Raw genomic sequence first — 115,343 nt, 5'->3', positions numbered from 1 at the left:
TTATCTCGGGTTCTCGGGGAATATGGATTCCTGTATTACCATTCGAACGATTATTTTCAAAAAAGGAAAAGCATATGTGCAGGCTGGAGCTGGAATCGTATGGGACTCGGTTCCCGAGAATGAATATGAAGAAACGGTAAATAAAGCCAAGGCACTACTAAAGGCGATCCGTACAGCAGAAGCCATGTTTCCTGCGAAAGAGAAGGACAGTATCATGAATCTGGCCAACGCTGATTATTTTGTTACTCCAGCCACAGCTGTACAGAACTGAGAGAGGAGAGACCGGAAATGAGTATGAACCCAGTAATGAATGAAGAATCCAAACGGCCCGCAACTGAAACAAGCCAAGCGGAAGGAATGAAAAATGGCCTTGCCAAAATTTTGGAGGGCAGCCATCTGGAGCAGGCGGAAGCACGCGACTTGATGTATTCCATCATGAGAGGTGAAGCGACTTCGGCTCAAATCGGGGGGTTACTTATGGCCTTGCGGATGAAGGGGGAGACGGTGGATGAAATCACCGGGTTTGCGGAGGCCATGCGTGGACAGGGTGGACGAATTCTGACAGACGGTAATGGACTGTTGGACACCTGTGGAACGGGTGGTTCAGGTATTCATAAGTTCAATATCTCAACGGCGTCAGCCATTATTGCTTCAGCAGTTTCTGTTCGGGTTGCAAAACATGGCAATCGCTCGGCATCAGGCAAAGCAGGAAGTGCGGATGTACTTGAAGCGCTTGGTGTGAATATTCATCTGAACGGAGAACAGGCGAGGCAGTGCCTTGATGAGATTGGAATCTGTTTCTGTTTTGCCCAGGTGTATCATCCTTCCATGAAACATGCGGCTGCGCCAAGAAAAGAGCTGGGTGTACGCACAATTTTTAACATGCTTGGACCGCTAACTAACCCTGCCGGGGCCGATCGCCAATTGCTTGGCCTGTATGACCGCAGCCGGACTCCGATGATTGCTGAGGTGCTGAATCGTCTGGGACTGAAAAGAGCTTTGGTCGTTGCGAGTCATGATGGTCTGGATGAAATCAGTATTTCCGCACCTACCCAGGTATCTGAATTGCGTAACGGTGAAGTGCAGACCTATGACATTGATCCACGTGATATGGGGCTTTCATTGCATCCGCTGGAATCAGTCCTTGGAGGAAATGCAGCCCAGAATGCCGAAATTATTAAAAGGATCTTCCAGGGAGAGCGAAGTGCATACCGTGATGTCGTTCTTTTGAATGCCGGTGCGTGCATTTACGTATCTGGTCTCGCGGACACCATTGCAGAAGGTGTGTTGATGGCGACAGAAGCTGTAGACTCCGGCAAGGCTGCCGGGAAACTGGAACAGTTAATTCATACAACGGAGGCGTACAGTCATGTATCTTGATCGAATCGTAGCAACTAAACATAAAGAAGTTGAAGTTCTTGCACAAACCTTTCAGATGGACGATGCGTTGAAAAAGATAGAGGCATTACCCAATACTCGTGGATTTGAACGAGCTTTATCAGAGGGTCGCAACCGTAAGCTGGGCCTCATTGCCGAGGTGAAGAAGGCATCTCCGTCCAAAGGACTTATACGTCCTGATTTCCATCCGGTAGAGATCGCTTCCGGATACGAGCGGGCTGGAGCGGATTGTATCTCGGTATTGACTGATGTTTCTTATTTCCAGGGAAATAGCGAATACTTGCAGGCGATTCATCAGGCTGTGAACATACCGCTGCTGCGCAAGGATTTTATTATAGATGAACGACAGATTGCCGAGGCAAGGCTGCTTGGCGCGGATGCTGTTTTGCTGATTGCGAGCATTCTGACACCCGAACAGATGCGTCAATATCTGACGTTTGCCAAAAGTCTGGGCCTTGATGCATTAATTGAAGTTCATGATCGGACCGAACTGGAGCAAGTATTGGATATTCCGCAGGCAACACTTGTAGGTATCAACAATCGCAATCTGAAAACGTTCGCAACCAGTCTGAACACCACGCTGGATTTGATGGACTTGATTCCGGATAGTGTAACCTTGATCAGTGAAAGTGGAATTGACGGTCCGCAGCCATTGGAATCTCTTATTGAGGCAGGTGTACACGGTATCCTTGTTGGAGAGCATCTGATGCGCAAGGAAGATGTTGAGGCTGCGGTTTATGAACTGATGGGACCAAAAGCATGAGTGCATTCAATGATGACGGCACAAGCAGCAGAGATGAGAATCTGCGAAGTCAGCCGGCAGCGGCCGTAAAAATATGTGGACTTCAGGACGTTGAAGTGCTAAAATCGATGATAAACTTGCCTGTGGATTACATTGGTGTTGTTTTTGCCCCATCCCGTCGCCGAATTACACCTGAACAGGGTGCTGAGCTAAGAACTGTTCTTTTGGACTGGACGATGTTCGATCGGCCGAAGCTGGCGGGTGTTTTCGTGAATCCCACGCTCGAAGAGCTGGACAGTATCATGAAGGTTTCACTTCTGGATGTCATTCAGCTGCATGGACAGGAATCGCCGGATTTTTGTGAACAGGTGAAACAACGTTTTGATACCGAAGTGTTCAAGGCTTTTTCTTTTCCCAAGGATGAAGAAGGTTCATTAACTGAAGATAATGCCTTGATGGCACTTGATCCATATAAAAATGTGGTGGACGCCATATTGCTCGATACTTACGACCCGCTCTATGGAGGGGGTTCCGGTAAAACCTTTGCCTGGGAACGAATTCCTTTCTATGCCGAATGGGCGAGAAATCATGGAATTGCGTTGTTCGTGGCAGGTGGATTACAGCCGGATAATGTGCAACAACTGATACAGACATATGCACCGAACGGCGTCGATGTTTCCAGCGGCGTAGAGTCCGAAGGTGTGAAGGATATTGCGAAAATAACAGCATTTGTAGAAAGGGTGAAGCAGGCATGACACATCAATTGCCGGATCAACACGGGCGTTTCGGTCCCTTCGGAGGCCGCTTTGTACCTGAGACACTAATGAACGCTCTGATCGAGTTGGAAGAAGCGTACAGCCACTTCTCAGAAGACGAGGAATTCAACAAGGAATTAAATTATTTGCTAAGTGAGTATTCTGGCCGGGAAACACCTTTATACCATGCAGAGCAATTGTCCCGCCGCTTGGGTGGGCCCAAAATTTATCTGAAACGTGAAGACCTGAATCATACAGGTGCGCACAAGATCAATAATGCTATTGGGCAGGGACTGCTGGCTAAACGGATGGGTAAAAAGAAAGTGATCGCAGAAACAGGTGCAGGGCAACATGGCGTTGCCACGGCAACAGTCGCTGCACTGTTGGGCCTTGAATGTAAAGTGTTTATGGGTGAAGAAGATACGCAGCGACAACAGCTGAACGTATTTCGGATGAAGCTGCTTGGAGCAGAAGTCATTCCGGTTACATCCGGAACGCGGACATTGAAAGATGCAGGTAACGAGGCACTCCGTTACTGGGTTAGTAATGTAGAAGATACCTTTTACGTGCTTGGATCCGTAGTCGGTCCTCACCCTTACCCAATGATGGTTCGTAACTTCCAGCGAGTAATCGGTGATGAGACAAGACGTCAGATTCAGGAGATTGCCGGACGGTTGCCGGATGTAATTGTTGCAGCTGTAGGCGGCGGAAGTAATGCAATCGGCATGTTCTATCCGTTTATTGAAGATCAGGATGTGAAGCTTGTTGGTGTTGAGGCTGCTGGTAAAGGGGTGGATACCGAGTTCCATGCGGCTACGATGAGCAAAGGAACACATGGTGTATTCCAGGGTTCGATGAGTTATCTATTGCAGGATGAATATGGACAGGTTCAGCCAGCGCATTCCATTTCGGCGGGACTTGATTATCCGGGTGTTGGTCCCGAACATTCCTATCTCAAGGACATCGAACGGGCGAAATACGTTCCCATTACGGACCAAGAAGCATTGGATGCCCTTCAATTGCTAAGTCGAACAGAAGGTATCATACCCGCGCTGGAGTCAGCACATGCTGTCGCTCAGGTCGTCAAGCTCGCACCTGAACTCGGCGCTGACGATATCGTTGTAATCTGTCTGTCCGGTCGTGGTGACAAAGACGTTGAATCGATTATGAAATATACGGGAGGGGACTTGGCATGAACTTGATGGACCAGACCTTCCAGCAATTGAAAGAACAGAACCGTACAGCCTTGATTCCATTCCTTACCGTTGGAGATCCAGATGTGGATACCACGGTGGAAATCATTAAGGAGTTGGAGCAGGCGGGAGCGGACATTTTGGAACTCGGTGTTCCCTATTCCGATCCGCTCGCGGATGGACCCGTAATTCAGCGTGCTTCGGAGCGTGCCTTGAAAAGTCAGATCACGATTCGGACTTGTATGGAAACAGCAGCAAGAGCACGTGCGGAGGGTGTGAAAATGCCTTTTGTTCTGTTCACTTATTATAATCCGGTGTTGCAGACGGGGCTGGATGTATTTTTTGACGAGTTGGTCAAACATGAAATCAGCGGCATGATCATCCCGGATCTTCCGATTGAGGAGGCAGAGGATATGCGTCGCCGTGCGGATGCAGCAGGTGTGCACTTGGTTCCACTAGTGGCTCCTACCTCTAACGCCCGGATCGAACGTATTGTTACGGGAGCACGTGGTTTCATATATTGTGTCTCTTCACTGGGCGTAACAGGAGAGCGAGCATCTTTCTTCAATGGCGTGGAAAGCTTCATTGAAACGGTAAAAAGTCTGACAGACCTTCCGGTTGCTGTAGGATTCGGTATCTCCAGCCACGAGCAGGTGGCTCGCTTCTCCCGTATCTGTGACGGTGTGGTTGTAGGCAGTGCTATTGTCCGCCAGGTGGAAGAAGCGATTCCTCTTCTTGAAAACCCGGATACACGTGAGGCAGGGCTGTTGCAAATTCGCAACTTTGTGGCACAATTAAAAGGATAGAGATTAAATCATGTTATATCCTTGGGACATGCTCAGCAACGTGCTGAGCATGTCCATAACTATTTTAGCGAACAGGAGGCGGTCGGGTTGAAACCGAAGTCCCAGATTGTCAATTTGCCTGTATATCAGCCGGGCAAACCGATTGAAGAAGTAAAACGTGAATTGGGTTTGGAGCAAGTGATTAAGCTGGCTTCCAACGAGAACCCATACGGTAGTTCACCTGCTGCACTTGAGGCAATCACCAAAGAGTTGGTCAATGTTAGCATATATCCGGATGGCAGTTCCGCAGAACTGACCGAAGTGCTCGCTAAGCATCTTGGTGTGGAACGGAATAATCTGATCTTTGGCTGTGGATCGGATGAGGTCATTGCGTTGATTACTCGTGCATTCTTCCTCCCGGGAGACGAGAACATCATGGCGGACCAGACGTTCTCCGTATACAAAAGCAACGCAGACATCGAAGGTGCTGTCAGCATTGAAGTGCCGCTCAAAGATGGAACTCATGATCTGACCTCTATGCTGTCACAAATTAATGATAAGACGAAAGCGGTTTGGGTGTGTAATCCGAATAACCCAACGGGTACAATCATCTCAGAGCAGGAATTCACTGCATTTATGGACCGTGTGCCTTCTCATGTCATGGTTGTGCTGGATGAAGCTTATTATGAATTTGTAACAGATGAGGCTTATCCACAAAGTATTCCTATGATTGAGCGTTATCCTAACCTGGTCATTTTGCGGACATTCTCCAAAATCTATGGACTGGCATCATTACGTATTGGATATGGTGTTGCACGTCCGGAAGTGATTGATCTCATTAATCGTGTGCGTGAGCCGTTTAATACTTCACGTATCGGTCAAGTTGCGGCAAAGGCTGCACTTGAGGATCAGGCTTTTGTTCAAGCGTGCTCGGAACGGAATGCAACGGAGCGCGATTATTTGCAAAATGAATTCACGCACTTGGGACTTCCATTTTTCCCTTCGCAGGGGAACTTCATTTTGGTTGATGTCGGTATGCCATCCCGGGATGCGTTCCAATCCTTGCTCAAGCAAGGCATTATTGTTCGTGCTGGATTCGATAAATACCCAACGTACATTCGTGTGTCCGTCGGAACATCAGAACAGAATCGTGCATTTGTCACGGCACTGGAGAACACGCTGGCTGAGAAGGCGGTAGCACGCCCTTAATACTGGCGATGAAAAGAGTGAGGACCCATGAAACTAAAAATTGCAATGATCGGTGTAGGGCTCATCGGCGGATCACTTGCGCTTTGCTTCAAAGGCAAGCCAGGTATATCGGTGATGGGCTATGCTCACCTGCCTGAACTGAAGGACAAGTACATAACAAGCGGAGTAGTGGATGATGCTACGCTTTCTTTGGAGGAAGCGGTAGAGGATGCTGACTTTATTTTTTTGTGTGTACCTGTAGGTCTTCTGGAAACCTACTTCGAAAAACTATCCAAGCTTTCCTTGAAAAAGGGATGCATTATTACGGATGTTGGAAGCACCAAGGCTTCCATTGCAGCATGTGCTGAACATGTCCGCATGAGTGATGCATACTTTATCGGCGGTCATCCGATGGCCGGATCGGAGCGTGCTGGTGTGGATGCTGCCTCAGCTGTGTTATTCGAGAATGCTTATTATGTTTTGACCCCTTCAGAACATGTGCCTGAGGAAGCCTATGGCAAATTATCTGATCTTCTTGCGTATACACGTGCCCAGATTGTTCGAGTAGAGCCTATGCTGCACGATGATATTGTGGGGGCGATCAGCCATTTGCCACATGTTATTGCAGTGGCGCTGGTGAATCAGGTACGTGAATATAATGAATCGAACCCTCTGTATAAAATGCTGGCTGCAGGCGGATTCCGAGATATTACCCGGATTGCCTCCAGTGATGCCATTGTCTGGAGAGATATCCTGTTGAGCAACCGTGAGGTGCTGTTGGGCTTGCTGAAGGACTGGAATGGCCAGATGACCGCTTTCACCGATATGCTGGAGCAACAGAATGGTGAGGGCATTGAAGAGGCGTTCCGACAGGCACGCGAGTTCCGCAGCGTGTTGCCTGAACGACGGAAAGGTATGATCTCGTCTTTGTTTGATCTTTATACGGATGTGCAGGATGCGCCGGGGATGATCGGAAAGATTGCCACCGAGCTTGGGGCGAATGATATTAACTTAAGTAATATGGAGATTATTGAGAACCGGGTCGATGTTCCAGGCATTATGCGTTTGTCTTTCCGCCAGGAAGAGGATATGGAACGTGCCAGGACATTGCTGGATTCTCTTGGGTATCAGGTGTGGGTTTAGCAAAATGAAAGGGGGCGATAAGCCCTCCTTTTTGTGTTGTTAACGAGTTGTTACAGTACGTGACAAAAAAAGGACAAAAAAAAGACCGCTTACATAAGCGGCCATTGCTCACGTGGAGCAATACAGTTATTGGATAGGAGTGGAGAGAAACCATACTGTACTTTTATTATATGTATACGTTTTCATTTTGTCAACACTTTAAGTAAAATTGTTTGAATTAATTATAGATTTCGTAAATTCAGGGGATTTAATCCTTATTCGAAGTATAGTTGAAAATTCACTGACTCGGTGGTTCTATGGTTTGAAATACATTCGTTTGACCAAGGTAACGCAAAATTAAGTTATAATAAGCGATGAACTATACTAAAGAAACGATGAGAAATTTTCAAATCATGATTATTCTCTTCAACTTTTTCGGGAGTCTATTCGTCTAATGTATATTGGCTAGTATAAATTGGCTCAAATTGAAGTCATACAGGCGAAAAATGGCGCATATGAATGACAGGTCGGGCTGCGATGAGGAGCACTGGATTTGCCAGGATGATGCAGACCGTTGTACAATAAATACTGTTAATGTAGAAACGTTGGGGAAATTGCCATTACATAGGGGATTTTGGCGGGAAGGCCTGTTAAGGTACTGAACGCTGTTTTATGCGGTGAGAACCGCAACTTTTTTGTGCCTGTTCGGTAATACATGGATAGAGTCGAACGGGGAGAAGCACATGGATGGGCGAGGAGGGGTCGCACTCAAATGACGGATTCCCAGTTGATTCGAGAGATCAAGGAAGGTAACCTGGAGTTATATTCCGAGCTGATGAGTCGTTATCAGCGTAAAATACTGGCTTTCGTATATCATATGTTGAAAAGTTCCAATATGGAGCTGCTTGCGGAAGATCTCTGTTCTGAGACTTTCTATAAGGCGTTCCGCAGTCTGCACTCATTCCGAGAGGTGGATGCCTCATTCTCAACCTGGTTGTATACCATAGCGAGAAATACGGTACTGAGTGAGCTTCGCAAACAGCGCAGCGGGAGTATTCCACTCGAAGAGAGCGGTATTGTACCAATCGCTCCTTCCGAGAACGCGCCAGAGCATGCTGTATTGCGCAGTGAGCGGGTGATGCTGGTTAGGGATGCGATTAACAATTTGCCGGAGAAGCAGCGTTCTGCCATTATACTCCGTGAGTATGATCAACTAGACTACCAGGAGATTGCAAATATTCTTGGGCAGAGCGTCAGTTCTGTGAAATCGTTATTGTTCAGAGCAAGGTCAAGCGTAAAAACTCAATTGGAACCTTATTTCTTCGAACCGGTCTACGAGCCATATGAAGGGATGAAGAACCGATGAATTGCAATGAAGCCCAGGAACTGTTTGCACTGGTCTGGGACTTGCCGGAAGCTCATCCTCAGCGGATTGCATTTCATGCTCATCTCGCTGGTTGTGAAGAGTGCTCGCAGCAATTTGAAGTCTGGGAAGAAGCTCAGTTTCTGCTGCACAGCATACCGGTCCCAGTGACAGAACAACAAGCAGAGAAAGTAAACCGTAATGTTATGGACCGGATCTATGCGGAGTCTCCATGGCTATTGCCGGAAGAGGCAAAGGTGAATCGTTTTTCTGCTGTGATCCGCAAGCATATGTCTTTGTGGATTGCTGCGTTCCTGGCAATTTTTTTATGCAGCTTTCTGTACATGGCGATGTTTAAGCCAGATGTATCGGAAGCTGAACAGACCAGAGTGGTCTCTACGGGTATTTTGGAGACCGGGGTGGCAGGGAGTGAACCTTCTTCTTCTGGTGTGTACAAGTATAATATGACGGGAGCGGACAGAGGGAGTATTATTGAGCCCTTCGTTGTGAGCATGGGGCCGGCCTATCCTCAGTATTGGATGGCGCTGTCATTGCTCGCAATAGGTATGGCGTTGTTCTCTCTTGGACGTATGCATCGTACAACAAACAAACGCAAACAAGGTGCACGTGCTTAGCTAAGGCTTTCGTTCACCGTATAGAGAAATGAGGGATGAGATGAGGATTGGGCTTATTCGTCACGGTCTAACCGACTGGAATGCGGCAGGACGTATTCAGGGTCAGACAGACATACCTCTGAATGCAGAAGGTCGTGAGCAAGCAATGCGTCTGGGAAGACGTTTGCTCTCCGAAGAATATCGCTGGGACCATATCATTACAAGTGGGCTATCCCGGGCTCAGGAGACAGGAGAGATTATCTCCGGGCTTCTAAATGTTCCCTTGTTGGAGCCAGATGCACGTTTGAAGGAGAGGGCCTTTGGTCAGATTGAAGGTCTAACATCCGAAGAACGTGTCACTCGTTGGGGCACTGCCTGGGAGACGCTGGATTTGGGACAGGAACAGATTGCTGATATTCAAACACGTGCTTTGAGCTTTCTGGAGGATTTATGGGAAGCCTATCAGGACAATAATGTGCTGATTGTCTCTCATGGCGCTTTCCTTGCCAATCTGCTTTCAGCTTTGTATAAAGACCGCTATACGGAACGAATTGGTAACCTGTCGCTCACCATCCTGGAGAAGGAACGTGAGGATTGGAGTCCATTGCTCTATAACTGTACAAGGCACCTTACATTGGATCTGGCGAAACAACCTGAGTAATAGACTCGGGTTGTTTTTTTTGCGTTACAGGTATATAAACCATGATTCTATATGAATTTGAACCTCTCATTTTCCTTCTGAGAAGGCTACTTCAGGCATAGTATGGTTAAAACATAAAAGATTTCCAAAAAAAGAGGTTTAGATCGTGGGAATTCCGTCAACGATGTTTACAAAACCAAACTACTTCAGGCCCCGAATCATCAGCCAAAAAGTAGTCAGCGGGCGAGGCGATGGACCCATGAATCTAGCGGATATGCTTACTTTTGCCGATATCGGCCAGCTTAATCGAATAGCAGACTATTATCAATGCGAGTGCAAGCCCAATTCCAAACATGAACTCATCCAGAGCATCCTCACTACATTGGGCAGCAGACCTTTTTTCGAACAGCAGGTTCGCGAATTGAATCAAGTAGATCTGCGATTTTTGAACAACTTGCTGTTTGATGCCCGGCAATATTTCGGGATGGAGGAGCTCGTCGCCATTGCTCGCCAGTCGATGGACAAAAAAGATAGTGAGGCTGGAGCCAGTCCTCGTGATCTTATCGTACGCTTTACGAAGAGCGGATGGTTGTTCAATGGCACAACTCAACAGACCAGATACCTGTATCAGGTACCCCAGGATTTGCAAATGAGATTCCGGGATGTACTAGCCACTCACCTGAAGGCAGGTGTTGTACAGACAAGCGAGCCTTCCGTGTACAGGGATGAATACCATCTTCTCGCGGAAGATCTCAAGCTGTTTCTGCAATTTGTCCAGCAGCAGGAAATTGCTCTAAATGCAGAAGGCATGATGTATCGGCGTTCTCAGCAGCAGATCATGGAGCATCTGCATGTGAGTGAAGCACTGGTCGGGAAAGCTGGATGGAGATTCGGGTATGGTCGTTCGTTCAAAGACTACCCCGACCGATTTGCCTTCATCTATGACTACGCATTTCACCATCGTCTGGTACGTGAGGACCATGGCATGCTGAAATTGTCCCCATCAGGAGAAGACAAGCTGGGGGCAGAGAAAACAGCCGAGATGATACAGCTATTTAGGTTTTGGTTAAGACTTTATAAAGGTGCTATTCCCAATCTGTCCTCTATCGTGTACTGGACAGGGGAATGTGCAGCCGGCTGGTCAACAGCAGAGTCATTGTTCCGCCAGATAGGTCCTTTCATTCAGCCGTTCTACTACGACACTGCAGAGACGATTTATGACAACAGGGTACTCAAAATGATGCTTCATCTAGGTATGCTTCGAATTGGGGAGCATACGGATGGACGAACGATACAAATGACAGCATGGGGTTCACGCCTTGCGTCATCTTGTCGCTCGCTGTCCAAGGACATTACACCTGTCATGTTTGACAATTGAAGGACAAGTTGCTAAAATCACTCCCAAATTAAGGAGTGATACGAATGATAATTCCGTACCAAGGTATTCAACCGCAGTTACACCCTTCGGTATATATGGCTGAAGGTGCCAAGCTTATAGGTGATCTCACTATGGGGGAAGAGTCTTCAGTCTGGTTCAATGCTGTGCTGCGGGCTGATCTAGCGCCGATTGTAATTGGACGACGTTGTAATATACAGGACAATGCTGTTGGGCATGTCAACACAGGTCAGCCTTTGATCTTGGAGGACGATGTATCGGTAGGACATTCTGCGATCATCCATGGTTGTCGTATTGGAACAGGTTCGTTGATTGGTATGGGAGCCATCCTTCTCAATGGAACCGAAATTGGCGAATATACGCTGATCGGGGCCGGTTCTGTAGTCACTGAAAATACTAAAATTCCGCCCTATACCCTTGCTTTGGGTACACCAGCCAAAGTGATACGTGAGTTGACTGATGCAGACCTTGAGCGGATGTCAAGAACTACACTAGGTTATGTTGCCAAAGGAAAGGAATATAGGAGCTCTTAAATCCGTTTTGGAGGTGCATCCTATTGGATAAAATGAAAGTTACGTATGAAGTCATGTTGGGGCTGGCTGCTGAGATGGTGTGGGACGACGCGCTTCGTAAACAGCGCAGTGAGAAGCTGTATATGGAAATCGACAAGGCGTTGGCTACCGGAGACGAAGTAGCTTTCCGGAATCTGACGGATGAACTGAAGGCCATAAACTGATGAGCATATCAAAATAAAAATAAAAGAGATACGTGAAAACGCATCTCTTTTTTTGTTTATGAAAAACCTCATAAATGGTTCTCAAGTACCCGTTCTACACGAATCTCTGGATTTATAAAATAGGGTCATATATAATATGGGAATAAAATGGATAGAGAGGGGAATTAGGGAATTGAAATTCAGTGAGATGACTCAAGACAGCTGGGCTGAACTGCAACTCTATCTGGATACATGCCTTATCCCATATACAGCCCTTAATGGCGAGCGGTCTCCGGTTGAAGCGACGGAAGCGCTGGAGCGGCTAAGAGATTTTTTGGATATGGTGGAGATTCCTTTCAAAGGACGGATCATGACTTACCCTGCATTCCATTACACATATCCAGAGATGTCAATGGCATTAAATACCTTATGCGAACAACTTAAATCTTCCGGTTTCAAATATGTGGTTGTAATGTCATCAGATGGTGTATTGGAAAAAGCTGAAATTCCTTCCGCAGATTTGGTTTTAAGTCGCTCCATTTTGACTCAAGAGGTGGGAGAAGACGAAATTGCGCGTTTTGTCGGGGAAAAAATCCGTGAGTTATGGAAAAGGTGACCTTCCTGTGACAAATGTGACAATTTACCAACACTTTTTTAATAACGCTTACAAATGTACCTTAAAAATGTGTGACAAATTCTTGACGGTGTTCTAGGGCTACTATATGATTATGTATGTTCTAGTAAGTCGTGGAATTTCTGATAATGAAAACGATTGAGAGAGTTGGCTGAAAAAGGGGGTTGGAGACAGTATGAGCAGTGAGCATGACCAGCACGAAGCTTCGATGAAATTGCCAAGCCGCATGGAAATGTCACGCAGGCAGTTTTTGACGTACACGCTTGGTGGAGCTACCGCCTACATGGCCGCCGGTGCAATACTCCCTATGGTCCGTTTTGCGGTGGACCCGATTTTGCAGCACAAGGGAGAAGGCACCTCTGTCAAAGTAGCAGAAATTAGCAAAATTACGAATGAACCTCAAGAATTTACGTTTGAACTGCAGCAACAAGACGGCTGGTATTTGAGCAATGCTTCGTTAATCGCCTGGATCAGGAAAGATGAACAGGGTAAAATTTATGCGCTTTCACCCATTTGTAAACATTTGGGTTGTACCGTAGGTTGGAATAGCGATAAACAGTACCCTGATGAATATCATTGCCCCTGCCATGGCGCGCACTATGACAAAGAAGGCAAGAATCTTGCCGTAGCCCCGAAGCCACTGGATGAGTATGTGGTTAAAGAAGAACAGGGCTGGGTTTATCTGGGCGACATTGTTCCGAACACCCGAGTCAAATAGGAGGCGTGAACGCAGATGTTTAAAAATGTCTATGACTGGATTGACGAGCGTCTCGATATCACGCCAATTTGGAGGGACGTTGCGGATCATGAAGTTCCAGAGCACGTTAACCCGGCTCATCACTTTTCCGCATTCGTTTACTGCTTTGGTGGATTGACGTTCTTTATCACTGTAATTCAGATTTTGTCAGGAATGTTCCTGACGATGTACTATGTGCCTGATATTATTAATGCTTACGCCAGTGTCGAGTATTTGCAGACCAAAGTAGCCTTCGGCCAAATTGTACGCGGTATGCACCATTGGGGAGCCAGTCTGGTTATCGTAATGATGTTCTTACATACGATGCGTGTGTTCTTTACCGGCTCTTACAAAGCACCGCGCGAAATGAACTGGGTTGTCGGCATGCTGATCTTTTTTGTCATGCTGGGTCTGGGGCTTACCGGGTACTTGCTGCCATGGGATAATAAAGCCTACTTTGCAACCAAGGTTACTTTGGAGATAGCGAACACGGTTCCTTGGCTGGGGCCGATCATTAAAGAGTTCCTGCAAGGCGGAACCATTGTAGGTGCACAGACGTTAACACGGTTCTTTGCCCTGCACGTATTCTTCCTCCCCGCTGTGCTTCTGGTGCTTCTGGTCGGACACTTTATTATGATCCGCAGACAGGGCATTTCGGGACCACTATAATCTGAGAAGGGAGGAATCGACATGGCTCACGGACACAAGTCGGATGACCAGGAAAAGATTATCTTCGTTGGGGATTCACGCGTCCGTAAAGGGGCGGGGTTTATTACTCCACCGGACTACACGGCGTATCCCGGCAAATCAGAGGCTTTTATTCCTAACTTCTTGCTAAAGGAATGGATGGTTGGTGTCGTTGTGCTGGTTGGTATTCTGGTATTAACGATTTCGGAGCCTGCACCTTTGGGCTATCCGGCCAATCCAAGTGCATCGGTTATTCCGATGCCGGACTGGTATTTCCTTTTTCTGTACCAGTATTTGAAATACCCGTATGCCTCGGGTGATTACGTCCTGTTGGGGGTACTGGGGGTCAGCGGAGTTGCTTTCGGCGCCCTGTTGCTCGCACCATTTCTGGATACAGGCAAAGAGCGGCGTTTCTACAGACGCCCCATTGCATCATCGCTTATGATTCTGTCGGTGATGTCCGTAATCTATCTGACTAACGTGGCGTGGACGCATTACGAGCATGAGTTGGAAGCAAGCGGTCAGAAGCCGGAACATATTCAGCGTGAAGAAGAAGCGCGGGAGAAACACGAGCAGGGTCTTCCTACGTCGAATGCGCCAGGTCAGAAACAAGAAGTGGCAATCGTAGACAAGGATGATCCGGCAATGGAAACCTTCAAAAAGGCCGGTTGTATCGGATGTCATGCCGCCGACATGAAGGGAGCAGGCGGACCTTCACTTCGCGGTGTAGGTGATAAACACAGCCAGGAAGAAATCCTGACGATTATCAAAGAAGGATATAACAGCATGCCTGCTCAGTATGACAATGCTATTGCCCAAGGGCTGTCGGATGATGACATCAATCACTTGGCGGAATGGCTTGCGAAACAAAAGGCGGAACAGTAGAATCGAAATAACCAATGAAACCTGATCGTTTATGCGGTCAGGTTTTTTTGAAGTGTTTTTTAGCAATACCTCTGGAAGCAGAACACATATGAAGGAAGGGGCAGAGAACGTGGCTTTATCGTATTTCTGGAGCCGGGAATTTCTAACGAACCGTTATTTCCTGTGGCTTTTATTTTGGTGTAATGCAGTGGGAACGGTGTACGGATACATATGGTACGGGGATCAATTGGAGTATACATTGGCGCGGCAACCCTTGTGGCAGATTGTGTTTGTGCCGGATAGTCCGACAGCGAGCTTGTTCTTCACATTGTCTTTATTGTGGGTTTTGTATAAGCCGCAGTCCAGAATCCTGAACCGGATCGGACATGTCATTCAGGCCCTCGCAGTGGTTACTTCGGTGAAGTATGGTGTATGGGCGGTTTCCATTATATTTGCAGGCTGGATGCAAGGAGGTTCGCAAAACTGGCAGGATTGGATGTTAATTGCATCGCATAGCGCCATGGCCATCGAGGCTTTGCTGTATGTGCGGTTCTTCGGTTTCCGCTGGGGAGCTCTGGTGATTGCCGGATTGTGGACTTTGCTAAATGATACAGTGGATTATACCTATGACATTTTCCCATGGCTGCCTGCGTCACTGATGGATCAACTGGATGGTGTGCGCAATTTCACTGTAGGACTGACGCTGGTGAGCATTCTGTGTGCATGGGTGGCCTTGAGACAGGCAAGACGAGCCTAGTTTCATAAAGCAAGCTTGTTCTAAGGAGCTGTACCCTGCCATACATTGATGGTGGGAGGGATGTCCATGAAGAGAACGTTCAGGATCAAAACTGGATTAATGGTGGTGTCGTTCATGGCTCTGCTGTTCTGGACGAACTTGTCATACAGCGTATCAGCGGAAAGTAGTGGGGTTAACGGAGAAAAGGGTAAGCAAGTCTCTGTCAAAAATTCAATAGAGCAATTGAATGAAGAAGCGGCGCAACTGTATCGACATGCCCTCGATCATGATATTGAGGAAGTGAGAGGCAGTATTTTGCGAATCAGTAAAGGTCTGGAGCATATATCCTTTGAGGGTCAGACGACAGTAGAAGGCATACACGCCCTATCCGAAACCATTGTTGAAGTGAAAGAAGCCGCCGTCCGGGTTAAAAGTGATGATGCGTCACTCCAGCAGGCCTCTGCCAAACTTCGGCTTGCAGCGGACAGTCTTGCTAATCCAGCCAAACCTTTATGGCTCCAGTATTATAAAATTGTGAAAAATGATCTCGACGCGTTATCAACCGCGGCAGATCAACAGCAAAGTGCGGCAATCATAGCGAGCCGATACGCCTTGCTGGAGGAGCATTATGAGACTATCCGCCCTGCGGCTATGATCCGCCGTGAACCCTACGAAATTGCCCAGCTTGACGCCTGGCTATCGCATACAAAGGGTCTGACTACGGCCAAGAAACCCGACATTGCCCAATTGAAAAGTATGGTCGTTCATGGTGAAGAGCTGGTGAACCAGTTGTTTGGTCGGGAAAAGGACGAAAGTGCTTTTGTACCATTTGTTGAAGGTCCCAACCGCAGGGCGGCCGGATTGTTCATTAGTTCCGTGATTGTAGCAGCGCTTGGTTATGCGGGTTACCGTAAATACCGGGCGCAGCAGCAGGGGATCTTTCCTTTTCGCCGCTGAATTTAATCAAAAACAATAGAAAAAATAGACAAATAGAAAAACCCCGATTCACAAGAATGGCCAATTCGCTGGCTCTGTTCTTATGATTCGAGGTTTTTTCAGCAATCTGGATCAACTTTCCTTAAACCCTTCTCCATGCACATCGTGGACATCGCTGATGATGACGAAGGCCCTGGGATCAACGGAGCGCACAATCGTCTGTAAACGTCTGAATTCTTGCCTGGAAATGACACAATAGGCTACATGTTTGGCCTGTTTTGAATAGGCACCAACAGCTGGAATGAGTGTTACGCCGCGATCCATATCACGGGTAATCAGGTCTGCAATTTCCGGGGCGTGGTCACTGATAATCATAAATGCGCGGGCAGAGTATGCTCCTTCCTGAATAAAGTCGATCACTTTAGAGGCGATAAATACAGCTACCAACGTATATAGTATTTTTTCTTTTGGAATGTATATGAGCGAAATGCCAATAATGATGAAATCGATACCCAGCAATACACGACCCATACTCCATCCATATTTTCGATTGAGAATCCGGGCAATGATGTCAGAGCCGCCTGTTGTTCCGCCCCAGCGAAATACGATGCCAAGCCCTGCGCCCAGGGTGACCCCGGCATATAATGCCGCAAGCAGAAGATCATTCTCGGTATGTAGCGGCTGGATCCAGCCGATCTGAATCCATTTTTCGAACAACCATAGGAACACTGTAAGTGCTCCAATACCAACCCCTGTATAGATCATCTGTCTACCGCCCAGAATTTTGAGCCCAATCAGAAAGAGCGGAATGTTAACAATTAAGGTTGTTAGTGAAGGAGAGATGCCGAACGCATAATTCAGCAGGACCGTAATTCCCGTTACCCCGCCTTCCATGAGCTGATTGGGAATGATGAAATACAGAAGTCCAAAGGCGTATAATGCGGTTCCCAACAGGATGGGAAGAATCATTTTGAACTGAACCCAGGTTTTGGAAGTGCTCATAAGTTCCCTCTCCATTTGCAAATTAGAATGTGAAAGCAATCATTCCCACCTTAGTATACCTGTTTATCGATTCTTTAAAAATGATTTGTCGTTTATGATGGTGGAAGTGAATCTAAATAACTGATATATTAGGTACAAATACGACACAATTTCAAAAGGAGAATCCGTTCTCATGGAGAAAAGCATTGCAGAAATGCAGCGTGAGGTTGATCTATATATTTCCCAGTTCAAAGAAGGATATTTCAGTCCGCTGGCCATGCTGGCTCGGATGTCCGAAGAGGTGGGAGAACTTGCGAGGGAAGTCAATCATGAGTTCGGCGAAAAACCGAAAAAATCTTCCGAAGCAGAAAATTCCATTGAGCTTGAGCTCGGGGACATTTTATTTATCACGATTTGTTTTGCGAACTCTCTAGGGATTGATCTGGCAGAGGCACATGACAAAGTCATGCATAAATTTAACACACGCGATGCAAATCGGTGGACACCAAAAAACACCGATTAGGCGTAGATTACATATGCTGTACCATCACCTCAATGGGGAGGGACAGCTTGGATGATGAAACCGGAAGAGTATATGCAGCAAGCATACCGCTGTATTTTGCAAAATGATTTTGAGCAGGCGATTCGTTGGTTTGAATCCGCCATCGATGCTCACCCGGAACATGCGGAACTCTATTATCGTTGTTCCATTACGCATGCCCGCAGTCAGCATCTGAGTCAAGCGCTTGAATACGCTCGTAAGGCAGTTGAGCTGTCTCAGGGCATAGAGGAGTATGTATTGCATTTACAGACCCTGGAAGCCAAACAGCTCAGCACTCAGGCTAAGGTACTGCTTGAACAGGCAGGGGACGGAACGCATGAACGATATGTTCAGGCGGCCGATTTGCTGAGACGGGCGGTTAAACTTGACCCGTTATATGTTGAAGCGCAAATCATGCTTTCTCTTGCATACAGCGATCTGAATGAGTTCGACCTTGCAACCAGGTCCGTTCGTGACGCACTGTTATTGGACCCGCAGAATGTGCAGCTGCATCAATTGTTACAGGAAATTAAGCAGCGTATGAAGTCTATACAATAAGAATCCATTTCACGGGTGTAAGGGATTTGTAATGAAATGGATTCAGCCGATTGAGCCAACATAGTGAGGAGATGCAGTCAAGATGAGTGAAGTAATACGAGTTGCCGTGATTGGAGCGGCTGGCCGGATGGGCCGTGAAGTAGTGAAATTGGTGCTTCAAGATCCTGAACTGGAACTCGCAGCAGCGGTCAACCGCTCCGGCATAGGCACGGATGCTGGAACACTTGTCGGTCTGCCTGAATGTGGGGTGCTTTTGACCGACGATATCGAGATGGCTTTTGCAGAGACAAAACCACAGGTTATGGTGGACTTCACTGTCCCCCAATATGCCTTTGCCCATACAGAGATTGCAATCCGTCATGGGGTCAGACCTGTTATGGGTGTTACCGGCTTTACGCCGGAGCAGATTGAACAGCTGGACAAGCAGTGTCAGGAGAAAGGCATTGGAGGGTTAATTGCCCCGAACTTCTCAATCGGTGCTATTTTGATGATGAGGTTTGCCGCACAGGCTGCCAAACATATGCCAAATGTCGAGATCATCGAATATCACGGCGATCAAAAGCTGGATGCTCCTTCAGGTACAGCAATCAAAACAGCCGAGCTGATTGCGGCAAACCGTGAGGAAATTCGTCAGGGTAATCCGAATGAAGAAGAGACGATCGAAGGATCGCGTGGCGGATATTATAATGGATTCCGAATTCACAGTGTACGTTTGCCGGGTGTATTCGCCCAGCAGGAAGTGGTATTTGGAGATTTTGGCCAATCCCTCAAAATTCGTCATGACTCCTATGAACGGGCAGGTTACATGCCTGGTGTTAAAATTGGAGTACAAAAGGTTATGGAATATACAGGACTCATCTACGGATTTGATCACTTTATCGACTAAAAGAGGTAGTTCAAAAAGTCAACTTTTGATCACGAGGTCACTCGAGAAGCGGATACGACATCGAATCTTGAATTCAGCCGGGCCTTCCGTTGCTCACGTAGGTTCGCCTACGCTCCGCTACTCAGTCCCTAGCTTCATCCAACCTTCTTGGTGCTGAAAACCTGACTTTTTGAACACACACTAAAAGGAGATTGTCATGTTGAAAATCGCATTTATTGCCCATGATCGCAAAAAGGAAGAGATGGTTAACTTCGTGACAGCTTACGAACCTGTATTTACAGACCATCAACTATACTCTACCGGCACAACCGGCCTGCGTATTATGGAAGGAACCTCATTACAGATACACCGTTTTGAATCCGGCCCGCTGGGCGGGGATCAACAGATCGGAGCTTTGGTTGCACAAAATGAGATGGATCTGATTATATTCCTGCGTGATCCACTGATGGCACAACCTCACGAACCAGATATTAACGCTTTGCTGCGTCTCTGCGATGTGCAGGGTATTCCACTTGCCACGAACATCGCAACTGCTGAGATTCTCGTTAAAGCGCTGGATCGCGGCGATTTTGGCTGGAGAGAGCTTGTACATAAATACAAGCCAGAGGGCGGATTAAATTCGGGTGATGCTCAATGAGTTTGGACATTCTCATATTTGGTGCACATGCGGATGATGCAGAGATTGGAATGGCAGGAACGATTGCCAAACATACTGCTGCAGGACTGAAAGTTGGTGTGTGTGATCTGACCCGGGCAGAGATGTCATCGAACGGGACAGTAGAGCGCAGAGCCGAGGAAGCGGAGCAAGCCTCCCGCGTCCTCGGTCTTTCGTGTCGAAGCAATCTTGGTTTGCCTGACAGGGGACTGCATGTTACCCCTGAACACATTCAGGCAGTAACTGCCGAGATACGCCGTCATGCACCCCGAATCGTGTTTGCTCCCTATTGGGAGGATCGCCATCCGGACCATGTGATGTGCAGCAAGCTTGTACAGGAGGCCGTATTCAACGCCAAGCTTAGAAATTATATGCCGGACATGCCCGCTGTTCAGGTGAAAGAATTGTATTTTTACTTTATCAACGATATCGGGCCAACGGATTTGATTGTGGATATTACGGAATACTATGAGCAAAAGGAACATTCGTTGCTCAGTTATCGTTCCCAATTTGAACGGGGAGAAGGTGCAGTTTCCACTCTGCTCAATCAAGGATATATTGAACGTGTGAGAGCCCGGGATTCCTTGCTGGGCCAGCGTAGCTTTATTCCTTATGCGGAAGGGTTCGCAAGTATCACGCCTTATGTGGTTAATCAGTTTGGCCTAGCAGCCAAGTAATAGATGATCGAGCTTGCTCGTATGAATATATATTAGTTGCACTTCCGTTGCATTATATCAACCTGCACATGCGGGAGATTAAAGGAGCGTCCACCGGATGGATCAAAAGCTAAAGATTGGGATCACCTGTTATCCGTCCCTCGGAGGGTCTGGCGTTGTCGCAACGGAGCTGGGCAAGTTGCTTGCCGAACAGGGTCACCAGGTTCACTTTATTGCTAATAGTATCCCGTTCAGACTGGGTACATTTCAGAAAAATATTTTTTATCATGAAGTTGAAGTCAACGATTATTACGTATTTCGTTATCCGCCTTATGATCTGTCATTGGCAACGAAAATGGCTCAAGTAGCCAAATCACAGAAACTGGACCTGCTGCATGTGCATTATGCAGTACCACACGCCGTGTGTGCCTTTTTGGCAAAACAAATGGTGGGTGAGGACCTGAAGGTAGTTACAACGTTACATGGTACGGATATTACCGTACTGGCACAGGATGAGTCTTTGAAGGATCTTATTCGACTTGCCATTAATGAGAGTGATGCCGTCACAGCGGTATCCCAGGACTTGATTCGTGAAACGGTTGAATTGCTCGATATAAGGCGTCCAATTGACCTGACTTATAACTTTATAGATAAAAGAATTTATTATCCGAGGGATGCAGCAAATCTGCGTAGAGATTTCGCAGCACCTCACGAAAAAATACTGATGCATATCTCCAACTTCCGTCCTGTGAAGAGAACGCAGGATGTGGTAGAGGTGTTCCGTCAGGTACAGGAACAAATGCCTGCTAAACTGCTGTTTGTTGGAGAAGGACCTGACTTGCCGAAGATTCAATGGAAGATTAATGAGCTTGGACTGAATGACAAGGTTCATTTTCTAGGTAAGCAGGATGATATTGCTCAAGTCATTTCGATGGCTGATGTACTTATGCTGCCATCGGAGAAGGAAAGTTTCGGACTGGTGGCGCTCGAAGCTATGGCTTGTGGTGTACCTACCATTGGATCACTGGCAGGGGGTATACCTGAACTGGTATTGCACGGCAAGACCGGATTTTTGTCTCCGATTGGCGACACACAATCGATGGCAGAGAACACGATTCGCTTGTTGACAGACGACCGTTTGACAGCGGACTTCAGAGAGGCATGTTTGAGACGGGCCCATCATGATTTCTGCAACGATGCGATACGGCATGAATATGAACAAATATACTACCGGGTGCTGGGACGTGAAGTCCCGAATCTGAAGCCCGTTTGTGGCTAATTCTCAGATAGTTCACCGTGGAAATAGTTCTGTGTAAGCCATACCCAAGCAACAGGTAGTCATGAGGTGATAGTAAGTGGTTCAATGGACACAGGTAGACCATGAAATGGCAAGACAAAGCGAGCAGGTGCTTCGAACATTGAATGAAAAAGGGTACGAAGCCTACTGGGTCGGTGGCTGTGTCCGTGATGAGCTTATGAAACGCAGTGTGGATGATATGGATATCACTACGTCTGCTTCTCCTGAGCAAGTCATGGAACTGTTCGCGGATTGTATTCCAACAGGCCTCCAGCATGGAACGGTTACCGTTCGATCAGGAGGCTATTACTTTGAGGTTACGACTTTTCGTACAGAATCTGAATATAAGGACAATCGAAGGCCGACTGCGGTTCACTTTGTCCAGGATATCAAGGAAGATCTGCAACGGCGTGATTTCACGATGAATGCACTTGCCATGGACCGAAACGGAAATATCGTTGATCCTTTTGGCGGACAGACGGACATTCAGGATGAACGGGTCAGATGTGTGGGATCAGCCAATGAGCGTTTTGGTGAAGATGCGCTGCGGATGCTCCGGTGCGTTCGTTTTGCTTCGGTATTCGATTTCAAAATTGCCCACAACACCTGGAAGGGATTGGTTCGACAGAAAGATCTCCTGCAACATATTGCCATGGAACGGGTTCGAACCGAGATGGTCAAAATGATGGCAGGCGCCCATCCGCTGAGAGGTCTGGAATTGCTGCGCCGAAGTCAGGCACTGGAGTATGTCAAGGCATCTGTTCACGTGGAACGATTTAATCAAATTCTCTTATCCAATATGGAACAATTGAAGGGTGAGAACGTTCTATTACGCTGGTCGATACTGCTTATTGCAGGACATTTTACCAGAGATGAAGCAGATGCTTTACTTCGGAAATGGACATTTTCTAACGACGATCGCTCTCGCATGACCGGAGTTCTTGAGGTGGAACAACAGGTGAAGTCTCTCGTTCAGGAACAGAAGGACGAAGAGACACTGCGAGCCGAATGGATCGTTACGGTGTTGTCTTGCGGGCGTCAGGCAACAGAGGACTGGCTCATGATTCAACCCTTACTCCCATCAGGTTGGCGGGAACAAGGGGGATTGCTTGAAGGACAGATCGATGCGATACAATTCAATGGTGCTGCATGGAGTCAATCCATGAAGGTACATGAAATGAAAGATCTGCATATTACCGGTGAAAACATTTTGCAGTTGCTTGGGCGCAAGGGCGGACCTTGGCTGGGACAGTTGATGAAATATCTCTTGAAAGAGACGGCGATTGGTAATATAAAGAATCAGCATGAAGTGCTGACTAACGAAGTGAAGCGGGTGTCTGCAGATGACAAAGCATGAAGAACTGTTACATATGTTACTGAATGCAGAAGGAGAGTTTGTGTCTGGTGAAGAAATCAGTCGCAATCTGTCCATTAGCCGAACGGCCGTGTGGAAACATATTAACAAACTGCGTGACATGGGTTATGAGTTTGAAGCCGTATCTCGCAAAGGATATCGCTTGGTTACCAAACCGGACAGCATTGATGCAACGGCGTTACAGCTGGCGCTGAAAACAACGGTGTTTGGCCGGAAAGCCTTAATCCTTCATTCCACCTTATCCACCCAAGGGGATGTTCAGCACATGGCTGAACAGGGGCAGAGTGAAGGGGCAGTTGTGCTGGCGGAAGAACAGACAGGTGGGCGCGGTCGCTTTGGTCGTAAATGGTTTTCTCCACCTGGAAGAGGGATCTGGATGAGTGTACTGATGCGTCCTGAGCTTGCGCTGCAAAACACACCCCAGTTAACGCTACTCACAGGTGTGGCAGTGTGTCGTGCCATTCGCGCTTGCACAGGCGCTGACGCTGGGATCAAGTGGCCCAATGATCTATTGATTAATGGTCGTAAGGTGTGTGGAATCCTGCTTGAATCAACGGTTGAAGACCATGAAGTACGATACTGTATTGCAGGAATAGGGGTAGACGTTAATTTTGACCCCAAGGATTATCCAGAGGATCTCAAGTCGATTGCAACTTCGCTTAAGATGGAGACTGGTCAATCCATAGATCGGACCAAACTTGCAGCAGCCATTCTCTCAGAATTGGAACATCTGTATTTCTTGTACCAGAAAGAAGGATTCGGGGTAATCTCTTCGCTTTGGGAAGCCTTATCCGTTTCAATGAATCGTGAGATTAAGGTGGTTAATCCACAGGGCGGTCTCGAAGGGATGGCAATAGGTCTTGATCCTTCTGGAGCTCTGATTGTGGAGAAGCAAAACGGCGAACGGGTATCCGTGTACTCAGGTGAAGTTTCGCTGGTAGATTAAACATTATGTCGAAATTACACAGGTAAAATGAAACATAAAACGTGAAGTTTGAGCAGAACTTTGGTATACTATGTTCGTGAGGCGATATCGGCTAATGCAGACCGAATTGCACTCCGGCGATAGTATGCTTTGTTCTGCTTCAAATTGTGCAGCAATAAGGCATGAACGAATGGTAGTAAAGTGAGTTGTTGGATTCTGCTCTGAGCCGAAGAGGACCGAGACAGAAGGGACGATCGCAAGTGACTCTTTTTTGACTTTTCGGGACTTTTTAGTGGAAAACTAAAAGGTTTTTTTGTTGCGTTTAAATTGAAAAGGTGAGAGGAGCCATGAAGAAGATGGGAAATAAACAAGCATTGAATATTGTGAAAATGAAAAAATATAAGCAGGACGGCGTGCCGCTAAGTATGATCACGGCTTACGATTACCCGACAGCCCAATTGGCAGAGGAAGCAGGTATTGATCTGATTCTGGTCGGTGATTCACTGGGAAATGTGGTGCTGGGGTACAACTCCACCTTGCCTGTTACGATCGACGATATGGTGTACCATACACGCTCTGTCGTGCGTGGTGCAGGAAATACGTTTATCGTGGCTGACATGCCCTTCATGACGTACCATGGCAGTGTAGATGAGACACTTAAAGGTGTGCGTCGTTTAATGCAGGAAGGTCATGCACATGCGGTCAAGATGGAAGGCGGTGTCGAAATAGCGGATACGGTAAAAGCAGTAGTGCAAGCCGGTGTACCCGTTCTTGGACATATTGGACTGACTCCGCAATCCGTGAATCAAATTGGCGGTTATCGCATTCAGGGCAAGGATGCTGCGGATGCCAGACGTCTCATGGACGAAGCCAAGGCGCTTGAAGCGGCTGGAGCTTTCGGCATAGTACTTGAACTGGTTACCGAAGAAGTGGCAAGAGCCATCTCAGAAGAACTTTCTATCCCTACAATTGGCATTGGAGCAGGTAGAGGATGTGATGGTCAGGTACTCGTATTCCATGATGTGGTTCAGTACGCTTCCCCTTATACGCCAAAACGCTTTGTAAAAACATATGGAGACGTAGGAACACTGATTCGCAATAGCATTGAGTCCTATGTGAAAGAAGTCAAGGATCGCTCCTTCCCAGCTGAAGAGCACGTATTTACCGCCGCTGACGGCGTTCTGGATCAATTGTACGGACATCGTAAAGAAAAGGTGGAGACGAGCGTATGAAAGTGATACGGACAATCGCAGAATTAAGACAAGAAATCAGCTTGCAACGTCAGTCGATTCGGTCCAGAGAGCCTGTTGTTGGACTGGTGCCTACGATGGGATTTCTTCATGAAGGCCATGCCAGCTTGATGCTTGCTGCCAAACAACAAAGCGATATTGTGGTATTGAGCATCTTTGTTAATCCGATTCAATTTGGTCCGAATGAAGACTTTGAGAGCTACCCCCGAGATGAAGCGAGGGATGTAGAAACAGCTCGTGCACAAGGGGTGGATATCGTATTTATTCCCTCTGTTGAAGAGATGTATCCACAGCCGACACAAACGACTATATCCGTTTCCCGTCTAACAGATCGCTTGTGTGGTGCTTCCCGCCCCGGACATTTTGATGGAGTGACTACGGTTGTATCGAAATTGTTTAATATTGTGCAGCCACAGCGTGCCTTTTTTGGCATGAAAGATGCTCAGCAAGTTGCTGTTATCCAGCAAATGGTTAACGATTTAAATATGGCAGTAGAGATTGTCCCTTGTCCTATCATTCGTGAGAATGATGGCTTGGCGCTTAGCTCGCGTAACGTATATTTGAGCGCTGAACAACGTCAGGAAGCGCTGGTACTGTCCAAAGCACTACGTAAGGCTCAAGAAGCTGTAGATGCAGTCAGCGCGACAACAGCGGCAGAAATCCGCAGTATATTGCGTCAGAATATTGAACGTTCACGGCTGGCCGTCATTGATTACGCTGAAATTCAGTCTTTTCCAAGCCTGGAGCCACTTGCAGATCAGGAAAAAGTTCATGGTCGTGACGATCTGTTGATTGCACTTGCAGTAAAATTCGGCAAAACAAGATTAATTGACAATATAAGGCTGCAACTATCGGAGGTACTGTCCCATGTTTAGAACATTAATGAAATCCAAAATCCACCGGGCAACCGTTACGGAAGCAAACCTGAATTATGTGGGTAGCATTACCATCGATGAAGACCTGATGGAAACATCCGATCTGATGGAGAATGAGAAAGTTCAGATTGTGAACAACAATAATGGTGCTCGTCTGGAAACATATGTCATTCCAGGACCGCGGGGAAGTGGTGTTATCTGTCTTAATGGAGCTGCTGCCCGCCTGGTACAGCCTGGCGATAACATCATTATCATTTCATATGCAATGATGTCTCAAGAAGAGGCAAATAATCACAAGCCTACTGTGGTCTTCGTGGATGGACAGAATAAACCTGTACAAACGATGAAGCAGGAAGTTCACGCGACGATTATGTAATCGACTGGTAAGGGGAATGAAATCGGTCCATTCTACAAAAAATGAGTACAGGTCACTGCACTAATCCATTTTTTCAAGGGTGGGGATGCATCGATGTTCCAGCATGTTTTCGCAGAAATGAACGACATGTTAGATGAAATTATCAAGCGCTACCCTTCTGCTGAAGGCCTAAACAAACAGGAGCTGCTTCAAAAGTGGAATTTACTGAAGCGGATGAGTGACGGGATGATTGATGAGTGGCTGATGTTTGAAGAAAAAATGAGTCAGGTAAGGGAGCAGGAAATGGTTAAGCCTGCTTCTCTTGAACCTGAACAGGAAGCTGTGACCGCTTTGCCGGAACTCCATCTGGAATGTTTCAGTCGCGGTCAGGGATATTTCAAATTGCAGATGTATCCACAGGCGATTATGCAATTTTCGAGGGTTGTGACCGACCATCCGGAAAGCGCACTGACTCGTTTTTACCTGGCTTTGGCTCATCTTCATTTGGAGCAAACTTCAGAAGCTGGAATACACTTGCAGCGTATTATGCATTTAAATGGATCGCCGAGATTAAAAGGGCTGGTATGTAACGTCCTGGGCTGTATTGAGGCCAAGCTCACGAACCTTGATGGTGCATGTTCCCTGTTTGCACAGGCGCTTCAGTATGACCCGACGTTGACCGAACCGTTGTATAACATGGAGGCATGTCGATTGAACAACGGACAATTGCAATATGCAAATCAGCTGACGGCCCTGAACTAAGAGCCGTTTGGCGGCAAGAAGACGGTGTTCCCTCCTCTGGCATAGCGGCGGGGACACCGCCTTTTTTTGTCAGTTAATTTTCAAATGCCCTTTTTTTTGCTATGCTGTAACATAGACTGGAATGGAAGGGACCGTACATTGCAATGAAATTTGCCGTATTGGATTTCGAAACAACCGGCACGCAGTCCGACGGTGAGATTATACAAGCCGGGCTTGCCATCATAGATCATGACTACAGCATAACTCAAATATATAGTTCTTATGTGAATCCGGATGTGCCGATTCCTCCGTTTATAACGGGGTTAACCGGTATTACCAACGAAGATGTGGCGGATGCTCCCTCATTGGAAGAGATGATGATGGAGATGGTTCCGCTGCTTGATGACGTGGTTCTTGTTGGACATAACGTTGCATTTGATTTTCATTTTCTTCAAAATGCATTGGATCGCTGCGGCTATTTGCCGTTCACCGGCCGTATTCTGGATACGATTGATTTTCTGAAGATCACGTTCCCCTCACTGGGTTCGTATCAACTCGGTTATGTATCTTCCGAATTTGGATTTCAGCATGACCGACCTCATCAGGCAGATAGTGATGCACTTGCGACAGCTTATGTGCTTCTAAAATGTTTCGATGAGTTACGTACATTACCGCTTATAACGATTCAGCGCCTCAGTGACCTGTTTGCACCGGAGGATAGTGACTTGGGTTGGTTCTTCGACGGGATGCGCACAGAGAAGGAAGCTGAGCCCATTCAGGATCTGGATGGTCATACGTATTACCGACAGCTTGCCCTAAACGTGAGTGACTGGACAGAGATTGGTGCACCACGGGACGAGCGGGAAGGGAATCCCCTGGAAGGCGTCAGTTTTGAACAGTATATGGATCAGGTCCGAGATAACTTGAAGGAAACGCTGGATCATTATGAGGAGCGCGAGGCGCAAACTCAGATGTTCAGCAGTGTACGACAAGCCTTGGACGAAGAAAAACACCTGTTGATTGAGGCTGGAACAGGTACAGGTAAATCACTTGGTTATCTGCTGCCGGCCATTTACGAGAGTGTGAAGCAAGATCAGAAAGTCATGGTCAGCACACATACCATCAACCTGCAGGAGCAATTGAGAGAGCGGGATATTCCCCTGCTGACGAAAGTGGTTCCTTTCCCGTTTAAGGCAGCGGTGTTTAAGGGACGTGGGCACTATCTGTGCCTGCGCAAATTTGAACACAAAATCAATAAACGTGAATTCGCCACACCAAAAGAGGATTACTTTACTGCGGCTCAGATGATTGTATGGCTTACGCAGACGGAGACAGGTGACGATGAGGAGCTCAACCTCAGCGGACGCGGGGGAGACTTTTGGGAGACGGTACAGAGTGAATCGGAGTCTTGTCTCGGGCGCTCCTGTCCTTGGTTCCGCAAATGTTTCTACCATCGGGCCAAACATGAAGCAGGGTTATCCGATATTGTCATTACGAATCACTCTAAATTGTTTACCGATGTCAAAGCAGCGCATCAACTGCTGCCAGCCTACGAAAGTCTGGTCATTGATGAAGCACATCATTTGGAGGACGTGGCGGGTAAGCATCTTGGTCTGCATATGAAATATTTCACGTTGGTTCATACACTGACCCGGCTGTTTAAAGATAGCCGCAGCGGCCAACTTCCCATGCTTCGTTCCCAATTGTCGGGTCATGAAAACTCGGTACAATGGGGCTCCATGATTGATCAGATGTTCCCGCTTGCGGTTGAAGTCAAAGAGATGTGGGATCGATTGAGCGATACTCTATTCGGCTTGTTGCCTGAACGATCTGATGCTTCTCCAGGCGAGACAGGACAGTTCTCTCTTCGACTGAAGCCTTCGCAAAAACCAGCCAAATGGCAGGAATTGCAGGAGGCTGAAAACCAGATTTATGTAACCCTCGGTGACTTAATCCGTAAAGGCGACAAGTTGCTGCTTGAAGTGAAAGAAGATCAGGATGATTATCAGTCCGATAGTTTGATTACGGATATCTCTGGTCTGCTAAAGGACTTGGCAACGATCAAGGATAATCTGCGTTTCTTCATGCGGATGGATGATACCAAAACCGTTTATTGGATGGAAGCCAGCGGCCAGTTCCGCAGTAAATCGCTGCAATTGTATGCTGTTCCTGTAGATGTCAGTGCACAATTAAAGGAAATGTTCTTTGATAAAAAGAAAAGCGTTGTGCTTACATCGGCTACGCTTTCGGTTGACAAGTCATTTCAATTCATGATTGAGCAGCTTGGCTTGCAGGAAGCTTCCGAGAATAACCGTCTGTTGACGTCCATGCTGCCGTCACCCTTCAACTATCGTGAACAGGCCCTGCTTGTTATTCCACGTGATTTCCCGAGCGTGAAGGGCAGTGTTGGTGATGCCCACTTTGTGAATATGCTTGTACACTCACTCGCAGAAACGGCCATTGCCACTCGTGGCCGCATGATGGTGTTGTTTACATCCTACCGCATGCTGCGACAGGTCTATGATCCACTCAAAGAGGCGTTGTCCGGCAACGATATCTCATTATTGGGTCAAGGGGTGGACAGCGGCAGCCGTTCCAAATTGACACGCCGGTTCCAGGACGCAAAAGCTACGGTGCTTCTTGGCACAAGCAGCTTCTGGGAAGGGGTGGACATTCCGGGAGAGGCATTGACTTGTCTAGCCATTGTCAGACTTCCTTTTCAACCGCCGAATCATCCATTGGTGGAAGCGAAGAGCGAGCTTTTGCAAGAGCAGAAGAAAAATCCGTTTATGAAGCTGTCTGTGCCGCAAGCGGTCATTCGTTTCAAACAGGGTTTCGGTAGGCTGGTTCGCACAGGTCAAGACAGAGGCATCGTGATCGTATACGATACACGCGTCATTGAAGCCTATTATGGCAAGTACTTTTTATATTCATTACCAGGACCCAAAATGGAGCATATGCTTGCGGAACAGATGGTTTCGCGAATTACGGAATGGCTCGATAAGCCAGCCGGGGAACAACAATAACAGACTAGAGATACCTTGTGCTCACTACATCATTGCATGAAGCCTGTGATCAGCGGTAAAATTGATTAGATCATTCATTTGTCTCATGAATTTGAAGTAATGCAATTATCATTTATATAACTAGAGCATTCTGTATATTTACTTTTCCTTTCGTATGTACTGATTTATGCAGGATGCTCATCTTTTCATCTATCTATCGTGGTCTTGGTAAGGGGGAGCAATGAATGAAATCAGATAAAATCTCGGAAGCCGTGGTGCGACGTTTGCCAGTTTATTTGCGCTACTTAAATGAATTGCATCAGCGCGAAGTCACTACGGTTTCTTCTCAAGAGCTTGGGCTAAGGCTGGATCTGAATCCAGCTCAGATTCGTAAGGATCTGGCTTATTTCGGTGATTTTGGCCGTAAAGGCATCGGTTATGACGTTTCATATCTCATCGAAAAAATTCGTCATATTTTAAAGATAGACCAGCAGATTAATGTGGCTCTTGTCGGAGCCGGTAATCTGGGACATGCATTGTCCAATTACAACGCATATCTGAAAGACAACATGAAGATTGTTGCTGTATTTGATGCCTACGGTCCGAAGATTGGAAGTCAAATCAACAGCCTGACGGTACAGCCGATGAATGAATTAACAGATTCGATCAAAAAGGATAACATTCGCATCGGAATTATCACTGTTCCCGACACGGAAGCCCAAAATGTTGCGGATCAGCTGATTGAGTCTGGAATAGAAGCGATCCTCAACTTTGCACCAACCATCCTCAAAACCCCGCCGCATATTCGCATTCATCATGCCGATTTTACGACGGATCTGCTTAGTTTGGCTTATTACTTGGAGAATGGAAAGGACGACGAGGAAGATGACGAGAAATAGATGGGTTATTCATAACGGCAAATTTGCTGTTAGCGAGGGTGCGAATTGGAAAGTGGTTCACGGTTATATGGTCGTAGAGAATGACCAGATTGTGCATATTGGTGAGACGTTGCCGGAAGGAGACGAAAGTCTGACGAAGGTGGATGGAAAAGGACTGCTCTTCCTGCCGGGTCTGATCAATACGCATGGCCATGCAGCGATGTCGCTTCTGAGAGGTCACGGGGACGATCTGGCGCTACAAGTTTGGCTGCAGGAGAAAATGTGGCCAATGGAAGCCAAAATGACGTCTGAAGACGTATATTGGGGCACATCACTTTCCGTGCTTGAAATGTTGAAAGGCGGAACAACGGCGTTCCTCGATATGTATGATCATATGGATCAGGTTGCGAAAGTGGTGGAACAATCCGGCGTTCGGGCTGCTCTGGCACGTGGCGTAATCGGACTTTGCTCAGAAGAAGAACAACGGCGTAAACTGGAAGAGTCCGCAGCATTTGCCCGTCAATGGAATGGACAAGCAGACGGAAGAATTACCACCGTAATCTCTCCACACGCCCCTTATACTTGTCCTCCAGACTACATAGAGAAGCTGGTACAGGTTGCACATGACCTGAATCTGCCTTTGCATACCCATATGTCTGAAACACTTCGTGAAGTGGAGCAGAATGTAACCGACTATGGTCTTCGTCCTGTCGCACATCTGGAGAAATTGGGCTTCTTCTCACGTCCATCCCTGGTCGCCCATGCCGTGCATCTGAATGATGAGGAGATCGAGATTCTCGCACGGCATGATGTAGCCGTTTCCCACAATCCAGGCAGTAACCTGAAGCTGGCTTCGGGTGTTGCACGTGTACCTGACCTGCTGAAAGCAGGTGTGACCGTGTCCCTGGGAACAGACGGACCTGCAAGTAACAATAACCTGGATATGTTTGAAGAGATGAGACTGGCTGCATTGATTCACAAAGGTGTGTCCGGTGACCCAACGGCCGTTCCAGCCGGGGAAGCGCTGCTGCTCGGAACTTCATATGGTGCCAAATCCATTTTCCTGAACAATACAGGCGCTCTGCAAGCAGGCATGAAGGCTGACTTCATCGCACTTAACATCGAACAGGCCCATTTCTATCCACATACCGATCTGATTTCCCACACGGTCTACTCGGCATCAGCCAAAGATGTGGAGCATGTATGGGTGGATGGCAAACAAGTGGTCAAACATGGCGAATGTCTTACCATGGACGAAGAGCGCATTTTGCATGAGTCTCAGCTTGCATTTGACGGTCTGCTCGCCCGTTAATTTCAGGATTGCAGCGTCATAGGGGAAAGGAAGTTCGGCTTTTGAAGAAAAAAAAGAAGTGGATATGGATTTCGCTGCTGCTCCTGGTTCTGATTCTGTTTGGTCTTCAGCGTTATTATGTCTATGTTACCCAGGATCAGCGCAAGGAAGAGGCGTTGGCCATACAGGCGGCACAAGACCAGCTTGGGATAACGTCATATGAAGACCTGCGGAAGTATGTATGGGGTCAGAAGGACGGCGGAGACAACATATACTGGACCCTGATCGGCAAAAATAAGGATAACCAGAATGTAGTGGTATGGATCAAGTTTGATGGAAATAACAAGCCTGTGACGGGGGCCAATGCAGTACACAGTGAACTCTTGCAAAACGGCATGTCTGAAGCTCAGATTCGAAATCGGTTCAGCTCTGAAGTTCCAGGTGGGGAGATCAAGCGAATCATGCCAGGCGTTGTGAATGGAATCTATGTATGGCAAGTGTATTATAAGGATGACACTCACAATTACTACCGTTTTTATCGTTTTAGTAACGGTGAACAGGTTGATCTGGTCTATACCATCCCGAATAGCTAGAATAGGCAGCAGGTTTACTATTGTCTAAAAAAGTACATGCAAAGAGCCGGCAGACGGAAACCCGACTGAACCGGTTCTTTGGCTTACCTTCTTGGTCATTTTGGATTTGAATAGTTAAAATTATTAATTTATTCATATTTTCGCCTTAGATATTGTATATACGATGTGATATACTCAACTATGTACTCAAGGATACATCATACACGAATAAATCCTGTTAGGCACATCACAGGATATTACGTACACATATTCATATTCTTGGCTACAAGCTATAGGATGAGCCAACATATAGGAGGGTAACTCACTTGAAGATAAAAGTATTGCCTATTGCTTTAACTGCCGTCATTTCAGCCGTCTTGTTGTTTGGAGGTTGGTTTGTGTATCGTCATGTGGCTTTGCAGAGCCCTATTGAAAAGATGGTTACCCAATACGACGGAGTCAATGACGTTCAATTATCTATTAACCGCAATGATGTACAGTTGAAACTCGATCTGCAGCCAGATGTTGATTTGGGCAGATTGGTACAATATATTCATAAAGAAGGACAGACCTTGATTGGCACCCGATCGTTGAAACTGGATGTCGTGGATCATTCCAACGAAGCGCTAGAGAGCTGGTGGGGTAGCGCCATGTTCACCGTGGCTCAGGCGATGGAAAACAAGCAATACACCGAGATTACCCCGACGTTGTCCAAGATGGCAACGAATGGGATCAAGGTAAACACAGCTATGGACGATAACAATGTATATGTTAGTCTCAGAGATGGAGATGCCAGCAAGTTTATTATTTTGCCGCGTGTGCCCGGTCAGATAGGAGTGTGGCCCAATGCCTAAATGGACGAAAGAAATTGCCATTGGATTTGTACCCGTATTGATTATCTTTCTTGCTTTTGTTGGTGTAAACATGGTTCCCATCTTAATCGCGGCATTGCTTGTGGGGGGGCTGCTGCTCATGATGCAAATGCGCGGAGGAATTACGGTAGGAGCTGGTCAGGAACGTAAACGCAAGAAAAAAGGACCTTCCAAGCTGACTTTTGAAGAAATCGGGGGTCAGGAAAGTGCCAAACAGGAACTGAGGGAAGCGCTTGATTTTCTGATCCGGCACGAAGAAATCCAGAAGTACGGGATTCGTCCTTTGAAGGGCATTTTGCTCACTGGCCCTCCCGGAACAGGGAAAACATTAATGGCCAAGGCAGCTGCTCATTATACGGACTCTGTTTTTGTAGCAGCCTCAGGCAGTGAGTTTGTTGAAATGTACGTCGGTGTGGGTGCCGGCAGAATCCGGGATTTGTTCCGGGATGCGAGAACTCGGGCTGCCAAAGAAAATAAAGAAAATGCCATCATATTTATCGATGAAATTGATGTCATTGGGGGTAAACGTGAAGGTGGACAGCAGCGCGAGTACGATCAGACGTTGAATCAGTTGTTGACTGAAATGGATGGGATATACTCTTCCGACACACCACGTATACTCGTAATTGCAGCGACAAACCGTAAAGAAATGTTGGATAGCGCCCTGACTCGTCCGGGACGTTTTGACCGTCATATTCAGGTGGACTTGCCAGACAAAAAAGGAAGAAAACACATACTGGAGCTTCACGCAGTCAATAAACCTCTTTTGGAAGGCGTCAGTCTCGATAAGACAGCTGAAGAATCCTATGGTTTCTCTGGGGCTCAGCTGGAAAGTGTAATGAATGAAGCTGCAATTTATGCGATGAGAGACGGGCTGCTTAACATAGAACAGCGCCATCTGTCGCTTGCGATTGATAAAGTAATGATGGGTGAGAAGACAGATCGTGAATCCAGCGTGGAAGAGAAAAAAAGGGTCGCTATTCACGAATTGGGACATGCCATTATGGCTGAATTGGTTCGTCCCGGAAGTGTAAGTCAAGTTGCGCTTAGTCCACGTGGACAGGCATTGGGATATGTACGTCATAACCCGCAGCAAGAACAATTTCTGTATACAAAGCGCTTTCTTGAAGAACAGATCATGATTGCGCTCGGAGGTGCGGCTGCAGAAGAAATGTATTACGGTGGGCGCAGCACAGGCTCACGTAATGATTTTGAGCAAGCGACGAATGTGGTTCAAACGATGATGGCCTCCGGACTTACTTCCCTTGGCATTGTTAACATGGAAATGGTAACTACGGAAGAATTGATGCGGGAGAACAAATTGATCCTGCAAGACCTGATGGAACAGACAAAGCGATTGCTTGAAGAACAACGGACAATTTTCGACAATTCCCTCGACACGCTGCTCAGGGAAGAAGTATTGTCTGGCGATCAATTTCGTTGTCAATTTCGTGACAGCGCCCTTCTACCGGCATAATTTATTTATGCCGGTTATTTTTTTTTACATTTCACTCGTGCTAAGATATTATTATATGTTGGGTCGAAATTTGTAATTTTCGGCGAACAGGGTACAATAGAGAAATAGAGAACCGAAAGGATGGAGCAGAACCATGTTTTTCAAAAAGATAGGAGTTGTCGGCGGCGGCACGATGGGGCAAGGTATTTCCCAGATGCTTGCAGCCAAAGGACTTGATGTGCTTCTGGTGGAACACACAACGGAGAAGCTGGATCATGCATATAACATGATTGAGACGAACCTCGATAAACAACTGGAGAAATGGGCCATTACGAAGGCTGAGAAGAAATTGATTCTCTCCCGTATTACCAAAGTTGCTCATTTGGCTGAACTCGGAACTTGCGATATGGTCATTGAGACTATTTCTGAAGATCTGGAAGCGAAAAAAGCGGTATTTAGTCAGCTTGACCAAGTTTGTCCAAGCAACGTAATTCTTGCAAGTAATACATCCACGCTGAGTTTGACTGAGCTTGCAAGCTCAACCAAATACCCAGAGCGTGTTATTGGTATGCACTTTATTCACCCGGTTTCCCGGGTTGATCTTGTAGAGATTATTCGTGGTCTGAAAACATCCGATTCCACTTTTGCAGAAACTAGACGTTTTGTAGAAGAAGTAGCGGACAAAAAAGGCGTTATGATCTATGAGTCCCCTGGATTTGTTACGTCCAGACTGATCTGTCTTTTGATTAATGAAGCTCTTCATGTTTTGCAGGAAGGCGTCGCTTCTGCTGAAGATATCGATGACGCTATGCGTATCGGATACAACTTCCAGCATGGCCCGCTTGAGATGGCAGACCGCTTCGGGCTGGATTCTGTAGAAGCAGCACTCGAAAGAATGTTCCGTGAATTCGGTGAATTGAAATATCGTCCTTCCACGGTCCTGAAGAAAATGGTACGGGCAGGACACCTGGGTGTCAAAACAGGCGAAGGATTCTTCAAGTACGACAAGGATGGTGACCGGCTGTGAAAGTACTCGTAATTAATGCGGGGAGTTCCTCGCTCAAATATCAATTGTATAACATGACGGATGAATCCGTATTGGCCAAAGGTCTGGTAGAGCGGATCGGAATGGACTCTTCCATTCTGACTCACAAACCGACTGGTCGTGAGGATGTTACGGAAGTTAGCGAAATTCTGGAACATACTACAGCGATTCGTAAAGTGATTGACATCCTTACAGACAAAGAAAACGGTGTGCTTGATTCCGTTGATGAAATTCAGGCTGTTGGGCATCGTGTGGTTCATGGTGGTGAAGCATTTAAGGAATCTGCGTTGGTTGATGATGCTTCCAAAGCAGAAATCCGCCGTCTGTTCGATCTGGCTCCACTCCATAACCCTGCAGCAATGATGGGTATTCGGGCGGCTGAATCCAATATGCCGGGTGTACCTCAAGTTATGGTATTTGACACGGCTTTCCATCAAACGATGCCGGAAAAAGCATATCTGTATGCCATTCCACGTGTGCTTTACAAAAAGTATAAAGTGCGTCGTTATGGAGCACATGGTACTTCCCATGATTACGTAAGCAAAGCTGCAGCAGAATATCTGGATCGTCCATTGGAAGATCTGAAGATCATCACATGCCACGTCGGTAATGGTGGTAGCGTAACTGCTGTGCAGGGCGGCGTTTCCGTAGATACTTCCATGGGGATGACTCCACTCGAAGGACTGATGATGGGTACACGTAGTGGGGACCTTGATCCGGCAATTGTACCTTATGTGATGAACAAAGAAGAGCTGAGCGTGAGCGAAGTAAACTCCATGTTGAACAAACATAGTGGACTTCTTGCAATCTCCGGCATCAGCAGCGACATGCGTGAAATCACGGAAGGGATGGAGGCTGGCGATGCTAACTCCACGCTTGCATTCGAGATGTACGAATACCGTCTGCGTAAATACATCGGTTCTTATGCAGCAGCAATGAACGGTGTAGACGTGATCGTATTTACGGCTGGTGTAGGTGAAAACTCTGTTGTTCTTCGTCAAAAAGTATGTGAGCAGCTCACATATCTGGGTGTTGAACTGGATGAAGCGCTGAATGCCATTCGTTCGGGTGAACCACGTCGTATTACAACCGCGAATTCAAAAGTGGGTGTTCTCGTTGTACCAACGAACGAAGAATTGGTTATTGCAAGAGATACACACCGAATCGTATTGAATTCTCAGTAATCTAATTGTAAAGTGAATATAGCGTGACAAGGAAGTGCAGGGGACAGGCATAGGCCTGCCCGCTGCATTTTCAAATTCAGGATACCGAGGAGAGATATGGGCATGAGTACGGATTGTGTAATTCGTAATGTGAATGAGCATGTGGGCGAAACCGTTAAGATCGGCGCCTGGATTAACAACAAACGTTCCAGCGGCAAAATTCAATTTTTGCAACTGCGTGATGGAACCGGATATATTCAAGGGGTAGTGGTTAAGAGCGAAGTCAGCGAAGATATCTGGAATGCTGCCAAAAGCTTGACACAAGAAAGTTCATTGTACGTTACAGGCATCATCCGCGAAGAGCCACGTAGCGCGTCTGGTTATGAGATGACAGTTACCGGGGTAGAGATTATTCATCTTACTGAAAATTACCCGATCACTCCTAAAGAACATGGGGTAGACTTCCTGATGGATCATCGCCACTTATGGCTGCGTTCGACGAAACAACGTGCCATTATGGTCATTCGTGCGGAAATTATCCGTGCTGTTCAGCAGTTTTTTGATGGTAACGGATTTACACAGGTTGATCCTCCGATTCTAACACCTTCATCTGCTGAGGGAACGACGAACTTGTTTCACATCAAATACTTTGATGAAGATGCCTATCTGACACAAAGTGGACAGTTGTATATGGAAGCTGCAGCTATGGCTCTGGGCAAAGTGTATTCCTTCGGTCCTACGTTCCGTGCTGAGAAATCCAAAACACGTCGTCACTTGATTGAGTTCTGGATGATTGAACCGGAGATGGCATTTGTAGATCACGAGGAAAGCCTGCGGGTTCAGGAGAAGTTTATTGCTCACGTCGTACAAACGGTTCTGAACAACTGCCGTGCTGAACTGGAATCGATCGGACGTGATGTATCCAAGCTTGAGAAAATTGTCGCTCCATTCCCGCGTATTACGTATGATGAAGCGATTGAGTTCCTGAATGGACAAGGTTTTGATATTCCTTGGGGAGAAGACTTCGGTGCCCCACATGAAACGGCGATTGCTGAGAAATACGAAACTCCGGTCTTTATCACACATTATCCAGCTGGAATCAAGGCATTCTATATGAAACCTGATCCTAATCGGCCTGAAGTGGTGCTTTGTGCAGACATGATCGCACCAGAAGGATACGGAGAGATCATTGGCGGTTCCCAGCGTATTGATGATCCGGAACTGATGCAGCAGCGCTTTGATGAGCATCAATTGTCAGAAGAGGCATATCAGTGGTATCTGGACTTGCGTAAATATGGATCGGTTCCTCACTCCGGCTTCGGTCTGGGATTGGAGCGGACGGTAGCTTGGATCTGTGGATTGGATCACGTACGTGAGACCATTGCATTCCCACGTATGCTCTACCGTCTGTATCCTTAATGCTGAACCGTGAGTCTATGGAAGAGACCGGCTCCAAAGCCTGGTTGAATGGAGCAGCTTTCGGTATGGCAGCAGGCACAGCGCAGCTCCCATATGCTTTACTGCGCTATTACCATCAGCTGGGGTTAAGTGATGCTGAGGTACTTCTGCTGATTCAATTGTTTGGATTCCGACAAGTGGAATTCAATGAGTTCCCAACACTTGAAGAGCTTGCTACCCGCATGGGTCTTGCTCCTGAAGGCATTGCAAGAATGCTGCAACGTCTTATGAGAGAAGGGTACATTCACATTGACGAACATCGGGATGAAGAGCGTGATATTCAGTATGAACGTTACGACCTGCACGGATTGTATGCCAAGCTGGCAGTTTGTACAGCGGAAGATATGGACGCTTCCCGTCAGCAACAGCTGGACCGTAATGCATCGCGACCGGATTCGAACAGTGTTCAAAAAGAAGAGGAAGAACGAAACATGTTCTCTATTTTTGAAAAAGAATTTGGCCGTCCACTCTCACCAATGGAATGTGAGACGATATCCAGTTGGTTGGATCAGGATCGCTATCAAGAGGAACTTATTCTTATGGCATTGAAGGAAGCAGTGTTTGCTGGTAAAGTACATTTCCGCTATATAGATCGGATTCTGCTCGAATGGAGCCGTAATCGCGTGAAGAATGTGCAGGATGCGAAGGCATATACGCAACGTTTCCGTAACGGGGGACGTTAGTATTAATGTCAGGTTAACCAGCAAGTTCAATGAATTGAATTCAGAATAAACCAAGAACAGGCCAGAAGATATTCTGCGCCTGTTTTTGTTAGATTATAGAGGCGTTTAGGTCCATGAAAGCTAATCTTTTCAGGCAATGTGCAATCTTTTTATAAAAATTTGAATAATACGCAGGGGTCAACAAATAAGTTGTCGTCTATTGTAATGGAGAGGAGGGGAGAGTCATTGATGAAGCGCGCTTAATTGAACAAATCCGTCAAGGCGATACATCCAAACTGCGTTTGTTGATCGAAAAGTACAGCCAACATGTATATCACGTGGCCTATTCCGTATTGCGGAACGATCAGGATGCACAGGATGCTGCGCAGGAGGCGTTCATTCAAATGGTTAAATCTCTCCCCGATTACCGATCTGAAGGTTTCAAAACATGGCTGACTCGAATTGCCTTTCACAAAGCAATCGATGCCAAACGCAAGTTGGGCAGACGGAGTGCTGAGGATCTGGGCGGAGAAGAGAAAATAATGAACATGCCCGGACATGAAGAAGATGTACTTCTCCGTCTTGTTCGTGAAGAACGTCAGGAGAAGATTCGTGAACGCATTAATCAGCTGCCTGCCCAACACAGAGATATTATTACTGCGTATTACTTAAGCGAAAAAAATTATGAACAGATCGCCAGTGATGCACAAGTGGCAGTGAAAACCGTGGAGTCCCGGCTGTATCGTGCACGGCAATGGATTCGAAATCATTGGAAGGAGGATGAGTGGCGTGAGGAATAAAGACAAGTACACTGTCCAGGAATGGACTGATTATATCGAAGGCCGAATGACTGCAAACCAGGCAAATAGTATGGAACAGGTATTAATGGACGTACCGGATGCGATGGACAACTATCTCGAAGCACTAGGGATTCATCGAGAGTTGCCCCAACTGAACGACCCGGCAGGCTTTGCGGATTCGGTCATGAACCGAATTACGGATATGCAACCCTCCAAGCCAAAGGGCAAATCGCGTTCCGGACGAAGCCGACTCTGGTTGAATCATAAAGTGTTTCATTATGCAGTAGCGGCTTGTCTGACGCTAATCTTTCTCTCCTCTGGGGTGTTTGACAAAGTCGCGCCTTATCATAAGTTCCAGGATGGTGACCACAGGGGATCTTTCACGGAAAAATGGACGGAGGCAGCCACTTCCTGGCTGGATCATTTTAAACCTAAACCATAAAATTTAGTCACATTGCCTGAAAAGAAAGGATGACGACTGTGCAATCAGATCGTAACAAATTACTTGCATTTCTATTAAACCTGATACCGGGTCTGGGTTTTCTGTATTGGGGTCGGCCCGCCAGAGCTGTAATCTATCCTTTACTCTTTTTTGGGACAGCTGTTGGTTCGTTTATGCTGGCCATTCTGGTGAGTGAGAAGGAATTAATGATTCTTGGGGCCTTGGGGGCCATATTCTTCTGGTGCATCAGCATGCTGGACATCGTTATCGTTCTGCTCCGTGCTCCTTCTGCCCGAGAAGCTCATTATAGGGGATATGGTGCATATTACGGTGGTCCCCATCAGGGGGCGGCATATCAGGGAGCATACGCTGGTCAGGAAGGAGATCTGGGACAGATGGAGATGGACCACGAGGGAATACAGCATCAGGGCGGTGAGTATGGTGTTCCTGACGGTGGGTATGGTCAACCTATGTATCGAAAAGGTAGCGAGGGAGAACGATTCTTCACCATTTTACTTTCTTTTGTTCCTGGACTGGGTCATCTTCACCTCGGACTGTTACATCGCGGACTATCGTTTCTGATGGCGTTCTTTGGTTCATTTGCCATGATGGTTTTTGTAGCTTCCATTACGAATGAATCGGTATTTCTGATGTTTTTGCTCATTCTGCCTGTGATTTGGGTGTACTGCATGTTTGATGCGGTCCAGCATGTCCATCGCAAGCAGGCTGGTGAGGTACTGCAGGATCGGACATTGTTCGAGGAACTGGAGATGGGCAGAGCATCTGGACGACGCAGTAAAGTGCTTGCAACGCTGTTATCGGCTTTTCCGGGTGCGGGTCATCTGTATCTGGGACTGCAAAAAAGAGGCATGCAATTGATGTTCCTGTTTCTCGGCAGCATCTATATTCTAGACCTGCTTCGATTGTCGGTATTCCTGTTCATGATCCCGTTGATCTGGTTCTACAGCTTCTTTGACGGACTCCAGTGTTCAAGTCGTTACGGTCGTGAACCGTTGGCAGATCAACCTATTTTTAAAGATTGGGCTCGTCACCAGCGCCTGATCGGATTCGGTATTGCAGCGTTGGGTCTATATTATCTGATCATCCGGTTGGTTATTCCACAGCTGAATGAGATGTTCCCTAATATATTTATGACCTACGAGATTCGTTCGTATGTGAACACCGTCATTGTTTCCTTGCTGCTCATTTTTGGCGGCCTCAAGCTGCTGTTCGGCAAGCACCGGGGAGCGGGTACCCATACGATCCATCGGAATGATGAGGGAGCAGACAGTCTCTTTTTGTTCAAGGATCGGGATGATCGACTGTAGAGCTTCCTTAGCGACGCTACACAAGCGATCTCTGAAAACGAGTATTTCAAAACAAAAACACACCAAGGGCCATGTCTACAGCCTCTGGTGTGTTTTTGTTTTATTCCATTGGTTTCTTGAATGAATGATTACAATGCTTACTTATTTCGTAGCGCCATTCAGGAGAAGTTGACGGTACATCACTTCGAACAGGAATTCGAAAGCTTCGAGATGACGTTTCGCTTCAAAAGCATCCTTGCCCCAGGCATAAATGCCGTGATTCCGCAGCAAAATTCCCGGCACCTTGGCGTCAAGTACACCTGGAACCAAATCAGCAATGGACGGAATATCCGCGAAGTTAGGCAGAACCGGTACACGAATCTCCGCATTCTCTTCCCAGATGTTGAAAGCCTTGATCAGTTCGATTCCTTGAATCGGTACGTAGCCATCTGATCCAAAGAACTCACTGATCAGGTTGTTAAATACGGTATGCACATGGAACACCGCACCACACCCGGTTAAACGATAGATTTCGCAGTGAATCAACGTTTCAGCGCTTGGTTTCAGAGTTGTGGTCTCAATGGCTTTACCATGCTTGTCCACAAACAGAAAATCTTCCGGTGTACGGAGAGATTTGTCTTTGCCAGAAGCTGTAACCGCAAAGTAAAATTGCTCCGGATCGTAGTCGCCCACACGCATTGACAGGTTGCCACTTGTGCCAGGGAACCAGTTACGGCTGGCAAATAGCGCTTTGATATCAGCCAGCTCTTCGAGGACCTGGCGTTTATGTTCCAATGTAATCTTTTCAAAACCCATCTTTACAGCACTCCTTGTGTTTGCTTCTGTTTCATGTCTTCCATGATATCGTAAAAGGTCGCGAATGGCACATGGTCCACTCCCAGCTCTATGCATTTGTCCGTCAGAATGGAACGGGAGTAGACGAGATCAGCAATCTTGGCACCTTCGAAGTCGGTCAGACTGTCTCCAATGAGAATGCGATTATATTGCTCTTCCGGGAATGTACGGATAACGGTCGTTTTGCACATGCCGCAGCCGTTCTCACAAGGAGGCTGGCAGGGGTTCGGCCATTCGATCCGGATGAATTCACCCGTGAAGTCAGCTCCATTGCAATAAACGTGATCCTGTGGAATATGAAATGGTGCAAGTAACGGTTCGATAAAAAAGTCCATTCCCCCACTGGTCACATTGAACTCAACGCCTTCGCTTCGAACGTATTCAAGAAATTCACTGAACCCTTCGCGAATCCCCGCTTGTCCCAGTACAAATTCCACAATTTCATCTTTTTGCGAAGAAGGCAAAAGAGCGAACATGGCTCCAACACCTTCACGCAGGGAGATTTTTTGCTCAATCGTATCGTTCATAATCGCTTCAATACCTTCGGGCTTGAAATGCTTCATGATCGCTACAATGTTATCCGAGAGGGTAATGGTGCCATCAAAATCACAGAAAATAACGGTCTTTTTGTCACTTCTCATCGTTCGCCACCCCACAGGTCTAATGCGCTTTTCAGTTCTGGATGCTCTGCTGCATAATCTGCAAGCGGGATAGAGCGCTGTGCAGCCTCAATGGCTTGCAGGAATGCACGTCCACCTGCTTCCGTTCCCATGGGATGTCCATGAATCCCGCCACCAGCATTCACGATGACATCTGTTCCAAAATCACGCAGAATCATTGGTACAAGCCCTGGATGGATACCTGCTGAAGGAACGGGCATACTGGTTCTCACAGGCAAATCAGATGACAGTAATTGTTCCGTGATCGCCATATTTTCTTCCTTCGGCATCGTGACTGATCCGTAAGGGGAAGGGAAGAGTACCAGATCCGCTCCGGCAAGTCGCATGAGCTGACCGAGCAGAACCGAAGCTGAGATACCATAGTGTGGTGAAGGATACAATGCACCTGCAAGCGCAGGGTGAGCCATGATCGGCACGTTGATGTCGGGATCACTGCTAAGTTCGTGCAGCACATCGTATCCGTAGGACAAGACATTGAACAACAGTGCATTGGCTCCTGCACCTATCGCACGTTCAGCCTGCTGTTTCAGGCGTGATGTAGGTCCGGTCAAATTCGCGGCATACAGAAGTTTCTTGCCCGTCTCCCTGCTTGCCTGTTCGGCGGCTTTCATGCAGATCTCGACTCTTTTTTCGATCGGGGTCAGCTTGTTCTCAAACAGAATTTCATCGTCCTTAATCAAGTCTACTCCACCAAGAGCCTGACGGATAAATTGTTCCCGCAGTTCATCTAAATCCAGTCCGATAACGGATTTAAAGATACTCATCAATAATGGACGATCGTGTACACCGAGCAGATCACGAACCCCATTTAAGCCAAACTTGGGACCAGGGAACGCGCTGAGGAATCCATCCGAGAAACCAAGGCGTGTCAGTTTGATGCGTCCATCCATTGAGATTTTGCCAAAGACTGTCACGAGCAGGGCAGGGATATCACGGCTGAAATTCACGTCAGGATAACCAATGGTAATATCGGCGTAACGCTCACCTGGGGCCATGCCTTCAGTTTCATGCACCTCAACGCTGATGACTTCGCCCAGATGTTTCTGCATCGCTTCGCGTTTGGCTTGAGGCAATTCGGTCCAACTGCCAACAGTCATGCTGACAGCGATGGACTCTGCCTTCTTGCGGAAGTCTGTACGATCATCATGCAGACGATATGTGGCTGTGCACATATTGTTCATTTTAAATCCCCTTCCAATGCAGCTCCCATCTCCCGTGAGCGCTCTGCACAGCGGTTGACGGCTGCAATTACATTTTCAAAGAAATCTCCCTCATCCAGCGTTTTCAGTGCTGCCTGGGTTGCACCTCCCGGGGAGGTCACATCACTACGGAGTTTCATCGGCTCCAAGCCAGTTTGTTGTACCATTCGTGAAGCGCCCAATACGGTTTGCACAGTCAGATCGCGGGATTGCTGGCTGGACAAGCCGCCACGAATACCTGCGGCAATCATGGCCTCCATCAAATAGTATACATAAGCCGGACCGCTTCCGGAAATACCTGTGAGCACTTCGAGTTTATCTTCAGGCACGATGGTCACGATTCCAACGGCTTCAAACATGGTCATGACTGTACTGCGTTGTTCATCCGTAATTTCGGCAGAAAAGGCAAGCCCGGTTGCACCAAGCCCGATGGTGCTGGATGTATTCGGCATCGTACGGGCGATCGGCTGTTTGCGACCCAGCAAGGATTGCATCGTACGGATCGATAAACCGGCAATGACGGAGACGATCAACTGATCTGGTGACAGGAGTGGTCCCAGTTCACGCAAAGCTGCTGCAGCATCTTTCGGTTTCATGCAGAGTACAATGACCGGAGAAGCGGCAAGATGGTCCAGAGACTGTGCTGCGGTTCCGGTATGTACAGCATATCGGGTACTGAGCTCCTCCTGACGTTTCTGGTTGCTGCGGTTGAGCATTGTAATATCCTGAGGACGAACGACCAGGCGGGAGATCAGACCGCGCACGATGGCTTCTGCCATCGCGCCTGCTCCGTGGAAAGTAATCTTTTGTTGTAATAACGTCTGTTGTTCTTGACTCATTGTTATCGTTCCTCCTATATAGCTGTAGCTGGGATATTATTGCCGGATTTGTCCATTGCCAGTGATACGGTATTTGGTTGATGTGAGGGCAGGCAGGCCCATTGGTCCGCGTGCATGCAGCTTCTGGGTGCTAATCCCGATCTCCGCTCCATAACCGAATTCGAACCCGTCTGTGAAACGAGTGGAAGCATTATGGTATACAGCGGCCGCATCTACATCATGCAAAAAGCGCTCTGCATTGGTGGTATCCCGAGTAACGATACACTCCGAATGCTTCGTGCCATAACGTGCAATATGCTGCATCGCTTCATCCAGATTCTGAACAACACGGATATTTAAAATATAGTCATTATACTCTGTTGCATAATCTTCCTCCGTCACTGGAAGGGCAGAGGGAACCAGACGGCGAACCGTGTCACAGCCCTTCAGCTGCACATTAGCCTCACGGAACTGTTCGGCCAGAACGGGCAGATGCTCTTCTGCAAATACAGCATGAAGCAATAAAGTTTCCATAGAGTTACATACGGAAGGACGCTGTGCCTTGGCATTAACAGCGATCTCAGCTGCCATGATTGGATCGGCGGATTCATCCACATAGGTATGACAGATACCTGCTCCTGTTTCGATCACAGGCACTGTTGCATTGGCAACCACATTGCGGATCAGCGAGGCTCCACCACGCGGGATGATGACATCCAGCAGTCCGTTTAACTTGAGCATTTCGTCTACGGAAGAACGGTCTGCATCCTCAACAAGCTGCAATGCGTCAGCGGGCATGTCTGTTGCAGCGAGTGCTTGATGCAGCACCTCAACAATCTTGCGATTAGAGGACAGAGCAGAGGAGCCGCCACGAAGCAGAACAGCATTGCCTGTTTTGAGGCATAACCCGGCTGCATCTACGGTCACATTGGGACGAGCTTCATAAATAATGCCGATCAGACCAATCGGTACTCTCAATTTTTCAACATGCAATCCGTTCGGACGGGTGAATGTCTCCAGCACTTCGCCGACAGGGTCCTGCAACTCAACGATCTGGCGCAGTCCTTCAGCGATACCGGCGATACGCTCCTTATTCAAAGCGAGGCGATCCAGCATCGATTCCGGAGTGCCTTGCTCTCTGCCACGTTCCAGATCCTCAGCGTTCGCTGCAATAATGGAATCCGTCTGGGCAATCAATGCGTCTGCCATAACCAGCAGGGCGTTATTTTTTTGTTCTGTACTCAGGCGATTCAACTGCGGAACTACGGCTTGGGCCTTACTCGCTTTTTCTCTGACTTCACTCATTATAAATTCCTCCCATATCTAAAAGTGGAAACAAAAGATTGTTTATTGGCGATAATTATGAACCCTGTGAGGTGAATCGTCAGGACCATAGATGTTCTATTTTAACGTAATCCATTCATCTCGATGGATAACTTCAAGGCGATGGATGCTGTTCAGCTGCTTCATCACTTCGCCACTCGATAATCCCGCAATAAGACGAAGCTGGTCATCATCATAATTGACGATACCACGACCGAGCAAGGTATCATCCATACCAACGACCTCTACAACGTCTCCGGCGTGGAAGGTGCCCAGCACCCGCTTCACCCCTACAGGCAGTAGACTGTGACCGCCATGGATAAGAGCTTCTTCGGCACCATTATCCACAACGACGGTTCCGAGCGGAGTGGACATGAAACCAAGCCATTGCTTTTTACGTGAGAGCGCAGCCAGGCGAGTCTCGAAATAGGTTCCTTTTCCGGTTCCATCTACCGCCTTCTGCATATCTCCAGGTTCCTTCACACTTCCCACAAAGACAGGCACGCCTCCGCGCGTCGCCACTTTGGCTGCATCTACCTTGGATCGCATCCCGCCTGTGCCAACCGATGATCCCGAACCGCCAGCGTAAGCGTAGATCTCAGCTGTGATTTCGGGAATGCGGTCATAACGTACAGCAGATGGATCTTTGCGTGGATCGGCTGTATAGAGGCCGTTGGTATCCGTAAGTATGATCAGATGCTGCGCTTTGACCAGATTCGCCACAAGAGCCGACAAGAGATCGTTATCTCCAAACTTCAATTCATCAACAGACACGGTATCATTCTCGTTAAAGATCGGAATGACACGCTGTTTGAGCAGCTCTTCCACGGTCATGCCCGCGTTGCCCATCCGTTTCCGGCTATGAAAGTCGGTACGGGTAAGCAGAATTTGTGCTGTAGTAACGCGGTGCGCCGCAAAAGCCTGTTGATATGCCTGCATCAGCAAAGCTTGACCAACAGCCGCTGCAGCTTGTTTTTCATGCAATAGCTTGGGACGCTGAGGGTAACCGATCTCCCGGAAACCGGCAGCCACCGCTCCTGAGGTAACAAGAAGAACTTCATGGCCTTGTTCAGCCAAGGCAGCAATTTCTCCGGCAAAAAAAGTAATGGAACTTCGATCGAGCCCGCCTTCTTCCGTAGTAAGCGAACTGCTTCCGATCTTAACGACAATACGTGAGGTCATGTTTTCACTTCCTTAAACAATATTAATGAGAGATTTGAAAGCAGACCGTTGGGTACAAAAAAAACTCCCGCCCTTTTAGTTAAAAAGGACGAAAGTTCGTTACTTCCGCGGTACCACCTTTATTGATGATTGAATCATCCGGCTTCATGCCCTGTAACAGAAGGCACTGTCCTGTGCATCACAGGCCGCTCAGGGGTAGGTTTCGGAGAGAAGCCGCGGTAAATTCTTGCAGCCGGGTGGAATTTACTCTCTGGGCGCGGCTGATCCTCTCGTACTGGTCCCGTCATCACGTTTCGTTCAATATTTCCTTATAACATACCATGGAAACTTGGCAGATGCAAAGGGGGGATGCCCCTGTAAATTACTTGAATAAATTCAACTTGCCAATCCGCTCCGCAGCTTCCCTTAATCGATCTTCATCACTTAGCAGTCCTGCGCGCACATAACCCTCACCATGTGAACCGAAACCAATGCCAGGTGCTACCGCGACCTTTGCTTCACGCAGTAACACGTCTGCAAAGGAAGCAGAAGTAAAGCCTGCTGGGACAGGCAGCCAGCTAAAGAAGGAGCCCCCCGGTTTCGGGGCTTGCCAGCCGATGGATGAGAGTGCGTCATAGAAAGCGTCGCGGCGTGATTCATAACGTGCAACCAATGAAGTGACACATTCCTGGGAAGATGTCAGTGCAGCCGCAGCAGCGGCCTGGATGCCTCCAAAGAGACTCACGTAGATATGATCCTGAAGCAGATTGATTTTGGAGATGATCTCCGCATTGCCCAGAGCAAATCCGACACGCCAACCCGCCATATTGTAGGTTTTGGATAATGTGTAGAATTCAATGCCCACTTCTTTGGCACCTGGTGCCTGCAAAAAGCTCACTGGACGATGTCCATCAAATCCGATTGCCCCATAGGCGAAGTCACTGGCTACGACGATTTTATTTTGAATCGCAAACTCTACCGTATCTTCATAGAAGGAAAGCGGGGCGGTGGCCGATGTTGGATTGTTTGGATAGTTCAGGAACATCAGCTTGGCCTTTTCACGATCCCCGACAGAGATTGCTTCATAATCAGGCAGGAATGCATTGGACTCCAGCAGTGGCATGAAAGACATATGAGCTTTTGCCAGTGCCACACCGGACCAATAATCCGGATAACCTGGATCAGGCACGAGACATACGTCGCCGGGATTGAGCAATACCTGAGGTAACTGGACCAAGCCCGTTTTTCCACCGAACAAAATGGCAACTTCCATTTCGGGGTCCAGGTCCACGTTATAATCTTCCTTGTAACGTTTCGTAACGGCTTCCTTCAGGAAAGCATGACCGCTAAAAGGTGAATATTTATGGTAGAGCGGGTTCTCTGCCGACTCTTGCAGAGTTTTAACAATGTGGGGCGGTGTAGGTGTGTCCGGGTTGCCCTGACCCAAATTGATAACATCGTGACCACTTGCGATTTCGCGGTTTACATTTTGAACAAGGGAAGCAAAAAATTGTGTTGGTAGCTGTGTCATTACATCGGATGTAGGTATGGTAAAGGCGGAACGACCCGATGAATTAGGCAGATTAGTCATGCTATACATCACTCCGGTTATGAAAGATGGCAATAGTATTCATTAATTTATCACGTCAATCCCGAGCTGTATAGAGGGGAAAACACTTCATGTATTCTAAGAAGGACAGAAGAACAGGTTGCAGATGTTTGAATGATCAAGCTATGATTACAGGTATTACGGTTCAGAGGAGTGCTGGTTATGACAGAACAACAACAAGGGGAAATGCGTGTAGCCCTGATTCAGGGCGATATTCAGATCGGAGACCCTGAAGCCAACCATAAACATATGCAGTCTTTGCTCGAACGAGCGGTAGAACAGTATCCCGACTTGGGATTGGCTGTGCTGCCCGAGATGTGGAATACGGGCTATGCTTTGGAACAAATTCATGAGATTGCTGACCCGGAGGGCCAGAAATCAAGAGAGTGGCTCGCGGCTTTTGCCCAAAAACATCGAATCTCCATCGTTGGTGGTTCCATTGCGGAGAAACGTGATGGCCAAATCTTCAATACAATGTACGCCTATAATAGTGAAGGAAATCAGGTGACACGTTACGATAAATTGCATTTGTTCCGCCTGATGGATGAAGAGAAGTATTTGCAGCCTGGTGCAGAACCGGAAATATTTGAGCTGGAAAACGGCCTTACAGCCGGTGCTTCCATATGCTATGATATTCGTTTTCCTGAACTGGCTCGTACACTGGCTTTAAATGGTGCAAAGGCGTTGATTGTACCCGCCGAATGGCCTAACCCGCGCCTGCATCATTGGCGCACGCTGCTCACAGCAAGAGCCATTGAGAATCAGATGTATGTTATTGCCTGCAACCGTGTAGGCAAAGGGGGAGACACTGAATTTTTCGGACATTCCCTCATTATTGATCCTTGGGGTGAAATTGTCGCTGAAGGCGGAGAAGGAGAAGAGATCGTGACCGGAATTATCCGTCCTTCGCTTGTGGATGAGGTTCGTGGCCGCATTCCGGTATTCGAAGACCGCAGACCAGGCATTTATTTTGGCGGCAAATAAAAAACGGTAATTTTCCAAATAAAGTGTTTATTCCTCGGGGAGGCGGGTAATGATAACTATCCCGTCACCAAGGAGGATGATCAATCAATGGACAACCATGTGAAAGATACGCTCAGGAGACTGGAACAGGAAAACATTAGGGTAGATCACTTGAGGCCATTCTTAGAGAATGGGGCAGGAGGGCTCTCACCCCCTGAACGATCTGTTCAGGACGAAGGCCGCCTTGTGATTCAGCAGAACAGGCTGACAAGTGAACGTAATTTGCGAAAATAAACCGCCAAACTTGAAATTCTCATATGTACGTTTTTACGTTAACAATTCAATGATGATTTAGCAACATTGTACTGTAACGATAACTGCTAATATCTTGTAAGAACTTTATCCTGCGGATGCGGGAGACGAGTATAGAACAAAGGCTTGGCCCTTAAGGGTCAAGCCTTTGTTTATTTTATTGACATGTGTGGCGAGCATAATATGCGGATAATCCTGCTATTCTCCTTGAGAAAGTTCGGCGACGGTTTGTTGAAACGTATGGATGAAAGCTTCAGCAGCTTTGGAAAGGACTCGTCCTTGGCGGTAAGCAACCACCAGGGTACGGCTGGGAGTGGGCTCGGCCAGTGGTACATATACGGGCACGAATTCACTGCGGGGCGCGCGGGCAATAAAACGCGGAACCAGCGTAATACCCATACCTGTAGCCACCAGTGACTGCACCGTCTCGATGTTCGTACTTTCAAACACCACATTGGGATCAAACCCGGCTTCTTCACACAGGTCAAATGTAAGTTTACGGAAGCCCTGTCCTTTCTTTAGTACAACAAATGGCTCATCGCGAAGCTCTTCCATCCTTACTGGAACCGGATGTTCCGGATCTCCTCTGCGTGCCAGAGGGTGATGTGGGGGAACAGCCAAGTCAATACGCTCTTCACCAATCGTTACATAAGATAGGCTTGGTTCCTGCAATGGGAGCGAGAGCAGGCTTAAGTCAGCCTTGCCACTAGCCGTCAACTTTTCAAGCGTCAGCCCGGAGTCTTCCAGCAAGGTTACTTCAATCTCGGGATAGGCCTGCTGAAATGCGGGAAGCACATGCGGAAGCAGGTGGGAGCCAGTGATCGGCATGCTGCCTACAACGACTTTACCTTTGCGCAGCTGGGAGATGTCCGACATTTCCTGTCTGAGCAGCTCGACTGCATCAATAATTTTCTGAGCCTGTTCTACAAAAGTCACCCCTGCATGGGTCAACTCCACGGTGCTGGTATTACGCTGAAATAACAGTACACCCAGTTCCTTTTCAAGTTTGGATAGCTGCTGACTTAAAGAAGGCTGGGCGATGTGCAGCTTCTCGGCTGCTCGGGAGAAATTCCGCTCTGCCGCGATTTGCAGCGTATATTGAAGTTGTCTGAATTCCATATCAACACGTCATTCCTTTCGTTATGCCATCATTATATCACTACAGATGAAGAAATGATTAGTTTAACTGAAACGCTTAAACTGCTTAAAAGAGTTAATACAACACAGGCAAAACTATAACAAAAAGAAACTGTTCCAAGGGGGTGAAAAGCGTGAAGTCCAATTCTGCAACGAGAATTAAAAAAAACCTATTGGGAATCCATTGGACTCAAGATCGTATTGGACAGATACAACTTAAATGTAGATGTTAATAATACAGAGCTTGTTTATCGGCAGAATATTCAATCAAATCTATTATCGGTAGCCTTTTTGCCTAATGCTGATCATTCCATGCTAAAAAAGAACACGGCAGCATCTAAATGGCGTACTAATCTGACAGCCATTTTCTTTCCTAGAGCGCTTTTTGATGACAAGTATCTGAGTGATTTAAGTCAATTTGTTAAGCGAATGGCTCCGAAATCCGTTCATTAATTTTTTTCTTAGCAGTAAATCTTAACTTATGAAGACGTTAACGGATGTAAATTCATCTGGCTAACGTCTTTTTTACTGAACAGTCAAGAATAAATACTTGCACTAACTTAATATTTACTTATAATAACTTGAAAAAACTCAAAATAACACTTATAATTACTTAAAAGGAGGTGCATGTATTGTGTATCAAGAGGAAAGATTGTTAAAAATACTCGAATACTTGAAACAACACCAATCGATGAGTGTTACAGATATATGTACGCTGTTTGAAGTATCAAGGGATACTGCACGAAGGGATATTGTTAGATTAGTACAAGAAGGCGTTGTGATTCGAACTCATGGGGGGCTATCGTTACCTGAGTTACAGAAAGAAATGCTGTCTTATCAGGATCGTTTGATTGATGAATCCGAGAGTAAGAAAAAAATAGGGAAGTTTGGGGCAAAACTTATCCACGACCATGAGACTGTGATTTTAGACGTATCAACCACGGTGCAATTTGTAGCTGAACAAATTAGCGCAAAAAATTGCACGGTGGTCACGCACTCGATTGATAACGTAGGGATCTTGTCCAATCGAGAGGATCTTCAAATCTATATTCTCGGTGGTTACTTGAATGTAAAGCACCGCTTTTTATATGGTTCTTCCATTATCGATAAACTAAGTGAAATTCGTGCTGATAAAGCCTTCATTGGAGCATCGGCGATCCGTTCTGATGGACTTTATTATCCATATGAAGAAGATGCCCGGGTAAAGAAAGAAATGGCCAGAAGATCTGATCAGGTCATCGTAGTAGCCGATCACACAAAATTTATTGGCAAATCCATTCATCGGCTGGACTTTGATTTCGTTGACATTTTAGTCACAAATCTGGAACTCCCGAGTGAGATCAGAGAAGTTCTGGATCAGAAGAACATCACTGTTATTGAGTGTCAGGAAGAAAATGAAGAGGTTCGAAAGCAAGACTGATAACCATCGGGAAGAGGAGGGTTTTTATGAATTATATTTTGCATAATGTACAAATGGCACTTCGCAACCGTATCGTTCCATCAGCCAATGTGTGGATTTCTGAAGGGAAAATCATGAGGGTAGACACAGGTGATCTTCCTACGCTAGAAGGAGAGTATGAACAGATTGATGGGAGAGGACATTTGCTAGTACCTGGGATGATAGATGTTCATATCCACGGTGCCAATGGCTTTGATATGATGGACGGTACTGAAGAGAGTATTCAAGAAGTTTCACGCGAATGTGCTTTAACGGGGTGTACCTCATTTCTGGCTACATCTGTTAGTTCTACGATGGAGGATCTTCTGGAAATGATTCGAAGTGTCAAGCGTGTAATAGGACAAGAAGTGGGAGCAAAGATCGCAGGGATTCACTTAGAGGGACCTTATCTGAACCCGAAGCGAAAAGGAATGCAGAATGAAAAGTATTTGCGGCATCCCAACATAGAAGAAATGAAGATCATTTTCCAGGAAGCAGGGTCACTCATTAAGATGGTTACTATTGCTCCCGAGCTGCCGGGAGGAATGGACTTGATTTCCTTTTTGAAAGAACAGGGAGTAGTTATAGCGATCGCTCATTCGGATGCCACATATGAGGAAGCCAAACAAGCCTTTACATCAGGTGCGAGTCATGTTACGCATTGTTTTAATGGCATGCGGCCGATCCATCATCGAGATCCGGGTCTGATCGTGGCTGCTTTTGAAGAGAAACATGTAAGTCTTCAAGCTATTGTGGATAATGTCCATCTGCATCCTGCTATTATTCGACTGATGCATACCCTGAAAGGACCGGAAGGAATGGTCTTGATCACAGATGCTTTACAAGCAATGGGTATGGGCGATGGGAATTATCTATTTGGGGGCCATCATGTCACGGTATCGGGTGGCATTGCAAGACTAGAGGATGGAACACTGGCCTCCAGTACAGTTACCATGAATGAAGCCTTACGTTATACTGTCAAAACCGGAATTCCCTTGATAGATGCCGTACAGATGGCTTCAACTACGCCGGCCAATATTCTTGGATTTCAACAAAAGGGGGAAATTTCCTCTGGTTTCGATGCCGACCTGGTCCTATTGGATGATGAATTTCAGGTTCTCTGGACGATGGTGGGCGGTCAAATTCTATAAATCACTATTATTTGTGATTCCACAGCGAAAGCCCATTAGATAAGTCTAGTGGGCTTATTTTTTATGAAAAGAAATTTCGACTTGAATTGGGATGAGGAAAGTGAGTGATCGTTATGGATGGATCCGCTAACGTATTGCCTTACAGAATCCATTGCCGATTTTGAAGAAAAGAATTTAGCGGAGCATGTTGAGGAAACTGTGCCTGAGTTTGTTTTACCGATAAAGAAATGGTCGTTAGAATTATCCAAAACCTGATCCGCAACTTTGTGGCGCAATCCGATGAGGTGTAGAGATACAAATATTGACTGAGCAAAATGCGGTCATATTTTTTTAGAAATCACGTACAAGACGGGTTCCTTGAGATAAGAGTTGAACTTCCGTTATAGCAACCGATTAAAAGAAAAGAATCGTACATGCCCGAAATACAAACAAAGTGGACTATAGCTCCAAGTATCATTTCTTGCGAGAAGCGTAAACGTTACAACTAGTTCTTATAATGGTGTTTTATGTAAATTAGTGTGTATAACTGCCTTGAATCAAAAGAATGAAGCACGTAATAAGAAGAAGAATGGCTACCAATAATGCACAGTCATATACCGAACGGTACGTACGGTGGTGTGAGAGGTAGGGGGGCTTGACGCCCCCACTCGATTATGGGTATTTTTCAAAAGGTATCCATAATGGCGAATGAGTATATGAGGTAATCTCACTAACCGGAATGTTAATATCCTATCGTTATACTATGTCGGCAGGGTACGATACTATAGAAGGGGGAGATTGGGCATTTTATTTTCTCTAATGATTGCTATTCCAGTGATTTTGCGATTATGACTTAAATTGTTTCCGGAAGCAGAGCGGCGAGATGCCCATCATTAACTTGAAGGTTCGTCCAAAATGAGAGGTGTTATCAAACCCAACCATTCCCGCAATTTCAGTAACATTAAATGAAGAGCCAACCAGCAAATCACGCGCTTCTTTAATACGGATGTTATTGATATATTCAATGAAGCTGAATCCGGTGGATTCTTTAAAAGTTCGGCAAAGGTAGGAAGAGCTTATGTCGAATTGCCGTGAAATCTCACAGAGCTTAAGCGGTTCCATATAATGTTGATTTACATAATTAACAATGTCCAGGACTTTCTTGTGTGCACGATTGGATTCCACCAATGGAGCTGCAAGGCTGTCAAATAGTTTACGATTAAGATTGATAAGCAACTCTACCAGTAAAATTTGTTGGTACTGTTCATATCCGCGGGCTTGCTTCTTCTCCTCCTGGATCATCTTCTGAAAAAGTTGTTCAATGAAATACTGATCCTTACCGGTCATCTTCAAAGCGCGGTAATCACTTTTGAACAATTCGAGCAGTTCCTCACATTGACCGCCTGTGCAGAAATGCTGCAGGAATTCTTTCTTGAACAGCAGTGTGACCCGTTCATACATATTGCAGCCGGAATTAACCAGTTTGTGCCTTTCGTGAATATCCATAAATAGCAGTGTTCCGCCCGCAACCTGGTACGTTCTGTCCCCTATAAAATAATAAAAATCCCCGGATATTAAATACAGAATCTCATATGCATCATGATAGTGACTTGAAGGCATGCTGGTATATACCTGTTTCTTGCGGCTGATGTCAAAAAGAGTAGACTCATAAAATACCGGCTTCATTTAGCACCTCCTAAGAGGATTGTAGACTTGATCCATAGGATGTAGCAATATATGTATAAAAATTTAATAATTACAAGAGAATACGTGCGGTATAGACAAACTTTTTGAGATAAGCTTGAATTGGACTTACCAAGTGTTGGAAAAAGGAGGGGTGTCATGCTCAGATGTTTGGGGATAAGGTTCACCGCTGTTAAAAGTTAAAGCGCTTATACTATTTAATTAAGGGAGAGATTGCGGTGCTTAATTCAACGAATAGCAAGGTTTTCAAGAAGATGAAATTTTCATTATTGATCCTGCTCAGTTTTTCAATCATTTTTTCTTATGGCTCTCTGTCCAATACGTCTGAGCAGAAGAGTTATGCGGCAGCGAACCCTGATTCTAATTTCCCACCGGCAACACTTCAATTCTTGCGTGTTAACACAGGTCTGGATGGTGAGCAATGGAACAATATTATGATGCTTGTCAACAAACCGGAGCAGGACGATCTGAACTGGACCAAGTTTTACGGATATTGTGAAGATATTGATGATGACCGCGGGTATACGATTGGAATATTCGGTGCCACTACAGGCGGCTCAAACGATACCGGTCCCGACGGTCCGGATCTGTTTAAGGAATATGACGCTGCCAAAGGCGCGAGTAATCCTTCGGTTAAAGGCGCATTGGCCCGAATCGGTGTCAAGGGTTCGATGAATGGGAAGATCCTCGAAATCAATGAAAGCGAAAAGAGTTTCTGTAGAAAGATCGGCAATTTGCAAAATGATCCCCAGTGGAGAGAGGCTATGTGGAAAACGTTCTACAATGTCTACATTAAGTACAGTGTGGATCAGGCCCGCAAACGCGGCTTTAACTCGGCATTAACGATTGGTTCCTTCGTGGACGCAGCGCTGAACCATGGAGCGACCGGCGGCTCCGAGACTCTTCAAGGGCTTTTGGGTAAATCAGGAAGCAGCACGGATGAGAAGACCTTCATGACCAAATTTTATAAAGAACGGACCAAGATTGTGGATACGAATGAGTACAACTCTCCGCCTAACGGGAAGAATCGTGTGAAGCAATGGAGCAATTTGCTGAACATGGGGGAGACAGACCTGAAGAGCGCAGATTCGGCAGTACGTCAAGTCACCGACTGGGAACTCCAATAACAGGAATGCAAGGGTAGCAGAACCGCTTCTCTTCTCAGTGACGGCGGCGATGATAAGTGAGCTTAATAAAGAGGGAGATGGGCCGAATGGATAAAAACCAATCTTATCTCAAGAACAGATTTTCCAAGGTGATCAGTCTAATGGCTATAGGTTTGCTGCTTGCCATGGAGTTGACCGGTTTTGTCTCAGCAGGAAGGGAAGGAAATGAGGAAGATCTCGCAAGCGAAGCAACTGCAGTTCAGGAAACGATTGCCCAGTGGATTTTTAAAGACAAAGGCGAAAACGGAATATTTCCGGCTACAGGCGGAGTATATCAAACGGCTTCATCCATTCGTGATGTAGGAACAAATACGGATGCATACACCTATGAGTCAGGTGAGAACAGTGTACGTAACCAGGGCTGGCATGAAGGAACGGGAAGTAAATACTGGCTTGCCACACTTTCGACTAAAGGCTTCGAAGGTATCCTCCTCTCTTCACAGCAAACTTCTTCAAGTACGGGACCCAGGGATTTTAAGGTACAATACAGTATGAATCAGCAGGAATGGACAGATGTTGCGGGCGGCAAAATGGTTCTTGCCCAGAACAATTTTAATTGTGCCAATAATTCCTGCAAATTAACGAACCTTGCATTGCCTGCGGGAACAAACAATCAAGATATACTCTATATCCGCTGGGTGGTAAACTCTGCGGAAAGCGTAACCGGGGGAACGGTCTCCAGCTCAGGCTCAAGCAGAATCAAAGATGTAGTCGTTAAAGGAACACGCAGCAGTGGCGAACCTGGGAACACTCCCACATTTGAGGTAAGCAAAACTCCCGCTTCAGGGGCTGCAGATGTTTCCCTTAACGCAGAGATCACAGTAAAGTTTAATAAAGCCATCAGTCTCGACAGTGGCTTTCAAGTTGTAATCACGGAAAACAGTGTCCCTCTTAACAACATCTCTGCCTCGCTCCTCGGTCAAGACACGGTTAGAGTCAGCCACCCTAATTTTACTTCTGGAAAAAATTACAAGGTGACCATCCCTAAAGAGCTTCTTAAAGGGACTATGGACGGCCGGACCCCGGACAACGATATTACCTGGAGCTTTAAGACAAAGTCTCAGGACACCGGCAACAAAACACCAACGCTGCTGAATATGACTTTTAATGGGGATCCAAAGACAAGTATCGCCTTTGACTGGTATACAGCCGAAACCGTCAGAGGAACAGTAGTGCAACTGGTTGAGGCCTCCAATGCGGGAGGAAGTGAGTTCCCGGAACAACTGGCCACTTCTTATGAGGGTAGCTCAACAGTTATTGAAACCTTAATGACATCAGGAGACAGAAGTTCCAAGAAGTATAAAAAGTTTGCAAGCCATAAGGTTATCGCGAGCGGTCTCAAGCCTGGAACCAAGTATATGTACCGGGCCGGTAACGGAGATGTGGACGGCTGGAGCGAGGCGGGTTCTTTTACCACGGACAAGGCGAATAATCAGGATTTCCATTTCCTCTATGTAACCGACACCCAGGGCTCAAGTAAGTCGAATTTCGATCTGTGGCAGGATACTTTTAAGAGAGCTATTGAGAAAACGGTAGATCCCAAGTTTGTTCTTCTTACAGGAGATCTAACGGATGACGGTGATCTGGAGCAACTGTGGCAGTGGTTCTTGGGTGTGCCGAAAAAAGAATTTGCCAATGTGCCATTTGCGCCGATAATCGGTAATCATGAGATAGAGGATTATCCGAATAATAACTTCTATAACCATTTTAATCTTCCAAAGGATGTCGGGACGGGCGCTCATGACGGGTCGGTGTATGCTTTCGAATACGGCGATGCCTTGTTCATGCAAATCAATTCCCAGTACGAAGGGGAGGTCAAACCTTACAAAGCGGATATTCAGTTCACGAAGCAGTTGGAGTGGATGCGGAATCAGGTGGCGAAGACCGACAAGAAATGGAAATTTGTCTCTATGCATAAGGGAGCTTATTCTTCAGGGGATAATGCTTCGGCAGAAAGCGATCGGGTAGAATTTTATCGGAAATATCTGATTCCTGTATTTGATGAGCTGGGTGTGGATATGGTGTTTGAGGGACATGACCATATGTATATGAGGTCTTTTCAAATGCTGAACAACGTTCCAATTAAGAATGTCATTACAGATGAGCAAGGAAATGTACTGAATCCCAAGGGGACTGTATATTTAATGGGTAACTCGGCCGCTTCGAAATTCTATGCTCTTAATCCAGATGCAGACACGTTTTTTGCAGCAAAAAACGAGCAACCCAACAAGAAAATGTTTGTGGATGTTTCCATTACAAATGATGTGCTGAAGTTTACATCTTACACAGCGGTTAAAGATAAACCCCTTGCTGTCTATGACGCTTACAGTATTAAACGGACGGACGTCAAACCCGGCACAGTTCAAAATCCAAGCGCAGTAAGACAGTCAGCGAACCGTGCAGTTCTTTCGTGGAAAGCGCCAGCAAATAGCTCTGAGCCGGTGCGAGGTTACCGAATTTACGACAAGAATGATAAAGTCAGCACGAATTGGAGCGTGTATGTGCCGGCGGTAAGCGGTCAGACGAGTTACAGTTATACATTAAACGGCATAGATTCTTCCCAAGCCTACAAGTTCGTTATTAAATCAGTGGGGATAAGAAGTAATTCGCTTCCTGTAGAGGCAGGAATGCAATGAATGCAATGAATGGATTGATATGGGGAATACGATCGTCTGGAACAGGTGAGATGTAGTCAGGGTAGCCCTGTTACCAGGGCTGCTTTTTTTCTGTTTTGCATAAAAAGCATTGACAGAGAAGAAGCTGGAACGTAGTATAAGGTTTATATGATAATGATAATTGTTATCAATTGGAACTTCTGCATAGAGCGGTGGTTTATTTGCTTTTCCCTCATTATAGGTTAAACCTATTACATCTATAGATATTATATCTTGGAACAATGAAGGACAGGGTGATATATTTATGTCATTCAAGAGCTTTACTTTTAAAGAACGTACAAGGCTCTTCCAAGGACCGAACTTATGATGAGGTGAAAATGATGAGTAAAAAAACGATGTTTGAGAAAATTTGGGAAAATCACGTGATTCATCAGGAAGAAGGCAAGCCAAGCATTTTGTATATCGATCTGCATTTGGTGCACGAGGTAACATCTCCGCAAGCGTTTGAAGGTCTGCGTCTGAGTGGCCGTAAAGTCCGTCGCCCTGAGCTGACGTTTGCGACCATGGATCACAACGTTCCAACCAAGGATCGTTTCAACATTACGGATCCGATCTCCAAACAACAAATTGACACGCTTTCACAAAACTGCCGCGATTTCGGCGTAAAACTGTATGATTTGGATACCATCGACCAAGGTGTTGTACACGTTATGGGACCTGAACTGGGTCTGACTCATCCAGGTAAAACGATTGTATGTGGAGACAGCCACACATCCACACATGGTGCATTTGGTGCATTGGCATTCGGAATCGGAACAAGTGAAGTCGAGCATGTTATGGCAACCCAATGTTTGCAGCAAGCCAAAGCCAAAACGATGGAAGTTCGTTTTGTCGGCAAGCGTAACCCGGGTGTAACGGCGAAGGATATGATTCTCGCAGTTATCGCCAAATACGGTACAGATTTTGCAACAGGTTATGTTATTGAATATACAGGTGAATCGATCCGTGAACTGAGTATGGAAGAGCGCATGACCGTCTGCAACATGTCCATCGAAGGTGGAGCGAGAGCGGGCATGATTGCTCCGGATGAAACCACATTTGAATATCTGCGTGGACGTGAATACGTACCTGCTGATGGCAAATTCGATGAAGCGGTTGCTGCCTGGAAAGAGCTTGTAACCGACGAAGGTGCTGAATTCGACCGAGTGGTTGAAATCGATGTGGAAACATTGATTCCGCAAGTAACTTGGGGCACAAGTCCAGGCATGGGAACCGACATTTCTTCGAAAGTTCCTGTACCGGCTGAATTGCCAACTGAAAACGAACGTAAAGCAGCTGAAAAAGCGCTTGAATATATGGGCTTGGAACCTGGAACGCCAATCTCCGAAATCCCGGTTGATTATGTATTCATCGGTTCATGCACCAATGGACGGATTGAAGATCTGCGTGCTGCTGCACAGGTAGCCAAAGGTCACACTGTATCCAGTAATGTTACAGCGATCGTTGTTCCAGGTTCGGGACGTGTTAAAATTCAGGCCGAAAAAGAAGGTCTGGATAAAATTTTCACTGAGGCTGGATTTGAATGGCGTGATGCAGGATGCAGTATGTGTCTGGCAATGAACCCGGATGTATTGAAACCAGGACAACGCTGTGCTTCGACATCCAACCGTAACTTCGAAGGACGTCAGGGACGCGGAGGACGTACTCACCTCGTATCTCCTGCAATGGCAGCAGCAGCAGCGGTTAAGGGACACTTCGTTGACGTACGTGACTGGAATTTCAAAACGGAAGCAGCTATCTAACATAGGAACGGATTGAAGGGAGAACGAATGATATGGAAGAATTTAAAACACTGCAAGGCATCGTTGCACCGGTAGACCGGGTCAATGTAGATACAGATGCCATCATTCCGAAACAATTTTTGAAACGGATCGAACGGACCGGATTTGGACAATTTTTGTTCTATGAATGGCGTTTTGACGAAGAGGGGAACAACAATCCCTCCTTCGAATTGAATAAACCTCGTTACAAAGGGGCATCCATTCTGATTTCACGTGCCAACTTCGGCTGTGGGTCATCCCGTGAGCATGCTCCATGGGCAATTATGGACTACGGATTCCGTTGCGTGATTGCACCATCCTATGCTGACATTTTCTATAATAACTGTTTCAAAAATGGCATCCTGCCAATCCAACTGTCGGAAGAGCAGGTGGAAGATCTGTTCCAGCGTACAGCGACTCATGAAGGTTATGAACTAAATGTGAATCTGGAAAACAAAACGATTACAGATGCACACGGGTTGCATATTGATTTTGATCTGGATGAACACCGTCGTCAATTCCTGTTGCAAGGTCTGGATGATATCGGTCTGACACTTCAGCATGATGATGAAATTACAGCTTATGAAGAGCGTCACGCGGCTAAATTGTTTGGATAAATAGCTTCAACCAACCAAGCGTTTCAATTTTGGCAAAATGAATATCGAACCTCAAGACCGGGCATGGAACCTCAGCGTTCCAGACTCGGGATTGAGGTTTTTTTGCATTGTGCCTATTAAGCGTGCAGCTTCTGATTGCAGGGATAATCCGACTAAATATGACAACGTTGTAACCGGATGAAGAGACAATATCTGATAAACTGATTAGTAGATTATGGAAGGGTTGATAGAGTCGAGTGTTGCATCACAGCGAATCAGGTGGAAGGTTCAAAAGACAAACAGAATGGTGGTTGATGTATGAAAAAGTGGTCGGCAGCAGTCTTTGTTTTTCTGTTCCTGTGTTTATTTCCTGTCATGGCAAATGCCGATTCGTCTCCATCGATTGTGCTGGACGGTGTGACCATTAAGCAACAATCGGGAGCTCCGGCCGAGAACATTGGCAAGACCGTGATGGTGCCCATTCGGATAGTCTCTGAAAATCTCGGGTATCAGGTGAAGTGGGAGAAAGCCACCCAGACCGTCCGGGTTCTCAAAGGTAACAGCAGTATCCAGATGACGGCCGGTGAGGATGCAGCCACTGTGAATGGAAGTCGGGTCAGTCTGGACTCGCCGCCCCTTGTTAAGCAGGGGACTACACTGGTTCCACTACGGTTTGTCGGTGAGGGCATGGGTCTGCGTGTGGGATGGGACAATGGAACCAAGACAGTTAGCCTATTTAGCATCCCTCCTGTAGCAGATACAGAAAATGAAAATGATCCAGTAGAAACACCTGAATCGAATGGTCTTGGAGAGCTTCAGAACATCAGCATCAGCGGGGATCGACTGATCGTTGCGACGAATGGTGATATCACACCCAAAGTGTCTAGTATCAGCGGACCTGATCGCATTATCGTGGATCTGCCTGACACCACATTTTCCAAGGAATTCAGTCAGGGGCAACTAACCAGTCCGGATGGGAGCGGGAGTATTCAGGTTACGGATTCAGCCCTGGTCTCGAAGGTCCGATATGCGATATTTAGCAAGTCACCTTCAACGGTGCGTGTGGTACTGGATCTGAATCAGGCAGCTACTGCCAAATGGTCACTAGGCGAGAACAACGTCTTGCTCGTTGACCTTACAGCAAGTGACGGAGAACCAACAAGTCAGCCGGCATTGCCAACCAATGATGGCAAAAAGGTCGTGATTATCGATCCGGGACATGGCGGACGTCAATCGGGAGCCGTGAGTGTGTCAGGTGCCGTTGAGAAGGATTTTAATCTCTCTGTGGGATTAAAAGTGCAGGAGCTACTGAAACAGTATACGGAGTTTCATACGGTGATCACAAGACAGGATGATACGGAGTTATCCCTGCAGCAACGTGTGGATATCGCCCAACTGAATCAAGCGGATATTTTTGTCTCCATTCATGGAAACAAGTTCACAACCCCAGTTCCAAATGGGATAGAAACACTATATAGTCGCAAGGAAAGCAAAACTCTGGCTGACATACTGCACAAACATGTGTTACCTATTACGGGATTCAAGGATCGGGGAGTCAAAACAGCAAGTCTGCATGTAACCCGTGAAACAACGATGCCTGCGGTTCTCCTTGAACTCGGATTTTTAAGCAATCCTTCCGATGAAGCAATCATGCTTACAGAGGATTATCAGGATAAATGTGCACAGGCCATTGTCGACGGAATTGTGGAATATTTGAGTTTGTAAGCTTTGTATGCGCAATTATGCAGATTGGGAAAGTTCGTTGTTTAGAGATGCATATTTGATAATAAAGGGAAAATCCAGACAATAAAATGTAGAAAAAGCTTGATTTGACAACGTTTTTTTTCTGTTATGTTGGAATATATTCGCAACTTTTGGGAGTGCGAGACGTCTAATAGGTGTCTGGTAATGCCCAAGTGGTCAGTCGGAGCTGAAGATTCACAACATGCGGCAAAAAAATATGAGAATGGTAGGGGTGAAGGATGAAGAAGTTCGGTTTTTTGGTACTGTTATTTGTCTTTGGGCTCGTTTTCCCGGGCTATAGTCATGCAGCAGCAGATACGCACATTATCCTAGATGGGAAAGAGATTGTGCAGCCTTCGGATGCTAAAGCGGAAATCATCAACAGTAAAGTGATGGTTCCGATTCGGGTTATTTCGGAGAGCCTGGGATATGGTGTGGACTGGAAACAGGCAACAAGCACCGTGACTATTAGTAAAGACAACACTGCCATGCAGATGATTGTAGGACAGAAGACGGCAACGGTGAACGGCAGTAACGTGAACCTGGATGCCCCACCACTCGTAAAAAATGGTACCACACTTGTGCCTCTCCGGTTCATTGGTGAGCAAATGGGTCTTAAGGTGGGTTGGAACAATACAACGAAGACGGTAACATTAGTTACCCAGAATTCAGGTTCCGGAAACGGGACAACCACTCCTCCGAACTCTGGCAATGACGGCGGAGGTTCCAATCAGGAGGGTCTTGTACTGGTGAACGGCATCAGCTTCAGCGATAACCGCCTCTTAATTGCAACAAGCGGAAATACGAAGCCGAACGTCTTCACGATGACAGGACCGGATCGAATCGTTATTGACTTGCCGAACACTGCTTTTGCTGATTCTTTCAGTGAAGGACAAGCTCTTGATAGCAACCAGAATGGACAGCTTGTTGTGAGTGGATATCCGGATGTGTCGAAAATTCGTTATTCCTTATACAGCAATAGCCCTTCGACGCTTCGCTTTGTTATTGATTTGAGCAGTGCCAAAGGTTATGACGTGCAAAGTGACTCCGGCCTCGTTATGATTGATCTGAACAAAGAAGGGACTACAACACCACAACCTCCAGTGGGAAACAATGGCAAAAAGGTTGTTGTTGTAGATGCTGGACATGGTGATCAGGACCCAGGAGCCATTGGGGTAACGGGCAAAAGAGAGAAAGATTTCAATCTGGCAATGGCGCTGAAAGTGGAAGCATTGCTGAAAAAAGAATCCAACATTGACGTTGTGCTGACGCGCAGCGATGATACATTTTTGGCTTTGAAAGAACGTGTGAAGATCGCAGAAAGCTTGAAGGCTGATATCTTTATTTCCATTCATGCAAACAGTGGTTCTGCTGCGGCAAACGGTGTGGAGACATATTATACCCGTTCTAACAGCAAGGCACTGGCTACGGTAATGCATAAGTACCTTTTGCAATCATCTGGTTTGAAGGACCGGGGAGTGAAAACGGCGAGTCTCCACGTAACCCGTGAAACAACGATGCCGGCAGTTTTGCTGGAAGCCGGTTTCCTGAGCAACAAGAGTGATGAAGCTGCATTGTTCACTGAAAGCTTCCAGGACAGTGTAGCCAAAGGAATTGTTGCAGGAATCAAGGAGTATCTGGGAATTAAATAAGGGTTTTAGCCCTTATGATCAGGAGGCGGAGTTAGAATGAACAAAAAATTATGGATTGCAGCGCTGTTGGTAACGGTTATGGCAGTTGCTGCTGGATGTGGAAGCAAGCCAACAGCAGCTCCATCTCCAAGTCAGACACAAGGTGCGGGAACAGAGAATAATGCGTCTGAGAATCAGAATGAGACGGAAATTACTGAACCTGCAATCGTGGAACCGGAGGAAACAACGACGACACCGGGTACTACAGAAGGCAGTACGGAGGGTACAACAACTACTCCATCGAGCGAAACTTCCTCGGAGAAGCCTGGAACTTCCGAAAGCAATGAGAAGAAGACCATTGATGTGTACTACACAGATCCGGAAGAGCTGGAATTGCACAAAGCAACGGCAGAACTTTCTTACGCTTCAGATGATGCCAAATACAAGGCTGCATTTGCAGCGCTGCAACAAAGCAAGGACGACAAACTCGTTCCTCTTTGGGCAAAAGAAATAGAATTGAAATCTGCTCAGTTCAAAGACGGGGCGCTTACACTGGATATTCACATGCCAGATACAGCACGTCTTGGTGCAGGTGGCGAAGTGTTTGCCATTGATGCCTTGAAACAAACGTTCTTCCAGTTTGATGAAGTCAAATCGCTTGATTTGCTGGTGGACGGCCAGCCATCCGAGAGCTTGATGGGCCATGTGGATCTTGAGCATCCAATGACACGATCCGAATAGGTTGTACAGCATGTTGTTTACCGTGAATCTGCGGAATATCGGCCGTTTTACATGAGAGAGGGGAATCACAGTTGACTTTTAAATATAACAATCCATCACACTCTAAAAAAGTAGTTTCAGCCGTGCTTGCAGGCATGATGGCCCTTAGTGCCGGCGGAGCTGCCTTGGCAGCAGAATCAACAGAAACGGGGAAAGGCCAGACTGCGACTGTAAGCAATACAGCTGCACCAACCGGCTTGTTCAGTGATATCAAGGCCGGATACTGGGCTGAGAAACATGTGTACAAGCTGGCCTACCAAGGCATTCTTCTCGGTAACAACGGCCTGTTCCGTCCGGGAGACGCGGTAACACAGCAGGAAGCTGTGACGATGGCGATCCGTTTTATGAACAAGGAGAACCAGTTGAACGACAGCACGGCTACGGCATTACCGACAAATATGGAAGTGGGAAACTATTTCAAGCCATATGTCGCTTTGGCGCTTCAACTGGGACTGATTGATAAAACCGAAGAATCTACAGTGGATGTGTCCAAAACATCCTGGGGACAGAAACAGGCTTCACGGGAATGGATTACGAAATTGCTGATCCGTTCGTTGAACAAAGATGCTGAAGCGAAGGCGCAAAACAACCAATCTACCGGATTTGCTGATAATGATAGCATTTCCCAAAGTGGAAAAGGTTATATTAATCTGGCTGTAAGTCTGGATCTGGCCAAAGGTGTAGAAGGTAACAAATTTAATCCAACCGGCTCTGTAACTCGTGCCCAACTCGCTACATTTTTTAGCCGTGGCGAAACGTTAACGGATACGAAGTATGCGAATACATCTACAGGTTATGTAACAGGATTAAAAGATGGGCAGATCACGCTGGTTGTGGACGGCAAAGCTGTCAACTTCGCAGTGAACAGCAGTACACCTTACTTTACAAAAGACAGTGAATCCCGTGCATCGTCTGCGGATGTGAAGCTGTATACGAAAGTTCAGGTTGTAGGTGCTGCCGGTACAGCTTCCTATGTGGAAGTGGTTGATGCTACGCCACAGGTAGAAAGCGTTGAAGGAATTTTTGCTCGTTCATTATCAGGTAATAAAATTGGCTTGTTTGTGGGCGAGAATTATGAAACGTATAGCTATGATGAGGCAACGGCATTTATCGATCAAAACGGAAATGCAATCAAACTGTCTGATATTACAACAGACAGCACCATTGAAGTACAACGTGAGACGTTCTCGGCTGACAAAAAGACAGTCGTTATTCGTGTGAAGTCCGGTATTGTCAATAAAAGTGATAGTGGTGTCATTGCTGAAGTAACGGCTTCCGCCAAAACGATTAAACTTACCAATGCAGCCGGAACTACAGAGCAGTACACCTATAACGATAATTTGATCATTCGTTTTCAGGACCGAATCCTTTCCCTGGCTGAGCTTAAAGCGGGGAGTGCTGTAAAATATACGGTGAAAGACAGTGTCCTGCAAACCATTGAATTGTCGCAAGGTGTAGAGCAGTCTGTACGCGGCACACTGGTGGAAATCGGTGGTAACCAGTCCACACTGACATTTAAACGTGAAGGTGGATCTTTGGAAGCGAAGCTGCTGGTAGAGAAGCCGGAAGTAATCATTAACGGAATACAGGATGCAACGTTGAATGATCTGATTTCAGACGCAACAAATGGAGATCAGGTTGAGCTTACGTTAAACTCTGAAGATCGCGTGACGCGCATTCAAGTGGTAGGACGTCAAATGGAGCCCATGAACGGGGCATCGGTTGTATCCTACAACAGCAAAACCAAAGTATTGACGGTTCTTGACAGCAATAAAAAACCGTTCGTGTTCACGCTTGATGACAAAACGAAGCTGGACTACAATGCAACGAAGCCTACACTTGCTGGATTGGAATCGTTGTTGAATGACGGTCGCAAATTGGATCTGACATATGTGGGAACTCGTGCGCTATCCGTTAAAGTGATCTTCAAGTACGAAGGCACAATTAGCAGCATCGATACTGCGGGCAGAAAAATCAGTTTGTTGTCCGGAAGCCAGACGATAACAGTCCCGTACTCCACACTTCCTTCGATTGAGATTTACAATAAGTCAGGAGCAAGTCTAAGTGATCTGAAGATCGGTGATAAAGTTACAGTTACACTGGGCTCAAACCAGGACTACGTACAGAAAGTGGCGTTGAACACGGTGGCACAATTTGAAGTTGTGTCTGTGGAAACCAATGGCCGCGTTCGTGTAAAATCGGATGCCCTGACGAGTCAGTTCTACGTGGATCAAGCGGTTCTCACAAGTGAAACTGGCCAGACGATTACTGCATCACAGCTGACAGCTGGCAACCTGATTAATGTTACTTTTGAGGGAACAACGCCAAAAGCGGTTCAAGTGGTCAAACGTACGCTGGCGGAAGTTACTTCTGTTGATGCTTCGTCAGTCACACTTAAGCTATTTAACGGTCAAAGCGAGACGGTTCCTGTGAGTGGCACTGTTAAAGTGGTCAAATCGGGATCTACGTTAACCACTCTTACCAGTCTTACTGTAGGTGACCGTGTTGAGATGACGAAGGATACGGATAATTCCACTCGTTTCAGAGTGTTGACGGTCATGAGCAAACAGTTCTGGTCTTATGATGGAGTAGGTAACCAGATTTTGGTTAAACGTGAGTCTACATCGGACACGAATTATCGTTTTGCGCTGGGAACGGGCGTATTTGTTCACCAGGGTGACAACACTTTAAGCGTGCAATCTCTCAAAGATAATGATAATATTGTATTGTATCTCCTGAACAACGTTGTACTGGAGATCCAAAAACAGTAATCGTTTCTTTTCGAGGATCAAAAGAATGACCGTCTTGATGCGGGATCTTTCCCGTATCAGGACGTTTTTTTTGCAAGATTTTTGGGTTCTCCGCAAAGTACTCGAAAGAAGCTTCGAAGTAAGGCTCCACGGCGTGGAGTTATTTTGTGGGAGGTAGCTCTTCATGAATGCAGCGACTGTTAGGCATATACTCGAGACGATGGAAGCGATGTTTCCTGATGCACATTGCGAATTAAATCACAGCAATGCGTTTGAATTGACGGTAGCCGTTCTGTTGTCTGCCCAGTGCACCGACGAAACGGTAAACAAGGTAACCGCAGACTTGTTCCAAAAATACAAGAGCCCAGCCGATTATCTGGCGGTTCCTCTCGAGGAGTTGGAACAGGATATCCGGCGGATCGGTTTGTATCGTAACAAGGCCAAGCATATTCAGAACATGTGCCGAATTTTAATAGAGCAATATGGCGGAGACGTACCACAAGAACATGATCAGCTTGTTACGCTTCCTGGTGTCGGACGGAAAACCGCAAATGTAGTTGTATCGAATGCTTTTGGAGTCCCGGCGATTGCGGTGGATACGCATGTTGAACGTGTATCCAAAAGGTTGGCACTGGCAGGTTGGGATGACTCCGTACTTGAAGTCGAGAAAAAACTGATGAAGCGCGTACCCCGGGAAGAGTGGACTTTAACTCATCACCGGTTCATATTTTTTGGACGCTACCATTGCAAGGCACAGAACCCTCAATGTCATATCTGTCCATTGCTGGACATATGCAGGGAAGGGAAAAAACGTATGAAAACGTCCCAAATCAGGAAAGATAAGGAACGTGCAACAACCCCAAAACGAAAAATAAATTAATGAGCAGAAGAGGATGAGTAATCATGAAATGCATTTCCGTGTACACTGACAATTTTGAGGCCTTCTCCGATATTTTCGAACAAATCGTTGAACAGGAAATGGCTGAAAACGAAGAAAAAGAAGTAGAAGGAATCACTGTAAGTCATTCTGGTGATGTACCTGAACATTATTTGGAGCGTATGTCTGTCAAACCAGAGGTCGTTGTGATGAGAGACAAAGGTCGTGGCATTACGATTTTGCAGCATGGGCAAGTATTTGAAATTTTGCTGCCTTCGATGGAGAACGCTGTTTCTTAATAGATTTGACTTAGGAGTCATGCTGCTTCAAGTCCAAAGGGTTATCCTCTTGGAAGGATCTATCTCGTTGGGCATGAATGCAGCATGCTTATGAATACAATCATTTCGCAGATAAAACCGACAGGATCGGTTTTATTTTTTTATGTGGAGAATGGCTTGTAAGTTTTCATTGTCAGCCGAGTTGCAATTCTAACCGTTCAATTTCAAACTTGATCATGGTAAAATAAATGAATTATAAGATAAAGACATCGGAATAGATGTCAAATTAGAGGAGCCAGGGGGAAGGCCAGTCATGTCCAGAACAAATTACCCAGCAGAGATGGCCAAACCTTTGCTTTCACTTCGAGAAGCGATGGAGCAGACAGGAGACCATACAGCTGTACAGGCATTAACGGATTTGATCAATAAGGCGGAAATGAAACAGTTAACGATTGCGTTTTGTGGACATTTCTCGGCAGGTAAATCGAGTCTAATCAACAGTTTATGCGGTAAGCGGGTTTTGCCTTCAAGTCCCGTGCCAACAAGTGCGAATGTGGTTTCCATCCGTAACGGTGAACCCAGAGCACTTATTTATACGTCATCGAACGTAAGCGCTGACAATTCAGCGGGAGTTCTTGAGGTTTCTCCAGAACAATTAGAAGAGTATTGCAAGAATGGTGGGGCATACACCTCCATTGAAGTATGGGATGACATCCCTCTTCTGAAAGATGATGCGGTATTACTTGATACGCCAGGCGTGGACTCGACCGATCAGGGGCACAGCCTGGCAACACATTCAGCACTTCATCTTGCTGATGTGGTGTTCTATGTGATGGATTACAACCATGTACAATCCGAGAGCAATCTTTCTTTTGCCAAGAGTTTATCCGATTGGGGAAAACCGTTGTTTCTTATTGTGAACCAAATTGATAAACATCGAGAGCGTGAGCTTTCGTTTGATCAATATGTAGTAGGGGTAGAAGCGATTTTTGCAGCATGGGAGGTCAGGTATGACGGGCTGTTGTTTACTTCGCTTCGAGACAAGGAGCATCGTTACAGCCAATGGAATCAGCTTCCTGAACTCATTAAGCATATGATGCAAGAAAAGGAAGGACTAATACGGCACAGTCTGGCTAGTTCGGCCAATCACATTGCAGAGCAGCACCTAACACGGAAGGCCGAGGAACGTGAGGAACAAGAAACTGCACTTCTGGAGGAAGTCGGGGGCAAGGAAGGCATGGGACGGTTGCAACGGGAACTGGAGCTCCTGGATCAACAGGAAACGCAGCTTCGTTCTAAACCTTCACGTGAACGGGAGAAGTTTCGGGCAGAACTGGAGCCTCTTCTGGCGAATGCGAATCTGACCCCGGCAGATATTCGAACTTCCGCCGGGGAGTACTTGGAGAGCCGCAAACCTGGATTTCGGGTAGGATTACTGTTCTCTGGTGGCAAGACCGAGCAGGAGAAACAGCGTCGCGCGGCCGAGCTTGTGAGGCTCTTGCAGGATCAGGCCTCGGGGCAAGTTGAGGTGCATATCCGTACCATGCTTAGACAGTTGGGTGAAGCCCATCAGTTATGGGGCGCAGAGTGGGAGCAGGTGCTGAACGCGGAGCTTCCTGCGGTAGATGAAGCACTGCTGGAGATGAAACGGAGCGCCAGTGCAGAGGTATCTCCCGAGTATGTGCTTCAATTCAGCAAAGACATACGGGGCGAGATTGAGGCCCGTTACCGCAGGGCGGCCATGATGCTGGCCGACCGCTTGCTTGAAGCGCTGGGAGCGCAGGGCGAAGCCGCGCTCCAGGCGCTGGACGCCAGCCGCGCAGCGCTGCTGGCGCAATCAGCGTCGGCGGCGCGCTACACGGCGCTGCAGCGCGCCGCCGACGCAGAGGCAGCAGGGCTGCGCAGCCTGCTGCCTCCCGCGGGCCCCCTCACCTCCGGGCTGTTGCCGGAGGTGCAGGGCCCGCCCGTGCCCACGCATGAGCCGGGTGCTTCACCCGGCTCGCACACGGGCACGGCAGAGTCTGTGGCTGCGCAGCCACAGACTCCAGGGGCACCGCCGCCTCGCACAGCGGCGGTGCCTGGGCAGCCGGCGGCTGGCGCACAGCGCCGCCGGCGCCTGGACGCAGCGGCGGCACGGCTGGAAGCCGCCGCTGCGCTGGTTGAGCCGTACCCCGCCATGGGGTCGGCGGTACGGGATCTGCGTGCACGCGCGGCTTCGCTTGCGGGCGGCACGTTTACGCTGGCGCTGTTCGGTGCGTTCAGCGCCGGCAAGTCCTCCTTCGCCAACGCGTTGCTCGGCGAAGCTGTACTACCGGTCTCGCCGCATCCAACGACTGCGGCAATTAACCGGATCATGGCTCCGGCAGGCGGCGCGGAGCATGGAACAGCCCGGGTCCGGATGAAGACCCGGGACGCTTTCCAGGAAGATCTTGCGTATTCCTTCCATTTACTCGGACTGGGCGAGCCTGGGGGAGACTGGCAAAAACGCGTCAAAGCCCTTTCGCCACAGGAGGTACATCCGGCGGGGCGCCCGCATTACAGCTTTTTGCAGGCAGCCGCGGCCGGATGGGAGGATACCTCGGAACAGCTTGGCCAGGATGTGCTGGTGGATCTGAACGGTTATCGAAACTTTGTGGCCAACGAGAAAAAGTCTTGCTTTGTCGACAGTATTGACCTGTACTACAGTTGTGATGTGACCGAACAAGGCATTGTGCTTGTGGATACGCCGGGTGCAGACTCCGTGAATGCCCGTCACACAGGTGTGACCTTCAATTATATGAAGAATGCGGATGCACTTATTTTCGTAACGTACTACAATCACGCCTTCTCTCAGGGAGATCGACAGTTTCTGAATCAATTGGGACGAGTGAAAGACAGCTCGGCGATGGATCAGATGTTCTTTGTAGTTAATGCAAGCGATCTGTCATCTTCTGAGGAAGAGCTGGAGCAGGTTCTGGATCATGTGAGCACACAACTGCGCAGTAACGGCATTCGGGCACCACGACTCTTTCCGGTATCCAGTATGCTGGCGATGGAAGGCAAGATTGCAAACGATGCAAAGCTGCTGGAGCAATCCGGATTTGTTCAGTTCGAGAAAGAATTTAACCGCTTTGCAGGCACAGAGCTTGCGGATCTTGCCGTCGGCGGGGCCGCAGAAGAGATTGCACGGGTCATCAGACGACTCAAGACACGTGCTGAGGATGCGACTCAGGGCGAAGTGGCTCTACAGCGACGTCGTGATGAATTGGGTTCAATTCAAGAGCAGTCACTTCATAGGATACAGTTGCTTGCAGAACGGTCCATGAAGGCAGAGTTGGTTCAGGAAACGGCTGAACTGCTCTTCCATGTGCGGCAGCGCCTGGGTTACCGCTTCGGCCTCTTCATGGCAGAAGCATTCCATCCGTCCGTGCTTCGGGAGGACCGCGGGAATCTGAAAGCTGCCTTCGCCGCCTGCGGACGCGAATTGCTGCGTATGATTGCCATCGAGCTGGAGCAGGAACTGCTTGCCACCACACTCAGACTCGAACAGGCAGGTCAGACTTGGCTGCACAAGCAAGTGAACGAATGTATAGATGAACTGAAACGATTATCCGGAGGCATGGACCTGTCGTTGCCACCGATTGAACGCTGGAGTACACCTGTCCTGGAAGAGGTGCGTCTGGAAGAGCCAACGGGGTGGAAAGCATATCTCGGTTATTTCCGTAATCCGAAACAGTTCTTCGAGGGAGATGGACGACAACGGCTGCAGGAGGCGCTTGATCCTGTAATAAAACAGATGATAATCGATATTCTGCCTGCTGCGGAGAACAAGCTGATTCAGTTTTATGACAACCAGCTCGGGCAGTCTTTGCAGTATCAATCCCGTCAATTGGAAGAGAGACTTGAGGAGGCTGTAAGTGCCCTTCATGAGACACTGACCAGTGGAATTCCTGCAGAAAAGTGGGAGAGTCTGTCTGTACAACTTGGGCAGATTGAACGTGAATAAAAGGTATTGAAATCCATGTCTGTATGGAAACGGTTGTAAAACAAAATGAGTTATACAGCGATATTTTGAAATGTTGTCGTTGTATCAAAAAAGGCCCCTGCCCCTAAAGGCATACAGGGAGCCTTTTTTGATACGAACAACCTGAAAGGAAGAGAATATTCAAACATTTGATTGATAGGAGGGTATCTACCTCCCTTAATGACGCATTAAGGTGAAAGTAGCCTGAATATGGTCGCTTATTCGCTTTGCCGCGAATGGGGGACGGTGATAAACTTCATAAATGTTCATACTGTTTTTGAACGATATAAGAGGAGGAGAGACATGGATGTTCTCAGGCAATTGCAGATCTTTTTCTGGGAGAAGCGCACGTATTTATTTTTATCGATCTTATGCCTCGCCATAGCGACCGCGCTTGGACTGGTGTATCCGAACCTGCTAAGGATACTGATTGATGACGTCATTACCCCGCGTAATTTTGAAGACGTTCCCAAACTTGCTTTGACGGTGTTAGGTGTCGTTATTCTGAAAGCGGGAATGCAATTTTTACACGGTCTTTTTGGAGGTCGCCTGGGGAACTTCCTGGCGTACCGACTTCGTAACGCCTGTTACGAAAAGCTTCAATTTTTATCCTTCCGGTATTATGATACGGCCAAAACGGGTGACTTGATGTCCCGCCTCACGGGAGATCTCGAAGCAATCCGTAACTTTATCGGATTTGGCTTCGCCCAGATTCTCAATATGGTTCTGATGGTCGTATTCGGCGCAATCATGATGATGACCATGAGCTGGAAGCTTACCCTGCTAACACTCATATGTATTCCTCTGCTTGCCTTCGTTGCGCTGAGATTCGAATCCCGCATTCACCCAGCGTTCCAAGAAATGCGGCTCGCCCTCAGCTCACTGACGACTGCGGTACAGGAGAATATCACAGGGGTGCGCACTGTAAAATCTTTTGCGCGCGAGCCTTACGAAGTGGAGAAGTTTTCCACACGCAACGAGCGTTACAAAACAAATCAGATTCATGCAGCCACATTGTGGAGCCACTATTTTCCGATCATGGAGATTCTCGCTTCGGTCAGCGTAGTCCTGCTGCTCCTGGTTGGTGGAAACATGGTTATTCAAAAATCGTTAACACTCGGTCAACTCGTTGCCTTTTTCAGTTTGATCTGGTACATAATCGGTCCAATGTGGAACCTTGGTTTCCATATCAACAACTATACGCAATCCAAAGCATCAGGTGAACGGGTGTTGGAACTGTTGAATACGCCGGTAGATGTGCAAGAGACAGAAGATCCAGTCATTGTGGAGGCTGATCAAGTCAATGGGCATGTAACCTTTGAATCCGTTACCTTTGCTTACGGCAATAAAATGCCGGCAGTAACCGATATTAACTTTGATGCACCACCAGGCTCCGTCATCGGTTTCCTGGGAGGAACAGGTTCGGGTAAATCGACCATTATTCAGCTCCTGATGCGTGCATACAACGTGAACTCGGGAACCATCAAGCTGGACGGCAAAAATATTAAGGACATTGGAATTCGCAGCTTGCGGAGTCAGATTGCTTCTGTGTTTCAGGAAACGTTCCTGTTCTCTTCCAGCATTCGAAACAACATTTCATATGGACTCAAGAATGTAACAATGGAAGAAATTATTCGCGCAGCCAAACTTGCCAAAGCCCATGAGTTCATCATGGAATTCCCTGAAGGATACGATACGGTTGTTGGCGAACGCGGTATGGGCTTGTCGGGAGGACAGAAACAGCGGATAGCGATTGCGAGGGCTTTGCTCAAGAATCCGAAAATTCTCGTTCTGGATGATGCAACGAGTGCAGTCGACATGGAGACCGAACATGAAATTCAATCCGGGTTCCAGGAAGTCATGCGTGGAAGAACGACGTTTATCATTGCACATCGGATCTCTTCATTACGTCACGCAGATGAGATACTGGTGCTGGATGAAGGACGGGTCGTTCAACGTGGTACACACAAACGTCTCATTGCAGAGCCGGGGCCTTACCGGGACGTATATGAGATTCAATACGCAGATTATATTGCCCGCGGTAAGCGGGAGGCTGGGGAGCAGGTGAATTCATGAGTGCCGAAACGGTAGCCGATAGGCGCGAGGCTAAAGAAGCCTCTGACAAGAAAATGAATGAACGTTTTGTATATCAGGACGATGAAATAATAGAAAAGCCGTTTAACTGGCGTGAGTTCGGACGTTTGTTCTCTTACATGAAACCTTATGCAAGACAACTCTTGCCACTCATTATTCTAATGATGATTTTGGGTACCATCACGAAATTGTCTGTTCCATTCCTGATCAGTTTGGCGATTGATAAAGCGATTGCACCTGCAACGGGGCTGCCAAGCTTGACGATGCTCTATATTATTGCTGGTTCCGTACTTGTGTTGTACCTGATTCAATGGGCGGCAAACACATATCGGATCAAATTGACCAACATTATCGGGCAACGGGTCATTTACGATCTTCGCTCGGATCTGTTCAAGCATATCCAGAAGCTGTCCTTTAATTTTTTTGATAAAAGACCTGCGGGTTCGGTTCTGGTGCGTATCACCAATGACATCAACTCCCTGCAGGATCTATTCACCAACGGTGCGGTAAACGTCATGATTGACTGTGTGCAGCTGCTCGGCATTATCGTTATCCTGCTTCTGATCAACTGGAAACTGGGTCTTGCAGTCATTATTACCGTTCCGCTCATGTTTATCATTTCGACCAAACTACGCGTGTTGATCCGCCGTGCATGGCAGGATGTACGTATGAAGAACTCCCGTATCAATTCCCATTTGAATGAATCCATTCAGGGGATTCGGGTAACTCAGGCGTATACACAGGAAAAAGAGAACATCAAATATTTTGACAACATGAATCTGTCGAGCAAAAAATCCTGGGACAGAGCATCGGCCATGAACCAGGGGTTTGGTCCTCTGATTGAAATTACGGGCGGATTCGGGACGTTAATCCTGTTCTGGTTTGGTGCTTACCTGATTCAAGAAGGGCAGCTGACGATCGGATTGCTTGTTGCCTTTGCCAACTATGTCGGTAACTTCTGGGACCCGATTAATCGTCTGGGGCAAATGTACAATCAGCTGCTCGTTGCGATGGCTTCCTCTGAACGGATCTTCGAGTTTATGGATGAGGAGCCGAGTATTGCAGATAAACCTGGGGCCAAGCCGCTTGCTTCTATTAAAGGAGATGTTGTATTCGACAATGTGGTGTTTGAATATGAGAAAGGCAGACAGGCGCTGAAAGGAATCAGTTTCTCTGCAAGTGCAGGACAATCGATTGCTCTTGTAGGTCATACGGGTTCCGGTAAAAGTACCATTATCAATCTCATCAGCCGGTTCTATGACATATCTAGCGGACGACTCACCATTGACGGTCAGGATGTAAGGGACGTCACGGTAGAAAGTTTGCGCAGCCAAATCAGTATTGTGTTGCAGGATACATTTATCTTCTCTGGCACCATTCGAGACAATATTCGTTTTGGACGGCTGGACGCAACCAATGAAGAAGTGGAAGAAGCTGCGAAGGCTGTAAATGCCCATGAATTCATTATGAAGTTGCCTGGGGGATATGATACGGAAGTGGAGGAACGCGGGAATGTATTATCCATGGGGCAACGGCAATTGTTATCCTTCGCCCGCGCCTTGCTTGCAGACCCTCGGATCTTGATACTGGATGAAGCCACGGCCAGTATAGATACCGAAACGGAGCTCAAAATTCAGGAGGCTTTGAAAGTGCTGCTGCAAGGAAGAACTTCCTTTATGGTAGCCCACCGTCTCTCGACGATCCGAAATGCAGATAAGATCATTGTGCTGGATCATGGCGAAATTAAGGAAGAAGGAAACCATGAGCAACTTATCCAGAAACAAGGAGTTTATAATGGTCTCATCGAAGCACAATACAGATTTTTGTAAAAATTGATCGAAAAAAAACAAAAAATCTTGTAAAATTCACAAGAAAAATAGGGAGCACTCTTGCATTCTTTAACCAAAACCCCGAAAATAGAGAGATAGATATAGAAGATTTCTCTTTGGGAGGATTGGAAAGAACATGTGGGGTGCTCCTTTTACGGCTCAAGCCAAAAAAATGCTGCTTTTGGGCAGTGGAGAATTGGGAAAAGAGGTCGTTATTGAGGCTCAAAGACTGGGAGTAGAGACGATTGCTGTCGATCGTTACGACAACGCACCTGCAATGCAGGTTGCTCATCGGTCATACTGCATCGACATGTTAAATGCCGAAGCTTTGAAACAATTGATCCGTAAGGAACAACCTCATTACATCGTACCTGAGATTGAAGCTATCGCAACAGAAGCTTTATTGGAGCTTGAGGAAGAGGGATTTTGTGTCGTGCCTACCGCGCGAGCTGCACGTCTAACCATGGATCGCGAAGGCATCCGTCGTCTTGCAGCCGAACAACTGAATCTTCCAACAGCGGCCTACCTTTTTGCGGACAACCTGGAACAGCTTCAGGAAGCCGTACGTGAACTTGGCACACCTTGTGTGATTAAACCACTGATGAGTTCTTCCGGCAAAGGGCAGAGTGTTTGCCATACACCGGATGACGTGGAGGATTGCTGGAACATCGCTCTTTCGGGAGCTCGTGGCAAATCCGTACGAGTCATTGTGGAGAGCTTTGTGAAGTTTGACAGTGAAATTACACTGTTAACTGTACGTTCCGTATCAGGAACCGTATTCTGTCCTCCAATTGGTCACATTCAGAAGGATGGGGATTATGTCGAATCCTGGCAGCCTCATGCCATGACTTCTGAGCAATGGGAACAAGCTTGTCATATCGCCAAATCGGTTACAGATGAACTTGGCGGTTACGGACTGTTCGGCGTTGAATTATTTCTGACACCAGACGGTGTTGTGTTCAGCGAAGTATCTCCTCGCCCGCATGATACGGGCATGGTTACCATGGTGACGCAAGACAGTTCCGAGTTTGCGCTGCATGTACGTGCAATTCTTGGTTTTCCGGTCACAGATGTACATCTGCTGACACCGGGAGCTTCAGCTACGCTGAAGGCTAATGATGAAACATCTGACTTTACTATAGGCGGGATTGAAGAAGCGCTTGCGCTTCCTCGCACTCAGGTTCGTGTATTTGGCAAGCCTGAAACCAAAGTAGGACGCCGTATGGCCGTAGCATTAAGCGCCGGTCCAGATGTGGAAGAAGCTCGTAAAACTGCGGTACAAGCCGCTAATATGCTGAAAGTGGAGGTAAATCATGTCCAATAATGTTGAGGCCCCTGTACTGATGATCCGGGAGTGTGAACTGCGAGATGCTGAAGCGGTAACGGGACTGATGCGAGAGGTCAGCTATCCGACAACAGCTAATGTTATGAAAGAGCGCATTGAATGTTTGGAGAGCAATCCTAACGCATGCATGCTTGTTGCCGAAGTGGATGAACAAATTATTGGTGTGATTGGCTTGCAGTGTGTGCAAAGTCATGCCTATCCGGAACCTGCCGCCCAAATCACGTCCTTGATCGTAGGTCAGGAGCACCGTGGAGGCGGGATTGGCCGTCGTCTGATGGCTCGTGCTGAGGACTGGGGCAGACAACAAGGCGGGAAACAATTGTTTGTCACAGGTGCGAATCGCGAAGTGACTTCAACGACATATTCTTTCTATGAGCACATTGGCTTCCAGAAGAGAGGCTATCGTTTCAGTAAAGTTCTTCTATAGAAAAGATTTTTTCATTATATCGTGATCTTCACGTTCTGGTGTGGTGAATGATAAATAGATGGTGAATGGCATTCGGCCAGCAGTTTTTTGTCCGAATGCCGTTTTTTTATGCAATTTTTCTTGAATTGATGTGATTAATCATTAAATATGCAGTGTTCATAAGCGATTCCCGACGATGATGCAATGGGCTTGAACCGTCAGATCTGTTTAGAAACAGGTCCTAAAAATGACAAAAAAGTTACTTTTCCATATTTTATAGGTTCACATTCTACTTATGAATTGATATACTCCTAGAGTATTAATTACAAAGTTGTCATAACTAATTTCTAAGGAGATGAATTGAATTTGAAGAAGAAATGGATGAAAACCGTCGTAACCAGCAGTCTGACAGCCGTACTTGCCGTAGGGATTATGCTCCCTGCTTCCGCTTCTGCTGCAGATGTATCATATAAGACTACAACGTATAAAATTACGAGTGCAGAGAGTCTAAAAGCATACATTGATCAATGGCTGAAACAAAATGGATATAAAGTATCCGAGAGTGAGGGGCAAACGACGGTAGAGAAGCCTGTAACAAAGCCTAATCAAGCCACTAAACCTGCTCAACCGACAGCACCTGCAAAACCGGTAACACCTGCAAAACCAACTCCAGAGAAGAAACCGGCAACGACACCTGCCAAAGATCCTTCAAATACTGGAAACGGAACGACTACAGGCAATACAAACAACAGTGGCAGTGAGAGCACAAAATCGGATTTTGCAGCTCAGGTCGTAAAACTGGTGAACGCTGAACGTGCCAAAGCAGGTCTGGGCGCATTGGCTTCCGATGCTCTTTTGGACAAAGTGGCTGTAGCCAAAGCGAAAGATATGAGCGACAACAATTATTTTGACCACCAATCACCAACCTATGGTTCTCCGTTTGACATGATGAAACAATTCGGAGTAACTTACAGCTATGCTGGCGAGAATATCGCGCAAGGGCAAAAAACACCTCAAGAGGTTGTTACAGCCTGGATGAATAGCGAAGGCCACCGTGCGAATATCCTGAGCAAAAACTTTACCAAAATTGGTGTTGGATATTACAACGGATATTGGGCTCAAGAATTTATCGGCAATTAATCATTTTTATTGAAGAATAATCTGGTTTAATTCAAAAAAAGGCTATGTCATCACGGCTTGAAGCTGTGCGTGACATGGCTTTTTTTATGTGAAAACGTATTGGATACCGAATTTCACTTATATAACAGCAAAATTTGCAAATTAACGACAGAACATTTATGTTATTTAGAAAAAGCGTCATCTTAATGTAAAATCATTTTAAATTTTAAGTACCCGGCCAGGTGTACATGAGCGGAGATGTGATGAATGAAAAAAAGAAATCTTGATTCGGCGCCATGGATCTGGAGAACCATCAGTACAGTATCCATATTGACAACATTGCTGCTGTTATTTGGATTTGGGTATGCCATCAAAGACGTCATTTTTCCAGAGGGAGATGCCAAGCTAGGGACAGGACAGCAGACAATGACACCTGCGAAGGGTAACGGGAAAGAAACGTCTGTGGTGAATGATGGAAAAATTCGAATGGCTGTGATTGGTGATTCACTGGCAAGAGGTACCGGGGATGATGAAGGGCTTGGTTTTGTAAGACGGGCAGGTAACTTGCTCAAAAATCAGGGATATGATGTGCAAGTGCTCAACAATATGGGTGTGAACGGTTTGAGAACAGACGGTTTGTTGAACAAGCTAGATGAAAAAGGCGTACGTTATGTCTTACAACAGTCCAACTTTATTCTGTTATCGATCGGAGCCAATGATCTGTTCCGGGGTGGACAAGTCTTACAGGGAGAAGATCCGCCAACTGCAGAGACTCTTGCGGCCGCACTGCCCGAGACATCGAAGCGTTTGCAGGAGATTTTGAAGAAAGTGAAAGGAATTAACCCTGATGCACAGATTGCCTACATAGGGCTATACAACCCGTTTGGTGATGTGAAAGAACTCAAAGAGCCGGGAAATGCGGTTGTAGCTGCATGGAACAATGCTGCACTGAAGGTTATGAACAACGAGGACAAGATGACACTCGTGCCTACATTTGATCTGTTTGAAAATCATCTGGGACAGTATCTGTCATCAGATCATTTCCATCCCAATGGAGAAGGATACGAGCAGATTGCCGCTCGGGTTGCGCAGGAATATCAGGCAGAGACTCCAGCAGAAGGGAGCGGAAAATAGATGGCACAAGAACAGACTGATCCCGTATTGTCCGTGCAGCATCTGAAGAAAAAGATTGGACGCAAGTGGATCATTAAGGATGTTACTTTTGACGTAAAACCAGGTGAAATTTTTGGCTTTCTGGGACCCAATGGTGCCGGGAAGACAACAACTATTCGGATGTTAGTCGATCTGATTAAACCGACGGAAGGCAAGATTAAAGTCTGTGGTTATGATGTGAATCGTGATCCTGAAAGAGCCTTGAAATACGTGGGATCCATTGTGGAGAACCCGGAGGTCTACACATATTTGACCGGATGGGAGAACCTGGAGCATTTTGCCCGTATGCAGCCTGGCGTGGATAATGACCGTATTCAGGAAGTTGTGGATATTGTGCGGCTTGATCAGCGGATTCATGATAAAGTAAGAACCTACTCTCTGGGAATGCGTCAACGTCTTGGCATTGCACAGGCTCTGCTTGGACGCCCGCGACTGCTGATTCTGGATGAACCTACGAATGGACTTGACCCCAAAGGGATTAAGGAACTTCGTGTCTTTATCAAACAGCTTGCGAGTGAAGGTATGGCTGTATTCGTCAGCAGTCATCTGCTCAGTGAGATTCAGCTTCTCTGTGACAGGGTGGCGATTATCAGTGCAGGCCGCGTGCTTGCAGTTGGCGGCGTTAATGAACTGATTGAAGACCATTCGAAGTTGGCGATATGGCATGTTACGCCGCTGGAAGAAGGCAAAAAAATGCTGCTGGATGCAGGTGTTTCCCTGGTAGATCGGCCTGCCGATGTTATGGACGATACCATCATTGCAGGGCTTGGTCCAAATGCTGTCGTTGCCGAAATGCATGAGGATCGGATTCCGAATCTGGTGCAGCAGATGGTTCAAGCCGGAATTCAGGTTGAAGGCGTACAGCGGATTCAGCCTACGCTGGAACAGTTATTCTTAAAAATGACAGAAGGTGAATCCATTGAGTAACATCATGCCGCTGATCCGCAACGAAACGATCAAGATGGTCAAGAAGAAACGTCTTTATATTATTTTTATCGTACTGGCGGTCCTGGTTCCAATGTTTACGTATGCCCAGATGAAATCTGCGGAAAATAATCGTGACAAGTTTGGTGGCGACTGGCGGCTGGAACTGCAACAGGCTATTACGGATAATCAGAACTCGCTTGGCAGTGACCGGGTACCTGAAGAATACAAAAAGTACAGGACAGTGTACATCCAGCAAATGCAATACTATCTGGAGAATGACATCAATCCGAAGGAGCCTGGCGGTGTAACTTTTACGAGGGAATTCATGAATAACGCCGTTGGACTGTTCATCCCGCTGCTCATTATGGCGATTGCTTCCGACCTGGTGTCCGGTGAGCGTACCACAGGAACGATAAAAATGCTCCTAACCCGTCCGGTAAAACGCTGGAAAGTATTGCTGAGTAAGCTCATTACACTGATTATGTTTGTGTCAATTATCGTGGTGTCGGCGTACATTATCTGTTATGTGATCTCGGGAGCGGTGTTCGGATATAAAGGTTTCGGCATGCCGATTTTTACCGGATTCAAGGTTGTGGGCACGGATGTCGATATGTCTGCAGTCCATGCTGTGGACCAGTGGCTATACATGTTGATGCAGGCTGGACTGATCTGGTTTGTCAGTGTAATTGTGGCGATGCTTGCATTCATGGTCTCTGTGTTGGTGCGAAGTACAGCTGCAAGTATTGTCATTATGATGGCAGCACTCATCGCAGGAACCATTCTCACCAGCATGGCTGCCTCCTGGCAGTCAGCGAAATATCTGTTTATGGTGAATCTCGAACTTCCGGATTATTTGTCTGGCGGATTGCCGCCAATCGAAGGGATGAATTTGGGTTTTTCCCTTATTGTGCTTAGCGTTTGGGGCATTGCTTCACTCTTTGTGTCATTCATTGTCTTTACGAAACGGGATATCTTGAATTAAAATGGACAAGGATAAGAAAACATCTGTTTGCATTTCAGGCATTTTTTTAGTTGCAAGTTAAGAAGGGGGAGCATGAATGGTCGAGCAAATCGATATGTCGGCAGGTTCGACAGGCGGAGGACAAGGGTCTTCAGGCTACGACGCGGACGACATTCAAGTACTTGAAGGACTGGTAGCGGTACGGAAACGGCCGGGGATGTATATCGGCAGCACCAGCACTTCGGGTCTACATCATTTGGTATGGGAAATCGTGGATAACGCTGTCGACGAACATCTCGCCAAATTCTGCTCCAAAATCGATATCACGCTGCATAAGGACGGTTCTGTTACGGTTCAGGATAACGGAAGGGGAATTCCGACAGGCATACATAAAACAGGGATTCCTACTCCCCAGGTCGTGTTTACGATTTTGCACGCAGGCGGAAAGTTCGGTGGATCAGGATATAAAAAATCCGGCGGTTTGCACGGTGTAGGTGCGTCAGTTACAAACGCATTGTCCGAATGGCTTGAAGTCGAGATTTTCCGTGATGGCAAGATACATCGTCAACGTTTCGAATATTGGCAGGACAAAAAAGGCGTTGAACATGTCGGAGAACCGGTGTCTGGCCTTGAAGTATTGGGCAATACCAATCGGACGGGGACCAAAGTTACGTTTAAACCGGATATTCGGGTGTTCCAGAACGGGATTCAATTGAATTATGATACACTGGCAGAACGTCTTCAGGAAATTGCTTTTCTGAATTCGGGTCTGAGAATTGTACTCAAGGACGAACGTTCAGGCAATCAGGATGAGTACATGTACGAAGGCGGAGCAAGCCAGTTTGTTGCTTTTCTTAACGAAAATAAAGATGTGCTGCATGATGTCATTCACTTCTATGCGGAGAAGGATGATATTGAGGTCGAAGTGGCGATCCAGTATAACGCGGGTTATACGGAAACGCTGGCGTCGTTCGTAAACTCGATTCCCACTAGGGGCGGGGGTACACATGAGACCGGATTCAGAGCGGCTTATACACGTGTGATGAATGACTACGCACGGCGTACCAGCATGATTAAGGAGAAAGACAAAAACCTAGAAGGCAATGATCTGCGTGAAGGCATGATGGCGGTCATTAGTGTCAAAATGTCGGAAGTGGAATTCGTAGGCCAAACGAAGGATCAACTCGGTAGCGCTTCCGCGCGAAGTGCCGTGGATTCTGTCGTATCCGAGAATATTCAGCGGTTTTTGGAAGAAAACCCACAGGTCGCACAAACGTTGATTCGCAAAGCGGTTCAGGCCTCCAGGGCCAGAGAAGCTGCACGCAAAGCACGCGATGAGATGCGTACAGGCAAAAAACGCAGCGAAAGCTCCAATTTGAATGGCAAGCTGACTCCGGCTCAATCCAAGGATTTTACCCGGAATGAATTGTTTATCGTCGAAGGGGATTCCGCTGGAGGTTCAGCCAAACAAGGACGTGACTCCAAAATTCAGGCGATACTGCCGCTTAAGGGCAAACCCCTTAATCCGGAAAAAGCAAAGTTGGCTGATATTCTGAAAAACGAAGAATACCGTGCCATTACAGCCGCAATCGGGGCAGGGATTGGAACCGAATTCGCAGTTGAAGACAGCAATTATTCCAAAATCATTATTATGACGGATGCCGATACGGATGGCGCACATATTCAGGTCCTGTTGCTGACTTTCTTCTACCGGTATATGAAGCCGCTAATTGATGCAGGTAAAATATATATCGCTCAGCCACCGCTGTACAAGCTCACACGCAAATCAGGCAAAATGGCGAGTGTGCGTTATGCTTGGACCGATGAAGAGCTGGCGAATTACATGAAAGAATTTGGAAATCATGTAGAGCTTCAACGTTATAAAGGACTTGGTGAAATGAACCCGGATCAATTGTGGGAGACAACGATGAATCCGGAAACGCGCGCATTGCTCAAGGTAGAAATAGTGGATGCAGCAAAAGCGGAACGCCGTGTATCTACACTCATGGGTGATAAGGTTGATCCGCGCAAACGCTGGATTGTAGAGAATGTCGACTTTACAGAGTACGAAGAATAGAAGGTGCTTGGAATGAGTCTATCAGAACAATTTATGCCGGCCTTTCTCGAAGAGGTCGTAGGGGACCGTTTCGGTCGCTACTCCAAATACATTATTCAGGACCGGGCCATTCCCGATGTTCGGGACGGTTTGAAGCCCGTGCAGCGGCGGATTCTATACGCCATGTACGATTCAGGTAATACTCCGGAGAAACCGTATCGGAAATCAGCCAAAACGGTTGGGGATGTTATGGGTAACTACCATCCTCACGGGGATTCCTCCATCTACGAAGGTATGGTGCGGATGGCACAACCATGGAAAATGGGTCATATGCTCGTGGATGGTCATGGTAACTGGGGATCACAGGATGATGATCCGGCAGCGGCGATGCGTTATACAGAGGCTCGGTTGTCGCCCATCGCGATGGAGATGCTTCGCGATATCGAGAAACGGACCGTTCTGTTTAAAGATAACTTTGATAATACGGCCAAAGAACCGGTAGTACTGCCATCCCGTTATCCCAATTTGCTCGTTAACGGCGTGAGCGGAATATCCTCCGGATTTGCAACGGAGATTCCTCCTCACAATTTGCGTGAAACCATAGATGCCTGTATCGCTGTGATGGAGAAGCCATCCATTGAGCTGGACGAGATCATGATGTTCATGAAGGGTCCCGATTTTCCAACAGGTGGATTAATCATGGGCGGCGACGGGATTCTAGATGCCTATCGAACAGGTAAAGGACGGATCTATATCCGGTCCAAAACCGATATCGAGAATATGCGCGGCGGCAAACAGCAGATCGTTATAACGGAGATCCCTTATCAGGTCGTGAAATCCCGTCTAGTTACTGCGATGGAAAACATCCGGCTTGAGAAAAAGGTGGAAGGGATTGCCGAAGTCCGGGATGAGAGTGGGCGTGAAGGCCTGCGGATCGTGGTTGAGCTGAAAAAAGAAGCGGATGCTCAAGGCATTCTGGCTTATTTGCTGAAGAAAACCGACCTGCAGGTCACCTACAACTTCAATATGGTTGCGATTGTGAATAAAGCTCCTCAGCAATTGGGATTGAAATCAATCCTCGAGGCTTATATTGCCCATCAGCGTGAGGTTGTAACGTTCCGTACCCGCTTTGAGCTGGAGAAAGCGGAAGACCGTGCGCATGTATTGGAAGGCCTGGTAAAGGCTCTTAACATCCTCGATGAGGTCATCGCGGCCATCAAAGCGTCGAAAAACCGTCAGGATGCTCAAAATAACCTGATGTGGATGTTTGGATTCTCGGAACGTCAGGCAGATTCCATTCTGACTTTGCAATTGTACCGGTTGACCAATCTGGAGATTACTTCTCTGGAGAAGGAACTCGGCGAATTGATGAAGAAGATCGCGCAATTACGCTCCATTCTGGATAGCGATCGCAAGCTGATCGGAGTTATCCGCAAAGAATTGATGGAGATTCGCGAAAAGTATGGAATAGACCGTCGCTCTGCCATTCAGGGTGAAGTGGAAGAACTCAAGGTCAATCTGGAAGTGCTGGTAAACGCGGAAGATGTATTTGTTACCTTGTCCAAAGAAGGATACATCAAGCGTACGGGTATGCAGTCATTTACACGATCCGGCGGGGAACGTAACGCAAGTGGCGTGAAGGATGGCGATTATATTGCTCAGGTTCTTGAAGTGAACACCCTTGAGAATCTACTGGTATTTACGAAGAAAGGGCAGTATTTTCTGTTGCCCGTCCACCAGGTGCCCGAATTCAAGTGGAAAGATCCGGGGACGGCGATCGTCAACGTCATTCCTTTGGCGAAGGATGATCGGATTTCAAGTGTGCTTGCCGTTAAATCTTTCGAAGAACCGGATCACAGTCTGGTCTTTGTCACCCGCAAAGGACAGGTTAAACGTACCGAGCTGAAGGAATACGTCACCAAGCGTTCCGGTGCTGTAGCAGCCTGCAAAGTGGGCAAGGATGATGAGGTATTATCCGTTCATCTAAGCACAGGTGGCAAGGACATCATGTTGATCACCAAAGAAGCTATGGCCATCCGTTTCCGTGAGGATGAGGTGAATCCAATGGGGCGTGTATCGGGAGGCGTACGTGGTATTCAGTTAAAAGATACGGATGAAATTGTATCTGTTCTATGGGTGGAAGGCGATGAAGGCGAAGTCGCTGTATTGTCTGACTTGGGTTACGGCAAACGCTCGTTGTTGCTGGATTACGCGCTGCAAAGTCGTGGCGGCAAGGGGCTGGCAACATTTGAATTCAAGGAAGGCAAACGGGTGAAGCCGAACGGTAGCCGCATTGCTGGAGCGTTTTATTGTCGGGAACAACGGAATGTAACGGTGATGACGAAAGAAGGACAATCATATCATATTTCTTCTGAAGGTGTGCCTATTACTGAGCGGAAGCATATCGGTAAATTGCTCGTTCATGTGGACAAACAGGATGAGATCGTGGAATTGCTGACGGATTTTAACGAGAATCAGCCAGCTTCATCTTCATAAGAAATGTCAATACAAGGCTTTTCGCAGTACAGGCTGATCCTGTCATGCGGAAAGTCTTTTTTTGTTGTTCAAACGCGGATTAAAAGATGCCCTCCATGCGAAGTTTAACAACCTTCGTCGATTACGGTCGATCGCTGGGAAATTGAAAAAAGGCAGCAGGAATGCGGCTTTGAAGGGCGAAAACTTAAGCAGGTGAAGTGATAACCGGTTGCAGAGAGGAGCGATGCAAGATGTATAATTCCGATTTTGCCAAGTGCTGGTCGAGGCTGACCAAGGACTACAAGCTGCATATGGATCATGAGCTGGCCCCCTCGTTAACGGAGGCTCAGTTGGCTGTACTGGAGGTTCTTGAGGACCATGAGAAGATGAAACCATCCGACCTGATTCCTTTCTTGGCCACAACGCCCGCAGCAGTAACGATGCTGCTGGATCGCATGGAGAAAAATGGTCTGATTCGCAGGGATCGGGATGATCAGGATCGGCGCATTGTATGGGTATCCCTGTCTGACAAGGGAAGAATGGAGACCGAACGGGGGATCACAATCCGGAATGAATTTATGAATTCCGTTCTCAGCAACATTTCGATGCATAACCAGCAGTTGCTGGTCTATCTGCTGAACAAAATGACAACACCAAAAACAAAAGAGCCTGCCTTATCTACATCATAATTACGTTGGAATTATAGTAACCATGGAACTCTTGCTGGATCATGCAGGAGGACTATGGTTATTTTATTGTCACTAAGAATAATTTCTAAAATTTTATATGTAAAGAGTTGACTATGTAATTATTTTTGTTATAATAAATAATTGTTCCCCTGATATTTCGTGTACGAAATATTATATTCCATAAGTAAAAAGGGTGAATTAATGTCTGACACATACGAAGTATTTTACATTATCAATTCGTTTCGGCAGGTCAATCAAATGCTCTTCCGGGCATTCTGGAATGAAAACAAGGAAATTGAGCTCACTTCGATTCAATTTATGGTGTTATCCATTTTGAAGGAGCGCCCTTCGATCGGGATTAATGAAGTGGCTGAACTCTGTCATATGGGCAGCAGTTCCATGAGCGCTGTGGTGGAACGTCTGGTCAAAGGGGAGTACATAGTTCGTACGCGTTCCGACTCTGATCGCCGATCCGTAAAGCTACAGATTACGGACAAAGGGGAACAGGCTCAGCAGGAAACACACCACTTGTGGATGGAACGAGTTTCACCCATTCTGGATATCCCGAAGGAAGACCTTGAGCACCTGCTAAGAATTCATAATCAAATGATTGAAAAGTTAGAAGGAAGAGAGATGAACAACCAATGAGTACTACTGCAGCAGCAGCACCATCCTCAGCGATGGACAATATCAAGAAAGGCCCGATTGTGGCCGCACTGTTAATCGGTGCATTTGTTGCCTTCCTGAATCAAACGTTGATGAACGTGGCTCTTCCGAAAATTATGGAAGACCTCAACATCGGAGCGAATAAAGCCCAATGGCTGACTACCGGTTATATGCTCGTGAATGGTGTGTTGATTCCGGTTACGGCGTATTTGATCGCCAAATTCTCGACACGTCAAATTTTTATTACAGCAATGACCCTCTTTACATTAGGGACCTTGGTCTGTGGACTTAGTCCGACCTTTGGTATACTGATGGTAGGTCGTGTTATTCAAGCTGCAGGCGCAGGTATCCTGATGCCTCTGATGACCGTTGTGTTCTTGACGATCTTCCCAATTGAGAAGCGTGGTCAGGCCATGGGTACGATGGGGATTGCGATGATTCTTGCTCCGGCCATTGGACCGACACTGTCAGGCTATGTGGTTGAGCATTATTCATGGAGACTGTTGTTCTATATCATTTTGCCATTCTCGGTTATTGCAACTGCAATTGGTATTGCATTTGTCAAAAATGTAACACGTCAATCCAAACCTAAACTGGACTATCCAGGTGTTATTCTTTCCACACTCGGTTTTGGTAGTTTGTTGTACGGCTTCAGTGATGCGGGTACAGATGGATGGGGAAGTGCTATTGTTATCGGATGTCTGGTCGTCGGGGCCATATCCCTGATCCTGTTCGTTATTCGACAAATGACAACCGATCATCCGCTTTTGGAGTTCCGTATTTTCAAATACAACATGTACACATTAACAACAATTATTAATATGCTCGTTACGATGGCGATGTTTGCCGGTATGATTTTGCTTCCGATTTTCCTGCAAAATATTCGAGGGTTCTCACCGATTGAATCAGGTTTGCTGATGATGCCAGGTGCCATTCTGATGGGGATTATGTCTCCAATCACAGGTCGTATTTTTGATAAAGTTGGCGCACGCTGGTTGTCAGTTGCCGGTCTTGCGATTACAGCTATCACCACTTGGGGCCTTAGCCGCCTGTCGATCGACACGACTTATGGTTACATGATGTTTATCTACACAGCTCGTATGTTCGGTATGTCGATGTTGATGATGCCTATTCAAACGGCGGGTCTGAATCAGCTGCCACAGCGCCTGAATGCGCATGGTACTGCGATGTCCAACACACTGCGTACAGTTGCGGGTGCGATTGGTACAGCGATTCTCGTTACAATTATGAGCAGTAAGCTAAAATCTCATTTGGCAGATACCTTGGCTACAGGCCAAATTGCTGCAGATGATAAGGCTGCAATGATGCGTGCTACCGCAGATGCAACCATCTACGGCGTAAACTATGCGTTTGTTGTAGCGACTGCGATGACTGTTGTTGCTTTGCTGCTGGCGTTCTTTATTCGTAAAACAAAACCGGCTACTGAACCTGTTACCACAGAGCAACAAAAAGTGAATGCAACAGCTTAAATTAACCTAGATTACAGTTATTATTGATCCAATAAAGGTTTTATATATGCAGAAGAGAGTTCAGGCAGATTTCACTGCTCGGACTCTCTTTTGCTATGCCTTATTTTGGCTTTATTTTTCATCGGTCGATGGATCAAGGAGGAAGGTAGGACCGGGATCATGACCGAAGAGTCTGAGGTTGATGCTTCCATCCATCTGAAATTCAACACCTTCGCTAATAAGCTCCGTCTCTTGCATCAAACGAGAATGTTCGTCGGGAATGGAGATCTGGCCTTTGGCATTGACGACACGGTGCCAGGGAAGGCGTTCCTTGCGGCTCATCGAATGCAGAATGCGTACAACCTGTCTAGCAGCTCTCGGACTGCCAGCATGAGCGGCAATCTGACCATAGGTCATGACTTTTCCCTCAGGGATTGCTGCGATGATGGCGACAACCTGCTTGGTAAACGGTGTCATAGTAGTGAGTCTTCCTTTCCATTTAAGTAAGCCAATAGGGTCTAAGTATGGTGGTAATTCCAACAAAACTAGTTTATCATATCGCTGGAATGGAAAGAGATCAAAAAAACCGTGCCATTCAGATAGGGAATCTGGATGACACGGTGTACGATCAGATTTGACTTGATCCTGTTAATGATTTTTTTAAGTGTGTTGGTTATTGTTCCGCTTTAAATGTTTTCTCATATACAGCAGCCGGCCACTCTGCCCATGGGAATTCACGGGGAGGCAGGGACTGCAGGACAATCTCTTCCTTGGTTACGGGGTGAGGAAAAGCAGCGATGGCAGACCAAAGGGCAATCTGTTGTCCCGGCTTATTCGCACCTGCCCCGTATTTCTGGTCTCCGAACAGAGGGCAGCCGATTTCCTTCATTTGAACCCGAATCTGATGAGATCTGCCAGTGTGCAGTTCGATATGAACCAGACTATAACGGTCTGTTTCACCGATGACCCGGTAATCCAGAACAGCGTCTTTGCCACCCGTAGTGCCTTTGGACACAACAGTGACGGTATTGGTGCGCGCATCTTTCAGCAGCGTATGTTTTAACGTTCCTTGCTGTGCTGGCAGCTTGCCATGGACAACAGCCGCATATATTTTGCGGAAATGACGTCCCCGGACCGTCTCGGATAATCTCGAAGCAGCCTTTGATGTTTTGGCAAAAATCATTGCACCACCAACGGGGCGATCAAGTCGATGGACCAGTCCGAGATAGACGTTGCCCGGTTTGTTATACCGCTCTTTCAGATCCTGTTTCAGCAGTGTAAGCAAATCCGGGTCACCGGATGCATCTTCCTGTGTAGGTACATTGACCGGCTTCGTAATGCCTAACAGGTGATTGTCCTCAAACAGAATCGGAATATCACCGGTTCCTTGCAATGGTTCGGACATGATCAGGACTCCCAGCGGCCCAAGATGCCGCAAGGCAGATCCAGACCACTGCGGGTAATGGGAAGGCCAATTTCACCTGCCGTAATTTGACCGCCATATTGGGCAGACATCGTCATTGTCAGCATATTACGCAGAACGGTGGAGGAGATCCCCGTTGTGTAGGAATTCACCAGCATGAATAATGGGTTGTCCGACAAAATAGTCATACACGATTTCAGGAATGGGTAGAGGTTCTCTTCCAGCTTCCATGTCTCCCCGTTAGGGCCTCGACCATAGGAAGGCGGGTCCATAATGATAGCGTCATATCGATTGCCGCGGCGTTGTTCGCGCTGTACGAATTTGAATACATCGTCTGTAATGAAACGAACAGGGCGATCAGCAAGCCCGGATAATTGAACATTTTCTTTGGCCCACTGCACCATGCCTTTGGCCGCATCCACGTGTACAACCGAAGCACCGGCGTAAGCTGCAGCAACGGTTGCACCGCCTGTATACGCAAACAGGTTCAGTACAGAGATGGGACGGCCTGCTCCGGCGATTTTATCCATCATCCAGCTCCAGTTGGCCGCTTGTTCAGGGAACAGACCAGTATGCTTGAAGCTGGTTGGTTTAATATGAAATTTCAGGTTCTCGTATCCGATGGTCCAGCGTTCCGGGATCGGTTTTTTCATATCCCAGCTGCCGCCGCCCGAAGAACTGCGGTGATAATGGCCATGCACTTGGCGCCATTCATTGGTTTCTTTTTCAAGGGGCCAAATAATCTGTGGGTCGGGTCTGCGCAAAATGACATCGCCCCAACGTTCCAGCTTTTCGCCGCCTCCTGTGTCAATTACTTCATAGTCCTTCCAGTTCTTTGCTACGTACATAATGATTTATCCATCCTTCAAAAGTCATTTGGATACTATTGTACAACAAAAAAGGGCCTATACGCCAGTTGTGGTGGGCGCCTTAAAGGGCGAAGTGCCCTTTAAGGTGTTGAATTTGCTTCATTCCCATATACTGAAATGGAATACAAACGAAAATTAATTTGACAATGATAATCATTATCACTTATGATTTTGATACATTCAAATGTTACTTCTTTAGGAACCGTATGACAGGATCAATAAAAAGTGAGGGGAAAATAGATGGCTAAATGGTTGGTGGCTTATGCAAGTATGACGGGAAATACGGAAGAGATTGCGGAACTGATTGTGGAAGGCATCACACAAGGTGGACATGAAGTGGACCTCAAGTCCGTCACGGATTGCAATGCCTCTGATGTGCTCGACTATGACGGGTTCCTCATTGGTGTGTACACGTGGGGAGACGGTGAACTGCCGGATGAATTTCTCGATTTTTACGAAGAGCTGGATGAGCTTGACTTGAGTGGCAAACGGGCAGCGGTGTTCGGAAGCGGGGATACTTCTTACGAGCAGTACTGCGGTGCTGTAGATCTCGCGGCTGCGAAGCTGGTGGAGCGTGGGGCGGAGGTATTTCCAGAGATGCTAAAGATTGAATACAGTCCGATGGAGCAGGAGAAGGATACATGCCGTGACTTTGGCAAGCGTTTCGCTGCTGACGGATTACAGGTGTCCTAGGACTCATGTTAAGGCATAATGTTCAGGCAGCTATGCAGCCGGGAGTGTCAGACGTCCCGGAACAGCTGCTTGAAGATTACAGACTGGAAGAGATGCTGCGCAGCCCGCATCGGTTCATCCGCCCGGAACCGGAGGCAAAGCAGTACGCTCCGCTGCAATGGAGACACCGTGTACAATATGCAGTCAGCCATGCAGTCAACGCTTTTTACAGTTTGGACCCGGATGTGCGCAAAGAGGTGCCTGTCCAGTATCTGCTCGAAAAGTGGTGGCCCAGAAAGGCAACCGGCTTCGAATCGGTACTTCATTACTGGGATGTAAAAAACAAAATTACGGATGAATTATCGCTGGCCATTGCGATGAACGATGATCTGAAGCATCCGACCATTCTGTTTGAACAATGGCGAACGGAACTTCCTTCCTTGTCGATGCATCTGTCCATGATCCTCCATACGGCTTGGCTGCCAGAGGGCTGGGATTCACTGCTCATCCAAAAATATATGGTTGTCCATGATCCAAATGTTGTTGAGGCGTACCAGCATATGGTGAGCGCGTTCTGCTGGGAAGCATTTGGCAAGTTGCCGGGCATGATCGAAATCTATTGTTTGCTCGAAGGGCGCAAGATTCGATATATCCCAGGACGTCAATCGCTTGTCCGTTCGATGGATTATCTTCGACTGATTCGGGATAGCATTCCGAGCGAAGAGAAGGTGGAATCTGATCAATTTACAGTTCAGGATAAAGCCAGAGTGCATGAAAAGGTCGATCGCTGGAGAAGTGAGATCGAACCGAAAAAAAACTGGTTGATGTAAGGAGCGAGGGATGTTGTGGTATATCGCGCAGATTAAGGAGTGAAGAGCCATGTCTACCGGTTTGGGACAAGATGCCGCAAGCGGCAAGAAGAAACGTACAGGAACTTGTGAATTCAGCCCGTTGCCTGTGCCACAGTCGGTTATAAGACGGTTACTGGATGAAGCCGATCCATCCTTGTATGTGATGAGTCCAGAGCCTTGGCGGTTTATGTTGTTCGCCAGTGAAGGACGTCAGCTTTATCTGGAGGCCGTTAGGCAGAGTTACCCACCACATTTGGCAGATCGGTACGGGGATTGGGCTACATATCAATATACAGAGGCTATCCCGGCGCATCTGGTTGTCGTGGCTCCTTCAAGGGCCAGAGAGGACCATGTATTGCCTGCAAAAGCCTGGAGCAAACGTTTTTGTATCCTGGCAGCGGAACATGGCCTCAATGCCGTCTGGAAGATCAATGATTATCAACAGCATCCCGTGTTTATGAATTTGATGGGTTTAACCAGTGAGGAAAAGGTAATGGGTGTATTCCATATCGGTTACGGAGACCAGTCTGCGCTTCGGAATAACGATGCAAGCAGACCAGCCTCTGAGCTTATGACGGTATACGACCATCTGGTCTAAAGTAAGGTATAACCGTTCATTGTGATGTGCCAGTGTCCGTAATAAAATCTCGAACGAGCTGTCGGTACGAATAATCTGCGGAGCTGGCGGAGTACAACCGGTTTGACACGGTGATTGAATTACCGAAAAAGAACCGTTCGAACTGGGTCTGTCTTCCCCCAAATGATCCTGCCCCTAGCTCCCAGATCAGACGAAATAAAGCTGTACGCTCCTGCGATACCATGTCGCTTCCGCGAAGATACGTATCCAGATGTGGTGCGATATCTGAGCGGAACTCTTCTTCCTGAGGGACCATAATGACGCCACTGGAACCCAAAAGTTGCAGTATTTCAATCATTTCAGGATACAGTTTGGGGTACAGAAGGTTGGCGGCCATTAGTGGTTTGGGGGCAGGTAACACAAAACCCCGTTCGTCTGTTATGGCACCTACTTCTGCTGCCACTGCCAGTGCTTTTAAGGATTCAAGTCCAGCAAGTACACGTGCTGTTTTCTCCACTACGTGGGTTTCGGCTGCCTGGTCGAGCGTATCTGCGAGTAATTGGATCGTGCCGAGTACAAATTCCGTTTTGGCAATATAGCGACATAACACCTGATGACCTGCGTGGATGTGGAAATGGCTTCCGCTGAAGAGGCGGGAGGACATTTCTTCACTTCCCGCGAAAAATATCCGATCATGAGGAACAAGCACATGATCAAAGATGACAATGTTGTCCATCTCTTCATATCTGGAGCTGAGTGGGTAGTTAAATTTGGATTCGGCTGCATAGGTATCCCGGCAGATCAGGCTGATTCCCGGCAAGTCGTTTGGCACTGCAAAAGCAAAAGCGAACGGGTTTTCATCGTCGAATGGAGCCGGTGATGGAGAAGGATACACCAGAATTTCGTCCGACGTTGCAGCCTGGGTAGCCATCATGAATGCGCCGTTGATAATCAGGCCTTCATTCGTCCGTTCGACCACTTTGGCGGCAATGGCATCTTCGGTTGTATCCAACTGTCCCGATATTTTGCTGGCATGGGGCTGAATGAATGCGTGGGAGAGCGTAATGTCATTATCCCGGCAGTAGGCATAATAGTTTTTTAGATTTTCGACATATTGTGGTGATAACTCGGCAAGAATGTCAGCTCCTGTATAAAATGCCATGATCGCTGTGTTCATGTAATCGGGTGAGCGGCCCAGAAATCCATGGTGCATGCCTGACCAGACACTCATCGCTTCACGACGCCTGCGCAAATCATCCACACTGGTTGGAGGTAGAAAGGACATGCCTACAGGCTTTCCATCGGTTGGGGAGGAATAAGTCATTGTATCCATCCATTGAGGATCGTTCTGTAGATCATACAGCTTGGCTTGCGTTTTCATTAAACCTGCAAAAGCAAAATGTTCAGAGCGTTTTCCAGTAACCAGTTCTCCTTTGTACCAGCAGGGGACAGTCTGGGCATCGATACGTTCAATATACTGTTTGCCACTTTTAGCGGGCATCGTTACTCACCTCTTGGATTGAATCGTTCATGGGCAGTTTGACTTCTTTCGTAGTGTACGTAAATAGGCACTCTGTTGTGCATGGAGAGAAATGAATGTGAATGTTATATAAAAGAGCTTGATAATAATTATCATTCTTGTTACAATACAAAAAGAAAAAAGGAACCGGCTAGGGCTCCTTTTACTTGGTACAAACAAAATTAATTTCTTATTTCACTTCGAAAGTTTTGCAATCCGTTTCAGCGGATTCATTAACTGGTTTGGAACTGTGACTCACGATGTAGATCGAAGATGCGTTGCATTTGTTTTCTTGAGCCCAGTAACGACAGGAATCAACTTCACATAATACGTCTTTTGCCATGATTGTTAAACCTCACTTTGTTTGGATTTACATTCGTTGGTATAAAAGAAAATCTGGAATGCAAGTTGCCGCTTGCTATCTGGAAAAAAATGCTAGGCTCTCTCGAGGAAATAGAGGGCTTTTTGCGTTATACACAACGATGCATGTTTAGAATAGCAAATTTTACTTTCTCTTGCAACAAATTGGATTAACCTGACATGTTTGGCCCTCCAGGTACAGGTAAAACGTTAACAGCTTCCCACCTTTCGTACCAACTTCACCTTCCATTAGTACTTGTGAAACTTGACGCAATTATTCACAGCCACCTTGGGTAGACCGGCAGCAATGTGCGTAAATTGTTCGAACATTCGGGGTCAACCCCTGTGTTCTGTTTCTCGATGAGTTTGATGCCGTTGGGCGTACAAGCTTGTGGGTCAGATAGCAGCCTGGAAGAATATATATATGAACGTCTGGCGGGATGCAGTTATGCGGATGTGGAGCAGATTGTTTTAAAGGCGAAGCGAAAAGCCATAATTGCCAGTAGTCCGCTGCATAAGAAGTTAATCAATGATGCGTATACAGAACATTTGCCACGTGTTCTAACCCCATAACTTGGGGAGGACGACAGGAAATAGCCTGATCAAATGGAAAGAAAATAGTCCGGTATTCCTTCAAAGGAAACCAGGCTATTTGGTAGTTCAGCATGTTGTATTAAGCATTAGCGGTCGCCCGGTAAGATGACTCTTTCCCAGGTTTATCCGGGGCAGACCAGCGTGGCAGCGTTAAGGTGAAGAGACTGCCTTCAGGGCTGCTGGCGGTCAGGGTCAATTCCCCGCCTTGAGCACGAGCCAGCAAGCGGCTGTAGGTCAGACCGAGGCCGAGTCCGCGAGTATGACGTTTCTTAATCTCACCGCGATAGAAACGTTCAAAGACTTTGGGCTGATCTTCCATGATAATCCCTGTACCGTTGTCCTGAACGTCAATGAACAGCTTGTCTTCCTCGGCCCGCAAACGGATATGAAAGACCGTAGCTTGATCAGAAGCTGTCGCCTGTAGACCGTTATTTAGCAGATTAACAATGATTTGCTGAATCCGAAGCGCATCCCCAATGGTATAGAGTGTACCCGAAGGGATATGCAGTTCAATCTCGGGAGACTTGTTCTCATATGCAATTTTCCACTGATAGATAATTTCACCCACCAACAGATTCAGATCAATGCGTTCCTGACGCACACCAACACTGCCAGCACTCATTGCATTGTAATCAAGCAGATCAGCGACCATACGTTCCATACGTTCAGATTCTTTTAGTGCAATATCCAGAAATTCCTTTCCTTCCTGCGGACTGACGATATCATCCCGAACGGCCATCACGAGTCCTTTAATGGAAGTGACGGGTGTTTTCAATTCATGGGATACCCCTGCAAGGGACAGGGCACGCCATTCCTCCAGCTGCTGCAAACGAATGGACATCTCCCGGAAGGAACCAACCAGCTCATTCATCTCCCACTCCCGTGTATTCAGATTCAGATTGACTTCATAATTGCCGTTTCGAATCTGCTCCGCTGCAAGAGCGACCTGGCGAATCGGTCTGGAGAGCTTTCGTGACAGGAGGTAGATTGTAAACCATCCACACAGAATTAATGCGCCAAAAATTAGGCATACCACCAGCATCGCTTCCGGATTATATGTAATGGATTTTTTGGATTGCATGACCCACACCTTACCCAGCGTCTGATCGTCATCTGTGACGTTAACTGTCACCCCGGCAAATTTGTTGTTTCGTGGTTCGCGCAGGTCATCTGACAGCCTGTAATACACATCTTGCTGCGTCATTTTCGGTCTGGAATAGATCAATTGATTATTGTTGTCGAGCACCATAATGCAAAAATAGTTATCTGTATTGAACAGCTTGATACGCTTGTCCACCAGTCTGTCAAGATCAGGAGGAATATGCAGCTTGTTCTCGTTTTCAGTAATCTTCTCCGCAATTTCGAAGCCTAGCAGTTGAGCTGTTTTGAGACTCTTCTCAATGGAAGTGATTCTGATCCAGTAGAGTGCACCTGCAACAATAATAATGAAGCCGATGCAGAGAATTAGAAAATATCGAAGCGTCCAATAGGATAGAATGGATGTTTTGCGTTTGGGTTTATTTCGTTTTAGTTGGCGATCCAAAATTGATACCCCATTCCCCGTAAAGTCCGAATTTCTCCTGTTTCCGGTATCCAATGAGAAAGCGCCTGACGCAGTCTTTTGATGGAAAGATCTACAGCCCGGTCACTTCCGTCATAGTCCATCCCCCATACCTGTTCAATGAGATGCTCACGGGTAAAAGTGCGGTTGGGGTATTCGGACAGAAACAGGAGCAGTGACAAATCACGTGGTGTCAGTGCCACTTCCGCTCCGTTCAAAAGCACCTGTTTGGCGGTCAGATCAATGACCAGATTGCCAAAGTAACGTTTGCCTTCACCACCAGCGGTCCAGTGCGGATTGCGGCGAAGTACGGCATTCACCCGGGCCACGACTTCCTCCGGGACAAAGGGTTTGCTCATATAATCGTCAGCACCGGCATTCAGACCGTTCAGACGATCCTGAATATCATCCAATGCGGTAAGCATGATGACAGGACAAGCGCTTTTTTCACGGATCATTCGCAGCAGGTCCCAACCGTCCGTGCCGGGCAGCATCACGTCCAGCAAAACCAGGGATGGGACATCCGAATCAAATAGAGTAAGGGCAGTTGGTCCATCCGCTGCGTGACGAACGACAAATCCCGCTTTTCGAAGATAGGCAGCCAGCACGCGGGCAATAGCTTGTTCATCTTCGACGATGAGTATGGATTTCAAGAAGGTGTCTCCTTTCACTTCAGAAGCTTGTGTACTGATTTTACATGAGCGGGAGCACAATGCCAATGAGGCAATTATTTTCAGAAAAAAATGCGTTATACGTCATTTCTTGACGTCATCCTGACACATTGGACTGTTAAGATGCTGATTAACAACCAACTTATACCGTTATCCATTGGAGGAGAATAGAGATGAACAAAAAGACAAAAACATGGATCATTTCAGGTGTCGCAGCAGTCGTCATTCTTGGGGGCGGAGGTTACTACTTCGCGAACAGTTATCTGGGAAATAACGTTGAGATTGAGCAAGTGCTTCCTGCGAGTACGGCAGCTTCCACAACGGAAACAGGATCGGACAGCGGCAGTGGGACAAAAGTATCCAAAGAAACCGTTGGAGCAGAGCAACTGAATGGAGACTGGAGCATCAGCGAAGGCTCAAAAGTCTATTTTTCGGTAACAACATCCCAGGAAACCGTCAATTTTGCGGACGAGCAGGTGAGTGGTAACTGGACAATCAATGTGGCTGACCCTTCCCAAATGAAAGCGGATGGACAAATCCAATTAAACGGTATTGATTCAGGGAACAGTCAGCGGGATGGTCATGTAAAGGGAGCTGATTTCTTCGATGTTGGCACCTACCCTCAAGCTACCTTTCAAGCCGCTTCTTTTGAAGGTGTCAAAGAGGAATGGCCTGCGGGGCAGACAACGGATTTCAAAATGAACGGAACGCTTACGGTAAAAGGAATCGAGAAAGAGGTTACGTTTGACGTGAAAGCGGCTTATGAGAATAATCAGGTGTTGTTGTCTGGTACAACGATGGTTACCTTTGAAGATTTTGGGTTGAAAAATCCGCACTCTGTTGTTCTCTCGGCCGAGAATGATATCCAGGTACGGTTGGAGCTGAAGCTCAGCAAGTAAGAATTTGAGTACATAAGACTAATCCAACTTGTTTTACATTCCAGTGATGTAGACGGAGAATCCAATATTTATGTACATCGTTACACGCCTAAATCTGTTCCATTCTGCCTGTCTGGCAGAGGGGACAGATTTTTTATGTTAACAATGGGAAACGATCCACGGTGAGCAAGGAATTACCAGACGATTGTTAAAATAACTGCTGTTTACTTGGGATAATGCCGTGTCCCTGATCAGCATAAAGCGCTTACAATTATAATGATTTACAAACTCATGGATTCAAGTTTAACCAAACACGATAAGGGGGAGATCAAGCGTGCACAAGAAATACATAAGCGGCTGTCTCGTATTATTGATGTTGTTCTGCGATCTGGGACTGATCGTTCGACCGGCAGCAGCAGCTGGAGCAGAGAAAACAAACGTTGCACTGAACAAGGCGGTAACGGTCAGCGCGGAAGATCTAAAGTGGGGAGGCAATAAAGAGAACGCTGTAGATGGCAAGGGAGATACAAAATGGAGTGCGGACAGCGCGACCTCAGTGGATCAGCCGCATTGGTTAATGGTGGACCTGGGAGATTCATACCAGCTCTCCGGAGCTGAATTGACATGGAAGGATGCAAGCCAGGTTGTAAAGTTTCTCGTCGAAGTTTCTGCTGACGGCACGAACTGGACAACAGTAGCGGATCAAACGTCCAATGAAACGGCTCAGAGTATAGCCAACCTGGATTTTCAGGCTGACGCAGTTCAGTATGTCAAGGTCACGATTCCTTATTACGCGGGTACTGACTGGTGGCCTGGCATTTCCGAGTTTCAAGTCTGGGGAGAGAAAGAGGTAAGGAACCCGGCAGATATCACAAGTTATGATGCTGTTCATGTGTCTACGGTAAGTCGTACTGCTCCTGTTCTGCCAGCGGAAGTCACAGCACATTACCAGAACGGGAAATCGGGACTTGTCGCAGTAAAATGGCAGGACGTTGAGCCGTTACAGTATGCGTCAGCACACCAATTTACCGTTACAGGTGATGTCTATGGAGCGCCGGTACAACCCGAAGCTACCGTTACGGTAGAAGGATATCGCGGTGATTTTGTCAGAGGGGTGGATATTTCCACGTTAACAGCCATTGAGGATAATGGAGGTTATTATCTGGACAGTAATGGAGCAAAACGTGATTTACTCGATATTCTGAAAGACCGCGGTGTGAACTATGTGCGGCTCCGTCTGTGGAATGATCCACAGAAATCCAATGGATACAATGACAAGGACGATGTCATTCGTCTGGCCCAACGGGTAAAAGCGAAAGGTATGAAGGTCCTGCTCGACTTCCATTATTCTGATGAATGGGCACATCCGGGTCAACAGCTTCGTCCGAAGGCCTGGGAAAACCTTTCATTCGACGAATTGAAGACGGCTGTCTATGATTACACGCGTGAAGTGGTCAAAGAAATGTACGATAAGAATGCCATGCCCGACATGGTACAGATCGGTAATGAAATCAACAGTGGTGTATTAAACGGATTGAATAGTAAAGTCAATTTTGATGAAAACGCTGCCTTGCTTCAGCGCGGGGTGGATGGTGTTCGCGCAGTCCCTGGAGGAGATCAGGTCAAAATTATGATCCATCTGGCCGAAGGGGGCAAAGCGGACACCTTTGACTGGTATTTCGGCGAATTGGAGAGACAGGGACTGGAATACGATATTATCGGACTGTCATACTATCCATTCTGGCACGGGACCTTCGCAGATGTGCGCAAAACGATGAATGAAGTATCCGCGAAATATGGAAAAGAAGTCATTATCGCTGAGACGTCCTATCCATTCTCGTATAAAAACGGAGATGCTCATGGCAATATTATTGGCAATCCCGATACGCTGAATGTAGGAGGAGCGACCTTCCCGGCAACCGTACAGGGACAATATGATGCAATTGCAGGCATTATGGACATGATCTCACAAGTTCCTGATCAGAAGGGAGCCGGTTTCTTCTATTGGGAGCCTGCATGGATTGCAGCTAATGTAGGCTGGATTGCATCGGAGGGAGACGCATGGGAGAATCATGCCATGTTTGATTATGACGAATATCCGGCTAATGGCGGGTACTCATATGAAGGGCGTGCTCTGCCATCACTGGATGTGTACAAACGTGGCCTGGACCATCTGCCCACAGACCGGAAAGAGTTGTCGGCAGCCATTACACGTGCACAGGCGCTCGTAGTTAGTGATTTCACAACTGAAAGCTGGAACACACTCGGTCCAGCCATCGAGGCAGCCGAGAATACGTACAAATTGGCTTATACATCTGGTGGTGTGACACAGCAGGATACGGATGCTGCGACGTTGGCTCTGAATACGGTTATGCAGAATATGGATGTTATAGCTGCGAATCGGGACACACTTCAGGCGATTATCGCCGAAGCCAAGACATACAAGCAAACCGACTGGTCTGCTGCCACGTGGGGGCGTTTGACCAAGGCTCTGATGCGTGCAGAACAGGTCATGGCGGATGAAAGGGCGACACAAACAGAGGTAAATATGGCAGCAGAACAAGTGGAAGCAGCGATCCATGGTTTATCCAATGTGGATAAAACCGAGCTAACACAGTTCATCGGTGAAATGCAGCAATTGGCCGAATCGTCATTTACTCAACGAAGCTGGGCGAACCTGAAATCGGCATTGCAATCTGCAATCACAGTTAGAGACAAGCAGGATGCCATACAATCCGAAGTGCAAGGGGCTCTGACTACACTTCAAAAAGCGAATAACAGTCTTGTTTTGCTGGAAGCATTAACAACAGGCAAAACAGCTACTGCATCAAGCAGTGCAGGTACAGGTGGTGGAGAAGCTAACTCACCTGGGGGTGCAATCGACAGCAATCCCAATACTTCATGGGGAACAGATCAAAGTGTGGATAGCTGGTGGCAAGTGGATCTGGGAGCAACAGCTGTGATCCGCAAGTTGGAAATGTCCATGTGGAGCGGTGGCATTAAATACAAGATTGAAGTATCCAACGATAACAAGAACTTTGTGAAAGTCGTGGATACAACAAGTGATGTGGTTGTTTCCACGAGTCCAAGGCATATCCTGCCCGCAGGCACGGAGGCGCGTTATATTCGTCTTACCGTAACGGCAGGTTCCGATTGGGTAGGCTTTATGGATTTTGAAGCTTACGGATTTTTCCCGGCGAACAAATCTGCCCTGGAAACTACAGTGAATTCCGCTGCGAAGCTACGTCAAAGTGAATACACAGCCGCAAGCTGGAATGTGTTTGCACAGGCATTGTCGTTTGCCCGCGTGCTTATCAATGATGCAGAAGCAAGTGCACAGGAAATCAGTGCTGCGGATAACGCATTAAAAGAGGCGGTTAGTCAACTTGTGCGGCAAGAGTCGACCCCGGGTCAGCCATCACAGCCCGGTCAATCTGCGCAGCCTTCCACGCCTGGATCATCGCAGAATCCTGGCAATTCTCCTGTAACGCCGCCTGCTGAATCCGGTAATTCAGGAGAAAGTGGTTCCATTATATTCAAAGGGAAAAGTACGGGAGCGGACACCTATGTGATTCAACCTGATATGAGGAAGTTGGCTCAGACGATTGATGGTATGGGGGCAGGCAGCAAAAAGTTAACCTTGATTGCAGATGTTCCCAAGGATACAAAGACTACGACCTTTCAGCTCAATGCAAATCAACTTCAGGAATGGGCACGTACTCAGGCATTACAGTCGCTGGAACTGACTATGAAACAGACATCTGTCCGCATCCCATTAAGTTTGTTGAAGGATGCTCGTAGCGAAGATGAAGCTACAATGGATGTCATTCTGGCCGAAGACTCCACTGCGAATCTGTCTGAAGCGCAAAAGAAAACCATCGGTAACCACAACGTGGTCAGCGTGAATCTGTTGTTAAACGGGCAGCCGTTACAGTGGACAGACAGATCCGTTGAAATCGCGATGTCGAATGTTCAAAATTCAAATGCAGAAGACGTTGTGCTGGTTATTCAATCCCTTTTGCCAAATGGTGAAATAAAGCCAGTAACTTTTACTCAATATAATGAAACGACTAAAAGTCTGGCGTTCAAGCCGCTTCAATCAGGCCGTTTCGTGATTACTGAAGTGCAGGTACCCTTGAATGACTTGCAATCCTACGCATGGGCCATGAAAGAGGTTCAGAATCTGTATGGCAAAGGAATCATTACAGGCATGACGGATACCCGATTCAGTCCCGCGGGAGAGCTGACAAGAGCACAATTTCTACAAATGATTATTAAGGGTATTGGCGATTCACGTTTGCCGGATACATCCACTTCAGCCCTAGTGGATGTGAAGAGTGATCAATGGTATTCAGATTCCGTACGCCTTGGTCTGGAGATGGGAATCGTGCAAGGTAGAGCAGACGGATCGTTCGCAGCAAATGAACGTATTACCCGGGAGGACATGGCGGTGATGTTAAACCGTGCAATACAAGTTATGACGAAGAATGAACGTTCAACCATAAGTACATCCAGCAGTACCGGATTTAAGGACAATGCAGAGATATCTGAATATGCAAAACAAGCTGTTGCCTTGATGCAAGAACAGGGCATGTTAAACGGGATGGCTGATGGCAACTTTGCGCCGAAACAGAATGCTAACCGTGCACAGGGAGCAGTCGCTGTAGCCAGAATGATGGAGCAGATCTATTCATTCTAAGTGTATACATGATATAGGGATCGGGCCTTTCTGGCTCGATCCCTATGTTTGTTTATTCATCTAAATGGTAGACAGATAGAGACCAATTCTGCTATGATCTAATTGATAATGATTACCATTATCATAAAAAAGCGTTGAATTATAGGGGGCTATCATATTTATGTTTAAATCCAAATCGATGCTGTCCATTTACACATTATTCATTGTGTTTGCGCTTGTTCTAGCGGGCTGCGGAAATGCAGAAAAGGCAATGGATGATACGGGAAGCGAGCGAGGACAGACGACTGAGAATCAGGAATCCACTGGAACCGATTCAGCTCAGAATAAATCAACGGAAAGTGAAACACGCGACTATGAGACGGACAAAGGAACTATCACCATTCCTGCACATCCCAAGCGCATTGTGACCGATTACTACGGTGGCGAAATCCTGTCTGTAGGCGGGGATCTGGTCGGTGTGGAGCCAAGTGCTTTTGACAATCCGTTCATTAAGGACCAGCTGAAAGACACCTCTGATGTGGGTTATCCGGTTAACGTGGAGAAGACGCTGGAGTTACAGCCTGACTTGATTGTTGTGATGCATGATGATAACTATGAGGAACTGTCCAAAATTGCGCCAACCGTACATATCCCATATGGCACAGCGACAGATATCTACAAGACCGTTGAGCTGTTTGGTGATTTGATCGGTCAACCGGAGCAGGCGGAGGCGTTCATTGCCGAGTATGAGAAAAAGGCGGCTGAAGGACGCGAGAAGCTGAAAGGCATCGTGGACGAAAATACAACCGTTGGTTTGTACGAGTTGACAGACAAAGGTGACCTATGGACGTTTGGTGATAATGCTGGCCGAGGTGGGCAAGCCGTCTATAACGCTTTGAAATTGAAAATGCCAAGCAAGGTAAGTAATGATAATCAAACTGCCCAACTATCTCTGGAAGTGCTGCCTGAATACGCAGCGGATTATATGTTTATGACCGTGTACGATCCCGAGAAAAAGGGAGAGGCGTTGAAGGAATTCAAACAGTCCAACGTGTGGAATGGTCTGGATGCGGTGAAGAATCACCGATTCTTTGAGAATGATTTTGATACATTCTATCGATATGATCCGATTGCCATTACTGCTCAGATTAATTTGTTTGTTGATCTGATCACGCAGAGTGCTGAACAAAGCAAATAAATAAATGAGCAACGACGGGGTTGCTGTTAATCTTAATGTTAATGTTACAGGTAATGTTAAAATAACGTCTAATCCATCATAAGTAGTCATTACGGACTATAATTATAGAAAATCAACCTGTCTTGGGCCTTCGGCCTGGGGCGGTTTTTTTTGCTGTCAAAAGAAAAAGGAATTTGTTAATGTCATATTGACAATATCAAATTCCTTTGATATCATTTCGATAATATCACAATGATAATATTGAGAAATGGGGAATGAACCATGTTTGGATTCCGATTCGTGAAGTTTCAACCCAGTGAGTATGTAATGAAAGTGAAGAACGGTCAGGTACAACGTCAAGGTGTAGGTTTGTCCTTTTATTATTATGAGCCAACCACTTCGGTGGTCGTTTTGCCCGTATCTTCGGTGGATGTCCCATTCATGTTCGAAGAGATCACGGCTGATTATCAGACGGTTACCGTCCAGGGCCAACTGAGCTATCGCATTGTTGATTATATGAAAATTACCCAAAGCTTGAATTACACGTACAATTTGCGTAAAAACCGATACATCTCCGATGACCCTGGCAAGCTGGATCAACGTGTGATCACGATTGCCAAAGTGCTAACCAAAAAACACCTGGAACAAATGCCGCTGAAGGAGGCTATTCAATCCAGTGAACGGCTGGCAAGCAGCATGAAACGGGAAGTGGTTCAGAGTGAAGAACTGGAGAAACTGGGCGTAGAGTTAATGAGTCTGTCCATCCTTGCCATTTTACCCAATAAAGAGACCATGCGTGCTCTGGAAGCACAAGCGAGGGAAGAAATTTTGCGACAGGCTGACGAGGCACTGTATGTACGTCGCAATGCTTCCATTGAACAGGAGCGCAGAGTGAAGGAGAACGAGTTGAACACGGAAATTGCCGTTGAGACGAAGAAACAACAAATTCGGGAAACCCAATTGCATGCCGAGCGCTCGGTGAAACAGAAACAGAATGAGATGGAACAGGAGCAGCTCCAGTTCAATACAGCGATGGAGGAACGGAAGCGACAGCTTATTGAATTGACGATTGCCAATCACAATGCCGAAGCTGATGCGAAAGCCTATGAAATTGCTGCCGTAATGAATTCATTACAGAATGTAGAGCCGAATGTGCTGCAAGCGATGGCTAATATGGGGATGAATTCGGATAAACTGATAGCCCTTGCGTTCCAGGAACTGGCGGAGAATGCCGGGAAGATTGGACAGCTGAACATCTCGCCAGATCTGCTGCAAGGATTAATGACGCCTCAGGCAAGAGAGCAAGGAGGTCGTGCGCGATGAGATTGGGTAAAGCAAGCAAACCAGTAGCAGCACACCCTGTTGCACAAGAGCGAATGACCGAATACAAGTTGATTTTGGTCAAACGAAGAACAAGGCTGGAAGAATTGGTGGTACGGTATAATACGGTCCAGCAAGCCCAGTTCTATATTGAACGTCTGGGAGCAGATTTTAGTGATTACCTGGAGGAGGATAGGCGTTATCATCATGCGGTACAGCAGGCCCAGCAGCAGCTGAGCCCGTTGGGCCGGGTTCAGACGATTGATCGGGAGCATGTGCCCAATTTCATCTTTGGAGCACAGGACATTGTGGTTGTGATTGGACAGGATGGTCTTGTTGCGAATACCCTCAAGTATGTAACCGAACAGCCGCTCATTGGTGTAAATCCTGATCCGATGCGATGGGATGGGGTACTGCTGCCATTTACCGTGGAGGATCTAAGCTTCATTATTCCCGATGTTATTCGTAAACGGCGCTCCCTGAAAGAGGTGACCCTGGCCAAAGTCGAGCTGAACGATGGGCAATATCTGTACGGCGTTAACGATCTGTTCATTGGTCGGAAGACTCATGTCTCCGCCCGTTATGAAGTTCGATTGGGCTCCTCAGTAGAACAGCAATCCTCCAGTGGTGTAATTGTATCTACCGGAATGGGATCGACGGGATGGTTTAAAAGTGTGTTAACGGGCGCTGCTGGAGTCGTGGGCTCAGAGGCATGGCAGCTCATCCATTCAGATGGGCAGATTGCCTCGAGTCTACACAAAAACCATTCCAATGCTGACACGGTTGTTCAGCGAAAAGGGCATTTAGAAACGAATCACCCTGCAATTACTTCCGCCCATGGAGGCATGAGTCATCTGAATGCATTCGGTTGGGATGCACCGTATCTGTACTTTACAGTACGTGAACCCTTCCCCAGCCGGACGACGGGGGCTAACCTGGTGTTTGGACAGATTCATCCAAAACAACCTTTACGGATCGTATCACAGATGCCAGAGGATGGAGTTATTTTCAGCGACGGGGTAGAACAGGACTTTCTTGAATTTAATTCCGGGGTGGAAGCAACCATTGGCTTGGCGGAGAAACGTGGACGTTTGGTGGTCTAACCCTTTATTTCCAAACTGTTTTTGACTAGAATGGTAAACTAGATGTTAGAAGCCATGTTTAGAGAATGGAAAGAGGGTTGACAATGCAATCGATATTGCTGGTTGAAGACGATGCCAAGCTCGCAGGATTGCTGGGGGCATATCTGATCCGAAACGGTTTTCAGGTGCTGACTGTAACTGATTTCGGTCATGTATTGGATGAATTCGTGGAAATCGGACCGGATCTGGTGCTCATGGATGTGAATTTGCCCCAGTTCGATGGATATTATTGGTGCAGACAGATTCGTACACATTCCATATGTCCCATTCTGTTTATTTCGGCTCGTGACAGTGGTATGGATCAGGTCATGGCGCTGGAGAACGGGGCGGATGATTATATTACGAAACCTTTTCAATATGAGGTTGTTCTGGCCAAGGTTCGCAGTCAACTGCGTAGGGCATATGGGATGTATGCAGCTGTACAACAAGAAATGAAAGTGAAAAATGGTTCCATGTTGCTGTATCCCGAGAGATATGTACTGGAGTATGATGGTCGTTCCGTGGAACTGACACAAAAAGAATCCGTGTTGGTCGAAGCACTGATGGGCAGGGCAGGTCGGGTTGTTGGCCGCGAACGGCTGCTTGAACTCATGTGGGAAGATCAGCATTTTATTGATGATAATACGTTGAATGTGTATATTACACGTGTTCGCCGCAAGCTGAAGGATCTGGGGGCTGATGAGATTTTGGAAACCGTTCGGGGGGCGGGATATCGATTGCTTGATCTCGAATCACGCTTCCAGGAGGGCAGGCAATGAAGCTCTTTCTGAAAGACCAGCTTACTTTATTCGGATTCTATTTACTGCAAATGGTGATGGTTCCTTGTGTATATTGGCTCTCGGGTGAAGAGCGGCCGTTGAAAATTGTTCTCTATGGCATGTTGCTAAGCACAGTGGTACTGATTGTGTATCTGGTCGTACGATATGTTCAGTTACGTCATTATTATCGAGCACTCCAACAGCCGCAACTACTGGTAGAGGAGCCTTTACAATCGCTTGGTGCAGCTCATGTAGCTGAAGCTATCCACCAATTAATGCACAAACTGGAGCGTAACCGCCAGAATGGGATTGGCCATTTACGTACCCGTAAGGAACAGCAGGTTGTATTCATGAACCGTTGGGTACATCAGATGAAGACTCCGCTCTCGATTATTCAATTAACACTTGAAGACGTGGAGGATAGGACAGCTGCCAGTATTCAGGATGAGCTGGATAAGCTGCGTAAAGGACTTGAGATGGTGCTGCATTCTTCCCGGCTTGAACAGTTCGAAGGGGATTTCCACGTGGAGCGTCTGTCATTATCTGAGGTCGTTCGAAGCAGTATCGCCGAGAATCGACGTTTGTTTATACGCAAAGGTATTACTCCGGTAATCCAAATGGAAGAAGATTTTCATATATACAGTGATTCCAAATGGTTGCGGTTTATGTTTACACAGGTTTTGACCAATGCCGTCAACTACTCTGACAGCAAAGCCGGTAAAAAAGTCATAATTACCGCCTATGTAAAGGAAGAACGAATTGTATTGGATATTCAGGATCAGGGGATTGGCATATCGGCTGAAGATATTCATCGCGTGTTTAATCCTTACTTCACCGGAGAGCGGGGGAGACAGTATCATGAATCTACGGGCATGGGACTGTATCTGGTTCGTGAGGTTAGTTCACGTTTGGGTAACCAGATTGAATTGTTCTCCAAACCGGGTGAAGGAACATTGGTCAGATTCAGCTGGATGAATCGGAAATAGAGGCGCTTTGCCCATGGGTGAGGTGCTTTTTTTCATGGATGTGGGGATTTCGCATGGAAGGGAACATAACCTTAAACGCCGTGTAAGGAAAGTTTAAGGTAAATCGATAGCAGGGTTGTGGGAGGTCGTTTAGGATAAGGATATGAATACAAAGATCGTTCAGTTGGAGGGGAAACACCTATGGAAATGTTGCAAGTATCGGCACTAAACAAAGTGTATCAGGGCAAAGTGCAGACACAAGCCCTTAGTGATATTCATCTGACCATCAAGCAGGGTGAATTTGTAGGGATTATGGGACCATCGGGTAGTGGGAAAACGACTCTGCTCAATATGGTGTCGACCATTGATGAGCCAAGTTCGGGCAAAGTTCTGATTAATGGCATGAATCCGTTTGAGATGAAAAAGAAACAACTGGCCATGTTCCGACGCAGGGAACTCGGGTTTGTATTTCAGGATTTCAATCTGCTCGACACCCTGACCGTAGCTGAAAATATAGTACTCCCATTGACGCTGGACAAGGTCAAACTCAAAGAGATGGAGAGCAGACTCAATCGAATCACCGCTCAACTTGGAATCGATCACATTCTGGATAAACGCGTCTATGAGATTTCAGGCGGGCAACGGCAGCGTACAGCCATCGCGAGAGCCATGATTAATATGCCATCAATTGTATTGGCTGATGAACCGACAGGTGCGCTGGATTCGACGTCATCGCAAGCGGTAATGGAATCGCTCGAACAGATCAACCAGCAAGAGAAAACAACCATAATGCTGGTCACCCATGATCCGCTAGCCGCAAGTTATTGCCATCGGATTGTGTTTATCAAGGATGGCAAGCTCGCCGCCGAAGTGCATCGGGGAGATAACCGCCAGACCTTCTTCCAACGGATTATTGATACATTATCGTTCTGGGGAGGGAATTCGCATGAGCTTTCCTCAGTTCGCCTTTAACAACATTCGCCGAAATGGGCGAGCGTATATTGCTTTTTTTCTCAGTAGTGTGTTTATGGTCATGATTTTTTTCGCTTACGCCATGTTTACCTATCATCCATATGTGAAAGAATTACCGATTGGTGCAACAACCGCTACGGGTATGCAGGTAGCATCGGTTATTGTGTATGTGTTTGCATTTTTCTTTGTCATGTATTCCATCAGTGCTTTTCTTAAATCACGGAACAAGGAGTTTGGCATTCTGACCATACTTGGTGCTGAACCTGGACAGATTCGGAAATTGGTCGTTCTGGAAAATATGTTGATCGGCTGCCTGTCCATTATTGCCGGTATAGGCGGAGGCATGTTGCTGTCGAAGTTGTTCCTGATGTTAACCACTCGTTTTATCGGTATGGATGATCTGCCCTTTTATTTTCCGATCAAAGCGATTCTGATTACGGTAGGAGCTTTTTTGCTGCTATTCTTCTGCATTTCGCTCTTCACGCTGGTTTTTATCGGGAACAAGCGGGCATTGGAGCTCTTGACAGGTACCAGCAAACCCAAAAAGGAGCCCAAAGCTTCATGGTTCTTCTCACTTCTGGGATTGGCATTACTTACAGCGGGGTTCGTTGCACTGCGCAGCGAGCTGAATGGCGGGACCATATTGATTGCCGCAGTAACAGGTATTGCGGGAACCTATTTCTTTTATTCCCAACTCTCCGTTCTTGCCATCCGGCTCTTGAAGCGTAATCGCAAACGGGTGTGGCATGGGACGCGATTGCTGTGGATTTCGGAAATGAGTTACAAAATCAAAGACAACGCAAGAATGCTGTTTATGGTGACGGTGGTTATAGCCATTGCTTCTATGAGTGCAGTTGTCATTTTGTCACTGGATCAGGAGAATCGACAAGAGTTTAGGGACAATCATTTTCCGATTCGTTATAACGTGTATAGTGCATCGGAAGAGCCCAATATGGCACCCGTCAATGAGGTTCTTGATGCTGCCGGTCTTCATTATCAGGAAGCTTATCTGGAATATTTCAGAATAAGTACGGATGACAGTGGGATTAGCGTGATGGCTCTGAGTGATTTCAACCGATTCAACACAATCCAGAACAAACCGACCTATACTCTTGCAGCCCATACCGGCATATTCGTTGATTCGCGTAATCTGGAGAAGCCTAATCATCAGGAAAGATTTCGTGCCTATGCCAAGGGAGATCAGTTAACGCTGGAGATGAACTCAGGTCCTATTAGTTTCGATATTAAATACACTGATAATGAACCGGAATTCGACGGACTTCTGTATACGTCAGCCCTAGTTATTGTAAGTGATGAAGAGTTTAAAGCTCTTGCGGGACAATTGGACAAAGATGCTGTTTCCGGTAAATACCTGTATAACATCCCTTCATGGGGGGGATCAGTGCCCGATCGGCAATCATCCGAAGCGATGGTGAGCGGTCAATTGGAAGGCATGGATACCATCATTAGAAACAACTCTATTGATAAAGACTTTTCTGGCTTTTTCACGACGCGATACGGGGATTTTGAGAGATTCAGACAGGGAACAGCGCTCTTTACCTTTTTGGGCATTTTCATTGGACTGATTTTCTCGATCTCTTCCGCCAGCTTTCTGTATTTCAGACTGCACACGGATCTGGAGGCAGATGGGAAAATGGTGCATTCCCTGTCCAAAATGGGTCTCAGTTTTCAGGAGATGAAAACATCATCCACGATTCAGATCGCCGTTCTCTTTTTCTTCCCAATCCTGATCTCCATTGTTGAAACGCTCGTTGTTGTTAAGCCGTTTCTGACTGAATTCGGTATTACCAATTATACGGTTCCGGTATTAACCGTATTTGGTGCATTTCTGCTTGCACAAACCTTCTATTTCTTCGTTATTCGCTCGAGATATATATCTTCACTGCGCAAAATGATGGTGTAATTCATTCGTAACGCCCGGATTCCTTGATTTAGATCAAGGATTTCCGGGTGTTTTTGCTTTATGATAAGTTCATTCCAAGAGTACA

At 46.9% G+C, this 115,343-nt stretch carries 104 protein-coding genes (1 of these 104 cut by a window edge); 87 read left to right on the top strand and 17 right to left on the bottom strand.

Going from position 1 to position 115,343, the window contains the following annotated elements:
- The 20 genes from trpE to ACFTRD_RS17400 all read left to right on the top strand — a co-directional run.
- Positions 1–271, top strand: the 3' end of a protein-coding gene (trpE, locus tag ACFTRD_RS17495) for an anthranilate synthase component I (RefSeq protein ID WP_379382256.1). 1,301 nt of this gene lie to the left of the window's left edge; 271 of the gene's 1,572 nt are visible here — the last part of the coding sequence; its start codon lies beyond the left edge, outside the window; the stop codon is at positions 269–271.
- Between the two features lie 35 nt (positions 272–306).
- Positions 307–1,380 carry an anthranilate phosphoribosyltransferase gene (trpD, locus tag ACFTRD_RS17490; protein ID WP_379383102.1) on the top strand — a complete coding sequence of 358 codons (1,074 nt, stop codon included), beginning with the start codon at positions 307–309 and terminating at the stop codon, positions 1,378–1,380.
- Positions 1,370–2,161, top strand: coding sequence for an indole-3-glycerol phosphate synthase TrpC (gene trpC, locus ACFTRD_RS17485; RefSeq protein WP_379382254.1), 792 nt, complete (start codon positions 1,370–1,372; stop codon positions 2,159–2,161). The genes trpD and trpC overlap by 11 nt, the downstream gene beginning before the upstream one ends.
- Entirely contained in the window at positions 2,158–2,895 is a 738-nt protein-coding gene (locus ACFTRD_RS17480; RefSeq protein WP_379382252.1) for a phosphoribosylanthranilate isomerase, read from the top strand. The genes trpC and ACFTRD_RS17480 overlap by 4 nt, the downstream gene beginning before the upstream one ends.
- The gene (trpB, locus tag ACFTRD_RS17475) at positions 2,892–4,091 is read left to right on the top strand and encodes a tryptophan synthase subunit beta (RefSeq protein ID WP_379382250.1); all 1,200 of its coding nucleotides are present in this window, start codon (positions 2,892–2,894) and stop codon (positions 4,089–4,091) included. Before ACFTRD_RS17480 ends, trpB begins: the two co-directional genes overlap by 4 nt.
- On the top strand, positions 4,088–4,894 hold the full coding sequence (gene trpA, locus ACFTRD_RS17470; RefSeq protein ID WP_379382248.1) for a tryptophan synthase subunit alpha: 807 nt from the start codon (positions 4,088–4,090) through the stop codon (positions 4,892–4,894). Before trpB ends, trpA begins: the two co-directional genes overlap by 4 nt.
- A gap of 87 nt (positions 4,895–4,981) precedes the next feature.
- Positions 4,982–6,082 carry a histidinol-phosphate transaminase gene (gene hisC / locus ACFTRD_RS17465; protein ID WP_379382246.1) on the top strand — a complete coding sequence of 367 codons (1,101 nt, stop codon included), beginning with the start codon at positions 4,982–4,984 and terminating at the stop codon, positions 6,080–6,082.
- Positions 6,083–6,109: 27 nt separating this feature from the next.
- Complete coding sequence (locus ACFTRD_RS17460; protein ID WP_379382244.1) at positions 6,110–7,204, top strand: prephenate dehydrogenase; 1,095 nt, start codon at positions 6,110–6,112, stop codon at positions 7,202–7,204.
- Positions 7,205–7,955: 751 nt separating this feature from the next.
- The gene (locus tag ACFTRD_RS17455) at positions 7,956–8,549 is read left to right on the top strand and encodes an RNA polymerase sigma factor (RefSeq protein WP_192268345.1); all 594 of its coding nucleotides are present in this window, start codon (positions 7,956–7,958) and stop codon (positions 8,547–8,549) included.
- On the top strand, positions 8,546–9,181 hold the full coding sequence (locus tag ACFTRD_RS17450) for an anti-sigma factor family protein (protein WP_192268343.1): 636 nt from the start codon (positions 8,546–8,548) through the stop codon (positions 9,179–9,181). The genes ACFTRD_RS17455 and ACFTRD_RS17450 overlap by 4 nt, the downstream gene beginning before the upstream one ends.
- 40 nt (positions 9,182–9,221) lie before the next feature.
- Positions 9,222–9,821, top strand: coding sequence for a histidine phosphatase family protein (locus ACFTRD_RS17445; protein ID WP_379382241.1), 600 nt, complete (start codon positions 9,222–9,224; stop codon positions 9,819–9,821).
- A gap of 238 nt (positions 9,822–10,059) precedes the next feature.
- Positions 10,060–11,178, top strand: coding sequence for a hypothetical protein (locus ACFTRD_RS17440; RefSeq protein WP_379383100.1), 1,119 nt, complete (start codon positions 10,060–10,062; stop codon positions 11,176–11,178).
- Positions 11,179–11,222: 44 nt separating this feature from the next.
- Positions 11,223–11,729, top strand: coding sequence for a gamma carbonic anhydrase family protein (locus tag ACFTRD_RS17435; RefSeq protein ID WP_379382239.1), 507 nt, complete (start codon positions 11,223–11,225; stop codon positions 11,727–11,729).
- Positions 11,730–11,752: 23 nt separating this feature from the next.
- Complete coding sequence (locus ACFTRD_RS17430; protein WP_024630643.1) at positions 11,753–11,932, top strand: IDEAL domain-containing protein; 180 nt, start codon at positions 11,753–11,755, stop codon at positions 11,930–11,932.
- 136 nt (positions 11,933–12,068) lie between these two features.
- The gene (locus ACFTRD_RS17425) at positions 12,069–12,527 is read left to right on the top strand and encodes a DUF2487 family protein (RefSeq protein ID WP_379382236.1); all 459 of its coding nucleotides are present in this window, start codon (positions 12,069–12,071) and stop codon (positions 12,525–12,527) included.
- 193 nt (positions 12,528–12,720) lie between these two features.
- Positions 12,721–13,263 (top strand): QcrA and Rieske domain-containing protein, encoded by a 543-nt coding sequence (locus ACFTRD_RS17420; protein ID WP_379382235.1) that lies wholly within the window; start codon positions 12,721–12,723, stop codon positions 13,261–13,263.
- Between the two features lie 15 nt (positions 13,264–13,278).
- Entirely contained in the window at positions 13,279–13,950 is a 672-nt protein-coding gene (qcrB, locus tag ACFTRD_RS17415) for a menaquinol-cytochrome c reductase cytochrome b subunit (RefSeq protein WP_017687726.1), read from the top strand.
- 21 nt (positions 13,951–13,971) lie between these two features.
- Entirely contained in the window at positions 13,972–14,853 is an 882-nt protein-coding gene (locus ACFTRD_RS17410) for a menaquinol-cytochrome c reductase cytochrome b/c subunit (protein ID WP_379382231.1), read from the top strand.
- Positions 14,854–14,962: 109 nt separating this feature from the next.
- Entirely contained in the window at positions 14,963–15,589 is a 627-nt protein-coding gene (locus ACFTRD_RS17405; protein WP_379382229.1) for a DUF1405 domain-containing protein, read from the top strand.
- A 66-nt stretch (positions 15,590–15,655) separates the two neighbouring features.
- Complete coding sequence (locus ACFTRD_RS17400) at positions 15,656–16,525, top strand: sporulation protein YpjB (protein ID WP_379382227.1); 870 nt, start codon at positions 15,656–15,658, stop codon at positions 16,523–16,525.
- 111 nt (positions 16,526–16,636) lie between these two features.
- Here ACFTRD_RS17400 and ACFTRD_RS17395 read toward each other — a convergent pair whose 3' ends face one another.
- The gene (locus tag ACFTRD_RS17395; protein WP_379382225.1) at positions 16,637–17,506 is read right to left on the bottom strand and encodes a YitT family protein; all 870 of its coding nucleotides are present in this window, start codon (positions 17,504–17,506) and stop codon (positions 16,637–16,639) included.
- A gap of 172 nt (positions 17,507–17,678) precedes the next feature.
- Between ACFTRD_RS17395 and ACFTRD_RS17390 the strand changes: the two genes are divergently transcribed.
- From ACFTRD_RS17390 to ACFTRD_RS17270, 25 genes are all read left to right on the top strand, one after another.
- Positions 17,679–18,008 (top strand): nucleotide pyrophosphohydrolase, encoded by a 330-nt coding sequence (locus ACFTRD_RS17390; RefSeq protein ID WP_192268323.1) that lies wholly within the window; start codon positions 17,679–17,681, stop codon positions 18,006–18,008.
- A gap of 51 nt (positions 18,009–18,059) precedes the next feature.
- Entirely contained in the window at positions 18,060–18,584 is a 525-nt protein-coding gene (locus ACFTRD_RS17385; protein WP_379382223.1) for a tetratricopeptide repeat protein, read from the top strand.
- A gap of 82 nt (positions 18,585–18,666) precedes the next feature.
- Positions 18,667–19,470, top strand: a complete 804-nt coding sequence (gene dapB, locus ACFTRD_RS17380; RefSeq protein WP_379382221.1) for a 4-hydroxy-tetrahydrodipicolinate reductase — start codon at positions 18,667–18,669, stop codon at positions 19,468–19,470.
- A 196-nt stretch (positions 19,471–19,666) separates the two neighbouring features.
- Positions 19,667–20,107, top strand: a complete 441-nt coding sequence (mgsA, locus tag ACFTRD_RS17375) for a methylglyoxal synthase (protein WP_192268319.1) — start codon at positions 19,667–19,669, stop codon at positions 20,105–20,107.
- Positions 20,104–20,802 (top strand): bacillithiol biosynthesis deacetylase BshB1, encoded by a 699-nt coding sequence (gene bshB1, locus ACFTRD_RS17370; RefSeq protein WP_379382218.1) that lies wholly within the window; start codon positions 20,104–20,106, stop codon positions 20,800–20,802. Before mgsA ends, bshB1 begins: the two co-directional genes overlap by 4 nt.
- 97 nt (positions 20,803–20,899) lie before the next feature.
- The gene (gene bshA / locus ACFTRD_RS17365; protein WP_379382216.1) at positions 20,900–22,060 is read left to right on the top strand and encodes an N-acetyl-alpha-D-glucosaminyl L-malate synthase BshA; all 1,161 of its coding nucleotides are present in this window, start codon (positions 20,900–20,902) and stop codon (positions 22,058–22,060) included.
- A 76-nt stretch (positions 22,061–22,136) separates the two neighbouring features.
- Entirely contained in the window at positions 22,137–23,435 is a 1,299-nt protein-coding gene (locus ACFTRD_RS17360; RefSeq protein WP_379382214.1) for a CCA tRNA nucleotidyltransferase, read from the top strand.
- Positions 23,422–24,399: a biotin--[acetyl-CoA-carboxylase] ligase gene (locus ACFTRD_RS17355; protein WP_379382212.1), complete on the top strand. Its 978-nt coding sequence runs from the start codon at positions 23,422–23,424 to the stop codon at positions 24,397–24,399. The genes ACFTRD_RS17360 and ACFTRD_RS17355 overlap by 14 nt, the downstream gene beginning before the upstream one ends.
- Positions 24,400–24,734: 335 nt before the next feature.
- On the top strand, positions 24,735–25,610 hold the full coding sequence (gene panB / locus ACFTRD_RS17350) for a 3-methyl-2-oxobutanoate hydroxymethyltransferase (RefSeq protein ID WP_379382210.1): 876 nt from the start codon (positions 24,735–24,737) through the stop codon (positions 25,608–25,610).
- Entirely contained in the window at positions 25,607–26,503 is an 897-nt protein-coding gene (panC, locus tag ACFTRD_RS17345) for a pantoate--beta-alanine ligase (RefSeq protein WP_379382208.1), read from the top strand. Before panB ends, panC begins: the two co-directional genes overlap by 4 nt.
- On the top strand, positions 26,496–26,879 hold the full coding sequence (gene panD / locus ACFTRD_RS17340; RefSeq protein WP_379382206.1) for an aspartate 1-decarboxylase: 384 nt from the start codon (positions 26,496–26,498) through the stop codon (positions 26,877–26,879). Before panC ends, panD begins: the two co-directional genes overlap by 8 nt.
- 93 nt (positions 26,880–26,972) lie before the next feature.
- Positions 26,973–27,620: a tetratricopeptide repeat protein gene (locus ACFTRD_RS17335; RefSeq protein WP_379382203.1), complete on the top strand. Its 648-nt coding sequence runs from the start codon at positions 26,973–26,975 to the stop codon at positions 27,618–27,620.
- Positions 27,621–27,763: 143 nt separating this feature from the next.
- The gene (gene dinG / locus ACFTRD_RS17330; protein ID WP_379382201.1) at positions 27,764–30,625 is read left to right on the top strand and encodes an ATP-dependent DNA helicase DinG; all 2,862 of its coding nucleotides are present in this window, start codon (positions 27,764–27,766) and stop codon (positions 30,623–30,625) included.
- 224 nt (positions 30,626–30,849) lie between these two features.
- A complete protein-coding gene (locus ACFTRD_RS17325) occupies positions 30,850–31,503 on the top strand; it encodes a redox-sensing transcriptional repressor Rex (protein WP_192268303.1) in 654 nt (217 codons plus the stop codon).
- Positions 31,490–32,794, top strand: a complete 1,305-nt coding sequence (locus ACFTRD_RS17320) for an amidohydrolase (protein WP_379382198.1) — start codon at positions 31,490–31,492, stop codon at positions 32,792–32,794. Before ACFTRD_RS17325 ends, ACFTRD_RS17320 begins: the two co-directional genes overlap by 14 nt.
- Positions 32,795–32,835: 41 nt before the next feature.
- The gene (locus ACFTRD_RS17315) at positions 32,836–33,366 is read left to right on the top strand and encodes a hypothetical protein (RefSeq protein WP_379382196.1); all 531 of its coding nucleotides are present in this window, start codon (positions 32,836–32,838) and stop codon (positions 33,364–33,366) included.
- A gap of 305 nt (positions 33,367–33,671) precedes the next feature.
- Positions 33,672–34,199, top strand: a complete 528-nt coding sequence (locus ACFTRD_RS17310) for a hypothetical protein (protein ID WP_192268297.1) — start codon at positions 33,672–33,674, stop codon at positions 34,197–34,199.
- Positions 34,192–35,694 carry an AAA family ATPase gene (locus ACFTRD_RS17305; protein ID WP_379382193.1) on the top strand — a complete coding sequence of 501 codons (1,503 nt, stop codon included), beginning with the start codon at positions 34,192–34,194 and terminating at the stop codon, positions 35,692–35,694. Before ACFTRD_RS17310 ends, ACFTRD_RS17305 begins: the two co-directional genes overlap by 8 nt.
- Positions 35,695–35,827: 133 nt before the next feature.
- Positions 35,828–36,700, top strand: coding sequence for a 3-hydroxyacyl-CoA dehydrogenase family protein (locus ACFTRD_RS17300; protein ID WP_063566802.1), 873 nt, complete (start codon positions 35,828–35,830; stop codon positions 36,698–36,700).
- Complete coding sequence (locus ACFTRD_RS17295; RefSeq protein WP_379382190.1) at positions 36,697–37,902, top strand: acetate/propionate family kinase; 1,206 nt, start codon at positions 36,697–36,699, stop codon at positions 37,900–37,902. Before ACFTRD_RS17300 ends, ACFTRD_RS17295 begins: the two co-directional genes overlap by 4 nt.
- A gap of 102 nt (positions 37,903–38,004) precedes the next feature.
- Positions 38,005–39,300, top strand: coding sequence for an asparagine--tRNA ligase (asnS, locus tag ACFTRD_RS17290; protein WP_192268289.1), 1,296 nt, complete (start codon positions 38,005–38,007; stop codon positions 39,298–39,300).
- Entirely contained in the window at positions 39,300–40,022 is a 723-nt protein-coding gene (locus ACFTRD_RS17285) for a DnaD domain-containing protein (RefSeq protein WP_228469461.1), read from the top strand. Before asnS ends, ACFTRD_RS17285 begins: the two co-directional genes overlap by 1 nt.
- A 281-nt stretch (positions 40,023–40,303) precedes the next feature.
- Positions 40,304–40,801, top strand: coding sequence for an RNA polymerase sigma factor (locus ACFTRD_RS17280; RefSeq protein ID WP_379382187.1), 498 nt, complete (start codon positions 40,304–40,306; stop codon positions 40,799–40,801).
- On the top strand, positions 40,791–41,243 hold the full coding sequence (locus ACFTRD_RS17275) for a hypothetical protein (protein ID WP_379382185.1): 453 nt from the start codon (positions 40,791–40,793) through the stop codon (positions 41,241–41,243). Before ACFTRD_RS17280 ends, ACFTRD_RS17275 begins: the two co-directional genes overlap by 11 nt.
- A gap of 38 nt (positions 41,244–41,281) precedes the next feature.
- On the top strand, positions 41,282–42,571 hold the full coding sequence (locus ACFTRD_RS17270) for a multi-tm2 domain protein (RefSeq protein ID WP_379382183.1): 1,290 nt from the start codon (positions 41,282–41,284) through the stop codon (positions 42,569–42,571).
- A gap of 141 nt (positions 42,572–42,712) precedes the next feature.
- Here ACFTRD_RS17270 and mtnB read toward each other — a convergent pair whose 3' ends face one another.
- From mtnB to ACFTRD_RS17235, 7 genes are all read right to left on the bottom strand, one after another.
- Positions 42,713–43,366, bottom strand: coding sequence for a methylthioribulose 1-phosphate dehydratase (gene mtnB, locus ACFTRD_RS17265; protein WP_379382181.1), 654 nt, complete (start codon positions 43,364–43,366; stop codon positions 42,713–42,715).
- A gap of 2 nt (positions 43,367–43,368) precedes the next feature.
- Entirely contained in the window at positions 43,369–44,046 is a 678-nt protein-coding gene (locus tag ACFTRD_RS17260) for a 2-hydroxy-3-keto-5-methylthiopentenyl-1-phosphate phosphatase (RefSeq protein WP_379382179.1), read from the bottom strand.
- Positions 44,043–45,266 (bottom strand): 2,3-diketo-5-methylthiopentyl-1-phosphate enolase, encoded by a 1,224-nt coding sequence (locus ACFTRD_RS17255; RefSeq protein ID WP_379382177.1) that lies wholly within the window; start codon positions 45,264–45,266, stop codon positions 44,043–44,045. Before ACFTRD_RS17255 ends, ACFTRD_RS17260 begins: the two co-directional genes overlap by 4 nt.
- Entirely contained in the window at positions 45,263–46,123 is an 861-nt protein-coding gene (gene proC, locus ACFTRD_RS17250; RefSeq protein ID WP_379382175.1) for a pyrroline-5-carboxylate reductase, read from the bottom strand. The genes ACFTRD_RS17255 and proC overlap by 4 nt, the downstream gene beginning before the upstream one ends.
- A 36-nt stretch (positions 46,124–46,159) precedes the next feature.
- A complete protein-coding gene (locus tag ACFTRD_RS17245; RefSeq protein ID WP_379382173.1) occupies positions 46,160–47,407 on the bottom strand; it encodes a glutamate-5-semialdehyde dehydrogenase in 1,248 nt (415 codons plus the stop codon).
- 96 nt (positions 47,408–47,503) lie between these two features.
- The gene (proB, locus tag ACFTRD_RS17240) at positions 47,504–48,607 is read right to left on the bottom strand and encodes a glutamate 5-kinase (RefSeq protein WP_379382171.1); all 1,104 of its coding nucleotides are present in this window, start codon (positions 48,605–48,607) and stop codon (positions 47,504–47,506) included.
- A gap of 361 nt (positions 48,608–48,968) precedes the next feature.
- Complete coding sequence (locus tag ACFTRD_RS17235; protein ID WP_379382169.1) at positions 48,969–50,177, bottom strand: pyridoxal phosphate-dependent aminotransferase; 1,209 nt, start codon at positions 50,175–50,177, stop codon at positions 48,969–48,971.
- 180 nt (positions 50,178–50,357) lie between these two features.
- Here ACFTRD_RS17235 and ACFTRD_RS17230 point away from each other — a divergent pair, with 180 nt between their 5' ends.
- Both ACFTRD_RS17230 and ACFTRD_RS17225 read left to right on the top strand, forming a co-directional pair.
- Positions 50,358–51,179 carry a carbon-nitrogen family hydrolase gene (locus ACFTRD_RS17230; RefSeq protein ID WP_379382167.1) on the top strand — a complete coding sequence of 274 codons (822 nt, stop codon included), beginning with the start codon at positions 50,358–50,360 and terminating at the stop codon, positions 51,177–51,179.
- 87 nt (positions 51,180–51,266) lie between these two features.
- On the top strand, positions 51,267–51,452 hold the full coding sequence (locus ACFTRD_RS17225; protein ID WP_379382165.1) for a hypothetical protein: 186 nt from the start codon (positions 51,267–51,269) through the stop codon (positions 51,450–51,452).
- A 216-nt stretch (positions 51,453–51,668) separates the two neighbouring features.
- On the opposite strand, the gene ACFTRD_RS17220 is transcribed toward ACFTRD_RS17225, so the two are convergent.
- A complete protein-coding gene (locus ACFTRD_RS17220; RefSeq protein WP_379382163.1) occupies positions 51,669–52,589 on the bottom strand; it encodes a LysR family transcriptional regulator in 921 nt (306 codons plus the stop codon).
- 652 nt (positions 52,590–53,241) lie between these two features.
- On the opposite strand from ACFTRD_RS17220, the gene ACFTRD_RS17215 reads away from it, so the two are divergent.
- Positions 53,242–54,027, top strand: coding sequence for a DeoR/GlpR family DNA-binding transcription regulator (locus ACFTRD_RS17215; RefSeq protein WP_379382161.1), 786 nt, complete (start codon positions 53,242–53,244; stop codon positions 54,025–54,027).
- 26 nt (positions 54,028–54,053) lie between these two features.
- A complete protein-coding gene (gene nagA / locus ACFTRD_RS17210) occupies positions 54,054–55,196 on the top strand; it encodes an N-acetylglucosamine-6-phosphate deacetylase (protein WP_379382159.1) in 1,143 nt (380 codons plus the stop codon).
- An 825-nt stretch (positions 55,197–56,021) separates the two neighbouring features.
- On the opposite strand, the gene ACFTRD_RS17205 is transcribed toward nagA, so the two are convergent.
- A complete protein-coding gene (locus ACFTRD_RS17205; protein WP_379382157.1) occupies positions 56,022–56,861 on the bottom strand; it encodes an AraC family transcriptional regulator in 840 nt (279 codons plus the stop codon).
- A gap of 272 nt (positions 56,862–57,133) precedes the next feature.
- Between ACFTRD_RS17205 and ACFTRD_RS17200 the strand changes: the two genes are divergently transcribed.
- The 24 genes from ACFTRD_RS17200 to ACFTRD_RS17085 all read left to right on the top strand — a co-directional run bounded on the left by ACFTRD_RS17200 (position 57,134) and on the right by ACFTRD_RS17085 (position 92,368).
- The gene (locus tag ACFTRD_RS17200; RefSeq protein ID WP_379383098.1) at positions 57,134–58,006 is read left to right on the top strand and encodes a chitosanase; all 873 of its coding nucleotides are present in this window, start codon (positions 57,134–57,136) and stop codon (positions 58,004–58,006) included.
- A gap of 86 nt (positions 58,007–58,092) precedes the next feature.
- The gene (locus ACFTRD_RS17195) at positions 58,093–60,681 is read left to right on the top strand and encodes a metallophosphoesterase (RefSeq protein ID WP_379382155.1); all 2,589 of its coding nucleotides are present in this window, start codon (positions 58,093–58,095) and stop codon (positions 60,679–60,681) included.
- A gap of 359 nt (positions 60,682–61,040) precedes the next feature.
- A complete protein-coding gene (gene leuC / locus ACFTRD_RS17190; protein ID WP_192272674.1) occupies positions 61,041–62,462 on the top strand; it encodes a 3-isopropylmalate dehydratase large subunit in 1,422 nt (473 codons plus the stop codon).
- Positions 62,463–62,494: 32 nt separating this feature from the next.
- On the top strand, positions 62,495–63,097 hold the full coding sequence (leuD, locus tag ACFTRD_RS17185) for a 3-isopropylmalate dehydratase small subunit (RefSeq protein WP_192268255.1): 603 nt from the start codon (positions 62,495–62,497) through the stop codon (positions 63,095–63,097).
- A 297-nt stretch (positions 63,098–63,394) separates the two neighbouring features.
- Positions 63,395–64,801: an N-acetylmuramoyl-L-alanine amidase family protein gene (locus tag ACFTRD_RS17180; RefSeq protein ID WP_379382152.1), complete on the top strand. Its 1,407-nt coding sequence runs from the start codon at positions 63,395–63,397 to the stop codon at positions 64,799–64,801.
- A gap of 257 nt (positions 64,802–65,058) precedes the next feature.
- The gene (locus tag ACFTRD_RS17175) at positions 65,059–66,471 is read left to right on the top strand and encodes an N-acetylmuramoyl-L-alanine amidase family protein (protein ID WP_379382150.1); all 1,413 of its coding nucleotides are present in this window, start codon (positions 65,059–65,061) and stop codon (positions 66,469–66,471) included.
- 36 nt (positions 66,472–66,507) lie between these two features.
- Positions 66,508–67,191, top strand: coding sequence for a GerMN domain-containing protein (locus tag ACFTRD_RS17170; protein WP_379382148.1), 684 nt, complete (start codon positions 66,508–66,510; stop codon positions 67,189–67,191).
- 71 nt (positions 67,192–67,262) lie between these two features.
- Positions 67,263–70,001 carry an S-layer homology domain-containing protein gene (locus ACFTRD_RS17165; RefSeq protein ID WP_379382146.1) on the top strand — a complete coding sequence of 913 codons (2,739 nt, stop codon included), beginning with the start codon at positions 67,263–67,265 and terminating at the stop codon, positions 69,999–70,001.
- Between the two features lie 163 nt (positions 70,002–70,164).
- Positions 70,165–70,860 (top strand): endonuclease III, encoded by a 696-nt coding sequence (gene nth, locus ACFTRD_RS17160; protein ID WP_192268245.1) that lies wholly within the window; start codon positions 70,165–70,167, stop codon positions 70,858–70,860.
- 23 nt (positions 70,861–70,883) lie between these two features.
- Positions 70,884–71,156 (top strand): NAD/NADP transhydrogenase alpha subunit, encoded by a 273-nt coding sequence (locus tag ACFTRD_RS17155; protein WP_192268243.1) that lies wholly within the window; start codon positions 70,884–70,886, stop codon positions 71,154–71,156.
- Between the two features lie 292 nt (positions 71,157–71,448).
- A complete protein-coding gene (locus tag ACFTRD_RS17150) occupies positions 71,449–75,120 on the top strand; it encodes a dynamin family protein (protein ID WP_379382143.1) in 3,672 nt (1,223 codons plus the stop codon).
- 321 nt (positions 75,121–75,441) lie between these two features.
- The gene (locus ACFTRD_RS17145) at positions 75,442–77,214 is read left to right on the top strand and encodes an ABC transporter ATP-binding protein (RefSeq protein WP_192268239.1); all 1,773 of its coding nucleotides are present in this window, start codon (positions 75,442–75,444) and stop codon (positions 77,212–77,214) included.
- Positions 77,211–79,061, top strand: a complete 1,851-nt coding sequence (locus ACFTRD_RS17140) for an ABC transporter ATP-binding protein (protein ID WP_379382140.1) — start codon at positions 77,211–77,213, stop codon at positions 79,059–79,061. Before ACFTRD_RS17145 ends, ACFTRD_RS17140 begins: the two co-directional genes overlap by 4 nt.
- Before the next feature lie 136 nt (positions 79,062–79,197).
- Entirely contained in the window at positions 79,198–80,385 is a 1,188-nt protein-coding gene (gene purT, locus ACFTRD_RS17135; RefSeq protein ID WP_379382138.1) for a formate-dependent phosphoribosylglycinamide formyltransferase, read from the top strand.
- A complete protein-coding gene (locus ACFTRD_RS17130; protein ID WP_062328403.1) occupies positions 80,375–80,833 on the top strand; it encodes a GNAT family N-acetyltransferase in 459 nt (152 codons plus the stop codon). The genes purT and ACFTRD_RS17130 overlap by 11 nt, the downstream gene beginning before the upstream one ends.
- 345 nt (positions 80,834–81,178) lie before the next feature.
- A complete protein-coding gene (locus tag ACFTRD_RS17125) occupies positions 81,179–81,952 on the top strand; it encodes a CAP domain-containing protein (protein ID WP_379382135.1) in 774 nt (257 codons plus the stop codon).
- A gap of 246 nt (positions 81,953–82,198) precedes the next feature.
- Positions 82,199–83,065: a GDSL-type esterase/lipase family protein gene (locus tag ACFTRD_RS17120; protein WP_379382133.1), complete on the top strand. Its 867-nt coding sequence runs from the start codon at positions 82,199–82,201 to the stop codon at positions 83,063–83,065.
- Positions 83,066–84,031: an ABC transporter ATP-binding protein gene (locus ACFTRD_RS17115; RefSeq protein WP_379382131.1), complete on the top strand. Its 966-nt coding sequence runs from the start codon at positions 83,066–83,068 to the stop codon at positions 84,029–84,031. It abuts the gene before it with no gap.
- The gene (locus ACFTRD_RS17110; RefSeq protein WP_192268225.1) at positions 84,024–85,013 is read left to right on the top strand and encodes an ABC transporter permease; all 990 of its coding nucleotides are present in this window, start codon (positions 84,024–84,026) and stop codon (positions 85,011–85,013) included. The genes ACFTRD_RS17115 and ACFTRD_RS17110 overlap by 8 nt, the downstream gene beginning before the upstream one ends.
- 76 nt (positions 85,014–85,089) lie before the next feature.
- Complete coding sequence (gene parE, locus ACFTRD_RS17105) at positions 85,090–87,069, top strand: DNA topoisomerase IV subunit B (protein ID WP_379382129.1); 1,980 nt, start codon at positions 85,090–85,092, stop codon at positions 87,067–87,069.
- Between the two features lie 12 nt (positions 87,070–87,081).
- Entirely contained in the window at positions 87,082–89,544 is a 2,463-nt protein-coding gene (gene gyrA, locus ACFTRD_RS17100) for a DNA gyrase subunit A (protein WP_379382127.1), read from the top strand.
- Between the two features lie 230 nt (positions 89,545–89,774).
- Positions 89,775–90,212 (top strand): MarR family winged helix-turn-helix transcriptional regulator, encoded by a 438-nt coding sequence (locus tag ACFTRD_RS17095; RefSeq protein ID WP_379382125.1) that lies wholly within the window; start codon positions 89,775–89,777, stop codon positions 90,210–90,212.
- A 201-nt stretch (positions 90,213–90,413) separates the two neighbouring features.
- Entirely contained in the window at positions 90,414–90,860 is a 447-nt protein-coding gene (locus ACFTRD_RS17090) for a MarR family winged helix-turn-helix transcriptional regulator (protein ID WP_192268220.1), read from the top strand.
- Positions 90,857–92,368 (top strand): DHA2 family efflux MFS transporter permease subunit, encoded by a 1,512-nt coding sequence (locus ACFTRD_RS17085; RefSeq protein WP_379382123.1) that lies wholly within the window; start codon positions 90,857–90,859, stop codon positions 92,366–92,368. The genes ACFTRD_RS17090 and ACFTRD_RS17085 overlap by 4 nt, the downstream gene beginning before the upstream one ends.
- Positions 92,369–92,479: 111 nt before the next feature.
- On the opposite strand, the gene ACFTRD_RS17080 is transcribed toward ACFTRD_RS17085, so the two are convergent.
- The 3 genes from ACFTRD_RS17080 to ACFTRD_RS17070 all read right to left on the bottom strand — a co-directional run bounded on the left by ACFTRD_RS17080 (position 92,480) and on the right by ACFTRD_RS17070 (position 94,618).
- Positions 92,480–92,824, bottom strand: a complete 345-nt coding sequence (locus ACFTRD_RS17080) for an MGMT family protein (RefSeq protein WP_379382121.1) — start codon at positions 92,822–92,824, stop codon at positions 92,480–92,482.
- Between the two features lie 196 nt (positions 92,825–93,020).
- Positions 93,021–93,752, bottom strand: coding sequence for an RluA family pseudouridine synthase (locus ACFTRD_RS17075; RefSeq protein WP_379382120.1), 732 nt, complete (start codon positions 93,750–93,752; stop codon positions 93,021–93,023).
- 2 nt (positions 93,753–93,754) lie between these two features.
- Positions 93,755–94,618, bottom strand: a complete 864-nt coding sequence (locus tag ACFTRD_RS17070; RefSeq protein WP_192268212.1) for a class I SAM-dependent methyltransferase — start codon at positions 94,616–94,618, stop codon at positions 93,755–93,757.
- Between the two features lie 261 nt (positions 94,619–94,879).
- Between ACFTRD_RS17070 and ACFTRD_RS17065 the strand changes: the two genes are divergently transcribed.
- The 3 genes from ACFTRD_RS17065 to ACFTRD_RS17055 are packed head-to-tail and all read left to right on the top strand — an operon-like array spanning position 94,880 to position 96,760.
- Positions 94,880–95,332, top strand: coding sequence for a flavodoxin (locus ACFTRD_RS17065; protein WP_379382119.1), 453 nt, complete (start codon positions 94,880–94,882; stop codon positions 95,330–95,332).
- A 5-nt stretch (positions 95,333–95,337) separates the two neighbouring features.
- Positions 95,338–96,141, top strand: a complete 804-nt coding sequence (locus tag ACFTRD_RS17060; RefSeq protein WP_379382117.1) for a hypothetical protein — start codon at positions 95,338–95,340, stop codon at positions 96,139–96,141.
- A 49-nt stretch (positions 96,142–96,190) separates the two neighbouring features.
- A complete protein-coding gene (locus ACFTRD_RS17055) occupies positions 96,191–96,760 on the top strand; it encodes a nitroreductase family protein (protein WP_379382115.1) in 570 nt (189 codons plus the stop codon).
- A gap of 16 nt (positions 96,761–96,776) precedes the next feature.
- On the opposite strand, the gene ACFTRD_RS17050 is transcribed toward ACFTRD_RS17055, so the two are convergent.
- Positions 96,777–98,240 (bottom strand): 4-hydroxyphenylacetate 3-hydroxylase family protein, encoded by a 1,464-nt coding sequence (locus ACFTRD_RS17050; RefSeq protein ID WP_379382113.1) that lies wholly within the window; start codon positions 98,238–98,240, stop codon positions 96,777–96,779.
- Positions 98,241–98,448: 208 nt separating this feature from the next.
- On the bottom strand, positions 98,449–98,601 hold the full coding sequence (locus tag ACFTRD_RS17045; RefSeq protein WP_379382111.1) for a DUF1540 domain-containing protein: 153 nt from the start codon (positions 98,599–98,601) through the stop codon (positions 98,449–98,451).
- Positions 98,602–98,798: 197 nt separating this feature from the next.
- On the opposite strand from ACFTRD_RS17045, the gene ACFTRD_RS17040 reads away from it, so the two are divergent.
- Together ACFTRD_RS17040 and ACFTRD_RS17035 are read left to right on the top strand one after the other, a co-directional pair.
- Positions 98,799–98,915 carry an AAA family ATPase gene (locus ACFTRD_RS17040; RefSeq protein WP_379382109.1) on the top strand — a complete coding sequence of 39 codons (117 nt, stop codon included), beginning with the start codon at positions 98,799–98,801 and terminating at the stop codon, positions 98,913–98,915.
- A 78-nt stretch (positions 98,916–98,993) separates the two neighbouring features.
- On the top strand, positions 98,994–99,191 hold the full coding sequence (locus tag ACFTRD_RS17035; RefSeq protein ID WP_379382107.1) for a hypothetical protein: 198 nt from the start codon (positions 98,994–98,996) through the stop codon (positions 99,189–99,191).
- A gap of 100 nt (positions 99,192–99,291) precedes the next feature.
- Here the strand turns inward: ACFTRD_RS17035 and ACFTRD_RS17030 are convergent, their stop codons facing one another.
- Both ACFTRD_RS17030 and ACFTRD_RS17025 read right to left on the bottom strand, forming a co-directional pair.
- Positions 99,292–100,755, bottom strand: coding sequence for a HAMP domain-containing sensor histidine kinase (locus tag ACFTRD_RS17030; RefSeq protein ID WP_379382105.1), 1,464 nt, complete (start codon positions 100,753–100,755; stop codon positions 99,292–99,294).
- Positions 100,740–101,426 carry a response regulator transcription factor gene (locus tag ACFTRD_RS17025; RefSeq protein ID WP_379382103.1) on the bottom strand — a complete coding sequence of 229 codons (687 nt, stop codon included), beginning with the start codon at positions 101,424–101,426 and terminating at the stop codon, positions 100,740–100,742. Before ACFTRD_RS17025 ends, ACFTRD_RS17030 begins: the two co-directional genes overlap by 16 nt.
- A 191-nt stretch (positions 101,427–101,617) precedes the next feature.
- Between ACFTRD_RS17025 and ACFTRD_RS17020 the strand changes: the two genes are divergently transcribed.
- The 9 genes from ACFTRD_RS17020 to ACFTRD_RS16980 all read left to right on the top strand — a co-directional run bounded on the left by ACFTRD_RS17020 (position 101,618) and on the right by ACFTRD_RS16980 (position 115,258).
- Complete coding sequence (locus ACFTRD_RS17020; RefSeq protein WP_379382101.1) at positions 101,618–102,343, top strand: YceI family protein; 726 nt, start codon at positions 101,618–101,620, stop codon at positions 102,341–102,343.
- A 313-nt stretch (positions 102,344–102,656) separates the two neighbouring features.
- Entirely contained in the window at positions 102,657–107,021 is a 4,365-nt protein-coding gene (locus ACFTRD_RS17015; RefSeq protein WP_379382099.1) for a glycosyl hydrolase 53 family protein, read from the top strand.
- 160 nt (positions 107,022–107,181) lie between these two features.
- The gene (locus ACFTRD_RS17010) at positions 107,182–108,198 is read left to right on the top strand and encodes an ABC transporter substrate-binding protein (RefSeq protein ID WP_379382097.1); all 1,017 of its coding nucleotides are present in this window, start codon (positions 107,182–107,184) and stop codon (positions 108,196–108,198) included.
- A gap of 261 nt (positions 108,199–108,459) precedes the next feature.
- Positions 108,460–109,500 carry an SPFH domain-containing protein gene (locus tag ACFTRD_RS17005; protein ID WP_379382095.1) on the top strand — a complete coding sequence of 347 codons (1,041 nt, stop codon included), beginning with the start codon at positions 108,460–108,462 and terminating at the stop codon, positions 109,498–109,500.
- Positions 109,497–110,600 (top strand): diacylglycerol kinase catalytic domain-containing protein, encoded by a 1,104-nt coding sequence (locus ACFTRD_RS17000; RefSeq protein WP_379382093.1) that lies wholly within the window; start codon positions 109,497–109,499, stop codon positions 110,598–110,600. Before ACFTRD_RS17005 ends, ACFTRD_RS17000 begins: the two co-directional genes overlap by 4 nt.
- Positions 110,601–110,683: 83 nt before the next feature.
- Positions 110,684–111,397: a response regulator transcription factor gene (locus ACFTRD_RS16995; protein WP_379382090.1), complete on the top strand. Its 714-nt coding sequence runs from the start codon at positions 110,684–110,686 to the stop codon at positions 111,395–111,397.
- Positions 111,394–112,383, top strand: coding sequence for a sensor histidine kinase (locus ACFTRD_RS16990; protein WP_379382088.1), 990 nt, complete (start codon positions 111,394–111,396; stop codon positions 112,381–112,383). Before ACFTRD_RS16995 ends, ACFTRD_RS16990 begins: the two co-directional genes overlap by 4 nt.
- Before the next feature lie 180 nt (positions 112,384–112,563).
- Positions 112,564–113,334 (top strand): ABC transporter ATP-binding protein, encoded by a 771-nt coding sequence (locus ACFTRD_RS16985; RefSeq protein WP_379382086.1) that lies wholly within the window; start codon positions 112,564–112,566, stop codon positions 113,332–113,334.
- Positions 113,309–115,258 carry an ABC transporter permease gene (locus ACFTRD_RS16980; protein ID WP_379382084.1) on the top strand — a complete coding sequence of 650 codons (1,950 nt, stop codon included), beginning with the start codon at positions 113,309–113,311 and terminating at the stop codon, positions 115,256–115,258. Before ACFTRD_RS16985 ends, ACFTRD_RS16980 begins: the two co-directional genes overlap by 26 nt.
- The last annotated feature ends 85 nt before the right edge of the window (positions 115,259–115,343 follow it).

The sequence above is a fragment of the Paenibacillus sp. NPDC056933 genome (genome assembly GCF_042674385.1).
In the GTDB taxonomy this organism is placed as follows: domain Bacteria; phylum Bacillota; class Bacilli; order Paenibacillales; family Paenibacillaceae; genus Paenibacillus.
This window is presented reverse-complemented; position numbering and strand designations above follow the sequence as displayed.

Bases quoted from the DNA above. Each gene is read 5' to 3' on its own strand.
- ACFTRD_RS17045 (WP_379382111.1), bottom strand. From the start codon at position 98,601: ATGGCAAAAGACGTATTATGTGAAGTTGATTCCTGTCGTTACTGGGCT.
- ACFTRD_RS17445 (WP_379382241.1), top strand. From the start codon at position 9,222: ATGAGGATTGGGCTTATTCGTCACGGTCTAACCGACTGGAATGCGGCA.
- ACFTRD_RS17130 (WP_062328403.1), top strand. From the start codon at position 80,375: ATGTCCAATAATGTTGAGGCCCCTGTACTGATGATCCGGGAGTGTGAA.
- ACFTRD_RS17450 (WP_192268343.1), top strand. From the start codon at position 8,546: ATGAATTGCAATGAAGCCCAGGAACTGTTTGCACTGGTCTGGGACTTG.
- ACFTRD_RS17255 (WP_379382177.1), bottom strand. From the start codon at position 45,266: ATGAACAATATGTGCACAGCCACATATCGTCTGCATGATGATCGTACA.
- ACFTRD_RS17230 (WP_379382167.1), top strand. From the start codon at position 50,358: ATGACAGAACAACAACAAGGGGAAATGCGTGTAGCCCTGATTCAGGGC.
- ACFTRD_RS17325 (WP_192268303.1), top strand. From the start codon at position 30,850: ATGAAATCAGATAAAATCTCGGAAGCCGTGGTGCGACGTTTGCCAGTT.
- ACFTRD_RS17200 (WP_379383098.1), top strand. From the start codon at position 57,134: ATGAAATTTTCATTATTGATCCTGCTCAGTTTTTCAATCATTTTTTCT.
- ACFTRD_RS17175 (WP_379382150.1), top strand. From the start codon at position 65,059: ATGAAGAAGTTCGGTTTTTTGGTACTGTTATTTGTCTTTGGGCTCGTT.
- ACFTRD_RS17050 (WP_379382113.1), bottom strand. From the start codon at position 98,240: ATGCCCGCTAAAAGTGGCAAACAGTATATTGAACGTATCGATGCCCAG.
- ACFTRD_RS16985 (WP_379382086.1), top strand. From the start codon at position 112,564: ATGGAAATGTTGCAAGTATCGGCACTAAACAAAGTGTATCAGGGCAAA.
- ACFTRD_RS17075 (WP_379382120.1), bottom strand. From the start codon at position 93,752: ATGTCCGAACCATTGCAAGGAACCGGTGATATTCCGATTCTGTTTGAG.
- ACFTRD_RS17420 (WP_379382235.1), top strand. From the start codon at position 12,721: ATGAGCAGTGAGCATGACCAGCACGAAGCTTCGATGAAATTGCCAAGC.
- panB (WP_379382210.1), top strand. From the start codon at position 24,735: ATGGGAAATAAACAAGCATTGAATATTGTGAAAATGAAAAAATATAAG.
- trpB (WP_379382250.1), top strand. From the start codon at position 2,892: ATGACACATCAATTGCCGGATCAACACGGGCGTTTCGGTCCCTTCGGA.
- ACFTRD_RS17040 (WP_379382109.1), top strand. From the start codon at position 98,799: ATGTTTGGCCCTCCAGGTACAGGTAAAACGTTAACAGCTTCCCACCTT.
- ACFTRD_RS17335 (WP_379382203.1), top strand. From the start codon at position 26,973: ATGTTCCAGCATGTTTTCGCAGAAATGAACGACATGTTAGATGAAATT.
- qcrB (WP_017687726.1), top strand. From the start codon at position 13,279: ATGTTTAAAAATGTCTATGACTGGATTGACGAGCGTCTCGATATCACG.
- ACFTRD_RS17435 (WP_379382239.1), top strand. From the start codon at position 11,223: ATGATAATTCCGTACCAAGGTATTCAACCGCAGTTACACCCTTCGGTA.
- leuC (WP_192272674.1), top strand. From the start codon at position 61,041: ATGAGTAAAAAAACGATGTTTGAGAAAATTTGGGAAAATCACGTGATT.
- ACFTRD_RS17205 (WP_379382157.1), bottom strand. From the start codon at position 56,861: ATGAAGCCGGTATTTTATGAGTCTACTCTTTTTGACATCAGCCGCAAG.
- ACFTRD_RS17120 (WP_379382133.1), top strand. From the start codon at position 82,199: ATGAAAAAAAGAAATCTTGATTCGGCGCCATGGATCTGGAGAACCATC.
- ACFTRD_RS17180 (WP_379382152.1), top strand. From the start codon at position 63,395: ATGAAAAAGTGGTCGGCAGCAGTCTTTGTTTTTCTGTTCCTGTGTTTA.
- gyrA (WP_379382127.1), top strand. From the start codon at position 87,082: ATGAGTCTATCAGAACAATTTATGCCGGCCTTTCTCGAAGAGGTCGTA.
- proC (WP_379382175.1), bottom strand. From the start codon at position 46,123: ATGAGTCAAGAACAACAGACGTTATTACAACAAAAGATTACTTTCCAC.
- trpD (WP_379383102.1), top strand. From the start codon at position 307: ATGAATGAAGAATCCAAACGGCCCGCAACTGAAACAAGCCAAGCGGAA.
- ACFTRD_RS17220 (WP_379382163.1), bottom strand. From the start codon at position 52,589: ATGGAATTCAGACAACTTCAATATACGCTGCAAATCGCGGCAGAGCGG.
- ACFTRD_RS17150 (WP_379382143.1), top strand. From the start codon at position 71,449: ATGTCCAGAACAAATTACCCAGCAGAGATGGCCAAACCTTTGCTTTCA.
- trpA (WP_379382248.1), top strand. From the start codon at position 4,088: ATGAACTTGATGGACCAGACCTTCCAGCAATTGAAAGAACAGAACCGT.
- ACFTRD_RS16990 (WP_379382088.1), top strand. From the start codon at position 111,394: ATGAAGCTCTTTCTGAAAGACCAGCTTACTTTATTCGGATTCTATTTA.
- purT (WP_379382138.1), top strand. From the start codon at position 79,198: ATGTGGGGTGCTCCTTTTACGGCTCAAGCCAAAAAAATGCTGCTTTTG.
- mtnB (WP_379382181.1), bottom strand. From the start codon at position 43,366: ATGGGTTTTGAAAAGATTACATTGGAACATAAACGCCAGGTCCTCGAA.
- bshA (WP_379382216.1), top strand. From the start codon at position 20,900: ATGGATCAAAAGCTAAAGATTGGGATCACCTGTTATCCGTCCCTCGGA.
- ACFTRD_RS17460 (WP_379382244.1), top strand. From the start codon at position 6,110: ATGAAACTAAAAATTGCAATGATCGGTGTAGGGCTCATCGGCGGATCA.
- ACFTRD_RS17455 (WP_192268345.1), top strand. From the start codon at position 7,956: ATGACGGATTCCCAGTTGATTCGAGAGATCAAGGAAGGTAACCTGGAG.
- ACFTRD_RS17390 (WP_192268323.1), top strand. From the start codon at position 17,679: ATGGAGAAAAGCATTGCAGAAATGCAGCGTGAGGTTGATCTATATATT.
- ACFTRD_RS17425 (WP_379382236.1), top strand. From the start codon at position 12,069: ATGGGAATAAAATGGATAGAGAGGGGAATTAGGGAATTGAAATTCAGT.
- ACFTRD_RS17005 (WP_379382095.1), top strand. From the start codon at position 108,460: ATGTTTGGATTCCGATTCGTGAAGTTTCAACCCAGTGAGTATGTAATG.
- proB (WP_379382171.1), bottom strand. From the start codon at position 48,607: ATGACCTCACGTATTGTCGTTAAGATCGGAAGCAGTTCGCTTACTACG.
- ACFTRD_RS17065 (WP_379382119.1), top strand. From the start codon at position 94,880: ATGGCTAAATGGTTGGTGGCTTATGCAAGTATGACGGGAAATACGGAA.
- mgsA (WP_192268319.1), top strand. From the start codon at position 19,667: ATGTTGAAAATCGCATTTATTGCCCATGATCGCAAAAAGGAAGAGATG.
- ACFTRD_RS17245 (WP_379382173.1), bottom strand. From the start codon at position 47,407: ATGAGTGAAGTCAGAGAAAAAGCGAGTAAGGCCCAAGCCGTAGTTCCG.
- ACFTRD_RS17225 (WP_379382165.1), top strand. From the start codon at position 51,267: ATGGACAACCATGTGAAAGATACGCTCAGGAGACTGGAACAGGAAAAC.
- ACFTRD_RS17300 (WP_063566802.1), top strand. From the start codon at position 35,828: ATGTTTTTCAAAAAGATAGGAGTTGTCGGCGGCGGCACGATGGGGCAA.
- ACFTRD_RS17055 (WP_379382115.1), top strand. From the start codon at position 96,191: ATGTCTACCGGTTTGGGACAAGATGCCGCAAGCGGCAAGAAGAAACGT.
- ACFTRD_RS17195 (WP_379382155.1), top strand. From the start codon at position 58,093: ATGGATAAAAACCAATCTTATCTCAAGAACAGATTTTCCAAGGTGATC.
- ACFTRD_RS17080 (WP_379382121.1), bottom strand. From the start codon at position 92,824: ATGACACCGTTTACCAAGCAGGTTGTCGCCATCATCGCAGCAATCCCT.
- nth (WP_192268245.1), top strand. From the start codon at position 70,165: ATGAATGCAGCGACTGTTAGGCATATACTCGAGACGATGGAAGCGATG.
- dapB (WP_379382221.1), top strand. From the start codon at position 18,667: ATGAGTGAAGTAATACGAGTTGCCGTGATTGGAGCGGCTGGCCGGATG.
- ACFTRD_RS17170 (WP_379382148.1), top strand. From the start codon at position 66,508: ATGAACAAAAAATTATGGATTGCAGCGCTGTTGGTAACGGTTATGGCA.
- nagA (WP_379382159.1), top strand. From the start codon at position 54,054: ATGAATTATATTTTGCATAATGTACAAATGGCACTTCGCAACCGTATC.
- asnS (WP_192268289.1), top strand. From the start codon at position 38,005: ATGAGTACGGATTGTGTAATTCGTAATGTGAATGAGCATGTGGGCGAA.
- ACFTRD_RS17355 (WP_379382212.1), top strand. From the start codon at position 23,422: ATGACAAAGCATGAAGAACTGTTACATATGTTACTGAATGCAGAAGGA.
- ACFTRD_RS17155 (WP_192268243.1), top strand. From the start codon at position 70,884: ATGAAATGCATTTCCGTGTACACTGACAATTTTGAGGCCTTCTCCGAT.
- ACFTRD_RS17260 (WP_379382179.1), bottom strand. From the start codon at position 44,046: ATGAGAAGTGACAAAAAGACCGTTATTTTCTGTGATTTTGATGGCACC.
- ACFTRD_RS17305 (WP_379382193.1), top strand. From the start codon at position 34,192: ATGCCTAAATGGACGAAAGAAATTGCCATTGGATTTGTACCCGTATTG.
- ACFTRD_RS17095 (WP_379382125.1), top strand. From the start codon at position 89,775: ATGTATAATTCCGATTTTGCCAAGTGCTGGTCGAGGCTGACCAAGGAC.
- panC (WP_379382208.1), top strand. From the start codon at position 25,607: ATGAAAGTGATACGGACAATCGCAGAATTAAGACAAGAAATCAGCTTG.
- parE (WP_379382129.1), top strand. From the start codon at position 85,090: ATGGTCGAGCAAATCGATATGTCGGCAGGTTCGACAGGCGGAGGACAA.
- ACFTRD_RS17285 (WP_228469461.1), top strand. From the start codon at position 39,300: ATGCTGAACCGTGAGTCTATGGAAGAGACCGGCTCCAAAGCCTGGTTG.
- ACFTRD_RS16980 (WP_379382084.1), top strand. From the start codon at position 113,309: ATGAGCTTTCCTCAGTTCGCCTTTAACAACATTCGCCGAAATGGGCGA.
- ACFTRD_RS17020 (WP_379382101.1), top strand. From the start codon at position 101,618: ATGAACAAAAAGACAAAAACATGGATCATTTCAGGTGTCGCAGCAGTC.
- ACFTRD_RS17385 (WP_379382223.1), top strand. From the start codon at position 18,060: ATGATGAAACCGGAAGAGTATATGCAGCAAGCATACCGCTGTATTTTG.
- leuD (WP_192268255.1), top strand. From the start codon at position 62,495: ATGGAAGAATTTAAAACACTGCAAGGCATCGTTGCACCGGTAGACCGG.
- ACFTRD_RS17140 (WP_379382140.1), top strand. From the start codon at position 77,211: ATGAGTGCCGAAACGGTAGCCGATAGGCGCGAGGCTAAAGAAGCCTCT.
- panD (WP_379382206.1), top strand. From the start codon at position 26,496: ATGTTTAGAACATTAATGAAATCCAAAATCCACCGGGCAACCGTTACG.
- ACFTRD_RS17145 (WP_192268239.1), top strand. From the start codon at position 75,442: ATGGATGTTCTCAGGCAATTGCAGATCTTTTTCTGGGAGAAGCGCACG.
- ACFTRD_RS17320 (WP_379382198.1), top strand. From the start codon at position 31,490: ATGACGAGAAATAGATGGGTTATTCATAACGGCAAATTTGCTGTTAGC.
- ACFTRD_RS17010 (WP_379382097.1), top strand. From the start codon at position 107,182: ATGTTTAAATCCAAATCGATGCTGTCCATTTACACATTATTCATTGTG.
- ACFTRD_RS17395 (WP_379382225.1), bottom strand. From the start codon at position 17,506: ATGAGCACTTCCAAAACCTGGGTTCAGTTCAAAATGATTCTTCCCATC.
- ACFTRD_RS17235 (WP_379382169.1), bottom strand. From the start codon at position 50,177: ATGACTAATCTGCCTAATTCATCGGGTCGTTCCGCCTTTACCATACCT.
- ACFTRD_RS17400 (WP_379382227.1), top strand. From the start codon at position 15,656: ATGAAGAGAACGTTCAGGATCAAAACTGGATTAATGGTGGTGTCGTTC.
- ACFTRD_RS17085 (WP_379382123.1), top strand. From the start codon at position 90,857: ATGAGTACTACTGCAGCAGCAGCACCATCCTCAGCGATGGACAATATC.
- ACFTRD_RS16995 (WP_379382090.1), top strand. From the start codon at position 110,684: ATGCAATCGATATTGCTGGTTGAAGACGATGCCAAGCTCGCAGGATTG.
- dinG (WP_379382201.1), top strand. From the start codon at position 27,764: ATGAAATTTGCCGTATTGGATTTCGAAACAACCGGCACGCAGTCCGAC.
- ACFTRD_RS17090 (WP_192268220.1), top strand. From the start codon at position 90,414: ATGTCTGACACATACGAAGTATTTTACATTATCAATTCGTTTCGGCAG.
- ACFTRD_RS17410 (WP_379382231.1), top strand. From the start codon at position 13,972: ATGGCTCACGGACACAAGTCGGATGACCAGGAAAAGATTATCTTCGTT.
- trpC (WP_379382254.1), top strand. From the start codon at position 1,370: ATGTATCTTGATCGAATCGTAGCAACTAAACATAAAGAAGTTGAAGTT.
- bshB1 (WP_379382218.1), top strand. From the start codon at position 20,104: ATGAGTTTGGACATTCTCATATTTGGTGCACATGCGGATGATGCAGAG.
- ACFTRD_RS17115 (WP_379382131.1), top strand. From the start codon at position 83,066: ATGGCACAAGAACAGACTGATCCCGTATTGTCCGTGCAGCATCTGAAG.
- ACFTRD_RS17070 (WP_192268212.1), bottom strand. From the start codon at position 94,618: ATGTACGTAGCAAAGAACTGGAAGGACTATGAAGTAATTGACACAGGA.
- ACFTRD_RS17480 (WP_379382252.1), top strand. From the start codon at position 2,158: ATGAGTGCATTCAATGATGACGGCACAAGCAGCAGAGATGAGAATCTG.
- ACFTRD_RS17060 (WP_379382117.1), top strand. From the start codon at position 95,338: ATGTTAAGGCATAATGTTCAGGCAGCTATGCAGCCGGGAGTGTCAGAC.
- ACFTRD_RS17000 (WP_379382093.1), top strand. From the start codon at position 109,497: ATGAGATTGGGTAAAGCAAGCAAACCAGTAGCAGCACACCCTGTTGCA.
- ACFTRD_RS17440 (WP_379383100.1), top strand. From the start codon at position 10,060: ATGAATCTAGCGGATATGCTTACTTTTGCCGATATCGGCCAGCTTAAT.